The 96,752-nt window shown below is 66.9% G+C and carries 99 protein-coding genes and 5 pseudogenes (1 of these 104 running past the window's edge); 57 read left to right on the top strand and 47 right to left on the bottom strand.

What is annotated here, in order from left to right; genetic code table 11:
- Positions 1-162: 162 nt before the first annotated feature.
- Positions 163-822: pseudogene (locus tag NGM06_RS20550) on the top strand (ABC transporter ATP-binding protein); the annotation flags it as partial.
- 81 nt (positions 823-903) lie between these two features.
- On the opposite strand, the pseudogene NGM06_RS20545 reads toward NGM06_RS20550, so the two are convergent.
- A pseudogene (locus NGM06_RS20545) lies at positions 904-2,176 on the bottom strand (M24 family metallopeptidase).
- A 147-nt stretch (positions 2,177-2,323) separates the two neighbouring features.
- Complete coding sequence (locus NGM06_RS20540; RefSeq protein ID WP_254270272.1) at positions 2,324-2,590, bottom strand: hypothetical protein; 267 nt, start codon at positions 2,588-2,590, stop codon at positions 2,324-2,326.
- 148 nt (positions 2,591-2,738) lie between these two features.
- On the opposite strand from NGM06_RS20540, the gene NGM06_RS20535 reads away from it, so the two are divergent.
- From NGM06_RS20535 to NGM06_RS20495, 9 genes are all read left to right on the top strand, one after another.
- Entirely contained in the window at positions 2,739-2,903 is a 165-nt protein-coding gene (locus NGM06_RS20535) for a hypothetical protein (protein ID WP_254270271.1), read from the top strand.
- Between the two features lie 75 nt (positions 2,904-2,978).
- The gene (sugE, locus tag NGM06_RS20530) at positions 2,979-3,302 is read left to right on the top strand and encodes a quaternary ammonium compound efflux SMR transporter SugE (protein ID WP_254270270.1); all 324 of its coding nucleotides are present in this window, start codon (positions 2,979-2,981) and stop codon (positions 3,300-3,302) included.
- A gap of 71 nt (positions 3,303-3,373) precedes the next feature.
- Positions 3,374-4,096 (top strand): EthD domain-containing protein, encoded by a 723-nt coding sequence (locus NGM06_RS20525; RefSeq protein ID WP_254270269.1) that lies wholly within the window; start codon positions 3,374-3,376, stop codon positions 4,094-4,096.
- A 132-nt stretch (positions 4,097-4,228) separates the two neighbouring features.
- Positions 4,229-5,233 carry an LLM class flavin-dependent oxidoreductase gene (locus tag NGM06_RS20520; RefSeq protein ID WP_254270268.1) on the top strand — a complete coding sequence of 335 codons (1,005 nt, stop codon included), beginning with the start codon at positions 4,229-4,231 and terminating at the stop codon, positions 5,231-5,233.
- Between the two features lie 124 nt (positions 5,234-5,357).
- On the top strand, positions 5,358-6,638 hold the full coding sequence (locus tag NGM06_RS20515) for an ABC transporter substrate-binding protein (protein ID WP_256568009.1): 1,281 nt from the start codon (positions 5,358-5,360) through the stop codon (positions 6,636-6,638).
- Between the two features lies 1 nt (position 6,639).
- Complete coding sequence (locus tag NGM06_RS20510; RefSeq protein ID WP_254270267.1) at positions 6,640-8,616, top strand: ABC transporter permease; 1,977 nt, start codon at positions 6,640-6,642, stop codon at positions 8,614-8,616.
- A complete protein-coding gene (locus tag NGM06_RS20505; RefSeq protein WP_254270266.1) occupies positions 8,616-9,422 on the top strand; it encodes an ABC transporter ATP-binding protein in 807 nt (268 codons plus the stop codon). Before NGM06_RS20510 ends, NGM06_RS20505 begins: the two co-directional genes overlap by 1 nt.
- A gap of 61 nt (positions 9,423-9,483) precedes the next feature.
- Positions 9,484-10,191, top strand: coding sequence for an ABC transporter ATP-binding protein (locus NGM06_RS20500; RefSeq protein WP_254270448.1), 708 nt, complete (start codon positions 9,484-9,486; stop codon positions 10,189-10,191).
- 101 nt (positions 10,192-10,292) lie between these two features.
- Positions 10,293-10,541 (top strand): hypothetical protein, encoded by a 249-nt coding sequence (locus NGM06_RS20495; protein WP_254270265.1) that lies wholly within the window; start codon positions 10,293-10,295, stop codon positions 10,539-10,541.
- A 72-nt stretch (positions 10,542-10,613) separates the two neighbouring features.
- Here NGM06_RS20495 and NGM06_RS20490 read toward each other — a convergent pair whose 3' ends face one another.
- The 3 genes from NGM06_RS20490 to NGM06_RS20480 all read right to left on the bottom strand — a co-directional run bounded on the left by NGM06_RS20490 (position 10,614) and on the right by NGM06_RS20480 (position 12,942).
- Complete coding sequence (locus tag NGM06_RS20490; RefSeq protein ID WP_163522992.1) at positions 10,614-10,757, bottom strand: hypothetical protein; 144 nt, start codon at positions 10,755-10,757, stop codon at positions 10,614-10,616.
- Positions 10,758-10,897: 140 nt separating this feature from the next.
- On the bottom strand, positions 10,898-12,238 hold the full coding sequence (locus NGM06_RS20485; protein ID WP_254270264.1) for a hypothetical protein: 1,341 nt from the start codon (positions 12,236-12,238) through the stop codon (positions 10,898-10,900).
- A complete protein-coding gene (locus NGM06_RS20480; RefSeq protein ID WP_254270263.1) occupies positions 12,235-12,942 on the bottom strand; it encodes a hypothetical protein in 708 nt (235 codons plus the stop codon). Before NGM06_RS20480 ends, NGM06_RS20485 begins: the two co-directional genes overlap by 4 nt.
- A gap of 171 nt (positions 12,943-13,113) precedes the next feature.
- On the opposite strand from NGM06_RS20480, the gene NGM06_RS20475 reads away from it, so the two are divergent.
- Positions 13,114-13,308 carry a hypothetical protein gene (locus NGM06_RS20475; RefSeq protein ID WP_254270262.1) on the top strand — a complete coding sequence of 65 codons (195 nt, stop codon included), beginning with the start codon at positions 13,114-13,116 and terminating at the stop codon, positions 13,306-13,308.
- Positions 13,309-13,415: 107 nt separating this feature from the next.
- Here NGM06_RS20475 and NGM06_RS20470 read toward each other — a convergent pair whose 3' ends face one another.
- Positions 13,416-13,829: an EamA family transporter gene (locus NGM06_RS20470; RefSeq protein WP_254270261.1), complete on the bottom strand. Its 414-nt coding sequence runs from the start codon at positions 13,827-13,829 to the stop codon at positions 13,416-13,418.
- Positions 13,830-14,095: 266 nt separating this feature from the next.
- Between NGM06_RS20470 and NGM06_RS20465 the strand changes: the two genes are divergently transcribed.
- From NGM06_RS20465 to NGM06_RS20455, 3 genes are all read left to right on the top strand, one after another.
- Positions 14,096-15,580, top strand: a complete 1,485-nt coding sequence (locus tag NGM06_RS20465; RefSeq protein WP_254270260.1) for a hypothetical protein — start codon at positions 14,096-14,098, stop codon at positions 15,578-15,580.
- Between the two features lie 182 nt (positions 15,581-15,762).
- The gene (locus NGM06_RS20460) at positions 15,763-19,365 is read left to right on the top strand and encodes an integrin alpha (protein WP_254270259.1); all 3,603 of its coding nucleotides are present in this window, start codon (positions 15,763-15,765) and stop codon (positions 19,363-19,365) included.
- Between the two features lie 26 nt (positions 19,366-19,391).
- Positions 19,392-20,882 carry a hypothetical protein gene (locus NGM06_RS20455; protein WP_254270449.1) on the top strand — a complete coding sequence of 497 codons (1,491 nt, stop codon included), beginning with the start codon at positions 19,392-19,394 and terminating at the stop codon, positions 20,880-20,882.
- A gap of 71 nt (positions 20,883-20,953) precedes the next feature.
- Here NGM06_RS20455 and NGM06_RS20450 read toward each other — a convergent pair whose 3' ends face one another.
- On the bottom strand, positions 20,954-21,379 hold the full coding sequence (locus NGM06_RS20450; protein ID WP_254270258.1) for a helix-turn-helix domain-containing protein: 426 nt from the start codon (positions 21,377-21,379) through the stop codon (positions 20,954-20,956).
- A gap of 171 nt (positions 21,380-21,550) precedes the next feature.
- On the opposite strand from NGM06_RS20450, the gene dgoD reads away from it, so the two are divergent.
- The 6 genes and pseudogenes from dgoD (at position 21,551) to NGM06_RS20420 (ending at position 25,861) form a co-directional block, all read left to right on the top strand.
- The gene (dgoD, locus tag NGM06_RS20445) at positions 21,551-22,699 is read left to right on the top strand and encodes a galactonate dehydratase (RefSeq protein ID WP_254270257.1); all 1,149 of its coding nucleotides are present in this window, start codon (positions 21,551-21,553) and stop codon (positions 22,697-22,699) included.
- Between the two features lies 1 nt (position 22,700).
- On the top strand, positions 22,701-23,036 hold the full coding sequence (locus tag NGM06_RS20440; RefSeq protein WP_254270256.1) for a DUF8048 family protein: 336 nt from the start codon (positions 22,701-22,703) through the stop codon (positions 23,034-23,036).
- Positions 23,037-23,122: 86 nt separating this feature from the next.
- Positions 23,123-23,765: pseudogene (locus NGM06_RS20435) on the top strand (TIGR00266 family protein); the annotation flags it as partial.
- A gap of 440 nt (positions 23,766-24,205) precedes the next feature.
- A complete protein-coding gene (locus NGM06_RS20430; protein ID WP_254270255.1) occupies positions 24,206-24,979 on the top strand; it encodes an SDR family NAD(P)-dependent oxidoreductase in 774 nt (257 codons plus the stop codon).
- 154 nt (positions 24,980-25,133) lie between these two features.
- On the top strand, positions 25,134-25,490 hold the full coding sequence (locus NGM06_RS20425; protein WP_254270254.1) for a HalOD1 output domain-containing protein: 357 nt from the start codon (positions 25,134-25,136) through the stop codon (positions 25,488-25,490).
- A 119-nt stretch (positions 25,491-25,609) separates the two neighbouring features.
- Positions 25,610-25,861 carry a hypothetical protein gene (locus NGM06_RS20420; protein ID WP_163522981.1) on the top strand — a complete coding sequence of 84 codons (252 nt, stop codon included), beginning with the start codon at positions 25,610-25,612 and terminating at the stop codon, positions 25,859-25,861.
- A 6-nt stretch (positions 25,862-25,867) separates the two neighbouring features.
- On the opposite strand, the gene NGM06_RS20415 is transcribed toward NGM06_RS20420, so the two are convergent.
- Positions 25,868-28,099, bottom strand: a complete 2,232-nt coding sequence (locus NGM06_RS20415) for an alpha/beta hydrolase family protein (RefSeq protein WP_254270253.1) — start codon at positions 28,097-28,099, stop codon at positions 25,868-25,870.
- Positions 28,100-28,216: 117 nt separating this feature from the next.
- Between NGM06_RS20415 and NGM06_RS20410 the strand changes: the two genes are divergently transcribed.
- Positions 28,217-29,116, top strand: a complete 900-nt coding sequence (locus NGM06_RS20410) for a polysaccharide deacetylase family protein (RefSeq protein ID WP_254270252.1) — start codon at positions 28,217-28,219, stop codon at positions 29,114-29,116.
- A 195-nt stretch (positions 29,117-29,311) separates the two neighbouring features.
- Here NGM06_RS20410 and NGM06_RS20405 read toward each other — a convergent pair whose 3' ends face one another.
- On the bottom strand, positions 29,312-30,208 hold the full coding sequence (locus NGM06_RS20405; protein ID WP_254270251.1) for a DMT family transporter: 897 nt from the start codon (positions 30,206-30,208) through the stop codon (positions 29,312-29,314).
- Between the two features lie 207 nt (positions 30,209-30,415).
- Between NGM06_RS20405 and trxA the strand changes: the two genes are divergently transcribed.
- The 3 genes from trxA to NGM06_RS20390 all read left to right on the top strand — a co-directional run bounded on the left by trxA (position 30,416) and on the right by NGM06_RS20390 (position 34,181).
- Entirely contained in the window at positions 30,416-30,856 is a 441-nt protein-coding gene (trxA, locus tag NGM06_RS20400; RefSeq protein ID WP_254270250.1) for a thioredoxin, read from the top strand.
- A gap of 72 nt (positions 30,857-30,928) precedes the next feature.
- Positions 30,929-31,615, top strand: a complete 687-nt coding sequence (locus tag NGM06_RS20395; RefSeq protein WP_254270249.1) for a class I SAM-dependent methyltransferase — start codon at positions 30,929-30,931, stop codon at positions 31,613-31,615.
- A gap of 1,324 nt (positions 31,616-32,939) precedes the next feature.
- Entirely contained in the window at positions 32,940-34,181 is a 1,242-nt protein-coding gene (locus NGM06_RS20390) for an orc1/cdc6 family replication initiation protein (protein WP_254270248.1), read from the top strand.
- Positions 34,182-34,804: 623 nt separating this feature from the next.
- On the opposite strand, the gene NGM06_RS20385 is transcribed toward NGM06_RS20390, so the two are convergent.
- From NGM06_RS20385 to NGM06_RS20370, 4 genes are all read right to left on the bottom strand, one after another.
- Positions 34,805-35,614: a DUF8054 domain-containing protein gene (locus NGM06_RS20385; protein ID WP_254270247.1), complete on the bottom strand. Its 810-nt coding sequence runs from the start codon at positions 35,612-35,614 to the stop codon at positions 34,805-34,807.
- Positions 35,615-35,704: 90 nt separating this feature from the next.
- Positions 35,705-37,324, bottom strand: a complete 1,620-nt coding sequence (locus NGM06_RS20380; protein ID WP_254270246.1) for a response regulator — start codon at positions 37,322-37,324, stop codon at positions 35,705-35,707.
- Positions 37,325-37,491: 167 nt separating this feature from the next.
- Positions 37,492-38,163: a ThuA domain-containing protein gene (locus tag NGM06_RS20375; protein ID WP_254270245.1), complete on the bottom strand. Its 672-nt coding sequence runs from the start codon at positions 38,161-38,163 to the stop codon at positions 37,492-37,494.
- Positions 38,164-38,169: 6 nt separating this feature from the next.
- Entirely contained in the window at positions 38,170-39,192 is a 1,023-nt protein-coding gene (locus NGM06_RS20370) for an MBL fold metallo-hydrolase (RefSeq protein WP_254270244.1), read from the bottom strand.
- A 145-nt stretch (positions 39,193-39,337) separates the two neighbouring features.
- On the opposite strand from NGM06_RS20370, the gene NGM06_RS20365 reads away from it, so the two are divergent.
- Positions 39,338-39,592 (top strand): hypothetical protein, encoded by a 255-nt coding sequence (locus NGM06_RS20365; RefSeq protein ID WP_254270243.1) that lies wholly within the window; start codon positions 39,338-39,340, stop codon positions 39,590-39,592.
- Positions 39,593-39,640: 48 nt separating this feature from the next.
- On the opposite strand, the gene NGM06_RS20360 is transcribed toward NGM06_RS20365, so the two are convergent.
- Positions 39,641-40,144 (bottom strand): YciE/YciF ferroxidase family protein, encoded by a 504-nt coding sequence (locus NGM06_RS20360; RefSeq protein ID WP_254270242.1) that lies wholly within the window; start codon positions 40,142-40,144, stop codon positions 39,641-39,643.
- A gap of 166 nt (positions 40,145-40,310) precedes the next feature.
- On the opposite strand from NGM06_RS20360, the gene NGM06_RS20355 reads away from it, so the two are divergent.
- Positions 40,311-40,481 (top strand): hypothetical protein, encoded by a 171-nt coding sequence (locus NGM06_RS20355; protein WP_254270241.1) that lies wholly within the window; start codon positions 40,311-40,313, stop codon positions 40,479-40,481.
- Between the two features lie 107 nt (positions 40,482-40,588).
- Entirely contained in the window at positions 40,589-40,774 is a 186-nt protein-coding gene (locus NGM06_RS20350) for a hypothetical protein (RefSeq protein WP_254270240.1), read from the top strand.
- 30 nt (positions 40,775-40,804) lie between these two features.
- Here NGM06_RS20350 and NGM06_RS20345 read toward each other — a convergent pair whose 3' ends face one another.
- The 6 genes from NGM06_RS20345 to NGM06_RS20320 all read right to left on the bottom strand — a co-directional run bounded on the left by NGM06_RS20345 (position 40,805) and on the right by NGM06_RS20320 (position 47,350).
- Entirely contained in the window at positions 40,805-41,494 is a 690-nt protein-coding gene (locus NGM06_RS20345; RefSeq protein ID WP_254270239.1) for a uracil-DNA glycosylase family protein, read from the bottom strand.
- Positions 41,495-41,615: 121 nt separating this feature from the next.
- On the bottom strand, positions 41,616-43,856 hold the full coding sequence (locus tag NGM06_RS20340) for an LUD domain-containing protein (protein ID WP_254270238.1): 2,241 nt from the start codon (positions 43,854-43,856) through the stop codon (positions 41,616-41,618).
- Positions 43,853-44,362: an LUD domain-containing protein gene (locus NGM06_RS20335; protein ID WP_254270237.1), complete on the bottom strand. Its 510-nt coding sequence runs from the start codon at positions 44,360-44,362 to the stop codon at positions 43,853-43,855. The genes NGM06_RS20340 and NGM06_RS20335 overlap by 4 nt, the downstream gene beginning before the upstream one ends.
- Before the next feature lie 197 nt (positions 44,363-44,559).
- The gene (locus NGM06_RS20330; RefSeq protein ID WP_163522963.1) at positions 44,560-44,748 is read right to left on the bottom strand and encodes a DUF5786 family protein; all 189 of its coding nucleotides are present in this window, start codon (positions 44,746-44,748) and stop codon (positions 44,560-44,562) included.
- Between the two features lie 64 nt (positions 44,749-44,812).
- Positions 44,813-46,078, bottom strand: coding sequence for a translation elongation factor EF-1 subunit alpha (gene tuf, locus NGM06_RS20325; RefSeq protein WP_254270236.1), 1,266 nt, complete (start codon positions 46,076-46,078; stop codon positions 44,813-44,815).
- 66 nt (positions 46,079-46,144) lie between these two features.
- The gene (locus tag NGM06_RS20320) at positions 46,145-47,350 is read right to left on the bottom strand and encodes an MFS transporter (protein WP_254270235.1); all 1,206 of its coding nucleotides are present in this window, start codon (positions 47,348-47,350) and stop codon (positions 46,145-46,147) included.
- A gap of 255 nt (positions 47,351-47,605) precedes the next feature.
- Here NGM06_RS20320 and NGM06_RS20315 point away from each other — a divergent pair, with 255 nt between their 5' ends.
- The 4 genes from NGM06_RS20315 (at position 47,606) to NGM06_RS20300 (ending at position 51,603) form a co-directional block, all read left to right on the top strand.
- A complete protein-coding gene (locus tag NGM06_RS20315; protein WP_254270234.1) occupies positions 47,606-48,700 on the top strand; it encodes a hypothetical protein in 1,095 nt (364 codons plus the stop codon).
- 74 nt (positions 48,701-48,774) lie between these two features.
- The gene (locus tag NGM06_RS20310; RefSeq protein WP_254270233.1) at positions 48,775-49,731 is read left to right on the top strand and encodes a VOC family protein; all 957 of its coding nucleotides are present in this window, start codon (positions 48,775-48,777) and stop codon (positions 49,729-49,731) included.
- Positions 49,728-50,411, top strand: coding sequence for an alpha/beta hydrolase (locus NGM06_RS20305; RefSeq protein ID WP_254270232.1), 684 nt, complete (start codon positions 49,728-49,730; stop codon positions 50,409-50,411). The genes NGM06_RS20310 and NGM06_RS20305 overlap by 4 nt, the downstream gene beginning before the upstream one ends.
- A gap of 130 nt (positions 50,412-50,541) precedes the next feature.
- Positions 50,542-51,603: a zinc-dependent alcohol dehydrogenase family protein gene (locus NGM06_RS20300; protein WP_254270231.1), complete on the top strand. Its 1,062-nt coding sequence runs from the start codon at positions 50,542-50,544 to the stop codon at positions 51,601-51,603.
- Between the two features lie 94 nt (positions 51,604-51,697).
- Here the strand turns inward: NGM06_RS20300 and NGM06_RS20295 are convergent, their stop codons facing one another.
- On the bottom strand, positions 51,698-51,913 hold the full coding sequence (locus tag NGM06_RS20295; RefSeq protein WP_254270230.1) for a PUP1 family protein: 216 nt from the start codon (positions 51,911-51,913) through the stop codon (positions 51,698-51,700).
- A 190-nt stretch (positions 51,914-52,103) separates the two neighbouring features.
- Here NGM06_RS20295 and NGM06_RS20290 point away from each other — a divergent pair, with 190 nt between their 5' ends.
- Positions 52,104-53,357, top strand: coding sequence for a hypothetical protein (locus NGM06_RS20290; RefSeq protein ID WP_254270229.1), 1,254 nt, complete (start codon positions 52,104-52,106; stop codon positions 53,355-53,357).
- 33 nt (positions 53,358-53,390) lie between these two features.
- On the opposite strand, the gene NGM06_RS20285 is transcribed toward NGM06_RS20290, so the two are convergent.
- From NGM06_RS20285 to NGM06_RS20275, 3 genes are all read right to left on the bottom strand, one after another.
- Entirely contained in the window at positions 53,391-53,534 is a 144-nt protein-coding gene (locus NGM06_RS20285) for a hypothetical protein (protein ID WP_254270228.1), read from the bottom strand.
- A gap of 96 nt (positions 53,535-53,630) precedes the next feature.
- Complete coding sequence (locus NGM06_RS20280) at positions 53,631-54,233, bottom strand: HD domain-containing protein (protein ID WP_254270227.1); 603 nt, start codon at positions 54,231-54,233, stop codon at positions 53,631-53,633.
- Between the two features lie 143 nt (positions 54,234-54,376).
- Positions 54,377-55,042, bottom strand: a complete 666-nt coding sequence (locus NGM06_RS20275; RefSeq protein ID WP_254270226.1) for an HD domain-containing protein — start codon at positions 55,040-55,042, stop codon at positions 54,377-54,379.
- Positions 55,043-55,189: 147 nt separating this feature from the next.
- On the opposite strand from NGM06_RS20275, the gene NGM06_RS20270 reads away from it, so the two are divergent.
- Positions 55,190-55,528 carry a DsrE family protein gene (locus tag NGM06_RS20270; protein WP_254270225.1) on the top strand — a complete coding sequence of 113 codons (339 nt, stop codon included), beginning with the start codon at positions 55,190-55,192 and terminating at the stop codon, positions 55,526-55,528.
- Between the two features lie 149 nt (positions 55,529-55,677).
- Complete coding sequence (locus NGM06_RS20265; protein ID WP_254270224.1) at positions 55,678-56,406, top strand: class I SAM-dependent methyltransferase; 729 nt, start codon at positions 55,678-55,680, stop codon at positions 56,404-56,406.
- Here NGM06_RS20265 and NGM06_RS20260 read toward each other — a convergent pair.
- The 3 genes from NGM06_RS20260 to NGM06_RS20250 form a co-directional block, all read right to left on the bottom strand.
- On the bottom strand, positions 56,391-57,293 hold the full coding sequence (locus tag NGM06_RS20260) for a hypothetical protein (protein ID WP_254270223.1): 903 nt from the start codon (positions 57,291-57,293) through the stop codon (positions 56,391-56,393). The genes NGM06_RS20265 and NGM06_RS20260 overlap by 16 nt on opposite strands.
- A gap of 77 nt (positions 57,294-57,370) precedes the next feature.
- Positions 57,371-57,847, bottom strand: coding sequence for a cupin domain-containing protein (locus NGM06_RS20255; RefSeq protein WP_254270222.1), 477 nt, complete (start codon positions 57,845-57,847; stop codon positions 57,371-57,373).
- 125 nt (positions 57,848-57,972) lie between these two features.
- Positions 57,973-58,941, bottom strand: coding sequence for an NAD-dependent epimerase/dehydratase family protein (locus tag NGM06_RS20250; protein ID WP_254270221.1), 969 nt, complete (start codon positions 58,939-58,941; stop codon positions 57,973-57,975).
- A gap of 192 nt (positions 58,942-59,133) precedes the next feature.
- Between NGM06_RS20250 and NGM06_RS20245 the strand changes: the two genes are divergently transcribed.
- Entirely contained in the window at positions 59,134-59,955 is an 822-nt protein-coding gene (locus NGM06_RS20245) for a phosphatase PAP2 family protein (protein ID WP_254270220.1), read from the top strand.
- Positions 59,956-60,012: 57 nt separating this feature from the next.
- Here NGM06_RS20245 and NGM06_RS20240 read toward each other — a convergent pair whose 3' ends face one another.
- Positions 60,013-61,254 (bottom strand): cytochrome P450, encoded by a 1,242-nt coding sequence (locus tag NGM06_RS20240; protein ID WP_254270219.1) that lies wholly within the window; start codon positions 61,252-61,254, stop codon positions 60,013-60,015.
- A 104-nt stretch (positions 61,255-61,358) separates the two neighbouring features.
- Between NGM06_RS20240 and NGM06_RS20235 the strand changes: the two genes are divergently transcribed.
- Complete coding sequence (locus NGM06_RS20235) at positions 61,359-62,327, top strand: LLM class oxidoreductase (RefSeq protein ID WP_254270218.1); 969 nt, start codon at positions 61,359-61,361, stop codon at positions 62,325-62,327.
- Between the two features lie 76 nt (positions 62,328-62,403).
- Entirely contained in the window at positions 62,404-63,867 is a 1,464-nt protein-coding gene (locus NGM06_RS20230; protein ID WP_254270217.1) for a PAS domain S-box protein, read from the top strand.
- Between the two features lie 20 nt (positions 63,868-63,887).
- Here NGM06_RS20230 and NGM06_RS20225 read toward each other — a convergent pair whose 3' ends face one another.
- On the bottom strand, positions 63,888-64,370 hold the full coding sequence (locus NGM06_RS20225) for a hypothetical protein (RefSeq protein ID WP_254270216.1): 483 nt from the start codon (positions 64,368-64,370) through the stop codon (positions 63,888-63,890).
- A gap of 146 nt (positions 64,371-64,516) precedes the next feature.
- On the opposite strand from NGM06_RS20225, the gene NGM06_RS20220 reads away from it, so the two are divergent.
- Positions 64,517-65,113, top strand: a complete 597-nt coding sequence (locus NGM06_RS20220; RefSeq protein ID WP_254270215.1) for a DUF7978 family protein — start codon at positions 64,517-64,519, stop codon at positions 65,111-65,113.
- A 53-nt stretch (positions 65,114-65,166) separates the two neighbouring features.
- On the opposite strand, the gene NGM06_RS20215 is transcribed toward NGM06_RS20220, so the two are convergent.
- Positions 65,167-66,864 (bottom strand): thiamine pyrophosphate-binding protein, encoded by a 1,698-nt coding sequence (locus tag NGM06_RS20215; protein ID WP_254270214.1) that lies wholly within the window; start codon positions 66,862-66,864, stop codon positions 65,167-65,169.
- Between the two features lie 131 nt (positions 66,865-66,995).
- Between NGM06_RS20215 and NGM06_RS20210 the strand changes: the two genes are divergently transcribed.
- On the top strand, positions 66,996-67,949 hold the full coding sequence (locus NGM06_RS20210) for a hypothetical protein (RefSeq protein WP_254270213.1): 954 nt from the start codon (positions 66,996-66,998) through the stop codon (positions 67,947-67,949).
- A 12-nt stretch (positions 67,950-67,961) separates the two neighbouring features.
- Here the strand turns inward: NGM06_RS20210 and NGM06_RS20205 are convergent, their stop codons facing one another.
- Entirely contained in the window at positions 67,962-68,891 is a 930-nt protein-coding gene (locus tag NGM06_RS20205) for an NAD-dependent epimerase/dehydratase family protein (RefSeq protein WP_254270212.1), read from the bottom strand.
- Between the two features lie 161 nt (positions 68,892-69,052).
- Between NGM06_RS20205 and NGM06_RS20200 the strand changes: the two genes are divergently transcribed.
- Positions 69,053-70,288, top strand: coding sequence for an XdhC family protein (locus tag NGM06_RS20200; protein WP_254270211.1), 1,236 nt, complete (start codon positions 69,053-69,055; stop codon positions 70,286-70,288).
- On the opposite strand, the gene NGM06_RS20195 is transcribed toward NGM06_RS20200, so the two are convergent.
- From NGM06_RS20195 to NGM06_RS20185, 3 genes are all read right to left on the bottom strand, one after another.
- On the bottom strand, positions 70,252-70,920 hold the full coding sequence (locus NGM06_RS20195) for a nucleotidyltransferase family protein (protein WP_254270210.1): 669 nt from the start codon (positions 70,918-70,920) through the stop codon (positions 70,252-70,254). The two genes, NGM06_RS20200 and NGM06_RS20195, sit on opposite strands and share 37 nt — an antisense overlap.
- 77 nt (positions 70,921-70,997) lie before the next feature.
- Positions 70,998-71,456: a hypothetical protein gene (locus NGM06_RS20190; RefSeq protein ID WP_254270209.1), complete on the bottom strand. Its 459-nt coding sequence runs from the start codon at positions 71,454-71,456 to the stop codon at positions 70,998-71,000.
- Between the two features lie 53 nt (positions 71,457-71,509).
- Positions 71,510-73,135, bottom strand: a complete 1,626-nt coding sequence (locus NGM06_RS20185) for a uracil-xanthine permease family protein (protein WP_254270208.1) — start codon at positions 73,133-73,135, stop codon at positions 71,510-71,512.
- 257 nt (positions 73,136-73,392) lie between these two features.
- On the opposite strand from NGM06_RS20185, the gene NGM06_RS24220 reads away from it, so the two are divergent.
- Entirely contained in the window at positions 73,393-73,527 is a 135-nt protein-coding gene (locus NGM06_RS24220; protein WP_256568008.1) for a hypothetical protein, read from the top strand.
- A gap of 81 nt (positions 73,528-73,608) precedes the next feature.
- On the opposite strand, the gene NGM06_RS20180 is transcribed toward NGM06_RS24220, so the two are convergent.
- The gene (locus NGM06_RS20180; RefSeq protein WP_254270207.1) at positions 73,609-74,409 is read right to left on the bottom strand and encodes a TrmB family transcriptional regulator; all 801 of its coding nucleotides are present in this window, start codon (positions 74,407-74,409) and stop codon (positions 73,609-73,611) included.
- Positions 74,410-74,631: 222 nt separating this feature from the next.
- Between NGM06_RS20180 and NGM06_RS20175 the strand changes: the two genes are divergently transcribed.
- Positions 74,632-74,979: a DUF7344 domain-containing protein gene (locus tag NGM06_RS20175; RefSeq protein ID WP_254270206.1), complete on the top strand. Its 348-nt coding sequence runs from the start codon at positions 74,632-74,634 to the stop codon at positions 74,977-74,979.
- 189 nt (positions 74,980-75,168) lie between these two features.
- On the opposite strand, the gene NGM06_RS20170 is transcribed toward NGM06_RS20175, so the two are convergent.
- On the bottom strand, positions 75,169-76,179 hold the full coding sequence (locus NGM06_RS20170) for an aldo/keto reductase (protein ID WP_254270205.1): 1,011 nt from the start codon (positions 76,177-76,179) through the stop codon (positions 75,169-75,171).
- Positions 76,180-76,444: 265 nt separating this feature from the next.
- Positions 76,445-76,615: pseudogene (locus NGM06_RS20165) on the bottom strand ((2Fe-2S)-binding protein); the annotation flags it as partial.
- Between the two features lie 333 nt (positions 76,616-76,948).
- Here NGM06_RS20165 and NGM06_RS20160 point away from each other — a divergent pair.
- The 4 genes and pseudogenes from NGM06_RS20160 to NGM06_RS20145 all read left to right on the top strand — a co-directional run.
- Positions 76,949-77,227 (top strand): annotated as a pseudogene (locus NGM06_RS20160) (dihydroorotase); the annotation flags it as partial.
- Between the two features lie 64 nt (positions 77,228-77,291).
- Complete coding sequence (locus NGM06_RS20155; RefSeq protein ID WP_254270204.1) at positions 77,292-78,608, top strand: hypothetical protein; 1,317 nt, start codon at positions 77,292-77,294, stop codon at positions 78,606-78,608.
- Positions 78,609-78,734: 126 nt separating this feature from the next.
- Entirely contained in the window at positions 78,735-80,411 is a 1,677-nt protein-coding gene (locus tag NGM06_RS20150) for a gamma-glutamyltransferase family protein (RefSeq protein WP_254270203.1), read from the top strand.
- Positions 80,412-80,537: 126 nt separating this feature from the next.
- Positions 80,538-80,726 (top strand): hypothetical protein, encoded by a 189-nt coding sequence (locus NGM06_RS20145; protein ID WP_254270202.1) that lies wholly within the window; start codon positions 80,538-80,540, stop codon positions 80,724-80,726.
- A gap of 52 nt (positions 80,727-80,778) precedes the next feature.
- Here NGM06_RS20145 and NGM06_RS20140 read toward each other — a convergent pair whose 3' ends face one another.
- From NGM06_RS20140 to NGM06_RS20130, 3 genes are all read right to left on the bottom strand, one after another.
- Positions 80,779-81,144 carry a DUF7344 domain-containing protein gene (locus NGM06_RS20140; protein WP_254270201.1) on the bottom strand — a complete coding sequence of 122 codons (366 nt, stop codon included), beginning with the start codon at positions 81,142-81,144 and terminating at the stop codon, positions 80,779-80,781.
- A gap of 201 nt (positions 81,145-81,345) precedes the next feature.
- Entirely contained in the window at positions 81,346-82,770 is a 1,425-nt protein-coding gene (gene sufB / locus NGM06_RS20135) for a Fe-S cluster assembly protein SufB (RefSeq protein WP_254270200.1), read from the bottom strand.
- Between the two features lie 126 nt (positions 82,771-82,896).
- A complete protein-coding gene (locus NGM06_RS20130) occupies positions 82,897-83,157 on the bottom strand; it encodes a twin-arginine translocase TatA/TatE family subunit (protein ID WP_254270199.1) in 261 nt (86 codons plus the stop codon).
- A gap of 83 nt (positions 83,158-83,240) precedes the next feature.
- On the opposite strand from NGM06_RS20130, the gene NGM06_RS20125 reads away from it, so the two are divergent.
- Both NGM06_RS20125 and NGM06_RS20120 read left to right on the top strand, forming a co-directional pair.
- Entirely contained in the window at positions 83,241-83,666 is a 426-nt protein-coding gene (locus tag NGM06_RS20125; protein WP_254270198.1) for a DUF7988 family protein, read from the top strand.
- 23 nt (positions 83,667-83,689) lie between these two features.
- Positions 83,690-84,448 (top strand): CPBP family intramembrane glutamic endopeptidase, encoded by a 759-nt coding sequence (locus tag NGM06_RS20120; RefSeq protein WP_254270197.1) that lies wholly within the window; start codon positions 83,690-83,692, stop codon positions 84,446-84,448.
- A gap of 44 nt (positions 84,449-84,492) precedes the next feature.
- Here the strand turns inward: NGM06_RS20120 and NGM06_RS20115 are convergent, their stop codons facing one another.
- Positions 84,493-84,786: a WNWW family protein gene (locus NGM06_RS20115; protein ID WP_254270196.1), complete on the bottom strand. Its 294-nt coding sequence runs from the start codon at positions 84,784-84,786 to the stop codon at positions 84,493-84,495.
- Positions 84,787-84,830: 44 nt separating this feature from the next.
- The gene (locus tag NGM06_RS20110) at positions 84,831-85,793 is read right to left on the bottom strand and encodes a transcription initiation factor IIB (protein ID WP_254270195.1); all 963 of its coding nucleotides are present in this window, start codon (positions 85,791-85,793) and stop codon (positions 84,831-84,833) included.
- A 244-nt stretch (positions 85,794-86,037) separates the two neighbouring features.
- Between NGM06_RS20110 and NGM06_RS20105 the strand changes: the two genes are divergently transcribed.
- Complete coding sequence (locus NGM06_RS20105; protein ID WP_254270194.1) at positions 86,038-86,325, top strand: hypothetical protein; 288 nt, start codon at positions 86,038-86,040, stop codon at positions 86,323-86,325.
- A 63-nt stretch (positions 86,326-86,388) separates the two neighbouring features.
- On the opposite strand, the gene NGM06_RS20100 is transcribed toward NGM06_RS20105, so the two are convergent.
- Positions 86,389-87,357, bottom strand: coding sequence for an alpha-ketoacid dehydrogenase subunit beta (locus tag NGM06_RS20100; protein WP_254270193.1), 969 nt, complete (start codon positions 87,355-87,357; stop codon positions 86,389-86,391).
- Positions 87,347-88,555, bottom strand: coding sequence for a pyruvate dehydrogenase (acetyl-transferring) E1 component subunit alpha (gene pdhA / locus NGM06_RS20095; RefSeq protein WP_254270192.1), 1,209 nt, complete (start codon positions 88,553-88,555; stop codon positions 87,347-87,349). The genes NGM06_RS20100 and pdhA overlap by 11 nt, the downstream gene beginning before the upstream one ends.
- 113 nt (positions 88,556-88,668) lie before the next feature.
- On the opposite strand from pdhA, the gene NGM06_RS20090 reads away from it, so the two are divergent.
- The 3 genes from NGM06_RS20090 (at position 88,669) to NGM06_RS20080 (ending at position 91,341) form a co-directional block, all read left to right on the top strand.
- Positions 88,669-89,778 (top strand): M24 family metallopeptidase, encoded by a 1,110-nt coding sequence (locus tag NGM06_RS20090; RefSeq protein WP_254270191.1) that lies wholly within the window; start codon positions 88,669-88,671, stop codon positions 89,776-89,778.
- 10 nt (positions 89,779-89,788) lie between these two features.
- Entirely contained in the window at positions 89,789-90,049 is a 261-nt protein-coding gene (locus NGM06_RS20085) for a hypothetical protein (RefSeq protein WP_254270190.1), read from the top strand.
- Between the two features lie 152 nt (positions 90,050-90,201).
- Positions 90,202-91,341 carry a hypothetical protein gene (locus tag NGM06_RS20080; RefSeq protein WP_254270189.1) on the top strand — a complete coding sequence of 380 codons (1,140 nt, stop codon included), beginning with the start codon at positions 90,202-90,204 and terminating at the stop codon, positions 91,339-91,341.
- 29 nt (positions 91,342-91,370) lie between these two features.
- Here the strand turns inward: NGM06_RS20080 and NGM06_RS20075 are convergent, their stop codons facing one another.
- Positions 91,371-91,979: a GNAT family N-acetyltransferase gene (locus tag NGM06_RS20075; RefSeq protein ID WP_254270188.1), complete on the bottom strand. Its 609-nt coding sequence runs from the start codon at positions 91,977-91,979 to the stop codon at positions 91,371-91,373.
- A 333-nt stretch (positions 91,980-92,312) separates the two neighbouring features.
- On the opposite strand from NGM06_RS20075, the gene NGM06_RS20070 reads away from it, so the two are divergent.
- From NGM06_RS20070 to NGM06_RS20060, 4 genes are all read left to right on the top strand, one after another.
- Complete coding sequence (locus NGM06_RS20070; RefSeq protein ID WP_254270187.1) at positions 92,313-92,648, top strand: hypothetical protein; 336 nt, start codon at positions 92,313-92,315, stop codon at positions 92,646-92,648.
- A 143-nt stretch (positions 92,649-92,791) separates the two neighbouring features.
- A complete protein-coding gene (locus NGM06_RS24215) occupies positions 92,792-92,914 on the top strand; it encodes a hypothetical protein (protein ID WP_256568007.1) in 123 nt (40 codons plus the stop codon).
- 114 nt (positions 92,915-93,028) lie between these two features.
- Positions 93,029-93,778 carry a ribonuclease H-like domain-containing protein gene (locus NGM06_RS20065; RefSeq protein WP_254270186.1) on the top strand — a complete coding sequence of 250 codons (750 nt, stop codon included), beginning with the start codon at positions 93,029-93,031 and terminating at the stop codon, positions 93,776-93,778.
- A gap of 168 nt (positions 93,779-93,946) precedes the next feature.
- The gene (locus NGM06_RS20060; protein ID WP_254270185.1) at positions 93,947-95,407 is read left to right on the top strand and encodes an aryl-sulfate sulfotransferase; all 1,461 of its coding nucleotides are present in this window, start codon (positions 93,947-93,949) and stop codon (positions 95,405-95,407) included.
- 85 nt (positions 95,408-95,492) lie between these two features.
- Here NGM06_RS20060 and NGM06_RS24210 read toward each other — a convergent pair whose 3' ends face one another.
- Both NGM06_RS24210 and NGM06_RS20055 read right to left on the bottom strand, forming a co-directional pair.
- Entirely contained in the window at positions 95,493-95,618 is a 126-nt protein-coding gene (locus NGM06_RS24210) for a hypothetical protein (protein WP_256568006.1), read from the bottom strand.
- A gap of 85 nt (positions 95,619-95,703) precedes the next feature.
- Positions 95,704-96,414 (bottom strand): DICT sensory domain-containing protein, encoded by a 711-nt coding sequence (locus NGM06_RS20055; RefSeq protein WP_254270184.1) that lies wholly within the window; start codon positions 96,412-96,414, stop codon positions 95,704-95,706.
- A gap of 114 nt (positions 96,415-96,528) precedes the next feature.
- Between NGM06_RS20055 and hemH the strand changes: the two genes are divergently transcribed.
- Positions 96,529-96,752, top strand: the start of a protein-coding gene (hemH, locus tag NGM06_RS20050; protein WP_254270183.1) for a ferrochelatase. Its footprint extends 841 nt past the window's final position; 224 of the gene's 1,065 nt are visible here — the first part of the coding sequence; it begins with the start codon at positions 96,529-96,531; its stop codon lies beyond the right edge, outside the window.

The raw sequence follows: 96,752 nt of genomic DNA, 5'->3' as shown, positions 1-96,752 counted from the left end.
GAAGGAACGCAGCGAGCGAGCATCGACGCGACGACTACCCTCGGCGACGGCGGCGAGGGCGAACCGGTCGAAGTCGAGAGGCGGGGTGGTCGCCGACCACCTCGAAGTCGAGGCATCCGACGACGATGGCCGTCGAGATGCGCGCATCGACGTTAAGGCGAAATCACTGCGCTCGTCGGCCCGAACGGGAGCGGCAAGAGTACCATGTCATCCTTCGAACCACCTCGAACCCGACTCCGGCGTCGTCGACGCTTCGAGAGTAACCTGTGCGAAGGACTGCACGGGAACTCGGCCACCTCTCGCAAGAGAACGACTCGCCGGGCGGCATCCGGTCGAGGAACTGAGTTCGATACCCCCACCGCGGATTCTTCGACTCCGTGTCGGCCGAGGACCACGAGGCCGTCGAGCGAGCCATCGACCTCGCGGGCGAACGACCTCCTGGGACGAGTCGTGGTGGACAGCGGCGGCCAGAAGCAGTTGGTCTGGATAGCGATGGTGCTGGCGCAGGAGACCGACGTGCTGTTGCTCGACGAACCGACGACGTTCCTCGACCTCCACCACCAACTCCGGGTGATGGAGACGGTCAGCCGCCTCAACGAGGAGGAGGGCGTCACCGTGGCGGTTGTCCTCCACGACCTGTCGCAGGCGGTCCGGTTCGCCGACTACATCATCGCCATGAACGACGGCGGCATCTACGACTGGGGACCGCCCGGGGAGGTCGTGACCGAGCAACTGCTGGCCGACGTATTCGGCGTGGACGCCGCGGTGACGCGGTCACCGGAACTCCGGATTCAGCCCAAGCGGGCGCTTCCAGACGAGTAGGTCGCGGCGCGACCCACCTCCAGTCGAAACAGTCGACGCACAGGAACCACCCGAAGCGTCGGACTCGCCGGACGCGTCCGCTCAGTGTTCGATGGTCGTAATCTCCTCGACGGGCCACTGGCTCAGAATCTCGACGCCGTTCTCGCGGACGACCACCATCTCCTCGACGCGGACGCCCTGTCGGTCGGCGGGGCGCATCGTCTCGACGGCCATCGTCATCCCCTCCTCGATTTCGATGGGGTGGTCGGGCGAGAGGCCCCGCCAAATTAGCGGGACCTCGTAGAGTTGAAGCCCCAGACCGTGCGCCCAGTGGTTGGTGGTCATCTCCCAGAACTCGTCGGCACCGTACCAGTCCATCTGTTCGCCCGCCTCGTCCGGGAAGCCCTCGCAGATTTCGTCGGTCGTCGCACCGGGTTCGATGCGTTCGAGCACGTCGTAGAGGTCGTCGCGGGCCTTCTCGTAGGCGTCCTGCTGGGCCTGCGTGGGTTCGCCCACGCTGAAGGTGCGGTAGTAACAGGAGCGGTAGCCCATGAACCCGATGTTGTAGAAGTCGGCGTAGACGAGGTCACCCGGCCGAATCACGCGGTCGGTGGTGTTGGCCTGATGCTTGGGCCACGTGTTCGGTCCGGAGGTGACGTACCCGCCCTGCACCATCGCGCCGAGTCGCCAGAGTTCCTTCGTGGCCTCGCCCCAGACCTCGGACTCGCGCATGCCGGGCTTTGCGGTCTCGGTGATGCGCTGGAATCCGGCCTCGCAGAGCGCGGCGACCATCCGCAGGCACTCGATTTCGTCGCGGGTCTTGACCTTCCGGGCGTCCTCCATCACGTCGGCGCACTCGCCGGGGCGCACGTCCACGCCGCGCTCCTCGAACTTCGAGAGGAGCGACCGATTCCCCACGTCGATTCCCATCGGCTCTTTCTCGACGCCGTACTCCGCCATCGCCTCGACCACGAGGTCGGCCATCTTGTCCTTCAACCAGTCGCGGGCCGAACTGCTACCGGACGCCCGCGGGACGTTCCCGAGTCCGGGCGCGGCGTACCGGATGTCGTCGAGCCACGGGCAGTTGAACCGCTGGTTGCTGGCGTGGTCGGCGGTGTCCCAGTGGACCACGTCGCCGTCTTCGGTGAGGAGAGTGTAGTGGTCGGCCCCGCTCCCGCCGGTCATGGCGAGGCCGGTGACGTACCGGACGTTGGGGTCGTTCACGAGGAGCATGCTCCCGAGTCCGGCCTCCCGCATGCGTTCGAGCGCGCTCCTTGCGCTCGCGGCGCATGCGCTGGAAGTCGATGCGCTCCTCCCAATCGACGCCCATCGTGCCGCGAGTGCCTTCCATGAAATCGCGTTGATAGAATCCCATGGGCTGGGTTACATCGAGAGACGTAATGAAAGTAGGTGACGGAACGGGGCAGTGACGGTTCGGTGCGGGACTACCGGAAGTGGTCGGCCTTGCTGGCGATGTAGGCGACGATGAGGACGTCGATTATCAGGGAGACGACGCTGAACGTCAGGAGGTCGAGAACCGCAGCGAGGGCGTACAGTCGGATTCCCCACTTGTAGCCCCACTGCTGGAGCGACCAGAGGCCGGTGAGGACGACTCCTTTGCGACGACGAGCGCGAGTCCCGCGAGTCCGATAACGGCGGAGGGGCCGCCGCGACCGATGACGTCGAGCATCCCGACGAATGAGAAGAACACGCCGAGGAACCCGAGGACGCAGAGTATCGTGATTCCGAGCGGTCTCCCGCGCGAGCGACTGTCGTAGTTGGAGGGCATCGTCCCGAAATCCGGAGGGCGTCGGAATAAGTTTTGTCGTGTCGTCGAATGCATCTGAGCCAGCATCGGGGAGCGCCGTCCGTGTTCGGCCCGCGGACGAACGACCGTAGCAGAACATTTACTTTCGCAGAGACGACACGTATCGGACATGTCCTACGAGACCGTCGGTTCGCTGAAAAGTGCGGGTCTATTAATCGCCGGACTCCTCGTCGGTGCAACGACCGCACTCGCGACGGACGGCGTCGTCCCCACAGCGCTCGTCATGGCCGCGACGTTCGCAGTGCTGATTCTACAGGACCGCTACGGCTCGTAGACGCGCTGGAGTCACGGGTCGGGGTCGCGACGGGAACGGAAGACATAGCACTGCGGATCGGTTATCCGCAGACGAATGTCGTGGTACGTCCTCCTCGTCGCCGGTCTGTTCGAAGTCGCGTGGGCCGTGGGTCTGGAGTACTCCGACGGACTCTCGAAACCCGTCCCGACCGCCGCCACCGTGGTCGCGCTGATAGTCAGCATGCTCCTGCTGGCGAAGGCGGTCGAGGACCTGCCCGTGGGGACCGCATACGCGGTCTGGACCGGTATCGGGGCGGTCGGAACCGCGACGCTCGGCATCGTCCTGTTCGACGAACCCGCCGACCTCGCGCGAATCGCGTTCATCGGCGTCATCGTCGTCGGCATCGCGGGGCTTCACCTCGCCTCCGGCGGGCACTGAGGGCCCGGCGAGCGGACGGCCCGTCCCGACCGCCGCGTAGTTTTATGAGCGCGCCACCTGTTAGGTGGAATATGTACAAGCACGTCGCGTTGCTCGTTCGGCAAGACGACATGACTCACGAGGAGTTCGTGGACTACTGGCAGAACGAACACACCCCCATCGCCCGCGAAATCGAGGGCGTCACGCGCTACCAGACCGTCCTGCCGACCGACCCCGAGAACGCCGAGTTCGACGGCATCGCCGAACTCTACTTCGAGGACTTGGACGCCCTCCACGACGCACTCGGCAGCGAGGGAAGCCGCGACTACGACCCCGACAGGGGTAAGGCCAAGGAGGCCCGCGAGGACGTGGACAACTTCCTCGCTATCGACCGACGACCGCGATTCATCGGCGAGGAGAAAGTTCAAAAAGACGAGGTGAACGGCGAGACCGACGGACTGTACAAGCACTCGGCGTTCCTCGTCCGGAAGGAGGGGATGACTCACGAGGAGTTCGTGGACCACTGGCAGAACGAACACACCCCCATCGCCCGCGAAATCGAGGGCGTCGTGAAGTACAACACGGTCCTGCCGACCGACCCCGAGAACGCCGAGTTCGACGGCGTCGCCGAACTCTACTTCGAGGACTTGGACGCCCTCCACGACGCCCTCGGCAGCGAGGGAAGCCGCGACTACGACCCCGACAGGGGTAAGGCCAAGGAGGCCCGCGAGGACGTGGACAACTTCCTCGCCATCGACGAGCGGCCCCGGTTCATCGGCCGGGAGACCGTCCAGAAGGACGAGACGGGAAACTGAGACGGAACTCGGCCGGACAGTCGGCGACGAACGCGACTACGACGGATCCCTTTGTTGCCGCCCGCTTCGGTTCGTAGCGTCCCAACATCTCGCTCGTAAAACATTAAGACGCTCCCGGCCGACCGTCGTGGTATGGAAATCGGGACCGGACTGTTCACCTGCCAGCGGCGGCCCGACGACGACAGGTCGACGACCGAACTCTACGACGAGATGCTGACGCTCGGCCGGGCCATCGACGACGCGGGCCTCGCCAGCGCGTGGGTCTCCGAACACCACTTCGAGGAGGACGGCTACCTCTCGGCGACGATGCCGACGCTCGGTGCGCTGGCGGCCGAGACCGAGCGCGTCGAACTCGGCACTTGCATCGCGCTGGCACCGCTCTACGACGGGGTCCGCCTCGCGGAGGACGCCGCGACGGTGGACCTGCTCTCGGCGGGCCGACTCACCCTCGGTCTCGCCATCGGGTCGAATCCGACCGAGTTCGAGCAGTTCGGCGTCCCGCGCGAGGAGCGCGTCGAGCGGATGCGCGACACCACCGACCTCCTGCGGGCGGCGTGGTCCGAGGGGCCGCTGGAGTACGACGCGGAGTTCCACGACGTGTCGCCCGACGCGAGCGTCACGCCCAAGCCCGAGTCGGACATTCCCGTCATGTACGGCGGGTCCGCGAAACCCGCGGTCCGCCGGGCGGCGCGCGTGGCCGACGCGTGGTGCGCGCCCTCGGCGCTCTCCGTCGAGGGCGTCCGCAAGCGCGTCGAGGACGTCCGGACCGTCCGCGAGGAGGAGGACATCGACGGGGAGTTCCAGATATACGTCCTCCAGCACGGATTCGTCGGCGAGTCGCGTGACGAGGCGTGGGAGGCGATGAAAGAGGGGTACTTCTACATCCAGCGACGCTACGCCGAGATATTCTCGGGCGAGGAAGTCGAGGAACTCGACGGCGAGCGAAAGCAGGAGTTGAAGGAGCAGGCCGTCTTCGGGACGCCGGAACAAGTCGTCGAACAGTTGGAGGAGTACCGCGACGCCTTGGGCGACGACGTTCACTTCGTCCTCCGGACGTACCACCCCGGCGTCGGCACCGACCGGATGGTCGAGTGCGTCGAGCGATTGGGCGAGGAAGTGGTGCCGCACTTCGAGTGAGGCGGTCCGGACGTTCGAGCGCGTCTCGGGAGGGAACGAATGGCAGCGAAGCGAGGGTTATTTCGGCGGCGTCGGGGCTACATCCTACACAATAGTTTATTATCGAAGATTCCGCATAAGTGGTATGGGGCACGAAAGCAGTCAGCACGGTAGGGGGCGAACGACGGAGCAGGGCGGCGACGGACGCACTTCTCGACGGAACGTTCTCAGACTCGCCGGAATCGCGGGGACGGGGGCATTGGCAGGGTGTATCGGAGGCGCAGGTCTCGGCGGCGGGCAGAACATCGACACCGTGACCTACGGCGTGCTGAGTCCGATGACGGGACCGTACGGCGGACTCGCGGAGGGCCAGCGGAACGGCGCGAAACTCGCGGTCCAGCACGTCAACGAGAGCGACCAGTTCAGTTTCGAGATGGAGGCGGTGTACGAGGACACCGAGGCCGACACCGCGACCGGGCGACAGGTGGCCCAGAAGGTGGTCCAGCAGGACGACGCGCAGTTTCTCATGGGCGCGATTTCGAGTTCGACCGCGCTCGCGCTCAACTCGTTCGCGGCGAACGAGGAGGTCGTCTACAACCCCGGCGCGGCGGCGATGAACATCACGGGCGCGAAGTGCAACGAGTGGGTGTTCCGGGCCGAGACCCACACCGCACAAATCGCGGAGGCGGTCGCCCCGTGGACCGCGAACAACGTCGGGACGAGCGTCTGGTTCCACATCGCCGACTACGCCTACGGCCAGTCTGTCCGCCGCGAGTGGAAGTCTCGAATGAGCGAGGCCAGCGACGAGTTCACCGAGGTCGGGGTCTCGCGGTCGCAACTCGGCGCGAGCAACTATGGGTCGTACGTCAGTCAGATAAGCAACTCCGAGGCAGACGTTGCGGTGCTGGGGATGACCGGTGGGGACCTCATCAACTTCACCAAGCAGGCCGCCAATCAGGGCCTGAAGCAGGACGTGGAACTGGTGAGTCCAACGATGACGTTTCAGGTCGTCCGGAACGCGCTCGGGCCGGCGGCGTACGGCACTTACGGCGGGGTCCGGTACAACGCGCAGGTCGAGACAGGCGACAATCAGGAGTTCGTGTCGGCCTACCGGGACGCGTACGGTTCGACCCCCGACAGTTTCGCCCGGGTCGCCTACGACTCCATCCGGATGACCGCCCACGGCATCGAGGAGGCCGGGACGAACGACCCCGAAGCGGTCAAGGACACCCTGCCGGGGCTTGAGGTGCCCAGCGTCTTCGGTCCGAACGAGTTCCGGCAGTGCGACCATCAGGCCACCAACCCCGTCTGGGCCGGGGAGAACGTCCAACCGGACTCGGGCGACGCCGCGAGGGTGGCGCTCCGCAAGAAGGTCGAGGGGCAGAACGCCATCCCGTCCTGCGAACAGACGAACTGCGACCTCTGACATGGTCGGGGTCACGGGGTTCGCCGAGCAACTGCTGAACGGGGTGACCATCGGGATGGTCTACGTCCTGATAGCCGCGGGACTGTCGGTCATCTTCGGCGTGATGGACGTCATCAACTTCGCGCACGGCGAACTGTTCGCGCTGGGCGCGTACTTCGCGTTCGCAGTCGTCGCGCCCTTCGGCGGTGCGGGGTTCTGGGTCGCGCTGGTGGTCGCGCCCCTGCTCGTCGGCGTAGTGGGCGCGGTCATCGAGCGTCTCACCCTCCGACCGCTCTACGACCGGAGTCCGCTCTACCACATCCTGCTGACCTTCGGACTGGTGTTGATGCTCAACGACGTCATCACCTTCTTCTGGGGCAAGCAGTCGAAGGCGCTGGCCGCACCGCCGATTCTGGACGGGCCGGTCACGATTCTCGGCGTCACCAACTCGCTGTACAGTTACTTCATCGTCGCGTTCGGCGCGGTCCTGTCGCTGGCGACGTGGTGGGCGCTGAACGAGACCCGGTTCGGTCTGGTCGTGCGCGCCGGGTCGATGGACCGCGAGATGGTCCGGAACCTCGGCATCGACATAGACCGGTACTACACCCTCGTCTTCGGGGTCGGGGCGGCGCTCGCGGCGGTCGCAGGGGTCGTCCTCGGGGCCTACCAGAACGTCAATCCGGGCATGGGGAACACGGTCATCATCCCCGCGTTCGTCATCGTCGTGCTGGGCGGTCTCGGCAGTTTCCGCGGCGCGGTCGTGGGCGGCCTGACGGTCGGCGTCGTCCAGACGCTCACGCGCACCTACCTCCCGGTGTTGGAGGGTCTGGTCGTGTTCGTGCTGATGATAGGCATCTTACTCGTCAAACCCGAGGGACTGTACGGTACCTCCGCCGCGGAGGAGTCGGGCGACTCGGAGGGCGAACTGCTCGCCGGTCGGGGCCGTGGCGTGCTGACCGACCGACAGCGGGCCGGACTCGGGGCGGCCACAGTCGGCCTACTCGCCGTCGTCCCCCTCGGCGTCGAGGTGCTCTACTCCGAGTACGTCCTGACGCTGCTCTCGGACGTCCTCGTCTGGGCGCTGTTCGCGCTCAGCCTCGACTTCGTGATGGGCTACGCCGGACTCGTCTCGCTGGGCCACGCGCTGTTCTACGGGACCGGGGCCTACGCCGCGGTGCTGGTCCTCCTCCACGTGACGCCCTCGGCGTTCGTCGCGCTCGCTGTCGCCGTCGTCGTCTGCGCGGCCATCGCGTGGGCCATCGGCCACGTCTCGATTCGGGTCTCGGGCGTCTACTTCTCGATGATCACGCTGGCGTTCGCCCAGTTGTTCTACCGGGCTGTCTTCAAGTTCGAGTGGACCGGCGGGAGCGACGGCCTGTTCGGCGCGGAGGTGCTGTACGGAATCGGCGGGGCCGCGATGGAGTTGGACGAAATCGCCGAGATGGTACCACTCGTGGGCGAGGACGGCCTGTTCTACTACTTCCTGCTCGCCACCGTGGTCGGGTCGTACCTCGTCGCGCGCCGGATGATGCGCGCCCCGTTCGGCAGCGTCCTCCAGTCCATCAGGGAGAGCGAGCGCCGGACCGAGTTCGTGGGCTACGACGTGACCGCCTACAAGCGCCGGGCGTTCGTCGTCAGCGGCGCGATGGCGGGGCTGGCGGGCGGCCTGTTCGCGGTCCAGAACCAGTTCGTCGCGCCGTCGCTGCTGTTCTGGCTCAACTCCGGCGAAGTCGTCGTGATGACCGTCCTCGGCGGGATGGGGACCCTCTACGGTCCGATGGTCGGCTCGGGCGTCTACATCGGGTTCGAGGACCTGCTGTCGTCGTACACCGACCAGTGGCAGTTCTTCCTCGGACTCGTGTTCGTAATCTTCGTCATCGCCCTCCCGCGGGGACTCGTTTCACTCCCCGAGAAACTGCTGGAGGCCGCAGGCGGCCGAACCGGCGCGCGCGAGGGGCGCGGCGAGGACGAACCGCTCGCCGAGGAGGTGAACGAGTGATGGCGGCGGCCGACGACGCCCCCGAGTCCGACGCCGGGACCGACCCCGTCCTCCGGGCGGACGGGTTGACCAAGCGGTTCGGCGACTTCGTGGCCCTCGACGGTGTGGACCTCGAAGTCGAAGCGGGGGAGTTCCGGAGCGTCATCGGACCGAACGGGGCGGGCAAGACTACGCTGTTCAACTGCCTCAGCGGGGCGCTCCGACCGACCGCCGGGTCGGTCTACTTCCGGGGCGAAGACGTGACCCGGACCGCGCCCCACGAGCGCGTCCGGCGCGGGATGGGCCGGTCGTTCCAGATAAGCACCGTCTTCGGCGGCCTGTCGGTCCGGGAGAACGTCCGGTTGGCGGCCCAGTCGGTGGCCGAGGGCGAGGGACGGATTTCGCTCCCCCGGAAGTTGTTCAGTCCGACCGACCGATTCGGAGCGGTCGAGTCGCGGACCGACGAGGTACTGTCCGAGATAGGGTTGGAGCGTCGGGCCGACGAGTACGCCAGAGCGCTGGCCCACGGCGACCGGCGGCGACTCGAACTCGGACTGGTGCTGGCGACCGACCCCGACCTCGTGTTGTTGGACGAACCGACCGCGGGAATGGGGAGCGAGGAGACCCGAGACACGATAGCGCTCGTCGAGGAGGTGCTGGCCGACCGGACGCTGCTGCTCATCGAACACGATATCGACCTCGTGATGAACGTCTCGGACAGCGTGACGGTTCTCCACCGCGGGCAAGTGCTGGCGACCGGAACCCCCGAGCGCATCGCGGACGACGACGAGGTTCAGCGGGCCTACCTCGGAGGTGTTCGGGAGTGAGCGACGAGTTCCGCGGCGCGGCGGAATCGGGACGGTTGGACGCCGGGGCCTGCGAGGACCCCTGCTCGACGTGTCCGGTCTGGTCGCGGGGTACGGCGCGACCGAGGTCCTGCACGGCGTGTCGCTCTGCGTCGGCGAGGGCGAGGTCGTCTCGCTGGTCGGTCGGAACGGCGCGGGCAAGACCACCACCCTGCGGTCGGTCGTCGGCAACGTCGTCCCCTCCGACGGGAGCGTCGTCTTCCGGGGCGAAGACGTGACTCGACTCTCGCCCGAGGAGACGGTCCGGCGGAACGTCGCGTTCGTGCCCGAGGAGCGACGCATCTTCCCGGGCCTGACGGTGGCCGAGAACCTCCGCGTCGGCCAGTTGGGCGGGGGCGACACCGCCGACCCGCGCGACCCGGAGGAGGTGCTGGCGGAGTTCGAGAACCTCCGCGAGCACCCCGACCGGAAGGGCGCGGCGCTGTCGGGCGGCGAACAGCAGATGCTGGCCATCGCCCGGGCGCTGGTCGCGGGCGCGGACCTGCTCCTTCTGGACGAACCGACCGAGGGTCTCGCGCCCTACGTCGTCCGACAGGTCGAAGACCTCGTGAACGGCCTGAACGACGAGGGCATCTCGGTCCTGCTGGTCGAGCAGAACGTGGAGGTGGCGCTCGAACTCGCGGACCGCCACTACGTGCTGGACCGCGGCGAAATCGTCTACCACGGGACGAGCGACCAGTTGCGCGACGACGAGGCGGTGCTCGACCGCCATCTGGGCGTGACGACCTGAGCGCGGACGCGTGGGCGGACGACCCGAGTGCGGACCCCGCCGGGGACCGTCCCGAACGAGCGACCAAACACTAATGTCGCACGAAACCTAAACTGACTAATATGAACAAGCTACTCCGACTCGGCGGATGGGCGTTCCTCGGTCTGGTCCTCCTCTGGGTCGTCGCGAAAGTCGTGGGCGTCGTCCTCGGAGTCGTCTCGTGGCTGGTGAGTACCCTCGTGTCGCTTCTGGTCGTCGCCGTCCTGCTGTACCTCGCGTACCTCCTCGTTTCGAGGTTCGTGGGCGGTAGTGGCGGCGCGAAATCCCGGTCGCGGTCCCGGTCGCGCGAGCGAGAGAAGATATACGAGTAGAGCGCTTCTCCGAGTGAACGCGTTCGGTGAGTCGGTCGCGGCCGAGTCGTCGGCAACGCGGGCCGAAGGCGGTCAGCCGTACAGGACCAGCAGGAGGAAGAAGACCGCGAGAAAGCCCAGTAAGACCAGTATCGCCTTCGTCGTTCCCCCCATCCGTATCGAGTGTCTCGACCCGGTGACGTCCGCGTCCATCCCGCCGCCGTCTTCTCCGAACATGCTCGGAACACTCACCGCCACGTGGATAAATCCCCTCGTTCGGGTAACGCTCTCGACACGACGAGCCGAATCCCCGCGCTGGAGTGCTTTCGGACCGGTTTACGGACGAGCGACCGCGCACCGACCCGCGGACGCGTCGCTCAGAAAGACCGGCGGACGACTCGCGCGACGTGCGCGCTCGTCGGCGGTATCGCCCGCGCCATCGCCGCGGTCCGAACGTAGTGGCCGAGGTCCCGGGCCATCGAATCGACCGGCAGCGCGCGGTCCGTGTTGTACCGCTCTATCTGCTCGTCGGCGTACTCGACGACGCTCGCGACTCCGGGGAGTTCCGCTCGGTTGAGGTGACGATGCTCGTCCGCCGCGAGGGCGTCCTCGATGGCCCCGATAGCGCGCTCGCGGAGCGTCCGCAAGTCCTCGGCCGCCTCGACGGCGACGTGTTCGTCGGCCGCGACCCGCTTCCGGAGCGAGTCGAGCGCGCGAAGTCTGACGAGCGTCCCGTGGGCCGAGAGGACCGCGTTCGCGTACCTGCGGGTCCGGTCCTCCACGCCGGGGTCGGTCCGGCGGGTCACCTCCTCTGCGAGTTCCCGAATCGCGGCCCCGACCGGCGTCCCCTCGACGTCGCGGTCCACGAACGCCGACAGGTCGTCGGATTCGGCGTCCGGGAGTCGGTCTCGCCGTCGTCCGGCGACTCGCCCGAGCGTCGATCCGGCGGCGACGAGTCCGGACTCCAGGTCGGAGAGGTCGTCTCCGGTCGCCCGGAGTCGTTCGTAGAGGTGGGCCGCACCGTCTATCGAGGCCCTGGCGACTTCGAGGTTGCCAGCCAGTTCGCCCACGGCTATCGGGTCGTTCCGGCCGCGTCGGTCGCCCCGCACGGCGTTCTCGACGTTGGTCGTCGCGTTTCCGACCCGACGTTCGATGGTCGCGTGGACGAGTAGCGCCCGAATCGGGTCGCTCCCGAGGTAGTCCCACCGATAGCGGAATCCGTCGAGCGCGTCCGAGACGTTCTTCGCGGACTTCCGGACGTCCGTCGGCGAGAGTCCGTCTTCGATGGCCTTCCAACCGGCGGCGACCGTTCTGGCTTCCCCGCGAGCGCGGTCCACCGTTTCCATCGCCTCGAACGCAGACGCCGCGCCTTCGACCGACGAGATCGTCTCCTCGGTCGCTTCGTACTTTCCGGTGAGTTCCGACCGAATCGCCCCGTTGGGAATCTCCGCGGCGTCCAACGATGCGGGCACCGACGAGAGGAGTTCTCGGGCGCGGGCGACGCCGCTGTCGAGGTAGGACTGTCGAATCTCGACGGGCACCGTCTCGGGAACCGACGGGGGTTCCGTCTCCGGAAAGTCCCGAAGCGCCGCGCCGTCGATTTCGGTCGCGTCGTCGGTCAGCGGATTCCCGCCGAGGGCGTTGCAACCGGCGAGTGACGCCGCGCCCGCGAGCGCGAGGAACCCCCGGCGCGTCCGGTGGCCGTCTCCACCAGTCATCTGTCCGCCTCCGTCCGGGTTCGGGTCGTCGCGCTCTGGCCCGACTTCGACTCGGTTCGAGTCGGTTTCCGGGAGTTCGTCGGCGTTCCGGTGCGGTTCGTCCGCGCCGACGGACTCGAAGCGTTCGACCCCGAACCCGACCGAGACTGCTCGGTCGTCGTGCGCAGCGAGGGCGGGTAGCGACAGCCGTTGCTATTCGTTCCGGAGGAGTACCCCGACACCCGCTCCGGGTCGAGCGCGTCGGGGACGCGAATCAGCCTCACGGTCGCGTCCTCGGCGTCCGTGCGACACGCGACGTCGGCGTCGCGGTAGTAGCGTCCGTACCGCGTTCCGACCTCGGTCTCGGACCACGTGATGTAACAGAGTTTCAGTCGGAAGCACTCCCGGACGCGGTGGCGTTCGAGAAACAGCGTCTGGGATTCGAAGTCGGTCTCGGCGACGAACTGCCGAGCGTCGTCCGCGCCCTCGACGTCGGCGAACCGGAGGCGGTCGGCCGCTTCCGCGGTCGCAACGAGTCGTCGTTCGCGGTGGGTCGCGGACGGAGTGGACGACTCGTCGCCGTCTGACGCGGTGGTCCCCTCAGATGGGACCCACGCGAGGGCGTCCGCGTCGGAGTCCCGGAGCGTGACGAACTCGGGGTCGCGGACGACGTTCTCTGCTCGGGGGCGGAGGCCGAGCCGCTGTCTGTCGTCGAGTCGCTGCAACCGGCGAGACCCGTGAGGAGGGCGACCGCTCCGTGGAGGACGCGTCTGCGCGAGAGGGCGGGCATACCATCACGAACAGGACAACGCGCGGACATCAATATTCCGAAGACGCGACGGTGACGGGAGGAGTTGTCACCCACAGTTAAATCCCCGCAGGCCCTCGGTTCTCGTATGACTTCGACGTGGCGGCAGTTGCTGCCGCAGTTTCTGATAATGCTGCTGTTGTACTTCGCGGGCGTCTTCGTGCTGGAGGCGGCCGGTATCGGCGGGTTCGTTCCCCGAATCGCCGTCGCGCTGGTCGTCGCGTTCGGCTACCCCGCGGCGCTGCGGCGACTCGACCGCGCGCCGCCAGCGTGGGAGCGGTGAGACGTATTCCGACCGCGGCGCGTCGTCACGACCCGTGACGGAACTCGTCCACGATTCCGTGGGTTCCTGACCGGTCTTCTGGAGAGCGATACCGTCTGGTCAAGCAGTCAGGTCGAGAGCAACGCGACCGCGCCGACGGCGAGCGCGATGCCCGCCGCGTCGCGCGTCGTGAGAGAGTCGCCGAGGAAGAGAACGCCGAGGACGGCCGCGACCACGAAGTAGAGCGCGGTGACGGTAGTGGCGACACCGGCGGACCCCCGCTGGAGCGCGACGTAGTAGCTTATCGCGCCGATACCCGAGAAGAGGCCGCCGAGCGCCGCGTAGCCGACGCCGACCGACGAGAACGCCGGACGCTGCCCCTGCGCGAGGACGTACACCACGGCGACGCCGATACCAGCGACGTAGGAGACGACCATCGCCACTTCGGGAGCGAGCGACCGCGTAGCGAAGTCGGCGAACACCGCCCAGAGTCCCCACGCGAGCATGGCGACGAGCGCGAACGCGAGTGCGGTCTGAGTCATACCAGTGCGGTCTCGCGGCGGTGACGTATAGCCACGGGGTCGGGAACAGATAGGTCTCAGTCGGGGGTGTCGTTCCGTGTCGGCATCGCAATCGCTTCTTCTCGCCGAGTTCGTCGGGAGAGAGTTCAGCTGGAGCCGACGAGTACGGGACGACACTCCCGACGCCACGGTGGAGTGACCGACAGTTCCCATAAATATCCAACAGGTACGGCCTACGTCGCTACAGACGGCCCATAACAAAGCGAATCAGGCCCCGAGGGACGCGCATGCGAACACTCGCAGTGACACTGGTCCTGTTGGTCGTGGGCGCAGGGGTCGCAGCGGCCCTCCCCGCGGCCGCGGACAGTGACCCGAGACCCCGAGACGCGGTATCCGAGACCCGAGACGCACCGTCGGTCCGGGCAGACCACCCGGTCGAAGACGACGCTCCGGCGAACGGGACGCTCGCAGTCGAAGCGCGCGAACCGCCGACGCTCCCCGAGCGGTGGCAACGCACCTACGGCGCGAGCGGCGACGACATCTTCGCCGACGCGGTTCGGACCGACGACGGCGGCTACCTGCTCGTCGGGTGGACCGGCGGAGAGAACCGCGACGGGTGGGTCCTCAAGACGGACGGCGAAGGGCGGAAGCAGTGGGCCGAGACCCTCGGCGGGTCGGGCACCGACCGGTTCTGGGGCGTCGCGCGGACCGACTCGGGCTACCTGCTCGCTGGCCGGACCGACGACGGCGGCGCGAGCGGATGGGTCGTCGAGATGAGCGCCGACGGCGAGACGCTCGAAAAGCGGACCCTCGGCTCCGGGGCCTTCTACGCCGTCGAGCGCCGCGACGCGGGCGACGCGACCGGCTACCTGCTCGCCGGGTGGACCGACAGCGACGGAAGCACGGCGGGGTGGACGGTCGGACTCGACGCGAACCGCTCCACGGCGTGGCAGGAGAGCCACCCGGTCCCCGAGGGCTACGACGCTGGCTACCTCCGGGCGATCGTCCCCACCGACACGGGCTACTACCTCGCCGGGAAAATCGAGGGCGACAGCGACGACGCGTGGGCGCTCCGACTCGCCGCCGACGGCACCCGCGAGTGGCAGGCCACGGCGGGCGGCCCGAGCAGAGACGACGTGTGGGCCGCCGCGTCGGCCTCCTCGTCCGGACCGAACGCCTCGGACGCGGACGCTGGCTTCGTCCTCGCCGGGGAGACCGAGAGTAACAGTACCGGCCCACGAGACGGATGGCTGGTGAAGTTCGGTCCCGACGGCACCGTCGAGTGGGAACACAAACCCGGCGGCGAGGGGACCCAGTGGCTCGATTCGGCGATGCGCACCGACGAGGGCTTCCTGTTCACCGGCGGGTCCGACGCCGGGCCGAAGGGGAGCGTGGACGGCTACGTGCTGGCGACCGACGCCGCGGGCGAGAGCGAGTGGCAGACCTACTACGGAACCGACGGCTGGGACAAGCCGTGGCCCGCCATCCGCGCCCACGGCGGAGGGTACCTGCTCGCCGGACAGACTTCCGGCGACGGCGCGACGGCCAGAGACGGCTGGCTCCTCCGAATCGGCGGCGAGTCGGCGTCCGAGACGAGAACGACGAGCGAAGTGACCGCAGACGGCGACGGCACCACCGACGAGGCGATGCGTGGCGACACCGCCACGGCCACCGCGACCTCCGAAGGACCTATCCCCGGATTCGGCGTCGGCGCGGCGCTGGTCGCGCTGGCGGGTCTCCTGCTGGCCGCCCGGCAGTGGGAGTCGAGGTGAACGCGTCCGAGTGAGCGCGACGACAGTCGGTCGGCGGCACAGCAGACTCCGCGCCGACCGCAACGCCTGCTATCGATAAGCCGACCCTGTCGCCCGGACAGGGCCGGGCAACGCGACGTTACGCACTGCTTGCGCTCCCCATAACAAAGGCCGGAGGTGGGGTACTCCGCGGACGAGACAGAATGACACCCGGGGAGGGAGGCGACACGACACGGCGGCGGGACGCGCTGATTATCGCGTGGCTGTTGGTCGCCAGTAGCGTCGTCGGCGCGAGCGGACTCTCGCTCGCGGCCGGGGGAACGGTGGCCGGGGGTGCAGAGAACGCCGGTGAAGCAGTGTCCGGAAGCGCGGCGTCCGGTCACCCTGCGAGCGCGGGCGCGCCTGCATCCGGAAGCGCAAGCGCGGGCGCTCCCCCGAGCGAGGACACCGACGTTCGCGAGGACGCGTCTTCGCAGGCACGGGAAACCGCGGAGGCGAGACAGGGCGCAGAGGCGAGACGGGGGAACGCGGGGACGAGTGAGCAGGACCCGGCGACCAGATGCGGCCGGGGCGCGATTCCGCGCGGACCGGCCGGGGCCGCGAACCTCTCGGACGCCGACGCCGAACTCTCCGGGGCGGCGAGCAACGACCGCGCCGGGTGGTCGACCGACTCCGGGGACGTGAACGGCGACGGCTACGCCGACGTACTCGTCGGCGCGCCGTCAAACGACTCCGCCGGGAGCGACTCCGGCGCGGCCTACCTCTTCTACGGTCCGGTGAATCTGAGCGAAGTCGAACTCGCCGAGGCGAACGTCACCTTCCGTGCGCGAGCGCCCGGCGAACACGCCGGGTTCGCGGTCGAACTCGGCGACCTGAACGACGACGGCCACGCCGACGTGTCGGTCGGCGCGCCCCTCGCGGACGCGAACGGCCCGAATTCGGGCGCGGCATACGTCGTCTACGGCGACGCGGACCTGCCCGAAGTAGTGAAACTGAAGTACGCCACCGCGACGTTCTACGGTGCCTCGGCGGGCGACCGGGCCGGTTGGGCGCTGGGCACGATGGCGAACGCGAGCAACGGGAGCGCGGGCCTGCTCGTCGGCGCGCCGTACCACGACGGGGTCGCCGACGACGCAGGTGCCGCCCACCTGATGTACATGCCGCGCGTGGGCACCTACAGCCTCGAAACCGCCAACGTGACCTACCTCGGGGAGGCGCGCAACGACTACGCCGGGTCGGCGGTGGCGGCGCTCGACGCGGACGGCGACAACGGGAGCGACGTCCTCGTCGGCGCGCGCGGCAACGACTCGACCGCCACCGACGCGGGCGCGGCCTACCTCCAGTACGGCCCGCAGTTAGCGGGCGTCTCCCTGCTCGTGAACGCGCCGGTCAAGTTCCGCGGACCGGCCGAGGACGACCGGGCCGGGTTCTCCGTGGCGGACGCCGGAGACCTGAACGACGACGGGCGCGACGACGTGGCTATCGGCGCGCCGTTCCACGACGTGCCCGCCGACGACGCCGGTGCGGCCTACGTGGCCTACGGGGGCGACCTCTCGGGATTGGTGAACCTCTCGACCGAGGCCGACGCCGCGCTCCCCGGCGAGGCGGCGAACGACTACGCCGGGTGGTCGGTCGCGGGCACGGGTGACGTGAACGAAGACGGTAACGGCGACCTGCTCGTCGGCGCGCCGTACAACAACAGCACCGCGAGGAACGCCGGAGCGGCCTACCTGCTCTACGGCTCTCAGATAGCCGAGCGCCACTCGCTGTCGGGTGCCCACGCCAAGTTCAGCGGCGAGGTCAGGGGCGACCTTGCGGGGTTCGCGCTGGCGGGCGGCGACGTGAACGACGACTCGGCGACCGACCTCTCGGTGGGCGCGCCGTTCACCGACGGCAGCGTCAACACGGGGTCGGTCTACCTCGTAAAGGGCGACTGCCCGCAGAAACCGGCGGAGGCGAACACGACGACAACGACAGAGACCACGACCACGGCCGAGACTACGACGACCACCGCGACGGAGACGACGCCCGAACCCCTCCGGATTCGAGTCGCCTTCGACTGCCGGAAGGCGACCGTGGCGGCCGAGCAGTACACCCGCGTCGTCCTGACGTTCGCCGACGGCGACAGGCAGACGGTCTCCGGCGTCTTCAGCGGGACGAACACGTTCTCGGGCACCGGTGAGAACGCGGGCGAGGTCGTCACGCAGGTCCGGGTGTACAACGGGCCGAACCGATTCGAGGTCCGGCGCAGCGACGCGAGCGGTTGCGAACCCGCCACCGAGCGACCGGACGAACCGTTCGTGCCGAGGATATTCTTCGTGAGTTGCGAGAAGGCCGTAGTGCAGGCCGACGAGTTCCGGTCGGTGACGCTGGTGTTCGCCGACGGTGACCGCCAGACCTTCCGCGGGAACTTCCGGGACCGCGCGGAGTTCGTCGGTACCGGCGACAATCAGGGCGAGGTGGTGAAGTTCGCCATCGTCAGGGGACCTGACGACGAGTCGGTGACGCGCCGGAACCCGAGTTTCGAGGCCTGCGCGCGACCGGAGACGACGACCACCACGACCACGACGACTGAGACCACCACGACCGAGACGCCCCGACCGCTCGAACCGGAGTTCGACTTCGCCTGCGAGGAGGTGGCCGTGACCGCCCACAGGTACGACGCCGTGACGCTGGTGTTCGCCGACGGCGACCGCCAGACGTTCCGCGGGAACTTCCGCGGCCGGAACGTCTTCTTCGGGACCGGAGACGACCGGGGGAAGGTCGTCGAGAGCGCGATAGTCAAGCGCGACGGCGAGACGGTCTCCGAGGAGAACCCCGACTTCGAGGACTGCGTGGACCGCGACACGACGACCACCACGACCACCACGACGCTCGAACTGCCGACGACGACCACGACGGAGACGACGACAATCACGACGACCACGGAGGAACCGGGGCCGCCGCCGAACGCCCGTGCTTCGTCGCCGGACTGCGAGCGACTGCGACTGGCGAACCCGACGACCGAGCGCATCACGTTCTCGGTGACGGGCGAGTCGGGACTGACGAGAGTCGTCATCCTGAACCCGGGACAGGTCGAGACGTTCGCCATCCCGACGGGGACCTACCGGGTGCAGGCGAAGGCGGGCGGTCTGGTCGAACCGACGCGGCCCGCGACGGTCAACGGGGACGAGATAGCGACCATCAGCGTCGAGGCGTGTCCGACGCCGACGACAACGACGACGACCGAGACCACTACGACCACCACCGAGACGACTACGACTGAAACCACTACGACCCAGACGAGAACGACAACTACGGAGACCACGACTACTACCGAAACCACCACCGATACGACAACGACGACTCCGACGACGACCGAGACCACCACCACGACTACCACTGAGACGACAACAACGACAACTACGGAGACCACGACCGAGACCACCACCACCACGACCCCGACAACAACGACGACAACGACGGAGACACCGGAACCGCCGAACGTCGAAGTCCGTCCGGAGGAGTGCGAGGCGTTGACGGTCGAGAACCCGAGCGACCGGAACGTGACGGTCAACGTCACCGGCCCGGACGACGCCACGCGCGAGTTGGTGGTCGGTCCCGGCGAGAATCGGTCGCTCTCGAACCTGACGCCCGGCGACTACGCGGTCCGGGCGTGGGTGCCCGGCGGCGTCGACGTCGGCGGAGACGACGAGGCGGACGAGGACGACCGCGGCGCGGCGACCGTCAACGGCGAGGAGACGGCGACCGTGAGCGTCGCCGACTGCCCGAACGTCGAGGTCGAGTCCGCGGCCCCGAGTCGCTGACCGTCAGAAATCCGACCGACGTGAACGTGACGGTCAACGTCACCGGACCCGGCGACTTCGCCGAGACGGTGGAACTGCGGCCGGGCGACGAGGAGACGCTCGACGACCTGCCAGCGGGCGACTACGCGGTTCGCGCCCGGACCGGGTTCGTCGGCGAGGAACCGGGGTCGGCGACGGTCAACGACCGCGCGACCGCGACCGTCTCCGTGGCGGCAGCGACGACCACAACGACTGAGACGACTACCACGACTACGACTGAAACGCCAACAACGACCACGACGACCGAGACGCCCACGACCACGACAACGACGGAAACAACGACGACAACAACAGAGATAACGACTACCACGACCACCACGACCGAGACGACAACAACGACAACCGAGACCACTACCACGACGACTGAGACCACGACGACCACCGAAACTACCACTACAGAGACGACTACGACGACCACGGAGGAACCGCCCGCGGTGAACGTCGTCGCCGCGAGCGACGCCTGCGAGGCGTTGACGCTGCGCAACGAGGGCCAGCGCGCGGTGCGAGTGAGCGTCTCCGGGCCGGACGAGTTCGCACAGGAAGTGACGGTGCCGCCGGGTCAGTCGCGCGCGCTGACCGACCTCGATTCCGGAGAGTACGTCGTCAGGCCCACCCGCGAGGGCGCGACGGTGAACGGAACAGAGAGCGTCTCGGTCGCCGTCGCGGACTGTCCGACCGCTGCGGACGAGGAGACGACGACCACTGGAACCACGACTACCACCACCACGACCACTACAGAGACTACCACGACCACCGCAACCACGACGACAACGGAGACCACTACGACGACCCCGACGACGACAACCACCGAGACGACTACGACGACTGAAACGACCACGACTGAGACGACTACCACGACAGCCGAGACCACTACGACGACCGAAACGACCACAACTACGGAGGAGACGACCACGACCGAAACGACCACTACAGAGACGACTACGACCACCGAAATCCCCGCGCCGACCGTCACGCCGCGTCCGGTCGCCGGGTTCACCGGGTGTGAAGAGGACTTGAGCCTCGAACGCGGACTGACGCTGACGTACGAAGGCGGCGAGTTCACCAGCGAGAACGCCACTCGGGTCGGGACGAACACCTTCCGGTTCACCGTCGAGGGCGAGACTCACGAGGTGGAGTTGGTGAACGTCGAGCGTAACGAGGAGGGCGAACCGGTCTCGGTGACCTTCGACTCGACGCTCCGCGTGGACGCGGTCGTCGTCCGCGGCGGACCGGGTGCGAACGTCTACGCGTTCCCCGATGGCGTCTCAGGGCGGGCCGAACTGCAGGCACCCACGAACCAGAACTCCGGCCGACCGTTCGCCATCGAGGAAGTCGCGTTCTGCTACGACCCCGAGACGCCGAACGACGCGGACCGGACCGACGGAGCCTTCGACCTCGCGGAGTCGCTCGCTGGCGAGGCGACGACCGCGCTGGTCGGTCTCGCGGCCGCGGGGACGCTCGTCGCCCGACGACGGTGATGCGAGCGACGAGACAGTTCAGGGTGAGAGAGGCAGAGACGGCACGGCCCGACTCGGCCACCGGCGGCGACTCACAGCGACACGTCGGACTCTCGAATCAACCGGCGGACGTGCCCGAGCGAGTAGGACACGCCGAACTCGCGTTCGACGAACTCCCGCACGAGTTGGGCCGTCCACGACGACGCGTCGAACCCGTACGCGGCGGGCGAGTCCGCGAGGGCGTCGAACAGCGCCTCGCGCTGGTCCGCGTCGAGTTCCGACGGCCGTCCGGGTCGGTCGTCGTCCTCGACGGCCTCTGCGAGCGGTTCGTCGGCGATTCGGTCGAGCCAGTAGTACAGCGTCGATTCCGGGACGCCGTACCGCTCGGAGAGAACCGAGACCGGCACGCCGTCCTTGTAGGCGATGGCGACCATCAGGCGCTTCGCCGCCTTCGCACTCTCGACCGCGTCGAGTTGCTGCTGGAGCGACGAGAGCGGGACACCGTCGAGTTTGTCCATCAACGTGAACTTTCACATTTTCGGGGTTTAATTCTGTCTGTTCTCGTCCGGTCGGACGTGGGGTGATTCCACCGACAGCGTCGCGACGGTCGAGTTCGTGTCGGGCTGGCGACGTTCGGGCGGGCGGCGCGTTCCCGAGGATTTAGGCCGTGGCCTGCGTAGTCGGCGAACATGGAAGTCACCGACTACGAGTTGTTCGAGGTTCCTCCGAGATGGCTGTTCCTGCGACTCGAAACCAGCGACGGCACGGTCGGGTGGGGCGAACCGGTGGTCGAAGGCCGCGCCCACACCGTCAGGGCCGCCGTCGAGGAACTGTTAGAGGGGTACCTGCTCGGCGAGGACCCCCTGCGAATCGAGGACCACTGGCAGACGTTCTACCGCGGCGGGTTCTACCGCGGCGGTCCGGTCCTGATGTCGGCCATCGCGGGCATCGACCAAGCGCTCTGGGACATCAAGGGCAAGCACTACGGCGCGCCGGTCTACGAACTGCTGGGCGGCCGAGCGCGCGACCGCGTCCGGGTCTACCAGTGGGTCGGCGGCGACCGCCCGGCGGACGTGGGCGAGGCCGCGCGCGAGAAGGTCGAAGCCGGATTCACCGCGCTCAAGATGAACGCGACGCCCGAGATGGAGCGAATCGACTCGCCCGCGAAGGTCCGCGAGGCCGAGGACCGACTCGCCGAGGTCCGCGATGCGGTCGGGGAAGACGTGGACGTCGGCGTCGATTTCCACGGCCGGGTCGCCAAGTCGATGGCCAAGCGACTCGTCGCCGCGCTGGAACCGTACGAACCGATGTTCGTCGAGGAACCCGTCCTCCCGGAACACAACGACGCGCTCCCCGAAATCGCGCGCCACACCTCGACGCCCATCGCCACGGGCGAGCGGATGTACTCCCGGTGGGACTTCAAAGAGGTGCTGGAGGACCAGTCCGTGGACGTGATTCAACCGGACCTGAGCCACGCCGGGGGAATCACGGAAGTCAAGAAGATAGCGTCGATGGCCGAGGCCTACGACGTGGCGCTCGCGCCACACTGTCCGCTCGGTCCGATTGCGCTCGCGTCCTGCGTGCAGGTGGACGCCTGCACGCCCAACGCCCTGATTCAGGAGCAGAGCCTCGACATCCACTACAACGAGGAGAGCGACGTGCTGGACTACCTCGCGGACCCCTCGGTGTTCGAGTACGAGGACGGCTACGTCGAACTCCCGGACGGTCCGGGTCTCGGCGTCGAAATCGACGAGGCGGTCGTGCGCGAAGTGGCGGGCGAGGTGGACTGGCACAACCCCGTCTGGCGACACGACGACGGGAGCGTCGCGGAGTGGTGAGATGCCCGAGCCACTGGACCCGTTTCCGGAGATTACGGACGAGACCGACCGCGAACTCGTCGCGCGACAGCAGGAGGCGGTACGCGAACTCGACGGCGTGACCGTGGACGGTCTGGTGTACGAGTACCGGACGCAGTTCCACCGCGACCCGCTCGTCACCCAGAGCGAGACGGCGTACTACCTCTCGGTCCGGGACCACGTCTGGTCGGAGTTCGCCGAGCGAATGGGACTGAGTGACGACGAGCGAGAACGAGTGAAGCGGGCGCACGCCGAGCAGTTCGCGGCCAGCGTGGGCGAGGAGGCCGAGGGCGAGGCGATGATTCTGACGAAGGAATAACTCGTCGCGACGGGTGACCCGCCGCGACGCGTTCCCCGCCTCCGGCCCACAGGATAACGTCGGCCGACGGCGTAGCCCGGAGGACCATGCGACACGAGATAGCGTACCGGCCGACGTTCGCGCAACTGCGGGTCTCGCTCGACAGGGGAAGCGGTCCGGGCCGAGTCGGGGGCGATGCTGGGTCACACCCGAGGCATCGACATCGAGACCGGGATGGGCGGCGGCTTCCTCCAGTCGCTCAAACGGTCGGTGCTGGGCGGCGAGTCGTTCTTCCTGAACCGCTTCGTCGCGCGGGAACCGGGGTCGGTGACGTTCGCGCCGCGGCTTCCCGGCGACGTGATTGCCCGCGACCTCGGGACCGAACCGCTGTTCGTCCAGTCGAGTTCGTTCCTCGCCGGAACGCCCGAGGTGGAACTCGACACGAAGTTCGGCGGGTTCAGGACCTTCTTCGCGGGCGAAGGGCTGTTCCTGCTCAGACTCACGGGACCGGGGAGCGCGTTCCTGTCGAGTTTCGGGGCAATCGACGAGGTGCCGCTGCGCTCGGGCGAGCAGTTCGTCGTGGACACCGGCCACGTCGTCGCGTTCGAGTCCTCGACTCGGTACTCGGTCCGGCGCGTCGGCGGTCTTGCGTCGACGGTCCTCAGCGGGGAAGGACTGGTCGTGGAGTTCGAGGGACCGGGGACGGTGTGGACCCAGTCGCGGAGTCCCGACGCGTTCCTCTCGTGGATATCCGCGAACGTGTCGGGCGGTGGCGTCGTTCCGGTCGATTACTCGTCCGACAGGGCCGGACCCGCGGGCGACGCCCCTGCGGGACGGAACCCTCACCGGTCCGCCGGGGACCCTCGAACGCCAGCGGGCGCGGCGGACCGAAGTCCGCGAGGTCACCGGGCGGGGGTCGAGGGGCTTCTGGCGGAGGTCCGCGAAGGAGTCCGCGTCGGAGCGACGGCGGACGCGGTGGTCGCGGGAGCGGCGGTGGACCCGGGGATAGGAGCGGAAGCAGTAGACGCGGAAGCAGTGGGACCCGCGAGCAGTCGGGGGGTTCCGGCGGGCGGGGAGCGGGCGGGCGTCGGTGAGGTTCGTCGCGGAGAGCGGTGTCAGTCAGGTTCACTCGGGAATCCGGCGGCGCTCGAAGGAAAGCAATCAAGCGTGGGGCGGCCGAACGCGACCCTATGAACAGATTCGAGGGCGACGCGGTTCTCGTCACCGGCTCGACCAGAGGCATCGGCGAGGGCGTCGCGAGACGATTCGCACGCGAAGGCGCGTCGGTCGTCGTGACGGGACGAACCGCCGAAGACGGCGAAGCGACCGCGGAAGCGATTCGGGAGTCGGGCGGCGACGCCACCTTCGTGCGGGCCGACATGCGCGACCCCGACGACATCGCGGCGCTCGTGGACGCGACCGCCGAGGAGTACGACGGCATTGACGTGCTGGTGAACAACGCGGGCGTCGAGACGAACACCTCGGTCACCGAGGCGACGATGGACGACTGGGACCTCGTCCTCGAAACCGACTTCCGGGCCTACTGGCTGACGGCCAAGCGCGCCGTGGAACACATGGACGAGGGGGCTATCGTCAACGTCTCCTCGAACCACGCGTTCGTGACGATGCCCCAGATGTTCCCGTACAACGCGGTCAAGGCCGGAATCGACGGGATGACTCGCGCGATGGCGCTCGACCTCGGACCGGACATCCGCGTCAACACCGTCAACCCCGGGTGGGTCGAAGTGGAGCGCACCGAAGCGGGTCTCTCGGCGGAGAAGCGCGACCACCTCGAATCCATCCACCCCGCGGGACGCATCGGCGACCCCGAGGACGTCGCCGGGGCGGTCACCTACCTCGCCAGCGACGACGCCGCTTACGTGACCGGGACCAGTCTCCTCGTGGACGGCGGCCGGACCGCGGTCATGCAGGACGACACGCTCCCCGAGTACAACGCCGATTGACGTCCACCGAATCCGACGGGAGGAACGTACCGAATCCGAGTGGATAGCCAGCGCTACAACTCCACGTTTTTACAGTCTAAATCGTGAAACTTTTCTGGTAGAAACTCGACCAGTAGACACGTCGAACCGGAGAGCGGGGGAGTTACCACCACGCATGAACCCAGACACACCGAGCCTCACGGAGCGCGCGCCGTCACTCGACCGAGACGGGCGTGCGGCGTACCGAGTACCGTCCACCGACTGGAGCGTCAGCACGGCCGTCGTCGAGGCCGTCGCCGAGGTAGCGGACCGTGACCCCCTCGCCGAGAACTTCGTACTGTACGACGCGATCGACCCGGACGCACTAGACTGTATCTTCGCGGACCACGGAAACGAAGCGTCCCGAACGTCGGGTCGCGTCGTCTTCGATTTTCAGGGATGTCGTGTCGAGGTCCACGCCGACGGTGACCTCGTCGTCTTCGAACCCAGCGACAGTGAGGACGTGCGCCGGTCGAGCGCACAGTCGGTGTGACGTCGCGCGACCGGAGTGAGCGACGCGCAACGACGAATACCGTGGTGAAACGGTCGGAATCAACATACGAAAGGGTAATCACTCCCTGCCCGAACCCTCCTTCAAGGAGCGATTACCGAATGGCCGCCACCGACAACGTCACGTTCTGGGAGATGTTCCGCGACCTGCCCGTCCGCACCACGGTCGCTACCGTCGTCCCCCTCTTTCTCGGTCTCGCACAGTTACTCAACGGATACGTCCACGGAGTGCCGATGGTCCGCGTCGCCGGGTTCGCCGCCGGGATGGTCATCGCGGCCGTGCTGGTGACCCAGTATCAGCTCGTGGAGTACAATCGCAAGGAACTCCAGCGCGAGGTCTTCGGCGACGAGTGAGTCCGCTCACGACTCGGGGTCGTGGCGTTCGAACCACTCGCGCAGTTCTCGGAGTCGGTGAACCGCACGGTCCGGGTCGCCGACGTTGTGGTGCTCGTCGGGGTAGACGACCAGTCTCGCGGGCACGCCCTGCTTCTTGACGCTGACGTACAGTTGCTCGCTCTGGGACGGCGGACACCGCCAGTCTTCGCCCCCCGCCGTCACGAGCAACGGCGTCTCCACCTCGCCGACGTCGATGATGCTGGAGGCCACGTCGTACCCCTCCTCGTTCTCCCACGGCAGTCCGAAGTCGTTCTCCCACCAGACGTGACTGTCGTCGGTGCCGAACGCCGACCGGAAGTCGTAGACGCCGTGTTCGGCCGCCGCAGCCGCGAAACGGTCGCTCTCGGCCACGAGGTAACCCGTCGTTATACCGCCGTACGAGAACCCGGTGGCGAAGCATCGGTCGGGGTCGGCCCAGTCGCGTTCGACGGTCGCTTCGACCGCCGCCAGCACGTCGGCGGTCTCGCGGGGTCCCCACTCGCCGCGAATCTGCTCGCTGAACGCCTGTCCGTAGGACGAACTGCCCCGGTAGTTGGTCCGGACGACGACGTACCCCTGCCCCGTCAGGTAGGCGTGTTCGAAGGAGAACGTCGGCGCGTCGTAGGAGATTGGACCGCCGTGGATGGAGGCGACGAGCGGTCGCGGGGAGGGGTCGTCGGCGTCGAAATCGTCGGGGAAGTAGGCGATGGCCTCGACTTCGTCGCCGCCGGACTCGAACGTGAAGCGGCGCGACTCCGGCGCGTGGCGGCCCGCGAGTAGGTCGTCGTTGAGGGCTGTGAGACGCGTCGGTTCGGCGTCTCCGGTCCCCACGTCGGTACCCGCTTCGGTGTCGTCTCTGGACACGGTGTCGTCGAGGTCGGCGGGGTCCGCGGCGAAGAGGTCCTTGCCGTTCTGCGGGTCCGAGAGGACGACCGCCGCGGTTCCGCCCCGCGCGTCGAACCCCTCGACGGTGCGGTCCCGTCCCTGCGCGCCGAAGGTCCGCTCGGGGTCGCCGTCCTCGCGGAAGCGCGCGAGGCGGGTCAGTCCCTCGTCGCCGATGGCCGCGAGCAGGTCGTCGCCGTCCCACGAGAGGCGACCGTATCGGGCGACGGTCCGGTCGAGGTCGCCGGACCACGACTCGTAAGCCGCCGTTTCCGCGTCGGCGACGAACACCTCGGACGGCCGGTACCAGTTCTCGGGGTCGCCGCCGACGAACGCGAGTCGGTCCCCGTCGGGATGCCACCGGAGTCCCCCGGCTGTCAGGTCGGAGTCTGTCAGTTTCCGGAGGTCGGACCCGTCGGGGGCGACGGTGTACACGTCCATCACGTAGTTGTCGTCGGGGCGGTCGGTGCGATTCGAGAGGAACGCGATGCGGCTACCGTCGGAGTCGCCCGACGGGCCATCGGTCGCGCCACCCCCGACGACACCGTCGGTCGCACCCGGCGACCACGCGGGTTGGAGTCCCGTCGCCGGTTCGCGCGCCCCGCCGCCGTAGGCGTCGTCGAGACGCTCGGTCTCGCGGGTGTCGTAGTCCACGACGAAGAGGTAGGTCGTCACGTCGTCTAACCAGCCCTGTCCGTCGAACTTGTGCTGGAGCCGCTCGGTCACGACCGGACCGTCCTCCTCCCGGCGGTGTTTCAGGTACTCGCGCTGGTCGTCGGTCGGGTCGCGGGCCGCGACGACGAGTCGCTCGCCGTCGGGACCCCAGTCGAAGCCTTTCGCGCCCTCCTCGAAGTCGGTTATCTGGCGCGCGTCGCCGCCGCGTTCGAGGTCGAACGCCCAGACCTGCGGCTTGGGTTCGTCGGTCGCCCCGTTCTCGGTCCCGTTTTCGGCGTCTTCGTCGCCGTCCGCTTCGCTCCGGGGGTCGTCCTTGCTCTCAGTGTCCTCCTCGCTCACGGTGTCCTCCGGTTCAGGGTCGCCGTCTCCGTCGGGGGAGCGCGTCACCTCGATTTCGGCGTCGGTATCGCGAGCGGCGGTGAACGCGAGTTTCGACCCGTCGGGACTCCACGCCGGGGCGCTGGCGTCGGAGGCCCGCGAGAGTCGGTGGGAGTCGCGGCTCCCGTCGGTCGGGGCGACGAACAGCGAACTCCGGCGGTCGTCCTCGGCGCGGTCGAACTCGTCGGCGACGAAGGCGACCCGAGTTCCGTCTGGCGAGACGGCGAGGTCGGTCAGGAGCGTCAGGTCGTAGAAGTCCTCGAGTTCGAGGGGGTCGCTCATGTGGAACGCGTCGCGGGCCGCCTCCTTGAGCGTGTGGGGAGAGGCAAGACGGGATTCGGGGAATCGACTCGCCTGCCACTATCTATTACTCGGTGCGAGTGCGATGTAGTGGTAGATATGGGGGACATCGACGTAGCGATTGGTGTCGATGCGGACTGCGTGGCTGGCTGGCTCGGGTCGTACGGTGGCGCGGACTCACCGGCCGACCTCTCGCGCGGGCTTTCGGCGGGCAACGAGGGGATTCCGCGGCTCCTGCAACTGTTCGAGGACGAGGACGTCCGGACCTCGTGGTACGTGCCGGGCCACACTATCGACACGTTCCGCGACAACGTCGAGGAAGTCGCCGCCGCCGGGCACGAACTCGGCGTCCACGGATACTCCCACGAGAACCCGACGGACCTGTCGCGCGAACAGGAAGACGAGATTCTGCAGGTCTCGATGGAGCTGATAGAGGAAGTGACTGGAGAGAGACCGGTCGGCCATCGGGCGAGTTGGTGGGAGTTCAGCGAGAACACGCCCGACCTCGTGGAGAAACACGACTTCCTCTACGACAGTAGCCTGATGGAGCGGGAGTTCGAACCGGGATGGATGCGGAAGGGCGACGAGTGGACGCCGATTCAGTACGAGGAAGACGCCGAGACGTGGATGGAGCCGTACGAGTACGGCGAGGAGACCGACGTGGTCGAGATTCCCATCAGTTGGTACCGCGACGACATCCCGCCGATGCTGTTCATCAAGCAACCGCTCTACCACGCCGGGTACAAGGACCCGCAGATGATGTACGAGCAGTACTACAGAGCGCAGTTCGACTTCCTCTACGACCGTCGCGGGGCGGGCGTCTACACCTTCACGATACACCCTGACCTCCACGGTCTCCCGCACATGATTTCGCACCTCGAAGAGTTCATCCAGTACGTGAAGGGCCACGAGAACGCCGAGTTCAGAACTCTCGAAGAGATCGCTCGCAAGTACAAGGACGACCCGTCGGTCTACGAGAGCGACGGAGAGTACGTCTGAGTAATCGGTACCTATCGGCTCGATTTCTCGGGCGGTCCGTCTCAGACTTCGAGAATACTGCACCGGCCAGACAGTTCCGCGTCGTCGCCACGAGTGCGTAGCCACGGTATCCAGAGACTCACCAGAGTCACCTGCATCTTAGCGTGACGAAGGTGAGCGTTCACAGCAAAACCGGATAGCGACGAAGGTCTGCACTCACGCGGTAGTAGACGTGGAGACGATGTAGACGCCAACGGCCATGACGGCCCCGCCAGCGACGAAGTCCGTTCCTATTGCCTCACCGAGTAGCAGCGCACCGAGAAGCGCGCCCACGAACGGTTGGACGAAGAAGAAGACCGCGACCGTCCCCGCATCGACGTACTCCAGTCCCTTGTACCAGAGGTACCACGCGACGGCGGTCGAGAGCACTCCCAGATAGAGGACCGCCCCGGCGACCGGAAGCGAGAGCGGCACGTCGGCGAGCGAGAACCCCGAGACGGCGAGTTCCGCGGCCGCGAGGACGCCCAGCATCGGTACCGCAGCGACGGTCGAGTAGGTCGCGGTCTCCAGTGCTGAGTAAGTCCGGACGAGCGGTTTCCCGTAGACGGTGTAGGCGGCCCACGCCAGACTCGCCACCAGTAGGGCCGCGACACCGAGGGCGTTCCCGGACGCCATCCGAGTCAAGTCGTACTGCCCCGCGAGGACCGACAGCGTGCCGACCGCCGCGAGCGTCATGCCCCCGGTCTTCCGACGGGTCATCGGTTCCGAGAGCGCCGTGACTCCGAGCAGGAGAGTGAACACCGGCGTCAGGACCGTCAGGAGCGCGCCCTGACTCGCGTTCGTGAGGTCGGTGCCGACGAACTGAGTGACGATGGTCGCCGTGACCGCTACGCCGAGGGCCACGAACCTGCGGCGGTCGGTGCGCGAGAACTCTCGCGCGGGTCGAGCGCGGCGGACCACCACCAAGAGGACCGCCGCCCCGATTACGACACGGAGGAACCCGAGCGTGACCGGCGGTATCGCCGAGAATCCCCACTTGCTGACGACGTACATCCCGCCCCAGAGCGACGCAGCGGCGAGCGGTGCGAGGGCGTAGACGGGATTGGTGTCCATCTCGTAGACGATACTGTGCGCGTTACGGTATTTTAACGTTCGTGACTTTGCCGTGACGGTGTTACGAAGGGTGATTACGGCGCGTAGGGCAGGTCCGACTACGCAGTACTGGCCGGTCGGAGTCGTTCGTTACTCTGTCACATCCTTAGCGAGTATTGTGTGGGTTTTACAAAGCGGTTAAATCCGTGGAGTGGTAACTGTCGGGTGATGAGCGAGGACGAACTCGAATCTATCCGCGAGCAGAAATACGACGAACTTCTCGACACAGATGTGAATCTCTCCGCCGACCGGAATCTCGATGCCGAAGAGTTCGACGACGACGCGGCCCCACCGAACGAACCCGTTCACGTCGAGAGCGTCGAACAGTTTTCGGACGTTACTACACGATACGACGTGGTACTTGTGGACTTCTACGCGGACTGGTGTGGCCCGTGCAACATGCTCGAACCCATCGTGGAGTCCGTCGCCGCCAACACGGTGGCGACAGTGGCGAAGGTGGACATCGACCGGCACCAGGGTCTCGCGGCGCAGTACGGCGTCCGGAGCGTCCCGACCTTGGTCCTGTTCGCCGACGGTGAGCAGGCCGAGCAACTCGTCGGCATGCAGGACGAAGAGAACCTGACGAGACTCGTAGAGCGGTACAGTTAGCGTCCAAGCAGTCTTGCATCGCTTCCCCACGTCACGCAGTTGTTAAGGTGGTCGGCCGTCGATTCCGTGACGATGGGTTTCCACACGTTCGACCCCGAGTCGGCCGACAGACTCGAAGACGAGTCGCGGTATCGCTACCTCTCGCGCGAGGAACTGGTCGGCGCGCTGGCTCTCGGGTCCGACCGGGACGACACGGTGGCGGACCTCGGAAGCGGGACAGGGTTCTACACCGACGACGTGGCCCCGTTCGCCGGTGAGGTCCGCGCCATCGACGTGCAGGCCGAGATGCACGAGCTGTATCGCGAGAAGGGTGTCCCGCAGAACGTCGAATTGATGACCGCCGACGTCGGGGACCTGCCGTTCGCCGACGGCGAACTCGACGCCGCGTTCTCGACGATGACGTTCCACGAGTTCGCCGGAGACGGCGACAGTGCAGGCGCTGGAGCGGAAGACGACGCAAAGACCGGAGCAGAAGACGGCGTAGGGGCCGGAGCAGATGACGACGCAAAGACCGGAGCAGATGACGGCACAGGGGCCGGAGTCGGACCCGGCGCGGAGACCGAAGTAGCCCGCGTCCTCACCGACGGCGGGCGCTTCGTCGTCGCCGACTGGTCAGCGAACGGTGACGGCGAGAGCGGTCCGCCGGTCACGGAGCGATACGACCGCGACGACGCGGTCGAACTGCTCGAAAAGGCGAACTTAGAGGTGCTCCGCGCAGACGAGCGCCCCGAGACGTTCTTCGTCGTTGCCGAACGGTAAACTACCTTCGGACGGTGACTCCGAGTTACTGGACAATTGACGGAAGCGGAGTGTTCGCGGAAGAATACGTGTCTCGACTTGCTCCGGCGACCCCGTAGTTTCCGCTGTCTCGGCGGAGGCGGGGTTCATCTCAGAGGCGTTGAAACGGCCGGTACTGGAGGATAGGAGACTGTCGAGACGAGACCCTCGAACGAGAGCGACGTCCGTGACCCCACCGTTTCCGCAGTTTTCGGCCACTATCTCGGAAACCGACGATAGACCGATGTTCTCGACGGTCAAGTGACGGCGAGTGAGGTAAGACTAGTACGTAGATACACCACAGTTTCCGCTGTCCATCCGCCGTCTCTGTGGCTCAGTCGGCCAGTGGTCCGCGGTTGGACTCTCTATCGTCCGTGGTCCGGTCGCCGATGGTTCGGTCGCCGATGGTCCGGTCGCCGATGGTTCGGTCGCCGATGGTCCGGTCGTCGAAGGTCCGGTCGCCGATGGTTCGGTCGTCAGTAGTCCGTTTTCCGAGCGTGTTTCTACGGTCTGCTCGACATCCCTGCCACGGTTTCGTCCGCGTCCAACGACGAAGGAGAAGTGCAGGAACGACTAGTTAGAGGAGTCCAACGAGAGACAGAGATACGTAGCACGCGTGATAGTAATCAGACGTCGGCACGGGTCGAGCGAACGTAGAGACACCCACCCCACTGTTTCCGTTGTTATCGAAGGCGTGTGTCTCGGAGTCCGCGTCGAATGAGGGGAGGGGACACCCACCCCATCGTTTCCGCTGTTTCGATGGACGAGAGGGGGACGGTGGGGATTGAGGCGGTGAGAGCGGTGACGGAACCCGAGCGGAGAGCGTCAATTTGGAGAAATAGCGTGATTCGAGGCGGGACGCGGAGCAGGGAACGCGGAATGACGATAGCGGACGTTCGGCCGCAGAGCGTGTCGGTACGTCGTCAGATGTTGCCGAGTGCCTGATTAAACCGTCGAGCGATTCTAGCGCGTCTTTTTTAGCGGCCCTCTCTGAGCAAAAAGCAGATCAGAATCTCTCCACCAGCTAGTGAGCCCGTAGTCTATTTTGTCTATTTGTACTACGGATATGGTTTTACAGATTAGTATATAAACTTTTCCTCTTATCCAGAAGCAACGTGACACCCCACACTCGTCCCGCAGTTAGCTCCGGAAACGATGGGGTGGGTGTGTGTTTAAGTCAATCGGGACAACGGAAACAGGGGATGCCCACCGCTCCATTCACCCATAAATATATTCGGGACAGAAGAAACAGCGGACATGCCGCTAACCACGACACTTTATATCCCCGTCCGTTCAAGCAACGCGCATGTCATCGTTTAGCTTCGACCGGGATAACTCCCTCTACAAGAATCGAGACGCCCTGCTCGAGGAGTACACCCCGGACAACCTCGTGGGAAGAGACGAGGAATTAGAGGAGTACCACGCCGCACTCCAACCTATCATCAACGGCGAGGCTCCGTCCAACATCTTCCTCTACGGAAAGAGCGGGGTCGGAAAGACGGCGGCCACTCGCTTTCTCCTGAACCGACTGCAGGACGACGCCGCCAAGTACGACGATATCTCTCTCAACGTCATCGAGATCAACTGCGACGGTCTCAACTCTGGTTATCAGGTCGCGGTCCGGTTGGTCAATACACTCCGTGACCCCTCCGAGCAGATCAGTAACACTGGCTATCCTCAAGCGCAGGTCTACAGTTTCCTCTGGGAGGAACTCGACAAACTCGGCGGTACCGTCATCGTGGTTCTCGACGAGGTGGACCACATCAACGACAACTCCATCCTGTATCAGATTCCGCGCGCCCGTAGCAACGGTTACCTCGAACACGCCAAAATCGGTCTCGTCGGTATCTCCAACGACCTCTCGTTTCGCGACTCGCTCTCGGCGAAAGTTCGGTCCTCGCTCTGTGAGAAGGAAGTCTCGTTCCCACCCTACGACGCCACGGAACTCCAGAAGGTCCTCAGTCAGCGCGAGCAGGTCGCGTTCCACGACGACGCGCTCGCCGAGGACGTGATTCCGCTCTGTGCGGCGTACGGCGCACAGGACGCCGGAGACGCTCGACAGGCTCTCGACCTCCTCCTCGAAGCGGGGGACCTCGCTCGCAAGGAGGCCGTCGAACAGGTCATCGACGACCACGTCCAAGAGGCCCGGGAGAAACTCGAACGGGACCGAATCATGGAGGGCGTGGCCGACCTGACCGAACACGCCCGCCTCGTCCTCTACGCGCTCACGTCGCTCGAAGCGGAGGAAGAGACGCCCGCCCGCTCACGAGACATCCGACCCCGATACGAACAGTTGTGCAACCACGTCGGTACCGAACCCCTGACGAGTCGCCGGATGCGCGACCACCTCGCGGACCTCGCCATGCTCGGAGTCATCTCCTCGACCGAGAAGAACGAGGGCATGTCCGGCGGGAAGTACCGCAAACACGCCCTGAAACAGGACCTCCAGTTGGTCGTCACTGCACTCGAAGACACCATCGAGTTCGCGGGCGTCCACGAGAGTATTCGCCCCTACTATCAGACTACGTTCGAGGACGCGGAGAACTGACTCTCTTCCTCCCGTATTTACTATCTCCGTCATCTCCTCTCGTCGGCGTCGACCCCACCGTTTCCGCTGTTTACCGCCGACTTCCCTGCGAACCAACCCCGTAGTTTCCGCTGTCTCCCGTCAACTGTGCGTTGTTTTTTCGGTAACACGTCCCTCATTTCGTTCGCGCATCTTCGATTCTATCCGGTTGCGGTCGCCGACCCCTCAACTCGCCGGTATCGACAAAAGACAGCGGAAACGGTGGGGTCACAGAGAAACTCGATGACCGCCCTAACAGCGGAAATACTGGTGTTGGGAGCGCCGTTACCCGAGTCGAAAACAGCGGAAACTACGGTGTTCCGCCGACCCAAAATCGAAGGGAACGACGAAAACCGTCGGAAGACAGCGGAAACAACGGGGTCGAGGTGTGTTCGAGGTGCCCGCGATAGACAGCGGAAACGGTGGGGTCGAACGTCGGCGAAACTTCGCGCGACGACGCCGTCCGAGTTCGAGAAGAACAGTCGAGTAGCGAATCGAGAAAACCGGGCGGGAGAGAAGAAAATTGAAGCAGGGAAGACGAGAGGGCTGAAGCAGGGGGAGGTGGGATATCGACCACGAAGTCCCAACTCAGCCACGAAGGACGGTTACTGGTCGTGTTCGACCTCCAGAATTCGGGAGTCGCACTCCGAACAACTGACTGCGACCACGTCCATCGTCCGGCAGCAGGATTCGACGGTATCCTGTTCCATCGCGATGTCGCCGCCGCAGTCGGGACAGGCGTCGAGGAAGATTCGGAGACCGCTCAGCACGCGACTCTGATTCGTGACTGTCAGCGCGTCCCAGTCGGGGTAGCGAGTTTCGAGTACCTTCGCGGCCGCGAGGTCGGCCACGAGTGCCGCGCGCGACTCCCACTGTCCGAGATGGCCGCCGTCGTACTGCGCGACCAGCGCTTCGTCGTGTTCGTCGAACGTGAGTTTCTCCTCCTCCACGTCGAGGACGTGACTCAGGTCGCTCTTCTCGGTTCCGTCCGACTTGATGGACTCCATGTTGTCGTACCACGTCTGTCGGAACGACTCGGAGAGACAGAGGTCGTCCATCTCCTCGCAGGGTTCGACCGCTCCGGCGTCGGCCAACACTTCTTCCGGTTCGCGTTCGTCCTCACTGACTTCCACGGGTTCGTCTTCGAGTTTGTCGAACCGCGCCAACACCCAGTCGGGGAAGTAACGCTTCGTCAACGTCGGAGTCCCCGGTACCAGATACCCTCGTAGGTAGATGGACGCGAGCGACAGCGCGAACACCACTACACCACCCACTGGCGTCAGTAGGTACGAAGCGAACCCGCTCGCCACGACTGCGATCACGACGTTGACGATAGTACACGGTGTACAGCGGTTCTCGCCAGTGTACTCGGGTTGCCGGAATCGTTCTACGAACCCATTCGATTTCGTGCTCATATTGTCTGTATTAATCTCTTTCCTCGTATATATTTGTCGGTGATTCGAACGAGTGGTTCTCCCGGACGGACGACGGTTACGCTAGAATGCTTATCCGTTCCCCAACGGTGAAATATCTTGCCACGGTGAAACTCCCTCGGTCGCCTGCTGGAGTCGCAGAGTCACTTCACCGCCGTTCGTACGATAGTCGTCGAACGTCAGGTCGCCACCGAACTTGCCTACGATCCAGTTCGAGAGCCAGAGACCGAGTCCGCTTCCGTGGTGGAGAGCCGTTTCCTCGCCTTCTGCGAGGACTTTGCGCTCTTCCTCCGGGATACCGGGTCCGTCGTCCAAGACAGTCACTTCCACCCACTCGTCGTCGCCGCTGGGCGAGACCGTCACGCTCACCGACGGTCGCTCGCCACCGTGTTCGATGGCGTTCTCCACGACTTCGCTTATCGCGGCTTCGAGCGTCTTGTCGCCGTACACCACTGCGCTCTGTGGGGTTTCGGTAGTTATCGCGACGTCGGGGTACGACTGGCGGAACTCCTCGCAGGTTCGTTTCACGCAATCGGTCACGTCTATCTGCTTGGTCGTCCGGCTCTCACCGTCGAGAGTCTTCCCGACCTCGCGCGCCTTCTCGCTGATTTCGATGAGTTCGCTCGCTTTCTGCCGAATGATGCTCGCCTCGTTCGCGGCCGGGGGAAACTCTTCGGCGATGTTCTCGGCCCGACCTAGTACGACGTTGAGGTCGTTCCTGAGGTTGTGTCGCAGGATTCGATTGAATACCTGTAGTCGCTGTTCGCGCCGGACGAGTTCCTTGCGCGTCTGGACCGAATCGATGGCGTACGCGAGGTTGTTCCCGAACTTCGAGAGGACGCGGCGCTCGGTCTCGCCGAACGCGTGCCGGACGTCCGACCAGACGCTCAGGACGCCGTACGCACAGTTCTCGTACACGAGCGGGACCGCGGCGACGGCGTAGGATTCGACGTTCGCGTCGACTTCGTTCTGGAACCGCTCTTTCAGTCTCGCACCGCGTTTGACCTGCACTTCTTGGGTTTCGACCGCCTTCCTCACCGGGAGGCTGTCACCTTCCTCCCGGTCGCCGTGGAGAATCACGGTGTCGAGATACCGTTTTTCGACGCCCGCGGACGCCTCCGGTCGAACGGTGGCAGTCTCCTCGTCCACGGTTCCGACCCACGCGAGGAGGTAGGGTCCCGAGTCGGCGAGGCGCTCGCAGACGATCTGCTCGATGTCCTCGCGGGACGACGCCTGTAAAATCGACTGGCTCACGTCCCAGATGAGGTCGTTGACCGCGATTTGACGGTTCGCCAGTCGCTCGGCGCGCCGCCGCGAAACGGCGTTCTCGATGCGGTTTGCCAACACTGCGAACTGCTCCTGGTCGGTCCCCTTTTTGAGGTAGTCGGTGACACCCGCCGAGATTGCTTTACTGGCTATCTGTTCGCTCCCGCCGCCGGTCAGGAGGATAAACGGGACGTCTCGGTCGGTCTCTCTGACCGCGTCCAGTAACTCCAACCCGTCCATGCCGGGCATGTCGTAGTCACTGACGATGCAGTCGAACCGATTGGTTTCCAATCGTTCGAGTGCTGCTTCCGCGCTCTCCACCGTGTACACGTCGATGTCGTACTCGTCGTCGAGAATTCCGGACGTGACCTTAGCGAAGAAGTCGTTGTCCTCGACGTGTAGTACACGGGGGTTCGCCTCCGGCATCCTCTGTCTTGCCGGAATCACGGCTACCTAATAAATGGTTTCCTTCCTTTAACTTTACAAAATCAGGCGATAGAGCCGATGACTGGCGGTCGAGAGCAATTACGACGCCGGTGATAGCTGTTTTACCCCCGTTCTGACGAACTCGGAGCGTTGCCGAACGAAAGTGATTACGTATCGACAGGCGTCGCCCACGAGACGGCGTTGGCCACGACGGTCTGAATTTCGGGTTGGTGGTAGATGGGGTACGTCTCGTGGCCCGGCCTGAAGTAGAAGATTCGGCCCGACCCGCGGCGGTAACAGCACCCGCTTCTGAACACTTCGCCGCCCTCGAACCAACTCGTGAACACCAAGGTATCGGGGGCCGGAACGTCGAACCGTTCGCCGTACATCTCGGTCTCGGGCACCTCGATGCACTCGTCGATACCCTCGGCGATGGGGTGGCCGGGTTCGACCGTCCATATTCGCTCGGTCTCGCCCGATTCGCGCCACTTGAGGCCGCAACTCGTCCCCATCAACCGCTTGAAAATCTTCGAGTAGTGGCCCGAGTGGAGGACGAGCAGGCCCATCCCCGACAGCACTCGTTCGTGGACGCGCTCGACCACTTCGTCGCTGACCTCCTCGTGGGCCTCGTGACCCCACCACGTCAGTACGTCGGTATCGTCCAGTACCTCCCGAGTCAGGCCGTGTTCGGGGTCGTCGAGGGTCGCGGTCTGAACGTCGAATCCCCGGTCGTCGAGGAACTCGGCGATGGTCGCGTGGATGCCGTCGGGGTAGACCTCGCGGACCGCGTCGTCCTCACGCTCGTGGCGGTACTCGTTCCAGACTGTGACTGTAGTCACGGTCAATCAGTCCTCCGTCGCCGCACTCGGTCCGGTTGCTTCGGCGTTCTCGCCGCCGTACTCGAACATCGCGTCGAGGTCCGGGTCCTCGTCGAGGAGCGCGTATCCCTCGTCGGTTCGCTCCGCGACACCGTGGCGGTCGAGGTGGTCGAGGTGCGCCCACGCCTCGCCCGGCCCGTGCATGATGTGGATGTTCGACAACTCGCCGAATAGGTCGGCGCTGACGGTCCACGCGTCGGCCTCGCCGCGCTCTCGGAGGACCGACAGCACGCGCTCGGTCCGCTCGCGGTGGTGAGCGGCGATTTCGCGCGCTCGTTCCGTGGGGTCGTCGATGGGGTCGCGGTGGCCCGGCCACGCGCGAGCGTAGTCGCTCTCGATAATTCGGTCCAGCGAGTCGAGGTAGGTACCGAGGGGGTCCTCGACGCGGGGGTCAGCGCCGCCGACGTTGGGGGTGTACTTCGGCAGGAGTGCGTCGCCCGAGAGGAGTTCGCGGTCGTCTCCGTCCGTCAGTGCGAACCCGGACAGTCCGGCGGCGTGACCCGGCAGGTGGACCGCTTCGAGTTCGACGTTCCCGAGGTCGAACGTAGCGCCGTCCGCGAACGTCTCGATCTCCGGGGACCGGCCCTGAATCTGGTCGTGGAGACCGAGGAAGTCGAGCAGTTCGTGGGCCTTCTCGTCGGGGACGCCCCACCGCGCGAACAGGTCGCGCTCCTCGATTTCGGTCTCGTGGTTCATGCCGTCCTCGGCGACCATCGGCGCGTCGTCCTCGTGGACGTACACCGTCGCGCCGCTCTCGTCCTGAATCTCGCCCGCGAGACCCGCGTGGTCGTGGTGCCAGTGGGTGAGTAAAATCGCGTCCACGTCGCCGAACGAGACGCCGTACTCGGCGAGTCCGTCCTGTAACTGTTCCCGGACCTCGGGCGAGGCGACGCCCGTGTCCACCAGCGTCGTCCGTCCGGAGTCGTCCCCGAACAGGTACACGTCGTTCCGTCCCTCGAAGACGGTGTTTCCGAGTTGAATCCGTTTCACGGTCGTACTCCGCGCGTGTCAGGTAAGTCGTTTTCTCTCCCGTCGTTCCCTCCGGCCTCGCCCGCCGTGAGGAGTTTGAGTACACTCGTAGTGAAAATTAGTACGGAACTTTTATGATAGATACTGTCCGCCCTTCTACCACGCGATGAGCGAACGACTGGAGCGACGGGAGCAGGACGCCGACCCGGTGAACTGGAAGCGAACCGAGGGCGGCGTCGAACTCTACGACGAGACGAACCCCGACGCGTGGGTGCGGATGGAGTTCGTCAGCGGTATCGACCCGGACAAACGCCTCTACGGCATCTGCGACGACTGCGGTCTGGTCACGCCCCAGCGCGCACTGCCCGCTCGGAGCATGGCCTGTGGCAACTGCGGGACCGAGTTCGCCGACGACTCGTAGTCTGTCCCCCTTTTCGCGACTGGCCGGTCGCTTTCGGACGTTCGATTCTCACAGTAGTCGGTCGATGAACGACTCGAACTCGCCGCCCTCCGAAACCGATTCGAGCGTGTCGAGTGCCTCGCGGTCCTCGTCTCTGTTCTGTTCGAGCAGGTCCACCGCTTCGGGGTCGGCGTCGAGCACGTCCGCCAGCGCGAGCAGTCCCTCGTAGGCGGTGAGTTCGAGTCGCTCGGCCTTCCGACCGACGTGGTTGTAGAGCGTGTTCTGCACCGCCACGTCGTGGGAGTCGGTGTCGGCCTCGCGCTTCTCCTCGCGGAGCGCGTCGAACGTCGGCACGTTTCGCTCGTGCGGTTCGAGGCCCAGTACGTCGAAGACGCGTTCGAGGCGCTCGACGTGGACCACGGTCTCGTCGCGGTGTTCGGCGAACCCGTCCACGAGGTCGGCCTCCGTCGCGCTGGTCTGAAGTTCGTCCAGCAGGTCGGTCAACTCACGCTCGGCGTAGTATATCCCACGGAGTTCGTACTCGAACAGGTCCTCGGGCGTATCGAGAGCCATCTCCAGAACCGATACCCCGTACACGTCCTTAGCTATTGTTGCGGATTCGAGGGGGTCCGTCTGCGTTCGGGCCTGTGGATACCCCCTCGACTCTCCACTCGTCGCTTCCTTCTAATTCACTGTCCCCGACGCCACCGTTATGGCGGATGCCGTCGTGGAGACGTTCATGGCCGTTCCGAAGCCGACATCTCCGCTCGAAATTGCGGCGGTAGCCGTCGGCGCTGTCTTCGCACTGCTCATCGTCGTTCCGCTCGTCCCGCTGGTACTCGAACTCGTAATCGGCGTCTTCAGGGGATTCTTCGACGTTATCGTCCCCGGCGGGCGGACGTACTCGTAGCGCCGGAGTTCCCGAATCGTCTCCTCTGTCCCTGCGCTATGGAGGTGACTTCGTTACGCACGTCTCGTCCCGTTGTACTTTTCTACCCGGAGTGTCCGACCGTGGGTATGACGAGTGGCACCTATCGGTTCGGTCTCTTGGCAGTCGTCTTCGGCGGATTCGTCTCGCTGAACAGTTCACAGTTCGGTGGACTGGACGAACTCGTCGCCGTGTTCGGAATGACGACGATGGTCCTCGGTGGCCTCCTCGGCGCTCTCGGACTCGTCCCAGAGGCTCGGTCCGAGTCGTCGTAATCGTCTGCTTCCGACGTATCGAGGGACAGATTACCGGACTTCGTAGGTGTCGTGTTCCGCGAGGAACCGGCCGAGGTCCGCGGTCTGGCGGTAGTCCGACGACAGCAGGTCGGCCAGCGAGGCGGCCAGTCGTTCGCCGTCGCCGTCGTCCCACTCGCTCGGTTCACGAACCGGGACGACCAGAAAGCCCCGGCCCGGAACGTGGTCGGCGTGGAGGTCGGCCATCCGGTCCTCTCGCTCGCCGCCGTTCAACAGCGCCTCGCGGGCGGCGTAGGTCCCGAGGACGTACCGGGTCGCGCGCTCGCCCACGGGCAGGAGGACGTGTGCCGCGATGGCCCGCAACTCGGCGTCGAAGAACGGTTCCAGTTCGTCGTAGTCGCGGTCGGTCGGCGCGCGCCCCTTGGGCAGACAGCACATGTGGCGATAGCTGAAGAAGCAGTCCGCCGCCGCGGGTTCGTCGCTGTAGGCGTCTCCGAGCAGGCCCACCTCGTTCAAGACGGGTTGGAGGCGCTCGCCAGCCAGACTCCCGGTGAACGGAATCCCGGTCTCGCGCCCGCCGTGGACGCCCGGATGGTCGCCGACCACGTGGAAGTCGGCGTTGGCGTCCCCGTAGCCGAAGACAGCGCGGGGGCCCGAGTCGTCGCCCGCCGACCCACACCCGTGGTCGCAGGGCGGCGTCATCCCGAAGGGGTTGCTGGTTCTGTCCGTGACGTTCTTCACGCCGCCGAGTAGTGGGTTCGAAGGTAAATCCGCCCCGGTTTCGACCGGCGGTGTGCGACCCTACGAGAGCGTCCCATCAACCCGCCGAGTCGGATTCGGCGGCGTGCGGCCCGTGTGGCTGTCACCGCGCAGGGTCGAGCAGTTCGACCGGATGACGGGTCGGCCGACTCAACAGCGAATCCAACTGCTCCAGACAGGACGTACCGCTCGCGACGACGAGGCGGTCCTCGGCCTCGGGAGCGCTGAACTGGCCGCGCAACTGCTCGCCCACGTCCACGCTCAGTTCGTAGTACTCGGACTTGTAGCCGAAGCTTCCGGCCATCCCGCAGCACTCCACGTCGGAGGTCAGCACGTCGTAGCCCGCCGCCTCCAGCACGGCGGTCGTGTACGGTTCGAGGTCCAGCGTGCGCTGCTGGCAGTGGCTGTGGTACGCGACTTCCGCCCCGGCCCCGCGGGTGAGCGCGTTCACCGTCTCGTCCGAGTCCTCCTCGCCCTCTTCGAGCAGGCCGTAGACGTACTCCAGTACCTCGTAGCTTCCGTCGGCCAGCGCCTCGTGGCGCTCGTCGTCGAGGAACTTCCCGTACTCGCGCTCGACCATAGCGAGGTCGCTCGGTTCAATCACGACCACGTCGCGTCCGGCCTCGACGTGGTCCAGCAGCGCGGGCGCGACCTGTTCTGCGTGGCGCTTCGCGGTGGCTATCATCCCCTGCGAGAGGGGCGCGCGACCGCTCGACGCCACCGCTGGCACTCTGACCGAGACGCCCAGCGCCTCCAGCACCCTGACGGCGGCCTTCCCGCGCTCGACCTGCACGTGATTCGTGTAGAGGTCCGGGTAGACCGCGGCGACGCGGTCGGCGTCTGTCGGCGAGATGCGCGACCCGCCACGGGCCGCGAACCAATCCGTGAATGTCTCGCGCTCGAACTCGGGGAGGTCCCGCCGCCGGTCGATGCCGAGAAACCGCTCCATCGCCCACCGCGCGGGAGCCGTGTCCGCGAGCCAGTTCGACGCCGGAGCCAGCGCCGACCCGACCTTCGCCACGGTCGAGAAGTTACCGAAGAACCGCTTCTGGAGGCTCAGTCCGCCCGGTTCCTCGTCGGGCGTCAGCCCCTCCACCAGCCAGTCGAACTCGCCGTCCTCGCCCCGGTTGATGCGGTCGCGGACCACCGTATTTATCCACGGAATGTCGATGCCGACCGGACACTGGTTCACGCAGCGCGAACACCCCGTGCAGAGGTCGTTGAACTCCGCGGCGGTGTCCAACCCCTCGACACCGGCCTCCCACCCCGTGGCGATGCCGCCGGAGTACGTCTCGCCGCCGAAGGCGTGGCCGCCGACCGACTGGAAGTTCGCGCAGGAGTTGGCGCAGGCCGAACACCGGATGCAGTAGAGCGTCTCGCGCAACTGGTCGTCCTCGCGCATCGCCGTCCGGCCGTTGTCCACGAGGACGAGGTGGAACTCCCGGTCGTCGGGGTCCCCGGACGCCGACAGCGGCGTCTCAGGGTCGTCGAAGTCGATGGTCGGCGACCCGACCGGCGGACTGAACAGCGAGACGTAGGAGGTGATGTCCTGTCCGGTGCCCGACCGGCCGATGAGTTCCACGAACGGCTGGAGGTCAGAGAGGCTCGGAATCAGTTTCTCGATGCCCGCGACGGCGACGTGGGTGTCCGGCGCGACGACCGACTTCCGGGCGTTGCCCTCGCTGGTCACCAGCGCGATGGTGCCCGACTCCGCGACCACGAAGTTCGCGCCCGTCATCCCCACGTCGGCGTCTTCGATGCGCTCGCCGAGGTACTCGCGGGCGAACTCGGTCAGTTCCTCGGCGGTTTCGAGCGGTTCGTCGGGTTCGAAGTGGGCATTGAACAGGTCGGCGATGGCCTCCCGTGACTTGTGGATGGCCGGGGCGACGATGTGAGAGGGCGCTTCGTCGGCCACCTGCAACACGAACTCCCCGAGGTCCGTCTCCCAGACTTCGACGCCCGCGTCTTCCAGTCGCTGATTGACCTCTATCTCCTCGGTGGTCATCGACTTGCTCTTGACCAGCGTCTCCGCATTCTGACGCTCGCAGACCTCCTCGACGTAGCGATTCGCGTCCGCGGCGTCGTCGGCGAGGTAGACGGTGCCGCCGTTGGCCTCGACGCTCTCGCGGACCCGCGCTATCAGGTCCGGCAGGCGCTCGATGGCGTCCTCCTTGATGGCCCGCGCCTCAGTCTTCAGTTCCTCGTAGTCGTCCAACTTCCCGACCGACTCGTAGCGCCCCTCGTTGAAGCCGCGGGTGTTCGCCGCGACGCTGTCGCCCTCCTCGTCAAGGAGTCGCCGAATCTCCGCCGCCTTCGCCTTCCGGGTAGCGCGGTCGGAACTCATCGGTCCTCCAGCAGCAGGACGTGGACCGCCTTGGGACCGTGGGCGCCGTACACCAGTTCGCCCATGTCGGCGGTCGCGCTCGGTCCCGTGGCGACGACGACGTCGTCGCCGCCCGCCGCGAAGACGGACTCTAGTCGCTCGAAGGCGGCGGGCATGTCCGGGACCACGTCGCTCTCGCGCAGGACGGCGACGTGGGTCTCGGGGAAGAGACTCACCGGTTCGTCGCCGCCGGGCGACGACCGGACGACCACCGACCCGTAGTCGGCGACGCCGAGTTCGACGGCGGTCACGCCGGTCTTCGCCGCTCGCAACTGTGCCGGGGTCGGGTCGAGTTCGACCTCGGTGTCCGCCAGCGAGACGCCCTCGAACGGGAGGGGCGACCCGACCGCGGGCGTCTCGACGACCGAGGTCAGCGCCGCCTCGAACGACTCGGCCTCGACTCGGGTTCGGCCGACGTTCATCCGGCGCAGGGACGCTTCGAACTGACCGAGGATGTCCGTCTCCATGGTCCGTGATAGCGTAGCAACTGTAATTGATTTTCGCTTAGCGGCGGTCTCCGCGTCTCTGGTTTCGGAAGCGACGCTGAGGCCCGAGACCGACGGTTGATGACCGACTGATAGACGATTGCGTGCCCGAACCTACGAGCAACGATGGAACTGCAGAAAAACGTCGTCTTCACCACCGCGACCCCTCTCGGGGCGGTCTACTCCTCGTCGTCCTCGCCGCTGTTCTTGATCTCGTTCAGTTGGTCGAGAAGTTCGTCCTGTGAGGCGTCCGAGTCGAACGAGACTTCCCCTTCGTGGGTGTTCTCGTGGACGGACACGCCGTCGTCCTCGTCGAAGTCGTTTTCTTGGTCCTTTTGTTCGGACTCGTCGTAGCTACCAAAACCCATATCGAACACGAGGGGCTCCGAGTAGTAAAGTCATCCGGTGTTCGCCGAGACTGTTCTCGGCGACTCAGCGCTCGGTGACTTCCAGCACGCGTCCGGCGGCGATGGTCTGTCCCATGTCCCGGATGGCGAAGCTCCCGAGTTCCGGAATCTCCGACGAGGGTTCGATGCTCAGCGGCTTCTGGGGCCGGACCGTGATGACCGCGGCGTCCCCCGACTGGATGAAGTCGGGGTCCTCCTCCTCGACTTCGCCGCTGGAGGCGTCTATCTTCTGGTCGATGGACTCCAGCGTGCAGGCGACCTGCGCGGTGTGAGCGTGGAAGACCGGCGTGTAGCCGTCCGTGATGACGCTCGGGTGCTGCATCACGACGATTTGGGCCGTGAACGTCTCGGCCACGCTCGGCGGGTCGTCGGCCGGGCCGCAGACGTCGCCCCGGTGGATGTCGTCCTTGCCGATGCCGCGGACGTTGAACCCGACGTTGTCGCCCGGTCCCGCTTCGGGCACCTCCTCGTGGTGCATCTCGATGGTCTTGACCTCGCCGCCCACGTCGGAGGGCTGGAAGCTCACGTTGTCTCCGGTGTTCAGCATGCCCGTCTCGACGCGCCCGACCGGGACCGTACCGATGCCCGAAATCGTGTACACGTCCTGAATCGGGAGTCGGAGCGGCGCGTCGGTCGGCGGCTCCGGCTCTTGGAGGTCGTTGAGCGCCTCCAACACGAGTTCGCCGTCGTACCACTCCATGTTCCCGCTGCGCTCGACGACGTTGTCGCCCTCTAGCGCGGAGATGGGGATGAAGCTGGCGTCCTCGGTGTTGAATCGGACCTGATTCAGCAGGTCCTGCACCTCGGCGACCACCTCCTTGTAGCGACTCTCCTCGTAGTCAACCCGGTCCATCTTGTTGACGCCGACGATGAGTTCGTTGATGCCGAGCGTCCGCGCGAGGAAGACGTGTTCCTGCGTCTGGGGCGCGACGCCGTCGTCGGCGGCGACGACGAGCACGGCGTTGTCGGCCTGAGACGCGCCCGTGATCATGTTCTTCACGAAGTCGCGGTGGCCCGGCGTGTCCACGATAGTGAAGTAGTACTCGTCGGTCTCGAACTCCTGATGGGCGATGTCGATGGTCACGCCGCGCTCGCGCTCCTCGGCGAGGTTGTCCATCACGTAGGCGAACTCGAACCCGCCTTTCCCCTTCTCCTCGGCCTCCTCCTTGTGCTGTTCGATGACGTGTTCGGGTACGCTCCCCGTCTCGAAGAGGAGTCGTCCCACGAGCGTCGATTTTCCGTGGTCTACGTGGCCGATGATGGCCAGATTCTGATGTGGTTTGTCTGCCATGGTATTCCCCACCGTGCAACTGAGGTAGTCGTCCCGCAGAACCAAAAGGGCTTCCGGCGATTGGGGTCACCGCACGTCGGGGGCGTACCACGCTAGCGCCACGCCGAGTACCGCGACGACACCCGCGAGCAGGAACGCGGGGCGATACCCCGCCCGGTCGATTATCGCGCCCCCGGCTATCGGCGCGGCGAACGCCCCGAACAGGCCGACGCTGGTCAGCATCGAGATGGCCGTACTCCGAACGGTCGGCGCGACGACTTCCGCGACGTAGGTGTAGAGCAGGCCGATGGTGAGTTGGACCGCGAACCCCGCGACGAGCAGCAGCGCGATAGCGGGACCGACCCGCGTGACGACCACGAATCCCGTGACGGCGGGCGCGGCCGCGACGAACGCCAGCAGGACGACCGGGCGGCGCTCCCCGCCGAACAGTCGGTCCGATATGACCCCGCCGCTGGTCCGCGAGACGACGCCGACCGCGGGGAACAGCGCGGTCAGCAGACCGCTCAGCGCGAGCGAGACGCCGAGGCGGTCGGTCAGATAGCTCGGCAGCCAACTGTTGAGGAACAGGTACAGCGAGAACGCCAGAAACGAGAGGGCGTAGAGCGTCCACGCCGCCCGATTCGCGAGCAAATCGCGCACCTCGGTGCGACTCGGCGCACCGGTCTCGACCGCGAGGCTCCGGCCGCGCGTCGCCAGCAGGAACACCGCGACGCCGACCACCGCGATGGCCGTGAAGATGGGGAGGGTGGCGGGCCACCCGAACCGGTCGGCCAGCAGCGGACTGCCGAACTGCCCCAGCGCGAACCCGACCGGCGCGCTCGCGGTGAACACGCCGACGGCCGTCGCGCGAACGTCGGGTCCGACGGCCTGCCCGACCACGTTCGCCCCGGCGTTCCAGAACACGACGTACGCGAACCCGCCGAGGACGCGCGAGGCGAACAGCCACCAGTAGGCCCCCGCTACCGCGGCGACCCAGCCCCAGACACCGGCGACCAGCAGTGCGACAGCGGCCGCGGCGACGGCCTTCCGGACCGACACCCGGTCGAGCGCGACCCCGACCGGGACGCTGGCGACCACCGCGGTGAGGTACATCACGCTCACGAGCCATCCGGCCAACGTCGGGCCGACGCCCAGCGACTCGCGGACCAGCGGCAGGACGCTCGCCGGTGCGATCTCGTACGCGCCCGCCGCCGTCGAGAGCGCGAAGAGTCCGGCGACGAGACCGACGGTCTGGCCGCGAGTGGGGGTCGGCGCGTCTTCGTCGTCGCTCACGCCGCTACGTTTTCAGGACGGGTTTATAGTTCCGGCTGTCTCGGAAATCTCGGTGACGGGGAGGGCGCGGTCAGGTGGGGTCTCGGTCAGGTGCGGTTTCGATGATAACGTGGTCTCGGCGTCGGGTGCGCACCTGAACTGTCGAACCGAGAACAAAAATACGATTCAGCTAACACTTTTGCCCGATTCGCGCGAACCCCGATTCGTGCGACCGACGCCAGACTCCTCCACGAGACGTGACGGGAGCGCGATACGATGACCGTCTGGAAGAGCGCCGACCCGGAGGCTCGACTGACCCGCGCCGACGACGCCACCCCGCCCCGAGAGACAGCGCCCGCCGACGCGCAGGCCGCGGTGAACTTCGTCGTCTTCGACCCCGAGTGGCTCCCCGACGACTGCCGCGTCGAGACGGTCACGCACCGCCCCGAGCAACCGCCCGGCCGCCCGAGCGACGTGGCCGCCGCGGACATCGACCAGACGCCCCACAGCGACGGCAACCCCTGCAGCGTTCGCACCGTGGTGGCGGGCGAGGACCGGCGACTCCGCCTCAAGCAGTTTCTCTACGACTGGGCGCCGCCCTCGGCGAGTATCGCCCCGCTGTGGCGCACGCCCGACCCCGCGCCGTTCGAGTGCGGCGACGCGGTGGGGTGGCTCGGCACCGACTACAAGGACGCCCGCGGCGCGTGCGTTCAGCGCGACCGGACGCAGGTCGAACTCTCGGTCCGCGAGGGCGAGTTCTCGGACGAGGAACTGCGACGCCTCCTCGACGGACTGACGCCCGTCGACCCCGAGGGTGCCCGCCGCGTCCGGCGCGTCCCGTTCCACAGGCTGAACTACTGGGCGCGGTACGGTTGCCGCCCGCCGGTCGTCCCCCACGGACTGTGGGACTACGCTCCGGAGCATCCCTACGAGGAGAACCTCGTCCTCTCGCCGGTCGCGCTCCGGGCCGACCCGCCGGTCCCGGCGCTCGTCCCCGGTGGTTCCGACAGTTCCCCCGGCGGGCAGTTCGTCCTCGACTCCGCACTGGCGTTCACCGAAGCGGACGCGCTGGAGGCGGTCTTCCGGAACCGAGCGAACGGGTGCGACCACCTCTGGCTACTGGCGACCGATGCGGACAGTGCCCTCGCACCGTCGCTCCCGCCCGACCCGTCCGACCAGTCGGCCGAGACGCGGGCGGCTATGGACCTGCGGGGGACGACCGTTCACTACGCCGCGTTGACCGAGGACCGCGGCGCGTGGGAGGCCCTCTGGGCCGAAAACGGCGTCCGCTACGCCGTCTGGGCCGGGTCGTCGCGCTCGCTGGACGGGGCGGCGTTCCGGGAACTGGTAGACTCGCTGGAGTCGCCCTGACAATCGGCGGACCCACCGCGAGTTGCCGAGGCCGCCACAGTCATCCTCGCGCGACCGAAACCTACGCACGACCGATGCTCGACGACTCTCCGGGCGTCCACCACGTCACCTCGATAGTGGGCGACCCCCAGCGCAACGTGGACTTCTACGCGGACGTCCTCGGTCTCCGCCTCGTCAAGCGGACGGTGAACTACGAGGACATGCTCCGGTACCACCTCTACTACGGGAACGGGACCGGCGACCTCGGGACGCTCCTCACCTGTTTTCCGTACCCCAACGACGTGCCGGGCCGCCTCGGCAAACCACAGATTAGCGGCGTCTCGTTCGCCATCCCGCCGGGTTCCGTTCCGTACTGGACCGACCGTCTCGGCGCTCGCGGCGTCGAGGTGACGGGCCCCCGTCGCCGATTCGACGAGACCGTCCTCCGGTTCGAGGACGACGCCGGAACCCCGGTCGAACTCGTGACCGCCGACTCGCCCGTCGAACCGTGGACCGGCGGGTCGGTCCCGGCCGACGCCGCGATTCGGGGCATCCACGGCGTCACCCTGCTGCCGACCAACCCGTACACGACCGCGAGTACGCTCGAAACGCTCGGCTTCGACCTCGTCGGCGAGGAACGCGACGGCGACGCCAATCGGATTCGGTACCGCGCGTCGGGCGACCACGCGAACGTCGTGGACGTTCTCGACCGCTCGGCCTCGTTCGGCCGCGAGGGAATCGGGACGATACACCACGTCGCGGTGCGCGTGGCGAGCGAGGAGCAACTGTACGAGTGGCACGACCTGTTCCGCGAGCGCGACTACGACGTCTCCCGGGTGCGCGACCGCCACTACTTCCACTCGCTGTACGTCAGGGAACCCGGCGGCATCCTCTTCGAGTTGGCGACCGAATCGCCCGGTCTCACGGCCGACGAGGACCCCGCGACGCTCGGCGAGTCGCTCGTGTTGCCCGACTGGTTCGAGGAGGACCGCGACCTGATAGAGCGTCAACTCCCGCCGGTGGAACTCCCGCGCCGGAGCGAGTCTGAATGACCGAGTTCGGTGGGTCGGGAACGGAATCCCCCGCAGACGACCCTCACGCCGACCGACCAGTAATCACGGCGGGCGCGCCGATTCGGGCCGCCGAGGTCGCGGTCGTCCTCCTGCACGGCCGGGGCGCGACGGCGCAGGGCGTGGTCAATCTCGCAGAACCGCTCTACCGCCACGGCGTGGCCTTCTTCGCGCCGCAGGCCGCCCGGAGTCGGTGGTATCCCCACTCGTTTCTGGCCCCGGTCGAGCGCAACGAACCGCACCTCTCGTCGGCGCTCCGCAGGGTCGATGCCGTCGTGGACGACGCCGTGGCGAAGGGCATCCCGCTCGACAAGGTGGTGCTGTTCGGCTTCTCGCAGGGGGCCTGCCTCGCGGCGGAGTACGCCGCGCGCAACCCCCGGCGGTACGGCGGCGTCGCGGCCCTCTCCGGCGGCCTCGTCGGTCCGCCGGACGCCCGCAGGGAGTACGAGGGGTCCGTGGAGGAGACGCCGGTGTTCGTCGGTTGCGGAGACGCCGACGACCACGTCCCGGTCGAGCGCGTCCGGGAGACGGCCGAGACGTTTCGGTCGCTGAACGCCGAGGTGACCGAGCGAATCTACCCCGGACTGGAACACGCCGTGAACGACGACGAGATGGCGTTCGTCGGGTCGCTCGTCGAGCGCCTCGCGGAGTCGGGGGAGTGACGCCGAAGACTCTCGAAACCGTCGTCCGCGAGACGCCGACGCTTCTCGAATCGTCGCCCGAGCGTTCCGACCATCTCGCCGCGACCCGGCGATTTAACCCGGCACCGACCGACCGGACTGACACACCAGCATGAGAGCAGCAGTTCTACGCGAGTACGGCGAACCGCTCGAAACCGAGCAGGTCCCCGACCCCGAACTCGACGACCACGGCGTCGTCGTCGAGACCGAGGCCTGCGGTATCTGCCGGAGCGACTGGCACGCGTGGCAGGGCCACGGCGAGTGGGCCGACGACCGAGTGCCGGAGGGCCAGATTCTCGGCCACGAACCGGCGGGCACCGTGGTCTCGACCGGCCCGAACGTCGAGCGCTTCCGCGAGGGCGACCGAATCGCGGTCCCGTTCAACCTCGGACGCGGCGACTGCGAGCACTGCCGGAACGGCCACGGAAACGTCTGCGAGGACGGACTGGCGCTCGGGTTCGAGGCCGACGCGCCCGGCGCGTTCGCCGAGCGGGTTCACGTCCCCTACGCAGACTACAACGCCGTGGCGCTCCCCGAGGGCGTCTCGCCGGTCGAGATGGCCGGACTCGGCTGTCGGTTCGCCACGGCGTACCACGGACTGGCCCACCGCGCCGACCTCACGCCCGGCGACTGGGTCGCGGTCCACGGGTGTGGCGGCGTCGGTCTCTCGGCGGTCCACGTGGCGGACGCCCTCGGCGCGAACGTCGTCGCGGTGGACCTCGCCGACGAGAAACTGGCGAAGGCCGAGCAGTTGGGCGCGGACGAGACGGTGAACGCCGGAGCGGTCGCCGACGTGCCCGGTCGAATCCGCCGTCTCACGCCCGGCGGCGCGCACGTCTCGGTGGACGCGCTGGGCGTCGCCGAGACCTGCCGCAACTCCGTCGCGTGTCTTCGCAAGCGCGGCCAGCACCTCCAACTCGGCCTGACGACCGACGAGGAGCGCGGCGAGGTGGCGCTCCCGACCGACGCGATGACGATGAACGAAATCACGTTCCTCGGGTCGCGCGGGATGCCGCCGACGCGCTACGGCGAACTGCTCCGGATGATGGACCGCGGCACCGTCTCGCCCGCCGAACTGGTGACGCGGGAGGTCGCGTTGAGCGACGTGCCCGACCGACTGGCGGCGATGAACGACTACGGCACGGTCGGCATCGAAGTCGTCACGGAGTTCTGAGTCGGGAGCGCAGGTCCGGACGAAACGGTGGTTTCGGCTATCGTCTCTCGCCGGTCTCCAGACGCAGCAGACTCTTCCGCACGCGATTTCGGCGCTACCTGCCGTCGCGGTTCGACCCGGCGAAGTCCCCGCGAAGGTAGAGGTGGAATATCAGGCCGGGGATCCCGAGGACGCCGAGTCCGAGCGCCCACGCGAGCGGCCGCGACTCGCCGCGCCGCTTCCGGTCCCGATAGACGTAGTACGCGACTGGCGGCCCGAGAACGAGAACCGTCCCGACGAACCGGACGAACTGCCACGAAACGTCTGTCATGTATGCGACAGTCGTGTTCCTCAGTAGATAAATGTGTGTCACCCACCGGAACTTTTCGCTTCTTACTACTTCGAGGGTATTTCGGAAACTCTCGGAGCGACCGATAAACGACCCCGATTCCGGGAGTTAGAGGCTCGATACTGTCGATACGCTGTCAATAACTTTGATTGCATCTCTCGTAGCGCTCCGTATGAGCAACGAGAACTCTCGTCGGCGGTTCCTCGCGCGAGGGGTCGCCACCGCAGGTGTGACACCGTTCGTCGGCCACTCCGTCTCGGCGCACGTCGCGGCCTCGAAGACGCTCACAATCGAGAGCGACGGCGGCGGGTTCGCGGCCTACGAGTTCACCGTGAGCGGCGACCTCAGCCAGCAGGACAGCGGCGACCGAGTCGGCGGCAGTCGCGCCGCGGGTAACGTCGGTCCGGACCGCGGGACCGACACCTTTCGATACTCCGGGGATATCACCGGCCTCGTCCTCGCGGGTCCGGCGACCCTCTCCCGCGACGGCACGCGCGTCGAACCGTCGTCGTTCCCGCGACCGACCGGGTCGCTCGCGAGCGACGACTTCGAGGCCGGGTCGGGGACCGACCGCCTTCGCGTCGAGAGCGACGGCGGCGGCGTCGCAGTCTACGAGTTCACGGCCAGCGGGCCGGTCCGCCAACGCGACGGCGGTGACAGCGTCGATGGGGCGCGGGCCGTCGGCCACGTCGGACCCGACCGCGGCGCAGACGAGTTCGATGTCGAAGGCGAGATAACGGCGTTCGCGCTCGCCGGTCCCGCCACAGTGTCGCTGAACGGGAACGAGGTGACGCCCTCCCGGCCGTCGCCGACCGTCTCGCGCGGCAGTCCGGAGCGGGAAATCACGATCCACCCCGACACTCCGGTGTTGTTCGAGACCGCCGTCAGCGACTACCCCGGCGACTACGTCTCGGCGGAGTGGTACGTGGACGGCGACCGGCGCGTCGGCCCGGACCTGTTCTACGGCCACCTCGGTTCGAGCAGTCGAGCGACGTTCACCCATCGCTTCGATTCGCCCGGCAACTACCGGGTTCGCTCGGCGGTCTTCCGTGAGGGCGAGTCGTCACGGGAGGGCGACGACCCCATCGACACCGTCAGTTGGACGGTCGAAGTCGGTTCGGACGGGAACCGACCGCCCGTCGTGGAGCGTCTGAATCCCTCGGCCAAAATCCTCAGAACCGAGTACGAGACGACCGAGCGGATTCAGTTCGAGGTTTCCGCGACCGACTCAGACAGCGAACTCGACCGAGTGGTCTGGTGGATAGCGCAGGGCGACTCCGTCCACGGCGTGTCACAGGTTTCGGGCGAGTACGACACCGCCATGATTACCTACGACGTCGACCCCGGTCTCCCCTTCGGCGCGTACGCTATCGACGAACACGGCGCTATCTCGCGGTTCCGCGGCTGGAACGTCAAAAGCGAATAGCCGAAAACGAAAACGCAAACGTAAACGGAAACGCTACTCCGACCCCCAGTCGGAGATGTCGAGGACCGAATCGCACTCCGGACAGGTCCAGACTTTCGGCGTACTCGCGCGCGCTCCCTGCTCCAGTCGTTGCGCCCACTTGGTGATGTCGGACTCGCAGTGCGGACACGTCGCCATGGGCTGCGTTACCACGGAGGGCGGTTTGAAAGTTCGGGCGGGGACCGGAGTCGGGGAACTGCCTCGGACGGGACCCCCGCGACGGACTCAGTCTCCTCAGTCGCTCGTCTGGGAGTACTTGTCTACCCACTCCTGCAGCGTGATGCCCATCGCCGACTGGGTAATCGCGTTCGAACTCGCGGAGTTGGCGCTCTTGACCAGTTCCGCTTCCAGCGTCCGCTTGGGTACCTCGCCGAGGAAGTGGGGAATCGCCCGCTGGACCGCCAGCGGACACCCGACCTCGTGGGCCAGCGCGTACCCCGAAATCGAGTGGGGAATCTCCTCGCTGACGTAGGTCGGGTCGGGGTCCAGCAGTTTCTCCTCGTCCACGTGGTTCACGTACTCGTAGCACTTGCCCACGTCGTGGAGGAGGCAGGCGGCCCGAATCACGTCGAGGTCGGGGTCCGCGCCGTGGAACGCCCGCTGTTCCTCGGCGGATTTCGCGGCGATTCGCGTGACCCCGCGGACGTGTTCGACGTTCGAGACCTCGTGGATGTTCCACGCGTAGGGAACGTCGTACACGTCCTTCCATCCGCCGCGTTCGAGACCGAGCGTCCACGCCTCCGTGACCTGCTCGCGCAGGCTCTCGTCCTCGATGTCCCGAATCTCGGGGAAGGCCGATTCGACCTGCTCGCGGTAGTCCGGAGTCTCGTCGGTCATACGTGTCGAATCTCCCGGCCGGACCGTAAGCGTTCGTGTCTCGGAACTGAACTGTCGGCGGACGGAGTTCCGCGCTCTTGGGTCGCCACACCGTCGAGAGTCTCGGCCGCCTCCCCGGCGCTCGATACGCAGAACTCTGCTCGCTATCCCTCTCCTTCGGCTCGTCTCTCGCGGTCGAACTGCGCGAAGAACTCCTCCATGAAACTCCACCGCGATTCTCCGAGACGACGTCCGGGTGGAGTGTGCACCCTAGCCAGACGCTCTTTCGCCCACTCCCGTAGAAGAGAGATGTCCGGAACGTCCGACGTGTCCACGCCTTGAACCGACGAATTACTGATTGCCGCGTACTTCTCGCCCGCTCTCCCCGACCGTTCGCCGACGATACAGGCCATGCGGGCGATACCGACCGCGCCGGTCGCCTCCAACTTGTCCGCGTCGAAGAGCAGTTTCGCCTCGGGACTCTCCGGGTCCGGTGAGCTAGACCGAATACTGTGCGCTCGGATGCAGTGTTCGACGGCGTCAATTCGGTCGGTCGCCACCTCCTCGCTTCCGAGCAGGTGCTTCGCCTCCTCCGCGGCCCATCTGTCGTGATTCTCGATTTCCCCCGACCGTTCCAGCGGGCGACCGATGTCGTGTAGCCACGCCGCCGCTGAGAGAACCTCTCTATCGACCGTCCTCTCCCACTCGCTCGCCAACCGAACCGACAGATTCCGGACTCGGTTAGCGTGAAACTGGTCGTGTGCCGGGAGAGCGTCTTCGTAGTACGGTAGCGACAACTTCCGGGCGAGAGGACCTAATTGCTGCGTCACGGGTGGTGTGAGCGGTCCATTCCCAGTGGCATAGTGGTTGCGAAGTTGTCATACGGCTATCCGAAACGAACCTGCTACCGGTGGCATCTCTCGTGTCGAATCGGAGGGGCCAGCAAACACTTCCCGACCAGCGTCGTACGCAAGACGATGCGAACCGCATTCCACCTCACGAGCGGCGACGAGGACCACCAGAACACCGTCCTCACGATAGCGGAGAACCTCTCGAAGGACGAGACCATCGAGATGGACGACATCGCGGTCGTCGCACAGGCCGAGGGCATCGACCCGGTCACGCGAGACGGGACCCACAGCGACACGGTGCAGGAACTCCTCGACTCGGGCATCGCGTTCAAGGCCTGTAGCAACACCCTCGACATGATGGACCTCGACGACGGGGACCTCGTCGAGGGCGTCGAGACGGTCTCCTCGGGCGCGAGCGAACTGACCCGATTGCAGGAGGACGGCTACGCGTACCTCCGGCCCTGAGAGCCCGGCCGGTCCGGCCTTCAGTTCACTCTTTTCTACGCAACCGAGGCAGTGACCGGAGCCTCTCACCGACGCGTATCACGCGCAGGTTCGGCACGCCGGTCTGTGCAATGGTTGGTTTTAATACTATTATGTGCGTTCTCCGTCGCGTGAACGAGAATCTGTACGCGGAGTACCCCGAGACCTACGACGCCATCTACGCCGAGAAGGACTACGACGCCGAAGTCGAGTTCGTCCTCGACCGATTCGCGGAAGTGGCCGGGGGCGACGGCGACCCAGAGCGCGCGCTAATCGTCGGATGCGGTACCGGCGAACACAGCAAGCGACTCCGCGAGGAGGGGTTCGAAGTCGTCGGCGTGGACAAGTACCCCGCGATGGTAGAGCGCGCCCGGACGAAGTCGGACGCGGAGTTCCGGGTCGGCGAACTGCCGGACCTCCCGGTGGACGGGCAGTTCGACCTCGTCTGGTTCCCCTTCACGGTCGTCCAGCACCTCGACCCCGACGCCGTCGCCGAGAGTCTGCGTACAGCGGTCGACCACCTTACGGCGGACGGCGTCCTCGTCTTCGACCAGTTGGTAACCGGCGAGGAGGACATCTACCCGCGACTCGTGACCTACGAGTCCGACGATGGAACCTACGCCCGACTCACCGACGTTCACGAGGTGGGCGACTCGTCGTACCGCTGGGACTCGCTCGTGTTCACGCCGGACGGCGAGTTCTTCGCGGACACCCATCGCCTGTACGACCACGACGCCGCCTACCTCGACGGCGTCTGCGGCGTGGTGGGTCTCTCGGTCGAACGTCACGGTTGGTACGACGCGGACGCCGACCCCGACGAGAGCGGCCACGCCGTCTTCGTGGCTCAGAACACCGACTGAGTCCCTCGGAACCGCTGGAATCGCCGGAGGTACACCGCGACGGCGTCCTCCTCTCGAACTCGTCGAATCGCGTACTCGGTCGGGTAGAACCCGCGGGTCGGGAACCGCCGCGGGGTGGGAACCTCGCTGACGACCTTCCCCTGCAGGTTCTCGAGGAACTGTCTCGTTATCATGGGTTCGAGGAAGCTGATTCGGCCGTCGAACGACCCGTAGATGTAGGTGTGCGTGAACTGCTCGCCCTGCAGTTCGGGCGCGTCCCGCTTCACCCAGTGGTTGCCCATCGCCGGAACCACGTCGTCGGTCGGCACGTACCCCGGCGGTCGCTGGGCGTCGGGGAGCGGTTCGGTCGCCCGCTCGTACACGTCGCAGGGCACCGGCCGGTCGGCCTCCCCGTCGCCGTCCGCGTCGCACTCGCCCGGCGGAATCCGGCGCTCGACTCGCTCCTGCGGGTCGAAGTAGAAGTGGAAGTCGAAGTGCGGCACGTCGTACACGTCCTCCGGCCCGTGTCCGTGCGGGTTCCAGTCCGCGGTCAGCCACTCGACGTTTCCGACGGTCGCGGCCCCGTCCGGGAGCGGCACCGAGTGCCTGACGTGTTCTCCTTCCTCGGGCAGTCCGGTCAGCGCGTCCTCGCTCAGCCAAACGCCGAGGAAGCGCGGCGCTCCCGAGCGGCCGCGCGTGAGGAAGGCCCGGGCGTCGCCGTCGCCCACCGTCACCGCGTTCCCCCACCGGGTACGCTCGCTCGGCGGGAACCCCTCCTGCGCGCTCGCTGTTCCGCCGGTAGCGAGGCCGAGACCGAGCGCCGCCAGTCCGCCGCCGACCGACCGGAGCGCGGTTCGCCTGTCTGTTCGATGTGATGCGTCGCTGTCGGAGTCGCGTCCTCTGACCATTCTCGTTCCCCCAACTCCGACAGTGCGACGACCGCGTAGATATAGCTTGCCCGAGGGGGTCTTCGAGCGCGGCCCGACTACCCCTGCGTCGTGCCGCACTCGGTGCAGGTGAGTTCGAAGGTGCCGTCCGCCATGCCCACGTCTTGGGTCGTCTCGTCCTCGCACTCCGGGCAGTAGGCCCGCGACTGGAGTTCGTCCCAGTCGTGCACCGCGCCGGGCGCGCCGAGCGCCCACCCCTCGACGGTCGCCTCGTCGTCGTTGTACCCCTTCTGGAACTCGCCGGGCGGGAACCGAATCAGTTCGCCCGCTTCGACTTCGACCGCCTCGCGGTCCAGTCCGACCTCGAACGTCGCGGTCCCGGACTCGACGTAGAACACCTCTTCTTGGTCGTTGTGCCGGTGGAGGCCGCCGGAGAACGACTCCCCCGACTCCAACTCGAAGTAGTTCATCGCGAAGTGGTCTGTGCCGAGCGCCCGAGAGACCGGCTTGCGGACGCTGTGAACCTTCATCGGATTCCGCTCGTTCTCGACCGCTTCGATGGCGACTTTCTCCATGGCGGACACAGGTCCGACTCCCGGAAAAAGTTGTTCGAACTGATATTCGGTTTCCGAGGATTCTCCCGTAAGCGCGGACGGAACCGGGCGGGAACGCTTCCGAAAATCGACTCGCCGGTCTCGTCCTACTCCAGCGGGTCCAGTCCCGCCTCGGCCCGCAAGGCGTCGATGTAGGCCCGGAACCCGGCTTCGAGGTCGTACTCCGGTTCGTAGCCCAAGTCCTCTTGGGCGTCGGTCATGTCGAGTCGCTGGGTCCACGGGAGTTCGCCCTCGTCGCTGACCTCGATGTCGGCGTCAGGCAGTATTCTGCGGACCGTCTCGGCGGCCTCTCGAATCGTGGCGACTTCGCCCCGGACGTTGTAGATGCGCTGGCTCAGGTCCTCTTCGGGGGCGAACGCGGCCTTTCGGAACGCCTGTGCGATGTCCTCGACGTACTGCCAGTCGATGATTTGGTCGCCGTACTCCACCGAGAACGACTCGCCGACCGCCGGTTTCTCCACGATGTCGGCGAGGAACGCCGACCCGCCGGTCTCGCGGTAGGGACCGTAGGCCACCGTGGGGCGCAGGCCGACGTGGCTCACGTCGTGGTCCTCGAAGTAGACCTTGGCCTGATGCTCGTTGTACTCCTTTGTCGCCCCGTAGAGCGTGTCGGGATAGACCAAATCCTCCTCGTCAACCCAGTCGCCCTCGTAGTTCGCGGGCGGCGCGTACACCGCGGCCGAGGACGCCCACGCCACGCGCTCGACTTGGTCGTCGAGGGTCCGCGCCGCCTCGAAGACGTTGTTCGTGCCCATCACGTTGACCTCGGCCGCGCCGCGGGGGTTGTCTCGCGCGAGGTTCGTCAGCAGCGCCGCGAGGTGGACGACGCGGGTCGCGCCCGACTCGCGGACCGCCCGAATCACGCTGGTCGGGTCGGTGATGTCGCCGCGGACGACCTCCACGTCGTCGGCCGCGCCGAGTTTCTCCAGAATCCGGGTGTCGGTCGAGAGGTCGTAGGCCACCACGTCGTGGCCCGCCTCCGCGAGGTCCTGCGCGACGTAGGAGCCGATGAAGCCGGTGCCGCCCGTGACGAGTACGGTCGCTGATTCGCTCATCACTCGCAAATATATCCGGAACCCTAAAAAAAGTGCAACAAGCCGAATGAAAATCCGTTGACTCGATACTCTCCAGCGTTACCACTTACTCACACGTCTCCCTCGTCAGCTATCGGCCTCACCGCCGCCGTGTCCGTCCAGAGATACGACGTTGCCGCCACGTACAAGGTCCGGTCGTGCCTATACCCGACGATGACTGCGACTCCGGTCGTGGGTCACGAAATCGGCGAGTTCATCCGACAGGTGGTCCCGCCGTGGCTGATACCCGTGTTCGTCCTCATCACGCGAATCGGCAACCCCGCGTTCTTTCTGGCGCTGTTCGTCCTCGACTACTGGTTCGCCGACCACGAGCGGGGGTCTCACGCCATCGGACTGGCGATAGCCGGGATAGCGCTCGTCACCGCGCTCAAGACGTTCTTCGACGCGCCGCGGCCCTCGGAGATGACCGCCGTCATTCCGATTTCGGGCTACAGTTTCCCCAGCGGTCACGCGACCGGTTCGACCATCGGGTACGGCATCCTCGCGTACGACTTGGAGGTCGGGTCGCGGCGCTCGCGGTACGCGGTCGCCGCCGTCCTCGTCGCGCTGATAGCCCTCTCGCGGGTCGTCCTCGGCGTTCACTTCGTCCGCGACGTGGTCGCGGGCGTGATTATCGGCGTCCTCTTCCTCGCGGCCGCGTTCTCGCTGACCGAACACGACCCGCGGGAGGGGTTCGTGCTGGCGCTGGCGTTCGGGGCGCTCGCGTTCGTCGTCAGCGGCGCGAGTCACGACGGGGTGGCCGTCCTCGGCGCGGCGGTCGGCGGGGCGCTGACGTGGGAGGCGCTCGGTCCGGTACCGCGTCTCGACTCTCTCCGTAGCAAACTCCTGTTGCTCGTCGGCATCCTCCCCGTCCTCCTCGGTGTCGGCTACGCTGGCACGGAGTTAGACGTTCCGCTCGCGTTCGCGTTCGTCGCCAACGCCGCAGTGATGGCGGGGGCGCTCGCCGCACCGGTCGCCGCCGAACGGTTGGATTGACTCCGCTTGCCGCAGAACGGTGGGGGATATCTTCGTTCGTCCTCGTGCCGAGAACTGCTAGCTCCGCTCGGCGTACCGAATCGGGAGCGACTCGACGCCGTAGACGAACGAACTCCGAGTCGGCCGCAGTTCGGCGTCCGCGATGCGGATGTCCTCGGCGCTGTCGAGTAGTTCGCCGAGCGCGATTCTGGCTTCGAGTCTCGCCAGCGGCGCGCCCAGACAGTAGTGGGTGCCGTGCCCGAACCCGAGGTGCTGGTTCGGCGACCGGTCGGGCCGGAACTCGTCGGCGTCCTCGAACCGGCGCTCGTCGCGGTTGGCGGACCCGAGCCAGACGATGATTCGGTCGCCCTCCTCGATGGTCTCGCCGCGCATCGTCACGTCTTCGGTCGCGATTCGGGTCATCGCCTGCACCGGCGACCGATAGCGTAGCGTCTCCTCCAGCGCGGTCGTGAGTCCGCGCTCGTCGCCGCGGAGTCGGTCGAACAGGTCCGCGTCGGCCTCGGCAAAACACCTGACCGCGTTCGCTATCAGGTTCGTCGTCGTGATGTTGCCCGCCACGAGCAACAGGATGCACATCCCCAGCGCTTCCTCGCGCGACAGGGTGCCGCCGTCGCTCAACTCCGTAGTGGCGATTTCGGACAGCAAGTCGTCCCGCGGGTTCTCCCGGCGGTCGCCTATCGCCTCCACGAAGTACTGGGCCATCTCCATCTGAGCCTGTTGCTGGCGCTCGGCGTACTCCTCGCCGCCCTCGTCGTCGCTCGCGGCCGAGACGAGGGTGTCGGACCACCGCTTGAATCGGTCGCGGTCCTCGGCGGGGACGCCGAGCAACTCGGCGATGACAGTCACCGGGAAGGGGTAGGCGAGGTCCTCGACCACGTCCATCCGGCCGCCGCCGTCCGCGACGGCGTCGTCGAGCAGGTCGGCCGCGAGGTCCCGGAAGTGCGACTCGCGCTCCCGGAGCGTCCGCGGTTGGAACTCGTCGTCCACGACGCCCCGGAGTTCGTCGTGGCGCGGCGGGTCCTGAAACAGCATCGTGTCGAAGATGAGACCCTCGCCCGGGTTGTCGGGTTCCACGAAGTCGCTCGTGAGTCGCGGATTCACCGAGAACGTCTCGTCGTCGTCCAGAATCCGCTTGACGTCCTCGTACCGGAACACGTCCCACGACCGGCGGTCGGCGTCGTACCGGACCGGGTCGTCGTCGCGCATCTCGCGATACCAGTCGAAGGGTTCGAGCCACGACTCGCGACTCGACAGTTCCTCAGGGAACGCCTGCAGGCCCTGCGGGTTAGCGGAACTCATGTTACCTCGCTACGACGTTGACGCGTTAAACTGTCCGGATTGGTAGCGTGGGTGACTATTGCAGGAACGCCGCTTTCTCGTATCGGGAACTCCTCTCTCCGTCCGTGACCGACCGCGAGAACCGAGGCCGCGAGAACTCCGACCGCGCGTACCGCGGTCACGAGAACCGCGGGTTCAGACGCCTCTTCGGCGACGCCGACCTCTCGGTCGGCCTCTTCTTCCCCATCACGACCGCCGAGGACGACGTGCCGCCGATGGACGACCAGATGGAACTCGCCCGGTACGCCGAGGAACTGGGCTTCGACGCGCTCTGGGTCAGGGACGTGCCGACCTACTGGCCCAAGTTCGGGGACGCGGGGCAGGTGTACGACCCGTGGGTCTACCTCGGGCAGGTCGCGGCCCGCACCGACGACGTTGCGCTCGGCACCGGGAGCATCGTCCTCCCGCTCCGCCATCCCCTCCACGTCGCGAAGTCGGCCGCGTCGGTGGACCGACTCTCGGACGGCCGCCTCGTGCTTGGGGTCGCCACGGGCGACCGCTCGCCGGAGTACGCCGCGTTCGGCGTCGAGGAGGCGTCGCGCGGCCAGCGGTTCCGCGAGCACGTCCGGGTCCTCCGGACGGTCTGGGACGAGGAGTTCCCGGAAGTCGAGTCGTCCTACGGGACGCTGGACGGGAGCCTCGACGTGGTTCCCAAGCCTACCACGGAGACGCTTCCGCTGCTCGTCACCGGCAACTCCCGCCAGTCGCTCGACTGGATAGCGGACAACGGCGACGGCTGGCTTCACTACCAGATGCCCCTGAACACGGTCGAGAGCGTCGTCGGCGACTGGCGCGAGGCGGCGGGCGACAAGCCCTTCGCGCAGGCGACGACGGTGAATCTGAAGGCCGACCCCGAGGCCGGGATAGACCACGTCCATCAGGGGTTCGCCGCGGGCAGCGAGTGGTTCGTCGAACACTTCCGGGCGCTCGCGGACCGGGGCGTGGACCACCTCGCAATCGGGATTCGGGGGAGCGACCGCGACGCGAGGACGGTGCTCGCGCAGTTCGCCGACGAGGTGCTGGACGAGTTGTAACTTCGGCTGACGACTCGGCGAAGCCGTGACCGGCGAATCCAAACCGTAATTACCGTTCACTCCGTGGTAACCGCCGATGGCCTACGTTTCACGGGTCGTGTCTGGCCTCGGTGCGCGGCGCGTCCTCCTCGCTCTCGGCGGTGTCTACGTCGCGGTCGCAGTCGGAATCGCGGTCACGCAAACCGGCGGTGAACAGACCGTCGGCGAAGCGCTGATCTCTCCCCTCCTCCTCGGAACGAGCGGTCTCGTACTCTCCTACTGCGGATATCGACTTCCGGGGACGAACATCCGGACGGACCTCTTCCACGTCGTCGCCGGTTGGTGCCTTCGGGCTTTCGGGGTCATGTTCGGTATCGCGCTCTCCGCGGAACTTCTCGGTAGCCTCGACGACCCCATCTCGGGGTTCGTCGTTCTCCCCGCGCTCGCCAGCGTCGCGGGTCTCGGTATGGGATATCACGACGCCCGGGCCAGAACCCGGGCGCTGGACGCCGAAGAGCGTCAGCGCGAGGCCGAGCGCTACAGTCGGGAACTCGAACGTTACCACACTATCGTCGAGACGGTCAACGACGGCATCTTCGTCGTCGACGAGGAGAGCCGCTTCACGCTGGTCAACGACGCCTACACCGAGTTAGTCGGCTACGACCGCGAGGAACTCGTCGGTTCGCCCTCGTCGCTCGTCGCGGCCGAGGAGACGGACGTGGACGCGATGTCGCGGGAGGTTACTCGCGACATCGGGACAGGGACCGCCGAGACGAAGACGTACGATTCGACGGTGCGGACCGCGTCGGGCGAGACGAAGGAGGTCGAATCGACCGTCGCGGTTCTGCCCGAACAGGACGACGCCCTCCACGACAAGGTCGTCGTCGTGCGCGACATCACCGAGCGTAACGAGCGCGAACGACGACTCGAACAGCAGAACGAGCGACTCGACAGTTTCGCCAGCCTGCTCGCTCACGAGCTTCGGAATCCCGTCACCATCGGCCAAATCTATAGCCAACAGCTCTCCGCGGAGGCGAACCCGGAAGCGGTCGAGTACGTGGCCGAAGCGTTCGACCGAATCGAGAACATGATAGACGTGATGCTGGTCGTGACGCGAGGGCGCGAGGCGCTCTCGGAGAGCGCGCCGGTGGACCTCGCGGACGCGGCGCGCGAGGCGTGGGAGGAGGTGGACGCCCCCGACGCCACGCTGGAAGTGGAGATAGACCGGACCGTCGAGGCCGACGAGACCTACGTCCGGCACCTGTTCCGGAATCTGTTCGAGAACGCCGTCGAACACGGCGGAGAGAGCGTCACGGTCACGGTCGGTGAACTCCCGTCGGGATTCTACGTGGCCGACGACGGGGCCGGTATTCCGGCCGCCGAGCGGGAGGCGGTGTTCGAGACGGGATTCACGACGGCGGGCAACAACGGCGGCATGGGACTGGGACTGACGTTCGTCCACGAGATGGCCGACGTGTACGAGTGGTCGTGTTCGGTCGGCGAGAGCGAGACCGGCGGCGCGCGGTTCGAGTTCACGAACGCGACCAAGACCGCGGCGTAACCGAAGCGTCCGGGTCGGTCTCATCTCGTTTCCCGAACGAACAGATACGCCAACACCACCGCGAGCGAGACCTCCGAGACGATAGCGAGGAACTTCACCGGCCCGGCGAGCAGGTGGTCGTGTATGACGGTCGTCAACGGCGCGCCGTGGTGACCGGCTCCCTCGCCGAGGAAGAACAGCGGTCGGTGTCCGGCGGCGTGCCACCCGAAGTAACCGACGACGTAGATGCCCATGAGGACGATACCGCCGAGGTAGAGCGGGCGTCGATAGCGACCCTGCGCGGCGAGCAGGAGTCCGACGACGAGCGCGACGCCCGAGAAGACGAACAGCGGCCACCGGAGGTCGCGCGGGAGCAGGAACCCGGCGCTCGCCCATCGAATCCAGTTGTAGAGTCCGAGCGTGACGTGAATCACCGCGACGAGCACCGCGAGGTGGGCCGCGAGGAGGTACACCGGCGCGGGGAAGTTCGATTCCTGTGCGGGAGAGGCCACGTCGGAGTTCATCGGTCCGACCGAGGTGCGGCAGAGGCAAGGCTTTCACGATTCGTCGCACGGCCGCGGTGTCACGACTCCCCGGAGGCGTCGTCGGGCGCGAGACGTGGACTCGACGCCTCGTAACGCTCAAGTAGTCCCGCTCCGACGACGCGGCCATGCGAGTTGCCCTCCAGCGCGTCCTCGCGGGCGCGGCCGCCTACCTGCTCGCGTACGGTCTCGCGGCCGCGCTGACGCTCTATCGCCTCCCGACACTGCTCGGTCGCCACCTCGAACCGTCGAGACGGCAGCAGTACTGGGAGTACTACGTCGCCGCCGGAGAACCGACCGAGGCGGTCGTCGGGTGGTTCCTCGCCAGCGCCCATCGCGTCCCGATGATGACCGTGACCGACCCCGGTTCTACCGGCGTCTCGGCCGCCGACGTGTTCGCCGCGCGAGCGCCGTCGCTCTACCTCGCTCCGGCGATAGCGTGTCTCGTCGCGGGGTTCGTCGCGGCGCGGCGCCCGTGGGAGCGCGCTCCGGTCCCGGTCGGCGTCGGCGCGTTTCTGACGGTCGGCTACGCCGCCGCGTTCGTCGCCTCGGCGTTCCAGTTCCGGGTCGATACCGGGAGCGAACTGGCGTTCCCCGCGCTGTTCAACTTCGGGTCGCTCCAGTGGGTCGTGGTCGTGCCGCTGTTCCCGCTCGTTTTCGGGACGCTGGGCGCGTTCGTCGGAACGAGCGTCTCGGTCCGGCAGTTGCTGCTGTCGGTCGAGTAGTCGGTCGGGACCTTCCGTCGCCCCGGGACGACTCGGCTCCCGTTTCGCCGCCGCTACTCGTGAAGGCCGCCGACCTCGGCGTAGAACGACGACTGCAACTGCTCGGCCATGTCCTCCTCGCGGTCGATGCGCGCGTCGATGACCGTCGGCACGTCGTTGTCCTTCCCCTCGGCGAGCGCCACGCCGAGTTCGTCCGGGGTCGTCGCCCGGATTCCTTCCGCGCCGAACCCCTCCGCGATGGCCACGAAGTCGGTGTCGTGGAACTCGACGCCCGCGATGTCGCCGTCCTGTTCCTGCATCTGGCGTACCATCCCGAGGCTGGTGTCGTTCAGCACGACGAACGTGGGGGCGACCCCCTGCTCGATGGCGATTTCGACGCTGGTCATCGTCATCGTGAACCCGCCGTCGCCCGCGACGCCGATTACGTCTCTGTCGGTCGCGATGGCGGCCGAGACCGCCGCCGGGGTCGCCCACCCCATCCCGCCGACGCCGCCCGACCCGAAGTAGGTCCGGACGCCGGGCGTCTGGAGGTAGTTGAGGAGCCAGAAGCGGTTGTTCCCGGAGTCGGCCGTGACGATGGTGCCCTCGTCCGCGACGGCCTCGATTTCCTTCACGGCGCGCTGGGGCTTGATGGGCGAGGCGTCGGACTCGCACTCCGGACCCGAAAACGACTCGCGGGCCGACTCCGCGCGGTCCCGCGCCCAGTCGTTGCTTCCCTCACCTGCCGCTTCGAGCGCCCGCAGGCTCTCTTTCGCGTCGCCGATGAGGCCCACGTCGGCGGGGTAGACCCATCCCGCGTTCCGGGTGTCCACGTCCGCGTGGATAATCGTCTGTTCGTCGGGTCGGACGAAACTCGGGGCCTGCCAGTTGGTGTCCATCGGGTTCATCCGACACCCCGCCACGAGCAGGGCGTCGGCCTCGCTCACGACCTGATTCGCGCCCTCGTGGCCGAACGACCCGATGACGCCGCCCGCGAGGTCGTGGGTCTCCGGAATCGTGGACTTCCCGAGGTAGGAGGTCACGACCACCGCGTCGTACGCGTCCGCCACGGCCTGCAACTCGTCGTAGGCCTGCGCGGCGTGGACGCCGTTGCCCGCGATTATCACGGGTCGCTCGGCCTCGGTGAGGGCCTCGGCGGCCTGCTCCACGTCCTCGTCCGTCGGCGCGGCGTCCCAGTTGCGGACCTGCTCGTCGGCGTTCCAGACCGGCGGAATCGGGTCTTCGGGCACCTCCTCGGTGACGGCGTCGCCGTCGAGGATGACCGCCGTGGGACCGGGCCGTCCCGCGGTCGCGTGCTTGAACGCCAACTGGACGCTCCGGAGGGTCTCGGTCGGCGAGCGCGGGAACCAGTGTTCCTTCGTCACGCCGTCCAGAATCTTCGGGAGGTCGAGGCCGCCGTAGTCGCCTCTGGACTGCTGGTAGGGCGCGAGCGTCGAGTAGTCGCCGCGCTCGCTGGCCTCGGTCAGCACGACCATCGGCGACGAGGAGAGGCGGGCCTCCATCTGGCCGATGGTGCCGAGGCTCCCTATCCACGGTCCCTGCCCGGTGAGGACGCCCGGGGTCTGGGTCAGGCGACCGTACATCTCGGCCATGACGCTCCCCTCGCGCTCGTCGCGCGGGCGGACCACGTCCACGTCGGACTCCGGGAGTTCGTCCAGCAGTTCGATGACGCGGCCGCCGGGGTAGCCGAAGACGTACTCGACGCCGAGAGCTTCGAGTTGGGCGACGAGTTCCTCGTTGGTTGCTGCCATGGGACGACGTGACTCCGCCCCGCGACTTTGGTCTGTCGCTTCTCGAAGGTGTCTCGGGGGACCGTCCGCCCCGACGAAAATTCCACCCGCCGACCCGATAGTTTATCAGGCACCGACGGAAATCCCGGGGCATGGACCGCCGCGAGTTCCTCGCTACCGGCGCGACCCTCACCGTCGCCGCGTTCGGCGGCTGTACGGGGTGCGCCCGGATGCCCGCCGCCTCCCTCCAGATGGAATCCATCACCGACGCCGAAATCGCCGAGAAGGTCACCCACGAACTCGAAGACGGGGCCTCGGACCGACGCCGACTCGTCGCCGACGCCGTCGAGAACGGGTCGGCCACCGTCGAGGACGTGGACCCCCCGCTCGCCGCGAACAAGTCGTTCGTCTACGAGGGGTCGGTGTATCGGCTCTCCCACGAGGTGGTCGAATCCGTGCCCGCGACCACGTTCCACTTCACGCTCGACCCGGTCGAGGGGTCTGTCGCCGAGAGCGAGACGGTTCGCTACGCGGACCTGCCAGCCGTGGACCGCGAGAAGTTCGCCGAAAACGGGTGGGACGACGGGAGTTTCCTCGGGTTCGGGTCGTCGCTGTTGTACCTCGACCGAGAGATTCCCGACTCCGCGCTCGTCCCCGACCCCGAGCGTCCGGTCGTCGTCTGGGACTCGGAGACGAAGGGGCGGTTCGAGGTGGACGACTCGCGCTCGACCGAACTGAAGACGTACCGCTACGCGGCCGAGGTGGTCGATTCCTCCGCCGAGCGGTACGGCGCGGAGGTTCGAGAGCGATACGCCTTCGCGCTCTCTGGGCTGACGAGCGCGGAGCGCGACATCGTCCGACAGGCCGTCGAGACCGAGGACGGCTACCGGGTTCCGCCGGACGAGACGCCGCCGGACGCGATGTGGAAACTGGCCAAGCGATTCCGCCCGCACGAGGAGGTCCGCTACGCGTGGGAGGACGAGGAGGACGCTGGCGGGTCTGGGCGCATCGACGGGTCGTACCTCGTCCGACGGGACGGCGAGGTGTACTGGACGAGCGTCCACGTCTCGCGCGACCAGTTCACGACGACTGCGAACGAAAACTGACTCGCTGGCGGTTCAGCGCAGTTCCTCGTGCAACTGCTCGGCCGCGGTCCGGACCGCCTGCGCGCTCTCGCGTTCGGGCGACCACCCGATGGCGCTGGCCTTCTCGATGGAGAGGCGCATCTTCGGCACGTCGCCGGTCCACCCGCGGTCCCCGCCGGTGTACTCGAACTCGGGGTCACAGCCCACCACGTCGCTGACCAGTTCCGCGATGCGCGTGACCGAGATGGTCGTCCGCGTGCCGAGGTTGTAGAGGTTCGTCGGGTCGTCGGTGTTCTCCACGACGTGTTCCATCCCGCTCACGCAGTCCTCCACGTGGAGGTAGGACTTCTCCTGACGACCGTTGCCGAGAATCGTGAGGTGGTCGGGGTCGTCTAGCAGTTTCTCGATGAAGTCCGAGATGACGTTGTTGCGCTGGTGGGGACCGACGACGTTCGAGAACCGGAACAGCCACGTCGTGAAGTCGTGGGAGTGGGCGTACGTCGAGAGCAGGCCCTCGCCAGCCAGTTTGCTCGCGCCGTAGGTGCTGACGGGTTCGAGGGGCGCGAAGTCCTCGGGGGTGGGCCGAGGCGCTTCGCCGTACACCGCCGAGGAGGAGGCGAAGGCTATCTTCGAGAGACCGACCTCGTCCATGCGCTCGAGGATGTTGTAGAGCATGGCGTTGTTCTCCTCGAACACCCGGCGGTGGTCGCCCCGGTTCACGTCCGAGAGCGCCCCGAGGTGGAACACCACGTCGAGGTCCGCAGTGACGACTTCGGCCACGTCGTCGGCGTCGGTGAGGTCGCAGTCCGCGAATTCCGCCGACTCGGGCACCCACTCGCGGTTGCCCTTCGAGCAGTTGTCAGCGACCAGTACGTCGTTGTCCTCGGCGAGCGACTCGGTGAGGTGCGTGCCGATGAGTCCGGCACCCCCGGTGACGAGGACCGACTTCCCTGATAAGTCCATGCCGGAAGTAGCGACGGAGCGACGGATATATTTTTACTTCCGAGCGAGGGGGTCTCGGGCCTCGTCACGGGATTTCGAGCCGCGCTCGTCCGACCGCCGCGCTCGTTCCCGCCCGACGCTCGACGCCAACACCTAAATATTCAGACTTGCTACCACGGTTCATGGACGAGACGGACGCGTGGGACGCGAGTACCCTGTCGGTCCGCGCCGCCCTCCGGGACGCTATCGGGGCGGGCGACGGAACCGACCCCCGCGCCGCCGTGGCGACCGTCGTCTCGGTCGATGGGTCGGCCTACCGCCGCCCCGGCGCGAAGCGCGTCCTCGCCGACGAGCGAGCGGTCGGGGCTATCACCGCCGGGTGCCTCGAAGAACCGGTCGCAGACCTCGCGGAGCGCGCGCTCGCGGACGGGGCGGTCCGCGAGACGTTCGACCTCACCGGCGAGGACGACACGTGGAGTTTCGGTCTGGGGTGCAACGGGGTCATCGACGTGCTGGTCGAACCCGCCGACGGGAGCTTTCGGCCCGCGCTGGACCGAGTCCGGACCGGCGGTGGGCGAACTGACGCCTCTCGACGGTTGCCGGACTCGCAGTCCGACAGGACGCACGCGGCCCTGCTCACGGTCGTCGGCGGCGACCACCCGGTCTCCGGCGGCGACGGGACCGTCCCGGTCGGCGCGCGAGCGCTCGTCGGCGAAGACGGTTCGGTGGCGTCCGCCGACCCCCGCCCGCCGCTCCCGGACGACCTGCTCGCGGCGGTCCGCGACCGGGCCGCCGCGTTCGCCGCGGCGGGGCGCTCCGACACGGTGACGGTCGAGACCGACCGCGGGACCGCGGCGGTGTTCGTGGACGGTCTCGAACCGGTCCCGGAACTGCTGGTCTTCGGTCACGGCGGCGACGTGCGGCCGGTCGCCCGCTTCGCCCGCGACGCCGGATTCCGGGTGACGGTCGCCACCTCGCGCGGCGCGCGGGCCGACGCCGAGCGGTTTCCGGCGGCCCACGATGTCGTCGCCGCGCGACCGCCGGACGTCGCGGACGCGGTCTCTCGCCCGGCCGACACCTACGCCGTGCTGATGAGCCACAACTTCGTGGACGACCGACTGGCGCTCGACGCGCTCCTCGACTGCGGGGTGCCCTACGTCGGGGTGATGGGGCCGCGCAAGCGGTTCGACCAGATGCGCGAGGCGCTGGCCGACGACGGCGTCGAACTCTCGGACGACGAGTTGGACCGAATCTCGACCCCCGTCGGTCTCGACTTGGGCGGCGGCGAACCCGCGCAAATCGCGCTCTCGGTCGTCGCCGAGGCGCTGGCGGCGTCGAACGGTCGAACCGGCGGGCGGTTGACCGACACCGAGGGACCGATTCACTCGCGGCCGGACCGCGACGCCGACTCGGACTGACGACGCCGGAGGTCCCGCAGGTCTCGCTCGGTGTCCACGTCGCGGTGGACGCCGGGGTCCGCCACCTCGACCCACGTCACGGGGTCGGATTCGAGCAGGGCGCGGCCGCCCGCGTCGCCCTCGACGCGGTCTAACTCGTCGAAGTACCGGGCGTCGAAGAGGACGGGGTTACCGCGCCGACCCTCGTGGCGCGGCGCGACGATGCCGGGAGTGCCGCCGCGGGAATCGTGGACATCGTCGCCGCGACCATCGCGGTACTCCCGGAGAATCGCTTCGACAGTGGCGACTTCGACGCAGGGCATGTCTCCGAGCGCGAACACCGCGGCGTCGGCCCCGCGTTCGCGGGCGACCGCGACCGCGCGCCGGACCGAGGCGCTCTGGCCCCGCCCGTAGTCCGGGTTGGCGACGGTCTCGATTCCGTCCGGGAGCGCGCGCTCGACCGCCTCGCGGTCGTGTCCGACCACGGCGACGGCGGCGTCGAGACTCGACTCGGTGAGGGTGCGGGCCGCGCGGGTGACGACCGGTTTGCCGTCGAGGTCCGCGAGGAGTTTGTTCCGGTCGTCCGACCGCGACTCGGTTCCGTCGCCGAATCTGGCCCCCGTTCCGGCCGCGAGAAGCGCGCCGAGTATCACGTCCCGTCGGTTGGCGGCGCGACGGCTAAAATCCTCGTCTCTCGCGGGGTCGCTCCACGGTTCGAGGTGGTCCGGGTTCAGTCCGACTCCGACTCGTCCGCGGAGTCGGCCGGACGCTCGGCCATCAGGGGTTCCAGCGCGTCGTAGAACGCGGCCGTGTCCGCGGGGAACACCGAAACGGGCTTCGGTCGGTTCAGCACCTTGATGCGGGCCTTCCCGCGCTTCCGGTAGGTCCAGTAGAGGCTGACCGCGCCGAACGCCGCGAACGCGAGTCCGAGCGCCGCGTTCCGGCGGGTGGAGTAGAGACCCCACCCGACGAGGACCACGCTCAGCACCGCGAGGAAGTGGTCGAAGTCCTCGACGGTCACTTCGGCCACGTCGTCGAGCGCTATCTTCGTCACTTCGTCGTCGCCCGACGAGTCGGCGGTGACGACGAACAGGTGGTCGTCGGTCAGCGCGACCGACCCGCCGGTTCGGAGGGCCAGTCGCTCGCGCACGGACTCGCCCTCGGGGAGCGAGTCGGAGATGGCTGTCACGGATTGGCGTTGGCGTCGCGGTGCGAAAAAGGGACGGGTCCGCGAATCGCGCGTCAGTCGGCGCTCTGGGTCGCTTCCGTGTCCTCCTTCCGTCTGTCCCAGAACGACTCGAAGTCGCTGTCGTCCTCGGTGAGGTCCTCCCACGCGGTCAGGCCCCGCTCCTCGCGGGTGCCGGGAATGGTGTTGTCGAGGAAGAACGCGACGATGCCGCCGACTGCCATCCCGGTCCCGCCGATGACGAAGATGGTCGTGGCGACTACGTCCGTCCCGAGGACCGGGCCGAGAATCGGGACCGCGGCGAGACCCTGCTGGAACGCCGCCGACGCGGAGGCGTCCATGCCCGCGCCGACGTTGGACATGTAGCCCGGAATCGCCAGTCCCGCGAACAGCGCGAACCCGACGATGAACACGTTCCGGTTGGCGTCGAGGTCCACGTACTTGAGTTGCGAGAGACCGACCGCCGTGATTTGACCGAACATCACGACGTAGAGACCGCCGATGATGGGGGCCGGAATCGTGGCGAACAGTTGGCCGACCGGGCCGAAGTAGCCCACGACTATCATCACGGCGGCCCCGATTTGGACGACGTAGCGCGAGGCGACGCCCGTGATGCCTATCGCGCCGACGTTCTCGGTGTAGGAGGTCGAACCGTTCCCGGTGCCCATGACGCCCGCGAAGGTGTTTCCGAGACCCTCCATGCCGATGCCGTGGTTGATGCGCCGGGCGTTGGGCGCGCCGCGCCCCGCCATCCGGGCGACCGAGTGGTAGTCGCCGAAACTCTCGATGGCCGACGCCAGCATCCCGGCGACCATGCCGACGATGAATCCGGGCGTGAACAGGGGGAGACCCCACTGGAACGGGTAGATGGGCTGGAACAGCGGCGCTTCCGTCACCGAGTCGAGCGCCACGTAGCTCACCGACCCCTCGGGGAAGACGCCGACCACCGACAGGACGGCCGCGATTATCCACGCCGACGCGATGCCGAGCAGGACCGGGAACAACCGGAACGAGCGGTGGTAGCGGTCGAGGTACTGGGAGAACACGATGATGAGCACCATCGTCAAGCCGAGCAGCCACCAGTTCTGGCCCGTGCCGGGCGCGCCGAAGTTCGGGTTCTGAATCTGGGGGACGTTGAACAGCGCCAGTCCGATGAGCGCGATGACCGGCGCGATGACGACCGGACCCATGTAGCGCTTGAGCCAGCCCATGACTCCGAAGTAGCCGACGAGTACCTCGACGAGTCCGGCGACGATGACCGCCCCCGTGAGTTCGCGTATCATGAGTTGCCAGCCAGCGCCGCTCGACGCGAGGACGCCGATGATGGCGAGCGCCGGGGCCAACATCGAGAAGGTGCCGCCCTGCACGATGGGGTAGCGGTTCCCGACGGTGGTCTGGGCCAGCGTGGCGATGCCCGAGACGACGAAGAACGTGCCGATGAGCCGTGCAGTCGCGCCGCCGGGCATCCCCATCTCCCCGGCGAGCGCCAGCGGAATCGCGACGCTCGCCCCGATCATCGTCAGGTAGTGCTGGAAGCCCAGCAGTATCGACTCCCCCAGCGGCGGCTTGTCTTCGATTCCGTACTCGACATCTATCGAGGCCTCGGCCTCGGGTTCGGCGCCGGGTCCCTCGGGGGAGAAGTCCTTCTCGACTTCCTCGAAGTCGTCGTCTCCCCCGCTCATCGAGGCTCACCCGGTGAGACGGTCGATGCACGCGTCGCGCTAACCGGACGTAAAAGTAGCATGGATACAGTTCCCCGAACGGTTTGCATAAATATGCCGGTTGTCGTTCGAGCCTCGGCTTCGAAATCGAACTGATTCGGCCGCGGAACTGACGCCCGCGAACCGTATCGGCGAGCGCCTTCGTTCGTGTCAACCGTAGCTAGTGTTCCTCGCGTAGTACTCGGTCGCTTACGTTCCCGGAGTGAAGCTATCGGTACATGGGTGAGACAGACCACTCGTCGGAACAGGAGCGAGGCGCAGTCCAGCATCTGAACGACGCGTTGTCGGCGGAGGAGATGGACGAGGTCAACTACCACGTCCGGCAGGCCCTCCAACTGCTGGGCGTCGAGTGAGCGCCGCCGAGCGAGTAGCGTCGAGTCGGTCACTCCGAGTAAGTGTCACCGAACCATGGGATTCGTCGCAATCCGCGGGAATCAGTCCTCGACCGACTCGGTGACGTTCCGTTCGAGTTCGTAACTCAGGACGCGTTCGGCGAACGTCGCGAAGCCGTGGTCGATACCGTCGCTCCACGCCGCCGTCTCGTTGGGCACTCCCGGAAGCTTCTCGCCGTGGATGGCGCTCGCCAGCACCGGACCTCGGTCGGCCATGAGCAGTCGCCCGATTCGCGGCGTCTCGGTCATGGAACCGAACCACTCCACGAGCGGCGTGGCGAAGACCTGGGCGTCGAACTCCGCGGTCTCGACGCGCTCCCGAATCGCCTCGACGTCGGTGCCGACGTAGACGGTGACGCCGCGCTGGTCGGCCTCGGCGAGCGCGGTTAGCACCGCATCGTCCAGCACGGTCTCCTCGAACACGAGTAACACGAGTTCGTCGGTCGCGTCTCCCACGAGGTCGAGCACTCGCTCGGTGACCTGCTCGTGGTCGCTGATGGCCCAGACCGCCTGCTGGGTCTCCTTGTAGACCGGTTCCATGCGACGGAGGGTCTCTTCGACCGTCTCGAAGTACGAGTCGTACTCCTTGCGGAGCGTCCGGAGCGCAGTGTCGAGCGAGACGCTCTGGAACACCCGCGGTTCGCCCTCCTCGAACTCGACCAGTCCGCGGTCCCGGAGGCGCTCCATCGTCTCGTAGACCCGCGAGCGCGGGATGTCGGCGACCTGTCCTATCTCCTTCGCCGTCCCGTGGGGAATTCTGGTGAGCGCGACGAAACACCGCGCCTCGTACTCGGTCAGTCCGAGTTGCTCCAGCGCGTCGACCGCCACCCGGCCGTCGTCCATACCGCTAGGACGGGCGGGAGAACTGTATGGCCTTCGGGCGTCGAAGCGGGGACCCGTCGGTGTTCCTCCCAGAGGAACAACGCGCCTGCTGTTCCACGAGGAGTCGAACTTCGCTTAAGTAGGTCGGGGCGGTAACTCCGGTACGGTCACGGACGCGGCCTCGCGTTCTCCGCGGAGAGAAGTGCGGACGACCGACGTAGCCACCCCGCAGGTGAACGAAACATGCAGAACACGACACACTCACACGCCCCTCTCGAACAGTCGCTCGATACCATCTTCGAACTCGTCCGGAACCCGCGCCGTCGGCACGCGATTTCGGTCCTCTCCGACCGGGAGTCTACGCTCTCCGCGTCGGAACTCGCCGCGGCCGTCGCACAGCGTATGGACGAAACCGGCCGGGACGGACCCCCGGCGACCCCCGACGAGGTCGCCGAGTCGTTGCACCACGTCCACCTCCCGAAGATGGCCGACGCGAACGTCGTCGCGTACGACCCCGAGACCCGCGAGGTGTCGCTCGCTCGGGCCGACGCGGTCGCTCCGTTCGTCGAGGCGGCCGAGGACTGCCAGTGACCACCGTGCAGGGAATCGTCAGTCGCAACCCCGAAAGCTGAGTTCGCTCTCCTGCGACCGCCGCGCGACCTACTCCTCTACGAACGCCACGCACCGGGACACCGACGACTCGCCGCCGCGGAACCGAGTCGTCCGCGTCCTGCTTCTCGCGGCCCTCGCGCGCCAGTTCCGGTCAGTACGCTCCGTCCGTCAGAGACCGGCGTACGGCCCGCCCTTCGACTCGGTGAGTCGTCGGACCTGCTCGTCGGAGAGGTCTATCTCGGCGGCGGCGAGGTTCTCCTCCAGTTGCTCGACCGTGCGGGCACCGACGATGGGCGCGGTCACGCCGTCGCGGTGCATCACCCACGCGAGCGCGGTCTGAGCAGGTGACGCGCCGACCTCCTCGGCGACCGCGTCGAGTTCGTCGTGGACGTCGAAGTTCTCCTCGGTCAGGTACGAGTCCCGGAAGCGACTGGACTCGGCGGCCCGCGAGTCGCCGGTCAGTCCGTCTTCGCGGGTGTACTTGCCGGTGAGGAAGCCCTGCCCGAGCGGACTCCACGGACAGACCGCGAGGTTCTCCCGGCGGGCCATCTCCAGATAGTCCCCCTCGATTTCGCGGTCCACGAGGTTGTACCGCGGCTGGAGTACCGTGAACGGCTCCCAGCCCTCGGCGCGTGCGATTTCGTTCGCCTTCGCCACCTTCCACGCGTTCGGCCGGAGCGTGGACGCCCCGAGGTAGTTGACCTTCCCCGACCTGACGATGGCGTCGAACGTCTTCATCATCTCGCGGGTCGGCGTCTGGTCGTCCCAGCGGTGGATGTAGAGGACGTCGATGTAGTCGGTGCCGAGACGGTCGAGAATCTCGTCCACGCGGTGTCGGAGGTTCTTCCGGTTCGTGCCCCTGCTGTTGGGGTCGTCGTCTCGAATCTGCCAGTAGATCTTGGAGGCGATAGTGAACCGCTCGCGGTCGCGCTCGGACAACCAGTCGCCGATCCACTCCTCGGCCTTCCCGGCCCCGTACACGTCGGCGGTGTCGATGTACCGCCCGCCCGCCGCGGCGTAGGCGTCGAGCAGTTCCTCGGCGCGGTCCTCGCCGATTTCGACGTTGCCTTCCTCGGTCTCCTTGCCGAACCGCCACGTCCCGAACTGGAGTTCGCTCGTCTGCAAACCGGTGCCACCGAACTGGACGAAGTCGAGGTCGAGATCTTCCAGAGCAGTCATCGTCGGGTCGTATTTGGTGCGAGTCGCTGAAAAGGATTCAGTAACCGGCAGGACGGTAGCGGCGGGGACGGCCGAGTCGCGTCGCTACGCTCGGTCCGACTCCGATAGTCCGGCCGAGAACGCGACTCCGAGCGCGACGCCGACCGCGACGCTGATTCCGACCCTGAACACGATGCCCGTCTCGACCGGCCCCGGTCGTCGGAAAGGCGACCGCCTCCGTCGCGCGTCACTCGCTCCGGTTCGGAGCAGAACTCGCACGCCGGAAGCCGGACACACCGCACCCGACTCGGACGCCTCGAAGCCCCTGTGCGTCCCTGAGGAAGTCCGATAGCTTGTGCCGAGGTTCGACCTCGGCGGCGACTCTCTCGCCGTTCACCGACAGCGAGATTTCCTCCGTCGGATAGTCGCGGGGAGACGAGGTGTCGTCGATGCTCATGATAGATGGTAACATATATCTCGCCGTCGCATAAACGTTGTCCCGAGCCGTCACGTTCGGGGGCGAGTGCGGTCTCGATGGCTCTCGTTTCTGCTCCTTCGCGGACAGTCGAACTCCGTGAGGAACGAAATGACTCTAAGCTTCGCCACCTCGTGGGTATTGGTATTTATGAACACGACAATCTCCGTGTCGTCACCCCGAGCGGAACCGTACACGGGGCGTCGCTGTCGAAGACGGTGAAACCGTCGCGGTCGGCTCCGACCGCATCCTCCTCGACGCCGACCGGACAATCGACGCCGGGGGCGACTACCTGATTCCCGGGTCCGTCGACCCGCACGTCCGTGGGATCTCTACCCCCGGAAGGGCGCGCTGGTCGAGGAGTCGGACGCCGACATGGTGGTCGTTGACCTCGAAAAGTCCGCCGTAGTGGACGACGACTTCTACCACACCATGGAACCGCGTTACTCGACGTTCCACGGCCGGGAACTGACCGCCCTGCCGACACACACGGTAGTCGGCGGAGAGGTCGTCGTGGAGGAGGGCGAACTACAGGTCGAGAAGGGCGGCCGGGAGTATCTGCACAGAGGGCCGGAGGGTGTCGTGCGTAGCTGAGGACTGCTCGCTCCTCTCCCACAAGACATTTCTCCGCCCCTCGAAAATTCGACACCGCTCCATCATGCCCTCCGAACTCTCCCGCAGAACCCTCCTCGGCGGGTTCGCCGTGGGGGGAACCGCCGCGTCGGTGGCAGGCTACCGTTTCCTCCCTCCGGACATCCTCCCCGCGCCGATACTCGAAGAACGAACCAAACGCCGGTCGGTCCCGGAGGTAGACACCTCGCTTCCGGTCGCGCCCGAAGCCCTCGAATCGTCGCGTGCCCACCTCCGGGAGGTCGTCGACCGCGCCGCGGCGGCGTGGGAGAACGTCGACGAGTCGGACGTCGATTCCGAGCAGGAGGAGTTCGACCGGGGCCTCGAAAGCAGCCTCGAAATCGGCCGCGAGCAACTGGCCGAGACGGAGGGGGCCGACCCGACCACCGACGCGCTCTCGGCGCTCCGGTACGGTGTGAACCGCGCGGCGTGGTCGCTGGCGGCCGCGAAGGCCATCTCGGAGGCGTACGACCTCGGAACGCTCCGGCGGCGCTCGAAGCGCCTCCTCGGGGAGATAGACGACTTCGTCGCGTCGACGTCCTACGAGGTTGCAGACCCCCGGCGCGGACTCGCCTACTGCTACCGGACCGAGCGCGCGATACACTCCGCCCGGTTGAAGGCCGACAACGTGCCCGGTGAGGACGCCGACGAGAGCGATATCCACCAGCGCGGGGTCGTGGAGGCCATCCGAAGCCTCGCTCAGGGCAGGCGGTGGCTAAGCGACGCGAAGGCCGTCTACCACGCCCATCGCTCGAACGTCGCCGACGCGGGTCGCATCACGGACCTCGAACCCCACCTCGACCGGACGCGGCGCGAGTTCGCCGACCGCATCGACGGTCTCCTGCTCGACCGGACGACCGCCATCGAGCGCTACTTTCCCGACGACGGCGGCGAGGGTCCCCGCGAGCGGGCCACCAACGAGCTGTTCAACAACGGCTACTCCTCGGCGGGCGCCCGTCCGCCCACGGGCCGCCTGCGGTCTGGACTGCTCGCTCTCGCCGCGGTCGAACACGCGAAGGCACTCCAGCACGCCCGGGGGTTCACCTCGGCGATGGAGCGACTCGATTCGGCGTTCGCTGACGGCGGCGTCGGCATGGCGCTGGCGGCCCGGACGAAACGGGAGGCGACCGACCGACTCCGCCGACTGCTGGCCGACGCCGACGACCCGATTACGCGGGAACTCGCCGCGCGGCCCCGCGAGGAGATAGCCATCGGCGACTGGCCGCTGGGCGTGAATCCGCAGTTCGAGTCCGAGTACCCCCACGCCGAGGCGTACGCGATGTACCTGCTCGCGGCCGAGAATCTGGAGCGCACGTCCGAGATTCGAGACGCGCTGTTGCCGTGACCGCCGCTCCTGCCCGCCCTCCGCGCGGCGGTTCGGCGCGCGCTCCGTCTCAGTTCTCCCTCGCCGTTCGCCGTCCGCCCTGCCCCTTCCCTGTCGTTTTTCAACCCTGCTACGGAATCCCCTCCCATGACCGACCCGGACCCCGACCGATTCAGTTCGCGTCGCTCGACAGTCTACGCCCCGAACGGTCTCGTCGCCACGAGCCAACCCCTCGCCGCCGAGGCGGGGGTTCGGTCGCTGCGCGAGGGCGGTAACGCCTTCGACGCCGCGGTAGCGACCGCCGCCGCGCTCAACGTGGTCGAACCGACGAGCACGGGCCTCGGCGGCGACGTGTTCGCGCTCTACCGGACCGCCGACGGCGAGGTGGGCGCGATGCGGTCGTGCGGCGGTGCGCCCGCGGACGCGACCATCGAGAACGTCCGCGCCGCGCTGGAGGCCGACGCGAACGCTGGCGACTACTACCCCGAATCCCGCGGCTACGCGACCGACTCCCCGGACGAGGCCGGAATGCCCTTCCTCGGGCCGCACGCGGTCACGGTCCCGGGCACCGCCCGAGGGTGGGAGGCGACCGTGCAGCGACTGGGGAACCTGACGCTCGCGGACGCGCTCGAACCGGCCATCGAGTACGCGACCGAGGGCTACCCCGTCTCGGAGATCATCGCCTCCCACTGGACCGGCGCGGAGGACCTCTTCACCGACGACCACGCCCGTGAGGCGTATCTGAAAGACGGTCGCGCACCGGAGACGGGCGAGACCATGCGCCTCCCGCGCCTCGGCGAGTCGATGCGGACCATCGCCGAGCAGGGCGCGGACGCTGTGTACGAGGGCGAAATCGCGGAGAAGATAGCCGAGGAGGTGCAGGCCAAGGGCGGATTCATGACCGTCGAGGACCTCGCGGCCTTCGAACCGGAGTTCGTCGACCCGGTCTCCACGACGTACAACGGCGCGGAGATATACGAACTCCCGCCGAACAATCAGGGTCTCGTCGCGCTCGAAGCCCTCAACGTCGCCGAGGAAATCGGCGCTGGCGACCACCCGCTCGACTCGCCCGAGCGCATCCACTACTTCGCGGAAGCGACGAAGCGGGCGTTCCACGACGGCCACCGCTACATCACCGACCCCGAGTACGAGGAGATTCCGCCGCTCGCGTCCGACGAGTGGGCCGCGAAGCGCGCCGAGGGCATCGGCGAGACGGCGGACGACGACGTGTCGTTCGGCGTCCCCGACTCCCACGCGGAGGACGCCGACACCGTCCTCCTGACCGTCGCCGACGATGAGGGGAATCTGGTCTCGTTCATCAACTCCCGGTTCGCCGGGTTCGGGTCGGGACTCGTCGCGGGCGACACCGGCATCGCGCTCCAGAACCGCGGCGCGTCGTTCTCGCTGGACCCCGACCACCCCAACAGCCTCGAACCGGGCAAGCGACCGTTCCACACCCTGATTCCCGGCCTCGCCAAGTTCGGCGAGGACGACTGGGCCGCGTTCGGCGTGATGGGCGGGTACATGCAACCGCAGGGTCACGTGCAGGTCGTCTCGAACATCGTGGACTACGACATGCCCCTGCAGGCCGCGCTCGACCACCCGCGCTGGCGCTACCGCGAGTCGGGCGAACTCGCGGTCGAGGGCCGCCTCGACGGCGCGACCCAGTCGAAACTCGCCCGGAAGGGCCACGACGTGCGCGTCCTCCCGCCGGTGATGTTCGGCGGTGCCCAGATAACCCGCGTCGAAGGTCTCGGCGGCGACGACCCGGTCCTCTCGGGCGCGACCGAACCCCGGAAGGACGGCAACGCGACGGGCTACTGACGCGACCGACGCCGTGCGCTCGGTGATACTACTGGCCCGACCCGGAACCGTCACGACAGTAACACCGATTCGGACCCCGTCGCGCACGCCGCAACCACAAAGTCCCCGTCGCCCGTCGGATACGATATGCAGGAACGCACGCAGTCAGACGGCGGTCGGTCGCCGCTCGCAACGCTCGCGCTGCTCGCACTGACGTTCGCCATCGGCTACGTCCTCGGGTCTCAGCGCGGCGGTGAGTCCGGGGAGTGGCAGGAGGTAGCGAACGAACCGACCGAAATCACCATCGACGGCGAAGAAGAACAGACCGAGGAGTGAGTTCCCGTTCGGTCTCTGTTACCGGAGCCACCTGTTCGCTCCGCCGCGCGGGCTATCCTTCGTGTCGGCGAATCTTGTCGAGGAAGCCCGTGAGCGGCGGTTCGATGCTAATCTCGGTCACCTTCCCCTCGTCGCTGTCGTAGACGATGATTCCCACCTCTTCGAGTTTCGGGAGGTGGGTGTGGTGGAGCGCGGTGGCTATCTGGGTCCGCTTTATCATCGACACCTTGTCGGGCGGTTGCTGGAACTCCCGACCCGCGACTTGGTCGGTGAGTCCTTCGAGCGTGACGGGCGCGGGAAGGCCGTCGAGACACGCGAGCGCGTGTCGTCGGTAGCGGTCGCTGAGGAGACTGAGAACTTCGTCGATGCCGACTGACCCGTCGCGGTCGCCGTCGCCCCCGACGGAGTCACCGGTCATACCCGACAATTTTCTTTCTCACTTAAACGGCTATCGCATTCCGTCGGTCGCCCTCCGTCGCCAGACCCGTCTCGTAAGGTCCGGCTATCTGCGGGACCTCGCGGCGGAGAAACCCGGAGACCGACAGTAGCAGCAGTGCGGAAACTGACGACAGTAGCGAGAAAGAGCGCGAACGGAAACCGAACCGAGGAGCGTCCGAGGCTATCCCAGACTGCCTTCCATCTCCAACTCGATGAGACGATTCAGTTCGACGGCGTATTCGATGGGGAGTTCCTCGGTGATGGGCTCGATGAAGCCGGAGACGATCATCTGCTTGGCGTCGTCGTCGTCCAGCCCTCGGCTCTGGAGGTAGAAGACGTCTTCGTCGCCGATTTTACCGACGGTGGCCTCGTGAGCGACGTCGACTTTGGACTCGTCGATTTCCATGTAGGGCATGGTGTCGGAGACGGAGTCGTTGTCGAACATCAGCGCGTCACATTCGACGCTGGTCGAAGAGTCGGTCGCGCCCTCCGAGATCTGGACGAGACCGCGGTAGTTGGTGCGGCCGCCGTCCTTGCTGATGGACTTGGACTCGATGGTCGAATTGGTGCGAGGCGCGTTGTGGTAGACCTTGGCACCGGTGTCGATGTTCTGGCCCTCGCCAGCGAACGCGATGGAGATGTGGTTCGCAGAGGCACCGCGGCCCTTGAGAATCGAGCAGGGGTAGAGCATGGTGGCTTTCGAGCCCATACTGCCCGAGACCCACTCCATGCGGCCGCCCTTCTCGACGAGCGCGCGCTTGGTGTTGAGGTTGTAGGTGTTCTTCGACCAGTTCTGCACCGTCGAGTACTGGACGTGCGCGTCCTCGCCGACGAACACTTCGACGCCGCCGGAGTGGAGGTTGTGGCTGCCGTACTTGGGCGCACTGCAGCCTTCGATGTAGTGAACCTCCGAGCCTTTCTCGGCGATGATAAGCGTGTGCTCGAACTGGCCCATGCCTTCCGAATTCATCCGGAAGTAGGCCTGTACGGGCATCTCGACCGTGACGTCCTCGGGGACGTAGACGAAGCTGCCGCCACTCCAGACTGCGCCGTGGAGCGCGGCGAACTTGTTGTCGCTCGGGGGGACGCAGGAGGTCATGAAGTGCTCTTTGACGAGGTCTTCGTGTTCGCGGACCGCCTCGTCCATGTTGCAGAACACGACGCCCTTCTCCTCCCACTGCTCCTGCATGTTCTGGTAGACGACCTCCGACTCGTACTGCGCGCCGACCCCGGAGAGGGCCTTGCGCTCGGCTTCCGGAATGCCGAGTTTCTCGAAGGTGTCTTGGATGTCCTCGGGGAGGTCGTCCCAGCTATCCGCGCCTTCGCGTTTATCCACGTCGGGGCGGATGTACGGGACGATCTCCTCGATATCGAGTTGGGTGAGGTCGGGTTGCCCGGGCCAGTCGGTCGGCAGGGGCATGTTCTGGTAGTGTTCGAGCGCACGGAGGCGGCGCTCGCGCATCCAGTCGGGTTCGTCCTTGTCGTCGCTGATGAGGTTGACGACCTCCTCCGTCAGCCCCTTCCCGGACCTCACCGCCGCGCTCTCCTCTTTCTTGAACTCGAAGCGCTCCTCGGTGTTGGTGTCCTGAAGTTCCTCGCTACTCATGTACTCGTACGTGGGTACCGAAGCCCCTTAACCTCGGGGTCGATTCGGGAGGGGAAGCAACTGAAACTGGTTACGAGCGCCGCGAAAAGTGAACCGTCGGCGTTACGCGTCGGCGTGTGAAATCGTCTACGCTTCCGAGGTGTCGGTTTCGACGTTCGCGTCGGTCTCGGCCCCGCCGACCTCGGGGTCGGTCTCGGGGTCGGCCGCGTTCTGGAGTTCGTCTTCGATTTCCTGACGTCCTTTCTTGAATTCGCCCATCGCTTCGCCGGTCGAACGGGCGAGTTTCGGTATCTTGTTCGCGCCGAACAGCAGGACGGCGATGAGGAGAATTACCATCATCTCCATCCCGCCGGGAACGGGTCCGAATAGTGGGATCATCTGTTCCATCTCTATCCTCACGGTTCGGCCCCTCACTTGTAGGCTTTTCCCCCGAGGTTTATGCGCCAGCGTCCGAACAGCGACACGTATCCGTGACCGGACCCGCCACCCTCGCCCGCGAACGCGTCCTCGAATCCCACTCGCGGACCGTCGAGACCGTCCTGCGGTGCGCCGACGCGGTGGCAGAGACGTGGGGCGACGACTGGACTACCGACCCCGCCGCGGTCGCGGGTCCGCTCCGGGCCGGACTCGAGTCCGCGGGAGCGTGGACCCGCTTGCCCGACGTACTCGCGGACGCGGTGCGCGCGACCGGCGAGTCGCTCTCGGCACCGCCGGTCGCGGCCCCGCCCTACGTGACCGCCACGAGTCGCGGGCCGGTGCTCCGCGCGACGCTCGCTGACGGCCGACTGGTCGTCCTGCTACAGACCTTCGAGGTCGAGCGCACTCGCGGGACCCGCCCTCGGTACCGCCGCGGTCCGACGACGCCCGCCGACGCCGTGCGAGCGACTTTCAAGTGACTGCGGGTCGTACGCCACCCGAAATGGAACGAGTACGGGCCGACGATTCGTCGTCGCCGGTCTCGCCCGGGCGCACCCTGCTCGCGGCGGCGTTGCTGGGGGTCGGCGGCTACGGGTTCGCGGTGGTGGTCGTCGGCGTGACCGCGTTAGCGTTGATTCAGGTCGGCGTGGCCCTGATGGAGCGTCCGGCGCTGTTGCTCGGCGTCTCGGTGGTGATGGGACAGGGCGTCGCGTTCGGCACGTTCGCGCTCGGTTATCTGGCGTACACCGACCGCGGATTCGACTTCGTCTCGGCCCGGGTCCCGACCCTCCGGGACCTCGCGTGGTCGGTCGGCGGTCTCGTGGCGCTGTTCGCCGGTCTCGTGGCGCTCTCCGTGCTGTTCTCCGCGTTCGGCGTCGAGTCGGCGTCGAACGCGGTCACGGAGTTCGGCGAACGCGACCCCCGAGTGTTCCTCCTGCTCGTGCCGCTCTCGTTCCTGTTCATCGGTCCCGGCGAGGAACTGCTCTACCGCGGCGTCGTGCAGGGCCGCCTCCGCGAGGCGTTCGGACCGTGGGTCGCCATCGCCGCGGCGAGTTTCGTCTTCGCGGTGGTCCACGTCTTCTCCTTACGGGGCGCGGGAAAAATCGCGTACCTCGCGGTGCTGCTCGTCCTCTCGCCGATTCTGGGCGTCACCTACGAGCGGACCGACAACCTCGTGGTTCCGGCGCTCGTCCACGGAGCGTTCAACGCGATTCAGTTCTACCTCGCGTATCTCGCGGCGACGGGTTGGTTGTCCGCATGACTGCGAGGGACTACTCGTACCGTTGGCGTCGATGCTTCGCTCGCTCACTTCCGTCCGCCCGCCCACCGCACGACTCGAAAGCGGTCGTATCCGCCGTAGGCGAGTTCGAGCGCACCCATCCACCAGTTCCACTTCTCGGCGAGCGAGAGGTCGTCGGGCGCGTCGCGGAGATTCTCGACGACGACGGGCGCGGTCAGTCGCCGTCCCACGTCGGTCTCGAACTGTCCCGAGTCGGCGAGGTCGCGGGCCTGCCGCGCGACTACTCGGCGGGTTCCGGCGTCGCCGCCGAACTCCTCGTCCAATCGTCGCTCGAACCGCCGTCCGATTTCCTTTTCCATGGTCGTCCCCGGCGCGAATCCGGTTACGCGTATCGTTCGGTCGCTCAGTTGTAAAGTCCGATGGCCTTGATCTGCTCCTGATACCGATTTCGGATGGTGACTTCGGTGACCTGCGCGACGTCGGCGACTTCGCGCTGGGTCTTCTTCTCGTTGCAGAGCAGCGAGGCGGCGTAGATCGCGGCGGCCGCGTATCCGGTCGGCGACTTGCCCGAGAGCAGGCCCTTCTCGGCGGTCACGTCGACTATCTCGTTGGCCTTGCTCTCGACTTCCTCGCTCAGGTCGAGGTCCGAGCAGAACCGCGGGACGTACTTCTTGGGGTCTACCGGTTGCATCCCGAGTTCGAGTTCCTGGGAGACGTACCGATACGTCCGACCGATTTCCTTGCGGTCCACGCGGGCAACCTCCGAGACTTCCTCCAGCGAGCGCGGGATGCCCTCCTTCCGGCAGGCGGCGTAGAGCGCGCTCGTGGCGACGCCCTCGATGGAGCGCCCCCGAATCAGGTCCTCCTTGAGCGCGCGCCGGTAGATGACCGACGCGACTTCCTGTACGGAACGGGGAACCCCGAGCGCCGAGGCCATCCGGTTGAGTTCGCTCAGCGCGAACTGGAGGTTCCGCTCGCCCGCGTCCTTCGTCCGGATGCGCTCCTGCCACTTCCGGAGTCGGTGCATCTGACTCCGCTTCTCCGAGGAGAGCGACCGGCCGTAGGCGTCCTTGTTCTTCCAGTCGATGGTGGTCGTCAGACCCTTGTCGTGCATCGTGTTGGTCGTGGGCGCACCGACTCGACTCTTGCTCTGGCGCTCCTGATGGTTGAACGCTCGCCACTCCGGACCGCGGTCCACGTTACGCTCCTCGACGACCAATCCGCAATCCTCGCACACCAACTCGCTTCCGCCAGCGTCCGCGACTAACGTTCCGGCCTCACACTCCGGACAGGTCTGCGATTCCTCGGACTCTTCCTCCCGTTCGGTCTCTTGGTCCCGCTCCCGCTGGCGGATTGGCCCCGTCATGAGTCTGTTAGTAAGGCGGTGTGGTAGATAAACCCTGCGTGGCCATTTGATGTGACTTATATGAGAACTATGCGGTCTCCCGAACCGGGAGGTTACCGCGACGCGTCGGAACGAAACCCACCGTTTCGTCCCCGAAAACACGGGTTACGGTGTGGCCGTTACGGTTCGGTGCAGTCCGAACTCACTCACACAGTAGTACGTCACCTCCACCTGATTTTAATACGGAGCCGCTACTTCGGGACGTATGGCACCTGCCCGCCCGACGGTGTACACGGTAGACGAGTACGACGCGCTGGAGTTCGACGCGGTGCTGTTCCGCGAGCGAAGCGTGGTCTGCCTCGACGGCACCGACGAGGTCCGCGTCGTCCCGCTGAACAAAGTGAATCACGTCGATGCCGACCCGGAGACGATGCTGGTCGAGCGCGAACTCCCCGAGAGTTTCTACGGTGGCGGCGACTACGGGTTCGTCGATGTGGAGCAGTACCCCGAACTCGAACAGCACCTCGAAGAACTGGAAGCCGAGCAGTACTAGCCCCGGCGGTCCGACGATACCGATTCTGCAATCGTCGGTTCGACGCTATCGATTCCACGTCCGTCACGCCGACAGCGCGCGCTCGATGCCGCGCCGGATTCGCTCCTCGTCGGGGCGGTAGGCCTCCTCGCGGGCGAACATCGGAAACGGCACGTCGTAGCCCGTCACGCGCTCGACCGGCGCTTCGAGGTGGTAGAGCGCGTCGTCGTTGATGCGGGCGATAATTTCGGCCCCGAGACCGCCGGTCCGCGGGGCCTCGTGGACGACGACGCACCGGCCGGTCTTCCTGACCGACTCCAGTATCGTCGCCGAGTCCATCGGGGAGACGGTTCGGAGGTCGATGACCTCGGCGTCCACCTCCGCGTCCTCCACCGCGCTCATCGCTTCGTGGAGCATCGCACCCCACGCGACCACGGTCACGTCTGCGCCCTCGCGGACGACCTCGGCTTCACCGAGCGGAACCGTGTGTTCGCCCTCGGGGACCGACTCCCGGGAGGCCCGGTAGCGACTCGTCGATTCGAGGAACATCACGGGGTCGGGGTCTCGAATCGCCGCGGTCAGCAGACCCTTCGCGTCGGACGGGTTCGAGGGCACGACCGTCTTCAGTCCCGGCACGTGGGCGAACCCCGCTTCGAAGCTCTCGGAGTGGAGTTCCAGCGCCCGGATGCCGCCTCCGTAGGGCATCCGGACGGTCATCGGCACGCCCAGCGTCCCCCGAGTTCGACTCCGCATCCGCGAGGCGTGCTGGACGAGTTGGTGGAACCCCTGATAGGCGAAGCTAGCGAACTGAATCTCCGGGACGGGCGTGAACCCGGTCGCGCCGAGACCGACGCCCATCCCGAGGATGGCGGCCTCCGCCAGCGGCGCGTCGTACACCTGCTCGGGGAACTCCTCCTGCAACTCCTGCGTCGCCCGGAACACCCCGCCGCTGACGCCCACGTCCTCGCCGTAGACGACCACTGACTCGTCGCGGGCCATCTCCTCGCGGAGGGCCTGTCGAATCGCCTCCACGAGTCGGAGTTCATTCGCCACGGTCGGACACCTCCTCGTCCTCGGAGTCCTCCGACGTCTCCCTGTCCTCGCGGACGTCGCCGCGCCCGGACACCTCCCCGCCGCCCGCGCGCTCCTCGCCGCTCATCCCCTCCTCGGCGGTCGCCACCTCGCCGTCGCCCTGTTCGCGCTCGAACGCCTCCCGCTGTCGCCGGAGTTCAGGCGGGGTCTCGGCGAACACGTGGTCGAACATCTCCGCGGGCACGACCTGCTCCCGGCCCGCCTTCGCTCGGTCTATCTCGTCGGCGAGCAACTCCTCGATTTCGTCGGTAATCCGGTCCACCCGGTCGTCGTCCAGCAGGCCCTCGTTCCGGAGGTACGCCTCGAACCTGACGACGGGGTCGCGGGTGTCCCACTCGCTCTCCTGTTCCTCGGTCCGGTAGACGCTAGGGTCGTCGCTGGTGGTGTGCATCGACCGCCGGAAGGTCAGCGCCTCCACGAACACGGGGTCGCCCTCGCGCGCGGACTCGAGGGCGTCCCTCGCGACAGAGAGGACCCCCAGCACGTCGTTGCCGTCCACCTGCACGCCCTCGATTCCCGCCGCGACCGCCTTCTGTGCCAGCGTCTCGGCCCGGGTCTGGGTCTCGCGCGGCGTCGAGATGGCCCACTGGTTGTTCTGGCAGAAGAACACCGCGTGGGCGTCCAGCGCGCCGGAGACGTTCATCGCCTCGTACACGTCGCCCTCGCTGGTCGCGCCGTCTCCGAAGTAGGTCAGCGCCGCCTTCCGCTCTCCGGCGATTTCGTGGCCCCATCCGATACCGGCGGCGTGGAGCGGTTGGGTCCCAACGGGAATCGCGGGCGGGAAGTTGGCGTCGGCGACCTCCGCGCCCTCCTCCATCCCCATGGCGTACCACAGCAGGCGGTGGACCGGCGCGCCCCGCGTGAGGAACGCCGCGCTCTCGCGGAACGACGGTACCATCCACTCGTCGGGGGCCATCGCGATGGCCGACCCGACCTGCGCGGCCTCCTGTCCGATGGCCGGTGCGTAGGTCCCGGACTCGCCCCGGCGCTGGAGCGCGATGGCGCGCTCGTCGGCCCGGCGGGAGAGACGCATGAGTCTGTACATCTCCACCAGTTGGTCGTCGTCCACGTCGGGGGCCTGCGCCGCGTCGAGGTCGCCCTCCTCGTCCAGTGCTTGCACATACTCGACCGAGAAATCGGCCACTTGGTCCCGGACCACGGGGCCCGTACCACGGCATCGTACTTAGTTGACCCCGCCGAGCGAGCGTCCCGGTCTCCGGTTCCGGCCGTGCGCTCAATATCTTTAAACCACGCCCCGAGCAATCAACGGACATGAACGAATTCGAGGACCGGACCCGGCGATGTCAGGAGCGACTCGCCGAGGTCGGCGCGGACGCGGCCGTCCTGTTCCCGAGTACCAACCTCTTCTACGCCTCGGGATTCCGGGAGGAACCGGCCGAGCGCCACCTGTTTCTCGTGATTCCGGGCGACGGCGACCCCGCGTTCGTCGCGCCCGAGATGTACGACGAACAGATTCGAGACGCGTCGTGGGTCGAGGACGTGCGACTCTGGTCCGACGGCGAGGACCCGACGGAACTCGTGGCCGACCTCGCCGCGGAGTTCGACCTCCGGGGCGGCCGACTCCTCGTGGACGACACGATGTGGGCGCTGTTCACGCAGGACCTCCGCGAGACGCTCCCCGACGCCGACTTCGGTCTCGCCAGCGAGGTGTTCGACGACCTCCGGATGCGGAAGGACGAGACCGAACTCGCGGCGCTCCGAGACGCCGGTGAACTCGCCGACCGGGTCAGCGTCGAGATTCGACGGTTGGGCGAGGACGCCATCGGGATGACCGAGACGGAACTCGCCGACGAAATCGAGCGCCGACTCGCCGCGGCGGGGGGCGATGAGGTCGCGTTCGGCACCATCGCCGGGTCCGGACCGAACGGCGCGAAACCGCACCACCGCCACGAGGACCGCGAGATTCGGCCGGGCGACCCGGTCGTCCTCGACTTCGGCGCGTACGTAGACGGCTACCCCGGCGACCAGACCCGGACGGTCGTGTTCGCGGGCGACCCGCCCGAGGGCTACGCCGAAGTACACGAAGTCGTCCGCGAGGCCCAACAGGCCGCAATCGACGCCGTGGAACCCGGCGTCCCCGCCGAGGAAATCGACCGCGCGGCGCGCGAAGTCATCGAGGACGCGGGCTACGGCGACGAGTTCGTCCATCGGACGGGCCACGGCGTCGGTCTCGACGTCCACGAGGACCCGTACATCGTCGCGGGCAACGAGACCGAGTTGGAACCGGGGATGGTGTTCAGCGTCGAACCCGGCGTCTACCTGCCGGGCGAGTTCGGCGTCCGCATCGAAGACCTCGTGGCCGTCACCGAGTCGGGGTGCGAGCGCCTGAACGACTCGCCGCGGACGTGGGAACCGCTCTAAACGCCGATACATGACCTACCTCAGTCACACCGTCCGGTCGCTTCGCCGGGACCCGATACCCGGCGAGACGGTCCGTCTGGTGCTGTCCGTCGCGGAGGACGCGTCGGCGGAGGCCGTCGCGGCGTCCGTCGAATCGCTCGGCGGGGAACTCGTCCGCGAACTCCAGTTCGGCCGTCTGCTGGTCGAAGTCGAGCAGTCGGACATCGACGCGGTCTGCTCGTTCGACGCCGTGACCCGGGTCGAAACCGACGCGGTTCTCGGTCCGACCTGACCGGGGCGACTCCCAATCCGACTGCACTGTCCCCGCGTCGGCGTTCGCGCTCGGCGTTTCCACGACCTCTCGTCGGGCTTGTACTAACGGTCGCTCCCGTATCGCGGGCAAGCAGTTTCAAGTGAAAGTCCGGCGTACAGGTGTGCGGGGAAATGGGGGGGGACGACACGACACACCGGACTAGCGCGGTCCACGACGAATCGGTGACCACGATGGGGCGGCGTCGGTTCGTGGACACGCTGGCCGGTCTGGGCTTCGGCGCGCTCTCGGCGGGCCTTCTTACGGCCGAGGACGTACGCGCGGCGAGTCGAGACGAGGTACCGGTGGTTTACGGTCTGACGCGGGGAGACGACGGGGCGTTTCGACCCCGGCGCAAGACGGTTCCGGCCGACTGGTACGACGACTTCCGGTCGGCGCTGGCGGCCCACCGGAACCTCGACGTGATACACCACGACGCCGTGGCGAACTCGGCGGTGTCGCCGGGAGAGTACGGCGGCGCGAACGCGGAGATTCGCGTCGAGGTCACCGCGGAGGAGGCCCGCGGCGAGGTGCCCGAGCGCGTCGAGGAGACGCCGGTCGAGGTCCGTCGCGTCGAACCGGCGACGGACCGCGACACGGACCTCGACGCCGGACCGAGCGGGTCGGCGTCGCCGTCGGTCGAGGAGGGTATTCCGGGGAGCGTCGCGGTCGCCAGCGACGACCTCTACGGGACCCTCGCGCCCGCCATGACCGACCCGACCGACGGGTCGCTGTACTTCGCCACCGCCAACCACGTCTTCGGCGGTACCGACAACCGCGGTAAACCGCTCTACCTGCTCGACGGCGGACGGACGCGAATCGGCGAGGTCCGGTCCGGATACCCCAAGTCGGACGTCGTCTGCGCCCGACCGGCGTCGGACTACCGCCCGCTCCACCGGATTCACGAGGGGTCGCCGGGTCGGGTTCTCGGCCAGTTCACCAAGGTCGGTCTCGCGGACCTGAAGGCCGCGGGCGAACCGCTCGAAAAGCGGGGCGTCAAGACCGGCCACACCACCGGGAAGATTCAAGCGGTGGACGGTCTCACCTGCGCGTACGGGGCCATTTGCAAGCAGGGACAACTCAAGTGGGGCCGGGAGTCGGGGTTCGCCGACGGCGACAGCGGGTCGGTCAACTACCACCCCGACCCCGACGACCCGGACGCGGGCGTGCTTGTCGGCGGGTTCAACAACGCCCGGACGTGGTGGCCGGGCGAGAACTACATCTGGGGCACCGCGGCCCACCACGTCACCGAACAGCACGGTCTCACGTTCTGAGCGCCGCGGTACTCGTCACCCGCTACCGCTCACGTCTCGTCCGCCGTCGCGTCCCGGTACTGCTCCTGCGAGACGGTGTAGCGGTGGAGGTCCCGAACCTCGCCGCCCTGCGGGACGAAGTTGCGGAGGACGCCGTCGTACTGGCCGCCGAATCGCTCGACGTACTTCTCGATGGCGCGCCGGGAGTTGACGTTGCCGTCCTGATGGGACGCGCCGACGAGTTCGAGGTCGAGTCGGTCGAAGGCCAGTTCCAGCATCGCCGCCGCGCGCTCGCCGGAGTACCCCCGGCCCCAGAAGGGCTTGCGGAGCCAGATACCCAACTCCGCCGAGCGGCGCTCCCAGTCGAAGTGGAGGTTGGTCGTGCCAGCGAGGCGCTCGTCGTCGTCGCTCGACTCCTCCGGGTGCAGAAAGATAGCGTAGGTGGCCTGTTCGTAGTCGTCCCACTGTCGCTCGGTGTCGCTGAGGAAGTCGTCGGTGTCCTTCGGCGTCTCGTGGGGGTCCCACATCGCGTACTCGCTGACCTCGCTCATGTGGGGCGCACCGGCGCGCATGTGCCGGTAGAGTTCCGTCGTCGAGACGTTCTCGCGGCAGAGACGGACGAGTCGCAGGCGCGCTGTCTCTATCTCGTCGGGAAACACAGGGCCAGTACGTCTGCCGGAGGGATGTGTGCTTCGGCCAGCGACAGAATCCGGCGTCCGGACGCCTCTCTACCGATGAACCGTCTCGTGGACTCGGACCGCGGAAATCCAGTTTGGGGGTAGTGATGATGGGATACCAGCCCAGGACGTCAGACACTGACACGCAGCCAGGTCTGCAATCGTACCTTATGCTGAATCGTTATCAAACTACGTGTTCGTACGAAACTGACCAGTTCCGGGACTTGCGGGACGAACATGTCCGGTCCCGACGACTACTTTCAGTTTCACCGCGCTTGGCTCACCCCTTTAGCGGTGTCCGCCCATTAGGCTCACATGGCAAGTTCGGTCGCGTCCAGTGGGAGGACGGAACGGTTCGACGAACTCTGCGAGGCTATCGCCCGGGAGCAGGGCGGGACCGACGTGTACGTGAAAGCCGCGAACGTCCTGCGCCGGGCCAACGGAGCGTACTCGCTCGTCGGACTGGAAGACGGGGGCGAGCGCGTGGTCTACCACTACGAGGGCGTGTTCGCGTCGGCGATTCCCTACGACGCCGAGGGCGTCCGCCAGCACGAGGCAGAGACGCTCGCACGCAACGAGGACGTCCGCGAGGGCCTGACCGACGTCGAGTACGCGTGGGTCCACCCGGCGTACCGCGACCTGCTGGAGTGAAACCGGGGCGTTTCTCCCGGTTCGTCGCTGGACACGTTTCTCCTCGGTCTGTCGCCGAACGCTTCCTCTGCCAACCGGTGGCCGGACGATTTCCGCGACTTCGCTGCCCCACGCTTTTGTATCAGCCCTAAGAACGGACGACCATGGCAGACGACACCGTTCTCTGTCCCGACTGCGGGTGGACCGGGCGGAAATCCGACTTGGACGAGAGCGCGGGCGTCCACTCGTGTCCGATATGCGACAGAGACATCGAGTTCGTGGAGTGAGACGCCGAGTCGTGGGTACCGAGCGCCCCCGACCTGCCCTCGGTCGGATTCGTCGGGAGTCCGTCGGCGGAAAACCCACCCGACTAAGACCCCTCCCACTAATGCGGCCCACTAATGAAACTCCAGAACTCGTTCATCGGCGCGCGTCGGGTGGGCGAGCAGACCGAGCGGAAACTCTGGCAGCAGGGCGTCACGCACTGGGACGACTTCGAAGACGGCCTTCTCGGCCCCAAGACCACCGAGTACGTCCGGGAGTTCATCGACGCCGCCCGCGAGAGCCTCGACGCCGGAGACGCCTCCTTCTTCGGCGAGCGACTGCCGAGCGGGAGCCTCTGGCGGACCTACGGCAACTTCGCCGACGACGCCTGCTTCTTCGACATCGAGACCACCGGCCTCGACAGCGCGCGCCACGACGTGACCACGGTCAGTCTCCACCGCGGCGACGAGACCCGGACCTACGTGCAGGGGAGAGACCTCACCGCGGAGGCGCTCCGCGAGGAGTTCGCGGAGTCGAGCGTGCTGGTCTCGTTCAACGGCAAGCGGTTCGACCAACCCTTCCTCGAAGACAACTTCGACCTCGACGTGACCACGCCCCACCTCGACTTGATGTACACCTGCAAGCAGGTCGGTCTCTCGGGCGGTCTCAAAAACGTCGAGAAGGGAGTCGGCATCGACCGGGACGACGACGACGTGGACGGCCGCGAGGCGGTCCGGCTCTGGCACCGCTACGACCGCGACGAGGACGACGCGGCGCTCGACCGACTCGTGAAGTACAACCGCGAGGACGCCGAGAACCTGCGGAACCTCCTCGAACACGTCCACGAGACTCTCCGGGCCGACGTGTTCGAACCGCACGTCCGGTAATCGGCTCTCGCACCCGAACGTAGTTCCCACCGACCTATCGACGGGAGAACCATTCATCGTCGGATGGTCCGCGTCTCCGACTTCTCCGTCACGAGGACGCCGCACGCCCGGGTCTGCCCCGGCCTCGCTACGGTAAAGATTAAATGCGTGTTCGTTGCCAAACCTGTAGTGACTCGAAAACGCCGCCTCCGCGTAGTTTTCGCCGTCGTGCTGGCTGTCACGGCCCTCACCGTCGGGTCCGGGTACGCGATAAACTCGGCCGACGGGACCGTCGAGGACCACCTCGACGGAAGCGGTCCCACGGACCCAGACGCCCGCGTCGCCCCGCAGAGCGACGGAATCACCGTGGTCGCGACCGACTCGAACTCGTGGCTCGGTAGCCGCGGCGAGGGACCGCGAGCGCGGGCCGAACTGCTGGCGCTCGCGCCAAACGGGTCCATCCTCCACTACGACGACTCGCACACGCGCTACTGGGACGTGGACCCCGTCCCCGGCACGGAAGCGACCGTCGAGTACGGCTACTCGGACCACCTCACGGCGTCGGAGTGTCCCGACGACTGGAACGCCTCCGAGTACGCCGTGGACCGCGAGACGTGGGACGAGTACTACGCCGCCCACAGCGACGTGGGCGCCTGCACCAGAAACGGATACGAACGGGTGAACCTCACGACCGGCGAGGTCACCCCGGTCTGGTCGCAGGTGACGCCCGGGAAACCCGAGACCCGGTACCACGACGTGGACCGCATCAACGACACCCACCTGTTGGTGGCCGACATCTACCTCGACCGGGTGTTCGTCGTGAACGCCGAGACCGGCCGCATCGGGTGGACGTGGAACGCCACCGAGGCCTTCTCGCCCGAGGCGACCGGCGGTCCTTACCCGGAAGATTGGACCCACGTCAACGACGTGGAACTGCTCTCCGACGGCCGGGTCATGGCGAGTCTCCGGAACCACGACCGGGTGGTCTTCCTGAACCGGACCAGCGGTCTCGTGGAGAACTGGACCCTCGGCAACGAGGACGACTACGACACCCTCTACGAGCAGCACAACCCCGACTACATCGACGCGTCGTCGGGCGGTCCGGCGGTGGTGGTCGGCGACTCCGAGAACAACCGGGTCATCGAGTACCAGCGCGAGAACGGGACGTGGGAGAAGTCGTGGACGTGGCGCGACGCCCGGATGCAGTGGCCCCGCGACGCCGACCGCCTGCCGAACGGCAACACCCTGATAACGGACTCGAACGGCAACCGCGTCTTCGAGGTGAACCGGCAGGGGGAGGTCGTCTGGAGCGTGGACGTGGCGTTCCCCTACGAGGCCGAGCGCCTCGGTACGGGCGACGAGAGTTCGGGCGGGGAGAGCGCCCGACGGGCCGGTGTCGAGACTCGGACGCCGCCGCTCGACGAGCAGTTCTGGATCCTCCTGAAGAACCTGATTCCGGGCAAGTACCTCAACGGTCTGATGTACGTCACTCCGGCGTGGATGGGCTTCCCCGAACTGTTCGCGTCGGTCCTGTTCGGAGTCGTCGCGCTGCTCTGGCTGAGCACCGAACTCCTCTGGGCCGTCGTGCCCCGGGTCCGGTCGTCGGGCGCGGGGTCGGACCTCGAAGACCGTCGAGTCGAGGACGACTGAGCGACCGGACTCGGCGACGATGGAGTCCCGGCGACGCCGCAGTCCCGGGGTCGCCGCGGTATCTCCGCCGTCCGCCCGTTTCGCCTCACTCCTCGTCGTCGGGAAGCCGAGACACCCGCACGGTCGGCAGCGACCCGAACAGTCGGTCTATCTCGTCGTCGCGGCGCTCGCCGACGAGTCGGTCTTCGCCGTCTCGATTTTCGGTGGTCACGGAAACGTAGACGGCCCGTTGGCCCTTGAATCCCACTTCCGACCCGTACGTTCTGGGACGTACCGCTCCGGAGGTCTCCCGAGCGTTACGAGTACGCCGACCGCAGGTGGCCCAGCACGTCTCCGAGGACGGCGTCGTCGTAGGTCCAGAACCCGGCGAACTCGTTCGGTTCGCGCTCTTCGGCGAGGAGCGCGCAGTCGCTGGCGTCGCCCGATTCGAAGACCACGAACCACGAGTCCCGGACCTCGGCCGCGTCCTCGTCGTGGACCGTCAGCCACCCCGTCTCCGGCGGTTCCCAGTCGGGGAGACCGTACGCGTGGACGTGGACGCCCCGGTCGGCGATGCGAGTGTAGAGGTCCCACTGGTCGCGGAACAGCGACAGGCGCTGGAACCCGGCGTGGAGTTCGCCGCCGCCCGTCCGCCACGCCCGCTCCTCGATTTCGCGCGAGGCCAGAATCATCCGACGCTTCCCGTAGGCGGTGAACGTGGTGTCGTCCACGTGCTTGAGTATCTCGGGGACCTGCGTCGTGCCGAAATCGTCCGCCTCGACGAGTCCGCTCTCGAACGTGACCGCTCGACGGAGGGTATCGAGGTCGGCGGCCGCGAGGAACTCCCCGTCGTCCTGCAGGACGACGAAGTTCTCCGGCCCCTCGGGAACCGTGGCCTCGTTCACCTCGACGTTCTGGACCTCGAAGTGGCGCTCCAACTCCGAGACGTCGTCCGGGTTGGTCGGGTCGTACACCGTCAGCGTGCGTTCGTTCCCCCGTACGTCGGCGATGATAGACGAAAGCGTCATTCGACGTTCTACGTCGTCCGTTGCACTCGGGGGTGTTAAAACTGATACGTCGCGCCAGCGGCGACGTGCCCCGCAAGCGACAGCTATTACATCACACTGTCCTAAGGCCCGACTATGTCTACAGGAGTCGTCCTGCTCAACTTCGGTGAGCCGTCGGAACCGACTCGCGAGAACGTCGTCGCGTATCTGGAACGCATCTTCCTGAACAACGCGTCGCTGGAGGAGGCCGACACCGAGGAGGAGGCCCGCGAGCGCGCCCGACAGCTCGCAGAGCGCCGCGCGCCCGGTCTCATCGAGGAGTACGAGGAGATCGGCGGCTCCCCGCTGAACCCGCAGGC

Source organism: Halorussus aquaticus (assembly GCF_024218795.1).
GTDB classification, from domain to species: domain Archaea; phylum Halobacteriota; class Halobacteria; order Halobacteriales; family Haladaptataceae; genus Halorussus; species Halorussus aquaticus.
This window is presented reverse-complemented; position numbering and strand designations above follow the sequence as displayed.

Bases quoted from the DNA above. Each gene is read 5' to 3' on its own strand.
- NGM06_RS20540 (WP_254270272.1), bottom strand. From the start codon at position 2,590: ATGCCCTCCAACTACGACAGTCGCTCGCGCGGGAGACCGCTCGGAATC.
- NGM06_RS20535 (WP_254270271.1), top strand. From the start codon at position 2,739: ATGTCCTACGAGACCGTCGGTTCGCTGAAAAGTGCGGGTCTATTAATC.
- sugE (WP_254270270.1), top strand. From the start codon at position 2,979: ATGTCGTGGTACGTCCTCCTCGTCGCCGGTCTGTTCGAAGTCGCGTGG.
- NGM06_RS20525 (WP_254270269.1), top strand. From the start codon at position 3,374: ATGTACAAGCACGTCGCGTTGCTCGTTCGGCAAGACGACATGACTCAC.
- NGM06_RS20520 (WP_254270268.1), top strand. From the start codon at position 4,229: ATGGAAATCGGGACCGGACTGTTCACCTGCCAGCGGCGGCCCGACGAC.
- NGM06_RS20515 (WP_256568009.1), top strand. From the start codon at position 5,358: ATGGGGCACGAAAGCAGTCAGCACGGTAGGGGGCGAACGACGGAGCAG.
- NGM06_RS20510 (WP_254270267.1), top strand. From the start codon at position 6,640: ATGGTCGGGGTCACGGGGTTCGCCGAGCAACTGCTGAACGGGGTGACC.
- NGM06_RS20505 (WP_254270266.1), top strand. From the start codon at position 8,616: ATGGCGGCGGCCGACGACGCCCCCGAGTCCGACGCCGGGACCGACCCC.
- NGM06_RS20495 (WP_254270265.1), top strand. From the start codon at position 10,293: ATGAACAAGCTACTCCGACTCGGCGGATGGGCGTTCCTCGGTCTGGTC.
- NGM06_RS20490 (WP_163522992.1), bottom strand. From the start codon at position 10,757: ATGTTCGGAGAAGACGGCGGCGGGATGGACGCGGACGTCACCGGGTCG.
- NGM06_RS20485 (WP_254270264.1), bottom strand. From the start codon at position 12,238: ATGACTGGTGGAGACGGCCACCGGACGCGCCGGGGGTTCCTCGCGCTC.
- NGM06_RS20475 (WP_254270262.1), top strand. From the start codon at position 13,114: ATGACTTCGACGTGGCGGCAGTTGCTGCCGCAGTTTCTGATAATGCTG.
- NGM06_RS20470 (WP_254270261.1), bottom strand. From the start codon at position 13,829: ATGACTCAGACCGCACTCGCGTTCGCGCTCGTCGCCATGCTCGCGTGG.
- NGM06_RS20465 (WP_254270260.1), top strand. From the start codon at position 14,096: ATGCGAACACTCGCAGTGACACTGGTCCTGTTGGTCGTGGGCGCAGGG.
- NGM06_RS20460 (WP_254270259.1), top strand. From the start codon at position 15,763: ATGACACCCGGGGAGGGAGGCGACACGACACGGCGGCGGGACGCGCTG.
- NGM06_RS20450 (WP_254270258.1), bottom strand. From the start codon at position 21,379: ATGGACAAACTCGACGGTGTCCCGCTCTCGTCGCTCCAGCAGCAACTC.
- dgoD (WP_254270257.1), top strand. From the start codon at position 21,551: ATGGAAGTCACCGACTACGAGTTGTTCGAGGTTCCTCCGAGATGGCTG.
- NGM06_RS20440 (WP_254270256.1), top strand. From the start codon at position 22,701: ATGCCCGAGCCACTGGACCCGTTTCCGGAGATTACGGACGAGACCGAC.
- NGM06_RS20430 (WP_254270255.1), top strand. From the start codon at position 24,206: ATGAACAGATTCGAGGGCGACGCGGTTCTCGTCACCGGCTCGACCAGA.
- NGM06_RS20425 (WP_254270254.1), top strand. From the start codon at position 25,134: ATGAACCCAGACACACCGAGCCTCACGGAGCGCGCGCCGTCACTCGAC.
- NGM06_RS20420 (WP_163522981.1), top strand. From the start codon at position 25,610: ATGGCCGCCACCGACAACGTCACGTTCTGGGAGATGTTCCGCGACCTG.
- NGM06_RS20415 (WP_254270253.1), bottom strand. From the start codon at position 28,099: ATGAGCGACCCCCTCGAACTCGAGGACTTCTACGACCTGACGCTCCTG.
- NGM06_RS20410 (WP_254270252.1), top strand. From the start codon at position 28,217: ATGGGGGACATCGACGTAGCGATTGGTGTCGATGCGGACTGCGTGGCT.
- NGM06_RS20405 (WP_254270251.1), bottom strand. From the start codon at position 30,208: ATGGACACCAATCCCGTCTACGCCCTCGCACCGCTCGCCGCTGCGTCG.
- trxA (WP_254270250.1), top strand. From the start codon at position 30,416: ATGAGCGAGGACGAACTCGAATCTATCCGCGAGCAGAAATACGACGAA.
- NGM06_RS20395 (WP_254270249.1), top strand. From the start codon at position 30,929: ATGGGTTTCCACACGTTCGACCCCGAGTCGGCCGACAGACTCGAAGAC.
- NGM06_RS20390 (WP_254270248.1), top strand. From the start codon at position 32,940: ATGTCATCGTTTAGCTTCGACCGGGATAACTCCCTCTACAAGAATCGA.
- NGM06_RS20385 (WP_254270247.1), bottom strand. From the start codon at position 35,614: ATGAGCACGAAATCGAATGGGTTCGTAGAACGATTCCGGCAACCCGAG.
- NGM06_RS20380 (WP_254270246.1), bottom strand. From the start codon at position 37,324: ATGCCGGAGGCGAACCCCCGTGTACTACACGTCGAGGACAACGACTTC.
- NGM06_RS20365 (WP_254270243.1), top strand. From the start codon at position 39,338: ATGAGCGAACGACTGGAGCGACGGGAGCAGGACGCCGACCCGGTGAAC.
- NGM06_RS20360 (WP_254270242.1), bottom strand. From the start codon at position 40,144: ATGGCTCTCGATACGCCCGAGGACCTGTTCGAGTACGAACTCCGTGGG.
- NGM06_RS20355 (WP_254270241.1), top strand. From the start codon at position 40,311: ATGGCCGTTCCGAAGCCGACATCTCCGCTCGAAATTGCGGCGGTAGCC.
- NGM06_RS20350 (WP_254270240.1), top strand. From the start codon at position 40,589: ATGACGAGTGGCACCTATCGGTTCGGTCTCTTGGCAGTCGTCTTCGGC.
- NGM06_RS20340 (WP_254270238.1), bottom strand. From the start codon at position 43,856: ATGAGTTCCGACCGCGCTACCCGGAAGGCGAAGGCGGCGGAGATTCGG.
- NGM06_RS20335 (WP_254270237.1), bottom strand. From the start codon at position 44,362: ATGGAGACGGACATCCTCGGTCAGTTCGAAGCGTCCCTGCGCCGGATG.
- NGM06_RS20330 (WP_163522963.1), bottom strand. From the start codon at position 44,748: ATGGGTTTTGGTAGCTACGACGAGTCCGAACAAAAGGACCAAGAAAAC.
- tuf (WP_254270236.1), bottom strand. From the start codon at position 46,078: ATGGCAGACAAACCACATCAGAATCTGGCCATCATCGGCCACGTAGAC.
- NGM06_RS20315 (WP_254270234.1), top strand. From the start codon at position 47,606: ATGACCGTCTGGAAGAGCGCCGACCCGGAGGCTCGACTGACCCGCGCC.
- NGM06_RS20310 (WP_254270233.1), top strand. From the start codon at position 48,775: ATGCTCGACGACTCTCCGGGCGTCCACCACGTCACCTCGATAGTGGGC.
- NGM06_RS20305 (WP_254270232.1), top strand. From the start codon at position 49,728: ATGACCGAGTTCGGTGGGTCGGGAACGGAATCCCCCGCAGACGACCCT.
- NGM06_RS20300 (WP_254270231.1), top strand. From the start codon at position 50,542: ATGAGAGCAGCAGTTCTACGCGAGTACGGCGAACCGCTCGAAACCGAG.
- NGM06_RS20295 (WP_254270230.1), bottom strand. From the start codon at position 51,913: ATGACAGACGTTTCGTGGCAGTTCGTCCGGTTCGTCGGGACGGTTCTC.
- NGM06_RS20290 (WP_254270229.1), top strand. From the start codon at position 52,104: ATGAGCAACGAGAACTCTCGTCGGCGGTTCCTCGCGCGAGGGGTCGCC.
- NGM06_RS20285 (WP_254270228.1), bottom strand. From the start codon at position 53,534: ATGGCGACGTGTCCGCACTGCGAGTCCGACATCACCAAGTGGGCGCAA.
- NGM06_RS20280 (WP_254270227.1), bottom strand. From the start codon at position 54,233: ATGACCGACGAGACTCCGGACTACCGCGAGCAGGTCGAATCGGCCTTC.
- NGM06_RS20270 (WP_254270225.1), top strand. From the start codon at position 55,190: ATGCGAACCGCATTCCACCTCACGAGCGGCGACGAGGACCACCAGAAC.
- NGM06_RS20260 (WP_254270223.1), bottom strand. From the start codon at position 57,293: ATGGTCAGAGGACGCGACTCCGACAGCGACGCATCACATCGAACAGAC.
- NGM06_RS20255 (WP_254270222.1), bottom strand. From the start codon at position 57,847: ATGGAGAAAGTCGCCATCGAAGCGGTCGAGAACGAGCGGAATCCGATG.
- NGM06_RS20250 (WP_254270221.1), bottom strand. From the start codon at position 58,941: ATGAGCGAATCAGCGACCGTACTCGTCACGGGCGGCACCGGCTTCATC.
- NGM06_RS20245 (WP_254270220.1), top strand. From the start codon at position 59,134: ATGACTGCGACTCCGGTCGTGGGTCACGAAATCGGCGAGTTCATCCGA.
- NGM06_RS20240 (WP_254270219.1), bottom strand. From the start codon at position 61,254: ATGAGTTCCGCTAACCCGCAGGGCCTGCAGGCGTTCCCTGAGGAACTG.
- NGM06_RS20230 (WP_254270217.1), top strand. From the start codon at position 62,404: ATGGCCTACGTTTCACGGGTCGTGTCTGGCCTCGGTGCGCGGCGCGTC.
- NGM06_RS20225 (WP_254270216.1), bottom strand. From the start codon at position 64,370: ATGAACTCCGACGTGGCCTCTCCCGCACAGGAATCGAACTTCCCCGCG.
- NGM06_RS20220 (WP_254270215.1), top strand. From the start codon at position 64,517: ATGCGAGTTGCCCTCCAGCGCGTCCTCGCGGGCGCGGCCGCCTACCTG.
- NGM06_RS20215 (WP_254270214.1), bottom strand. From the start codon at position 66,864: ATGGCAGCAACCAACGAGGAACTCGTCGCCCAACTCGAAGCTCTCGGC.
- NGM06_RS20210 (WP_254270213.1), top strand. From the start codon at position 66,996: ATGGACCGCCGCGAGTTCCTCGCTACCGGCGCGACCCTCACCGTCGCC.
- NGM06_RS20205 (WP_254270212.1), bottom strand. From the start codon at position 68,891: ATGGACTTATCAGGGAAGTCGGTCCTCGTCACCGGGGGTGCCGGACTC.
- NGM06_RS20200 (WP_254270211.1), top strand. From the start codon at position 69,053: ATGGACGAGACGGACGCGTGGGACGCGAGTACCCTGTCGGTCCGCGCC.
- NGM06_RS20185 (WP_254270208.1), bottom strand. From the start codon at position 73,135: ATGAGCGGGGGAGACGACGACTTCGAGGAAGTCGAGAAGGACTTCTCC.
- NGM06_RS24220 (WP_256568008.1), top strand. From the start codon at position 73,393: ATGGGTGAGACAGACCACTCGTCGGAACAGGAGCGAGGCGCAGTCCAG.
- NGM06_RS20180 (WP_254270207.1), bottom strand. From the start codon at position 74,409: ATGGACGACGGCCGGGTGGCGGTCGACGCGCTGGAGCAACTCGGACTG.
- NGM06_RS20175 (WP_254270206.1), top strand. From the start codon at position 74,632: ATGCAGAACACGACACACTCACACGCCCCTCTCGAACAGTCGCTCGAT.
- NGM06_RS20170 (WP_254270205.1), bottom strand. From the start codon at position 76,179: ATGACTGCTCTGGAAGATCTCGACCTCGACTTCGTCCAGTTCGGTGGC.
- NGM06_RS20155 (WP_254270204.1), top strand. From the start codon at position 77,292: ATGCCCTCCGAACTCTCCCGCAGAACCCTCCTCGGCGGGTTCGCCGTG.
- NGM06_RS20150 (WP_254270203.1), top strand. From the start codon at position 78,735: ATGACCGACCCGGACCCCGACCGATTCAGTTCGCGTCGCTCGACAGTC.
- NGM06_RS20145 (WP_254270202.1), top strand. From the start codon at position 80,538: ATGCAGGAACGCACGCAGTCAGACGGCGGTCGGTCGCCGCTCGCAACG.
- NGM06_RS20140 (WP_254270201.1), bottom strand. From the start codon at position 81,144: ATGACCGGTGACTCCGTCGGGGGCGACGGCGACCGCGACGGGTCAGTC.
- sufB (WP_254270200.1), bottom strand. From the start codon at position 82,770: ATGAGTAGCGAGGAACTTCAGGACACCAACACCGAGGAGCGCTTCGAG.
- NGM06_RS20130 (WP_254270199.1), bottom strand. From the start codon at position 83,157: ATGGAACAGATGATCCCACTATTCGGACCCGTTCCCGGCGGGATGGAG.
- NGM06_RS20120 (WP_254270197.1), top strand. From the start codon at position 83,690: ATGGAACGAGTACGGGCCGACGATTCGTCGTCGCCGGTCTCGCCCGGG.
- NGM06_RS20115 (WP_254270196.1), bottom strand. From the start codon at position 84,786: ATGGAAAAGGAAATCGGACGGCGGTTCGAGCGACGATTGGACGAGGAG.
- NGM06_RS20110 (WP_254270195.1), bottom strand. From the start codon at position 85,793: ATGACGGGGCCAATCCGCCAGCGGGAGCGGGACCAAGAGACCGAACGG.
- NGM06_RS20105 (WP_254270194.1), top strand. From the start codon at position 86,038: ATGGCACCTGCCCGCCCGACGGTGTACACGGTAGACGAGTACGACGCG.
- NGM06_RS20090 (WP_254270191.1), top strand. From the start codon at position 88,669: ATGAACGAATTCGAGGACCGGACCCGGCGATGTCAGGAGCGACTCGCC.
- NGM06_RS20085 (WP_254270190.1), top strand. From the start codon at position 89,789: ATGACCTACCTCAGTCACACCGTCCGGTCGCTTCGCCGGGACCCGATA.
- NGM06_RS20080 (WP_254270189.1), top strand. From the start codon at position 90,202: ATGGGGGGGGACGACACGACACACCGGACTAGCGCGGTCCACGACGAA.
- NGM06_RS20070 (WP_254270187.1), top strand. From the start codon at position 92,313: ATGGCAAGTTCGGTCGCGTCCAGTGGGAGGACGGAACGGTTCGACGAA.
- NGM06_RS24215 (WP_256568007.1), top strand. From the start codon at position 92,792: ATGGCAGACGACACCGTTCTCTGTCCCGACTGCGGGTGGACCGGGCGG.
- NGM06_RS20065 (WP_254270186.1), top strand. From the start codon at position 93,029: ATGAAACTCCAGAACTCGTTCATCGGCGCGCGTCGGGTGGGCGAGCAG.
- NGM06_RS20055 (WP_254270184.1), bottom strand. From the start codon at position 96,414: ATGACGCTTTCGTCTATCATCGCCGACGTACGGGGGAACGAACGCACG.